90 protein-coding genes, 1 tRNA gene and 1 pseudogene (1 of these 92 cut by a window edge) are annotated in these 115343 nt (G+C 71.1%); 50 read left to right on the forward strand and 42 right to left on the reverse strand.

Features of this window, described 5'->3' with window-relative positions:
- The first annotated feature begins 212 nt into the window (after positions 1-212).
- Both IT371_03930 and IT371_03935 read left to right on the forward strand, forming a co-directional pair.
- Positions 213-992, forward strand: coding sequence for a VOC family protein (locus IT371_03930; GenBank protein MCC6746782.1), 780 nt, complete (start codon positions 213-215; stop codon positions 990-992).
- Between the two features lie 178 nt (positions 993-1170).
- Positions 1171-2382, forward strand: a complete 1212-nt coding sequence (locus tag IT371_03935) for a hypothetical protein (GenBank protein MCC6746783.1) — start codon at positions 1171-1173, stop codon at positions 2380-2382.
- Between the two features lie 32 nt (positions 2383-2414).
- Here IT371_03935 and IT371_03940 read toward each other — a convergent pair whose 3' ends face one another.
- Positions 2415-3086, reverse strand: coding sequence for a TetR/AcrR family transcriptional regulator (locus IT371_03940; GenBank protein ID MCC6746784.1), 672 nt, complete (start codon positions 3084-3086; stop codon positions 2415-2417).
- 149 nt (positions 3087-3235) lie between these two features.
- Entirely contained in the window at positions 3236-3670 is a 435-nt protein-coding gene (locus IT371_03945; GenBank protein MCC6746785.1) for a hypothetical protein, read from the reverse strand.
- Positions 3671-3921: 251 nt separating this feature from the next.
- On the opposite strand from IT371_03945, the gene IT371_03950 reads away from it, so the two are divergent.
- From IT371_03950 to IT371_03975, 6 genes are all read left to right on the forward strand, one after another.
- A complete protein-coding gene (locus tag IT371_03950; GenBank protein ID MCC6746786.1) occupies positions 3922-4263 on the forward strand; it encodes a DMT family protein in 342 nt (113 codons plus the stop codon).
- Between the two features lie 78 nt (positions 4264-4341).
- Complete coding sequence (locus IT371_03955) at positions 4342-5844, forward strand: cobalamin-dependent protein (GenBank protein MCC6746787.1); 1503 nt, start codon at positions 4342-4344, stop codon at positions 5842-5844.
- A gap of 139 nt (positions 5845-5983) precedes the next feature.
- Positions 5984-6787, forward strand: a complete 804-nt coding sequence (locus IT371_03960) for a hypothetical protein (protein ID MCC6746788.1) — start codon at positions 5984-5986, stop codon at positions 6785-6787.
- Positions 6788-6923: 136 nt separating this feature from the next.
- Positions 6924-8234 carry a TolC family protein gene (locus tag IT371_03965; protein ID MCC6746789.1) on the forward strand — a complete coding sequence of 437 codons (1311 nt, stop codon included), beginning with the start codon at positions 6924-6926 and terminating at the stop codon, positions 8232-8234.
- Positions 8231-9439, forward strand: a complete 1209-nt coding sequence (locus tag IT371_03970; GenBank protein MCC6746790.1) for an efflux RND transporter periplasmic adaptor subunit — start codon at positions 8231-8233, stop codon at positions 9437-9439. Before IT371_03965 ends, IT371_03970 begins: the two co-directional genes overlap by 4 nt.
- Positions 9436-12540: an efflux RND transporter permease subunit gene (locus tag IT371_03975; GenBank protein MCC6746791.1), complete on the forward strand. Its 3105-nt coding sequence runs from the start codon at positions 9436-9438 to the stop codon at positions 12538-12540. The genes IT371_03970 and IT371_03975 overlap by 4 nt, the downstream gene beginning before the upstream one ends.
- A gap of 46 nt (positions 12541-12586) precedes the next feature.
- On the opposite strand, the gene IT371_03980 is transcribed toward IT371_03975, so the two are convergent.
- Both IT371_03980 and IT371_03985 read right to left on the reverse strand, forming a co-directional pair.
- Positions 12587-16744: a hypothetical protein gene (locus tag IT371_03980; GenBank protein ID MCC6746792.1), complete on the reverse strand. Its 4158-nt coding sequence runs from the start codon at positions 16742-16744 to the stop codon at positions 12587-12589.
- A gap of 14 nt (positions 16745-16758) precedes the next feature.
- Complete coding sequence (locus IT371_03985) at positions 16759-18999, reverse strand: hypothetical protein (protein ID MCC6746793.1); 2241 nt, start codon at positions 18997-18999, stop codon at positions 16759-16761.
- 273 nt (positions 19000-19272) lie between these two features.
- Here IT371_03985 and IT371_03990 point away from each other — a divergent pair, with 273 nt between their 5' ends.
- The 3 genes from IT371_03990 to IT371_04000 all read left to right on the forward strand — a co-directional run bounded on the left by IT371_03990 (position 19273) and on the right by IT371_04000 (position 24381).
- Entirely contained in the window at positions 19273-21549 is a 2277-nt protein-coding gene (locus tag IT371_03990) for a hypothetical protein (protein MCC6746794.1), read from the forward strand.
- Between the two features lie 111 nt (positions 21550-21660).
- The gene (locus tag IT371_03995; protein ID MCC6746795.1) at positions 21661-22863 is read left to right on the forward strand and encodes a hypothetical protein; all 1203 of its coding nucleotides are present in this window, start codon (positions 21661-21663) and stop codon (positions 22861-22863) included.
- Positions 22864-22872: 9 nt separating this feature from the next.
- On the forward strand, positions 22873-24381 hold the full coding sequence (locus tag IT371_04000) for an MFS transporter (GenBank protein MCC6746796.1): 1509 nt from the start codon (positions 22873-22875) through the stop codon (positions 24379-24381).
- A 10-nt stretch (positions 24382-24391) separates the two neighbouring features.
- Here IT371_04000 and IT371_04005 read toward each other — a convergent pair whose 3' ends face one another.
- The gene (locus tag IT371_04005; protein ID MCC6746797.1) at positions 24392-25324 is read right to left on the reverse strand and encodes a hypothetical protein; all 933 of its coding nucleotides are present in this window, start codon (positions 25322-25324) and stop codon (positions 24392-24394) included.
- 317 nt (positions 25325-25641) lie between these two features.
- Here IT371_04005 and IT371_04010 point away from each other — a divergent pair, with 317 nt between their 5' ends.
- The 3 genes from IT371_04010 to IT371_04020 all read left to right on the forward strand — a co-directional run bounded on the left by IT371_04010 (position 25642) and on the right by IT371_04020 (position 30248).
- Positions 25642-28131, forward strand: coding sequence for a sodium-translocating pyrophosphatase (locus IT371_04010; protein ID MCC6746798.1), 2490 nt, complete (start codon positions 25642-25644; stop codon positions 28129-28131).
- Positions 28132-28224: 93 nt separating this feature from the next.
- Positions 28225-28917: a DedA family protein gene (locus tag IT371_04015; GenBank protein MCC6746799.1), complete on the forward strand. Its 693-nt coding sequence runs from the start codon at positions 28225-28227 to the stop codon at positions 28915-28917.
- Positions 28914-30248: an MFS transporter gene (locus IT371_04020; GenBank protein MCC6746800.1), complete on the forward strand. Its 1335-nt coding sequence runs from the start codon at positions 28914-28916 to the stop codon at positions 30246-30248. The genes IT371_04015 and IT371_04020 overlap by 4 nt, the downstream gene beginning before the upstream one ends.
- Before the next feature lie 29 nt (positions 30249-30277).
- On the opposite strand, the gene IT371_04025 is transcribed toward IT371_04020, so the two are convergent.
- From IT371_04025 to IT371_04035, 3 genes are all read right to left on the reverse strand, one after another.
- A complete protein-coding gene (locus IT371_04025) occupies positions 30278-34213 on the reverse strand; it encodes a PAS domain S-box protein (GenBank protein MCC6746801.1) in 3936 nt (1311 codons plus the stop codon).
- Positions 34214-34561: 348 nt separating this feature from the next.
- The gene (locus tag IT371_04030) at positions 34562-35464 is read right to left on the reverse strand and encodes a hypothetical protein (protein MCC6746802.1); all 903 of its coding nucleotides are present in this window, start codon (positions 35462-35464) and stop codon (positions 34562-34564) included.
- Positions 35465-35600: 136 nt separating this feature from the next.
- Entirely contained in the window at positions 35601-36959 is a 1359-nt protein-coding gene (locus IT371_04035; GenBank protein ID MCC6746803.1) for a hypothetical protein, read from the reverse strand.
- An 840-nt stretch (positions 36960-37799) separates the two neighbouring features.
- Here IT371_04035 and IT371_04040 point away from each other — a divergent pair.
- Positions 37800-38591 carry an SDR family oxidoreductase gene (locus tag IT371_04040; GenBank protein MCC6746804.1) on the forward strand — a complete coding sequence of 264 codons (792 nt, stop codon included), beginning with the start codon at positions 37800-37802 and terminating at the stop codon, positions 38589-38591.
- Here the strand turns inward: IT371_04040 and IT371_04045 are convergent.
- From IT371_04045 to IT371_04055, 3 genes are all read right to left on the reverse strand, one after another.
- A complete protein-coding gene (locus IT371_04045; GenBank protein ID MCC6746805.1) occupies positions 38575-39297 on the reverse strand; it encodes a hypothetical protein in 723 nt (240 codons plus the stop codon). The two genes, IT371_04040 and IT371_04045, sit on opposite strands and share 17 nt — an antisense overlap.
- A 192-nt stretch (positions 39298-39489) precedes the next feature.
- Positions 39490-40068: a hypothetical protein gene (locus tag IT371_04050; protein MCC6746806.1), complete on the reverse strand. Its 579-nt coding sequence runs from the start codon at positions 40066-40068 to the stop codon at positions 39490-39492.
- A gap of 193 nt (positions 40069-40261) precedes the next feature.
- Entirely contained in the window at positions 40262-41761 is a 1500-nt protein-coding gene (locus IT371_04055; protein ID MCC6746807.1) for a hypothetical protein, read from the reverse strand.
- Between the two features lie 217 nt (positions 41762-41978).
- Between IT371_04055 and IT371_04060 the strand changes: the two genes are divergently transcribed.
- From IT371_04060 to IT371_04070, 3 genes are all read left to right on the forward strand, one after another.
- On the forward strand, positions 41979-44195 hold the full coding sequence (locus IT371_04060; protein ID MCC6746808.1) for a molybdopterin-dependent oxidoreductase: 2217 nt from the start codon (positions 41979-41981) through the stop codon (positions 44193-44195).
- Positions 44196-44566: 371 nt separating this feature from the next.
- Positions 44567-46180, forward strand: coding sequence for a hypothetical protein (locus IT371_04065; protein MCC6746809.1), 1614 nt, complete (start codon positions 44567-44569; stop codon positions 46178-46180).
- A 10-nt stretch (positions 46181-46190) separates the two neighbouring features.
- A complete protein-coding gene (locus IT371_04070; protein ID MCC6746810.1) occupies positions 46191-47045 on the forward strand; it encodes a hypothetical protein in 855 nt (284 codons plus the stop codon).
- Positions 47046-47120: 75 nt separating this feature from the next.
- On the opposite strand, the gene IT371_04075 is transcribed toward IT371_04070, so the two are convergent.
- Positions 47121-47612 carry a hypothetical protein gene (locus IT371_04075; GenBank protein ID MCC6746811.1) on the reverse strand — a complete coding sequence of 164 codons (492 nt, stop codon included), beginning with the start codon at positions 47610-47612 and terminating at the stop codon, positions 47121-47123.
- 268 nt (positions 47613-47880) lie between these two features.
- Between IT371_04075 and IT371_04080 the strand changes: the two genes are divergently transcribed.
- The 8 genes from IT371_04080 to IT371_04115 all read left to right on the forward strand — a co-directional run bounded on the left by IT371_04080 (position 47881) and on the right by IT371_04115 (position 56245).
- Positions 47881-48408: a 3-hydroxyanthranilate 3,4-dioxygenase gene (locus IT371_04080; protein MCC6746812.1), complete on the forward strand. Its 528-nt coding sequence runs from the start codon at positions 47881-47883 to the stop codon at positions 48406-48408.
- Positions 48405-49427 carry an amidohydrolase gene (locus IT371_04085; GenBank protein MCC6746813.1) on the forward strand — a complete coding sequence of 341 codons (1023 nt, stop codon included), beginning with the start codon at positions 48405-48407 and terminating at the stop codon, positions 49425-49427. Before IT371_04080 ends, IT371_04085 begins: the two co-directional genes overlap by 4 nt.
- Positions 49424-50731 carry a kynureninase gene (gene kynU / locus IT371_04090; protein MCC6746814.1) on the forward strand — a complete coding sequence of 436 codons (1308 nt, stop codon included), beginning with the start codon at positions 49424-49426 and terminating at the stop codon, positions 50729-50731. Before IT371_04085 ends, kynU begins: the two co-directional genes overlap by 4 nt.
- A gap of 4 nt (positions 50732-50735) precedes the next feature.
- Entirely contained in the window at positions 50736-52079 is a 1344-nt protein-coding gene (locus IT371_04095; GenBank protein ID MCC6746815.1) for an FAD-dependent monooxygenase, read from the forward strand.
- On the forward strand, positions 52076-52867 hold the full coding sequence (locus IT371_04100) for a tryptophan 2,3-dioxygenase (GenBank protein MCC6746816.1): 792 nt from the start codon (positions 52076-52078) through the stop codon (positions 52865-52867). The genes IT371_04095 and IT371_04100 overlap by 4 nt, the downstream gene beginning before the upstream one ends.
- Positions 52868-53039: 172 nt before the next feature.
- On the forward strand, positions 53040-54746 hold the full coding sequence (locus IT371_04105) for a hypothetical protein (GenBank protein MCC6746817.1): 1707 nt from the start codon (positions 53040-53042) through the stop codon (positions 54744-54746).
- A 10-nt stretch (positions 54747-54756) separates the two neighbouring features.
- A complete protein-coding gene (locus tag IT371_04110) occupies positions 54757-55377 on the forward strand; it encodes a cyclase family protein (GenBank protein MCC6746818.1) in 621 nt (206 codons plus the stop codon).
- A 142-nt stretch (positions 55378-55519) separates the two neighbouring features.
- Complete coding sequence (locus IT371_04115) at positions 55520-56245, forward strand: hypothetical protein (protein MCC6746819.1); 726 nt, start codon at positions 55520-55522, stop codon at positions 56243-56245.
- Here IT371_04115 and IT371_04120 read toward each other — a convergent pair.
- The 3 genes from IT371_04120 to IT371_04130 form a co-directional block, all read right to left on the reverse strand.
- Positions 56242-57018, reverse strand: coding sequence for a hypothetical protein (locus IT371_04120; GenBank protein ID MCC6746820.1), 777 nt, complete (start codon positions 57016-57018; stop codon positions 56242-56244). The genes IT371_04115 and IT371_04120 overlap by 4 nt on opposite strands.
- A gap of 199 nt (positions 57019-57217) precedes the next feature.
- Positions 57218-57673: a RidA family protein gene (locus tag IT371_04125; protein MCC6746821.1), complete on the reverse strand. Its 456-nt coding sequence runs from the start codon at positions 57671-57673 to the stop codon at positions 57218-57220.
- Complete coding sequence (locus tag IT371_04130; GenBank protein ID MCC6746822.1) at positions 57636-59120, reverse strand: aldehyde dehydrogenase; 1485 nt, start codon at positions 59118-59120, stop codon at positions 57636-57638. Before IT371_04130 ends, IT371_04125 begins: the two co-directional genes overlap by 38 nt.
- A 160-nt stretch (positions 59121-59280) precedes the next feature.
- Between IT371_04130 and IT371_04135 the strand changes: the two genes are divergently transcribed.
- Both IT371_04135 and IT371_04140 read left to right on the forward strand, forming a co-directional pair.
- On the forward strand, positions 59281-61518 hold the full coding sequence (locus tag IT371_04135) for a hypothetical protein (protein MCC6746823.1): 2238 nt from the start codon (positions 59281-59283) through the stop codon (positions 61516-61518).
- 116 nt (positions 61519-61634) lie between these two features.
- Positions 61635-63092, forward strand: a complete 1458-nt coding sequence (locus tag IT371_04140) for a right-handed parallel beta-helix repeat-containing protein (protein ID MCC6746824.1) — start codon at positions 61635-61637, stop codon at positions 63090-63092.
- On the opposite strand, the gene IT371_04145 is transcribed toward IT371_04140, so the two are convergent.
- Positions 63076-64359, reverse strand: a complete 1284-nt coding sequence (locus IT371_04145; protein ID MCC6746825.1) for a hypothetical protein — start codon at positions 64357-64359, stop codon at positions 63076-63078. The genes IT371_04140 and IT371_04145 overlap by 17 nt on opposite strands.
- Positions 64360-64770: 411 nt before the next feature.
- Between IT371_04145 and IT371_04150 the strand changes: the two genes are divergently transcribed.
- Positions 64771-65802 carry a hypothetical protein gene (locus tag IT371_04150; GenBank protein ID MCC6746826.1) on the forward strand — a complete coding sequence of 344 codons (1032 nt, stop codon included), beginning with the start codon at positions 64771-64773 and terminating at the stop codon, positions 65800-65802.
- Positions 65803-65845: 43 nt separating this feature from the next.
- On the opposite strand, the gene IT371_04155 is transcribed toward IT371_04150, so the two are convergent.
- Positions 65846-66448, reverse strand: a complete 603-nt coding sequence (locus IT371_04155) for a hypothetical protein (GenBank protein ID MCC6746827.1) — start codon at positions 66446-66448, stop codon at positions 65846-65848.
- 176 nt (positions 66449-66624) lie between these two features.
- On the opposite strand from IT371_04155, the gene IT371_04160 reads away from it, so the two are divergent.
- Positions 66625-67860 (forward strand): sigma-70 family RNA polymerase sigma factor, encoded by a 1236-nt coding sequence (locus IT371_04160; GenBank protein ID MCC6746828.1) that lies wholly within the window; start codon positions 66625-66627, stop codon positions 67858-67860.
- 254 nt (positions 67861-68114) lie between these two features.
- Positions 68115-68561 carry a hypothetical protein gene (locus tag IT371_04165; protein ID MCC6746829.1) on the forward strand — a complete coding sequence of 149 codons (447 nt, stop codon included), beginning with the start codon at positions 68115-68117 and terminating at the stop codon, positions 68559-68561.
- A 67-nt stretch (positions 68562-68628) separates the two neighbouring features.
- On the opposite strand, the gene IT371_04170 is transcribed toward IT371_04165, so the two are convergent.
- From IT371_04170 to IT371_04185, 4 genes are all read right to left on the reverse strand, one after another.
- Positions 68629-69474 carry a DMT family transporter gene (locus IT371_04170; GenBank protein MCC6746830.1) on the reverse strand — a complete coding sequence of 282 codons (846 nt, stop codon included), beginning with the start codon at positions 69472-69474 and terminating at the stop codon, positions 68629-68631.
- Positions 69475-69513: 39 nt separating this feature from the next.
- Positions 69514-69978, reverse strand: a complete 465-nt coding sequence (locus IT371_04175; GenBank protein ID MCC6746831.1) for a GNAT family N-acetyltransferase — start codon at positions 69976-69978, stop codon at positions 69514-69516.
- 281 nt (positions 69979-70259) lie between these two features.
- Positions 70260-70643, reverse strand: coding sequence for an ISAs1 family transposase (locus tag IT371_04180; protein ID MCC6746832.1), 384 nt, complete (start codon positions 70641-70643; stop codon positions 70260-70262).
- 457 nt (positions 70644-71100) lie between these two features.
- Positions 71101-73098 (reverse strand): hypothetical protein, encoded by a 1998-nt coding sequence (locus tag IT371_04185; GenBank protein ID MCC6746833.1) that lies wholly within the window; start codon positions 73096-73098, stop codon positions 71101-71103.
- 287 nt (positions 73099-73385) lie between these two features.
- Here IT371_04185 and IT371_04190 point away from each other — a divergent pair, with 287 nt between their 5' ends.
- Positions 73386-74069, forward strand: coding sequence for a hypothetical protein (locus IT371_04190; protein ID MCC6746834.1), 684 nt, complete (start codon positions 73386-73388; stop codon positions 74067-74069).
- A 58-nt stretch (positions 74070-74127) separates the two neighbouring features.
- On the opposite strand, the gene IT371_04195 is transcribed toward IT371_04190, so the two are convergent.
- The gene (locus IT371_04195) at positions 74128-74886 is read right to left on the reverse strand and encodes a TlpA family protein disulfide reductase (GenBank protein MCC6746835.1); all 759 of its coding nucleotides are present in this window, start codon (positions 74884-74886) and stop codon (positions 74128-74130) included.
- Between the two features lie 59 nt (positions 74887-74945).
- Positions 74946-75296: an NADPH-dependent 7-cyano-7-deazaguanine reductase QueF gene (queF, locus tag IT371_04200; GenBank protein ID MCC6746836.1), complete on the reverse strand. Its 351-nt coding sequence runs from the start codon at positions 75294-75296 to the stop codon at positions 74946-74948.
- Positions 75297-75402: 106 nt separating this feature from the next.
- Between queF and IT371_04205 the strand changes: the two genes are divergently transcribed.
- Entirely contained in the window at positions 75403-75717 is a 315-nt protein-coding gene (locus tag IT371_04205) for a PilZ domain-containing protein (protein ID MCC6746837.1), read from the forward strand.
- A gap of 7 nt (positions 75718-75724) precedes the next feature.
- Positions 75725-76642 carry a hypothetical protein gene (locus IT371_04210; GenBank protein ID MCC6746838.1) on the forward strand — a complete coding sequence of 306 codons (918 nt, stop codon included), beginning with the start codon at positions 75725-75727 and terminating at the stop codon, positions 76640-76642.
- Between the two features lie 55 nt (positions 76643-76697).
- Here IT371_04210 and IT371_04215 read toward each other — a convergent pair whose 3' ends face one another.
- The gene (locus tag IT371_04215) at positions 76698-76973 is read right to left on the reverse strand and encodes a DUF4242 domain-containing protein (protein ID MCC6746839.1); all 276 of its coding nucleotides are present in this window, start codon (positions 76971-76973) and stop codon (positions 76698-76700) included.
- A gap of 254 nt (positions 76974-77227) precedes the next feature.
- Here IT371_04215 and IT371_04220 point away from each other — a divergent pair.
- The 6 genes from IT371_04220 (at position 77228) to IT371_04245 (ending at position 83699) form a co-directional block, all read left to right on the forward strand.
- A tRNA-Arg gene (locus IT371_04220) sits at positions 77228-77301 on the forward strand.
- 74 nt (positions 77302-77375) lie between these two features.
- Positions 77376-77675, forward strand: coding sequence for a PilZ domain-containing protein (locus IT371_04225; GenBank protein ID MCC6746840.1), 300 nt, complete (start codon positions 77376-77378; stop codon positions 77673-77675).
- Complete coding sequence (locus IT371_04230; protein ID MCC6746841.1) at positions 77672-78379, forward strand: hypothetical protein; 708 nt, start codon at positions 77672-77674, stop codon at positions 78377-78379. Before IT371_04225 ends, IT371_04230 begins: the two co-directional genes overlap by 4 nt.
- A 49-nt stretch (positions 78380-78428) precedes the next feature.
- Positions 78429-79391, forward strand: a complete 963-nt coding sequence (locus IT371_04235) for a hypothetical protein (protein MCC6746842.1) — start codon at positions 78429-78431, stop codon at positions 79389-79391.
- A 132-nt stretch (positions 79392-79523) separates the two neighbouring features.
- Complete coding sequence (locus IT371_04240) at positions 79524-81968, forward strand: protein kinase (GenBank protein ID MCC6746843.1); 2445 nt, start codon at positions 79524-79526, stop codon at positions 81966-81968.
- Positions 81969-82100: 132 nt separating this feature from the next.
- The gene (locus IT371_04245) at positions 82101-83699 is read left to right on the forward strand and encodes a hypothetical protein (GenBank protein ID MCC6746844.1); all 1599 of its coding nucleotides are present in this window, start codon (positions 82101-82103) and stop codon (positions 83697-83699) included.
- Here IT371_04245 and tatC read toward each other — a convergent pair.
- From tatC to IT371_04270, 5 genes and pseudogenes are all read right to left on the reverse strand, one after another.
- Positions 83667-84527: a twin-arginine translocase subunit TatC gene (gene tatC, locus IT371_04250; GenBank protein MCC6746845.1), complete on the reverse strand. Its 861-nt coding sequence runs from the start codon at positions 84525-84527 to the stop codon at positions 83667-83669. The two genes, IT371_04245 and tatC, sit on opposite strands and share 33 nt — an antisense overlap.
- A 387-nt stretch (positions 84528-84914) precedes the next feature.
- Positions 84915-85049: pseudogene (locus tag IT371_04255) on the reverse strand (twin-arginine translocase TatA/TatE family subunit).
- 27 nt (positions 85050-85076) lie between these two features.
- Positions 85077-86066, reverse strand: a complete 990-nt coding sequence (locus IT371_04260) for a hypothetical protein (protein MCC6746846.1) — start codon at positions 86064-86066, stop codon at positions 85077-85079.
- 36 nt (positions 86067-86102) lie between these two features.
- On the reverse strand, positions 86103-88310 hold the full coding sequence (locus IT371_04265; GenBank protein MCC6746847.1) for a M1 family metallopeptidase: 2208 nt from the start codon (positions 88308-88310) through the stop codon (positions 86103-86105).
- A 25-nt stretch (positions 88311-88335) separates the two neighbouring features.
- Positions 88336-89919, reverse strand: a complete 1584-nt coding sequence (locus IT371_04270; GenBank protein ID MCC6746848.1) for an SGNH/GDSL hydrolase family protein — start codon at positions 89917-89919, stop codon at positions 88336-88338.
- A 235-nt stretch (positions 89920-90154) separates the two neighbouring features.
- Here IT371_04270 and IT371_04275 point away from each other — a divergent pair, with 235 nt between their 5' ends.
- Positions 90155-91117, forward strand: a complete 963-nt coding sequence (locus tag IT371_04275; protein MCC6746849.1) for a cysteine synthase family protein — start codon at positions 90155-90157, stop codon at positions 91115-91117.
- A gap of 13 nt (positions 91118-91130) precedes the next feature.
- On the opposite strand, the gene IT371_04280 is transcribed toward IT371_04275, so the two are convergent.
- The 7 genes from IT371_04280 to uppS form a co-directional block, all read right to left on the reverse strand.
- Positions 91131-92168 carry a hypothetical protein gene (locus IT371_04280; protein ID MCC6746850.1) on the reverse strand — a complete coding sequence of 346 codons (1038 nt, stop codon included), beginning with the start codon at positions 92166-92168 and terminating at the stop codon, positions 91131-91133.
- Positions 92165-92671, reverse strand: a complete 507-nt coding sequence (locus IT371_04285) for a hypothetical protein (GenBank protein MCC6746851.1) — start codon at positions 92669-92671, stop codon at positions 92165-92167. Before IT371_04285 ends, IT371_04280 begins: the two co-directional genes overlap by 4 nt.
- 13 nt (positions 92672-92684) lie before the next feature.
- Positions 92685-94238 carry a PAS domain S-box protein gene (locus tag IT371_04290; GenBank protein ID MCC6746852.1) on the reverse strand — a complete coding sequence of 518 codons (1554 nt, stop codon included), beginning with the start codon at positions 94236-94238 and terminating at the stop codon, positions 92685-92687.
- Positions 94235-94984: a hypothetical protein gene (locus IT371_04295; GenBank protein ID MCC6746853.1), complete on the reverse strand. Its 750-nt coding sequence runs from the start codon at positions 94982-94984 to the stop codon at positions 94235-94237. The genes IT371_04290 and IT371_04295 overlap by 4 nt, the downstream gene beginning before the upstream one ends.
- 108 nt (positions 94985-95092) lie before the next feature.
- Positions 95093-96259 (reverse strand): 1-deoxy-D-xylulose-5-phosphate reductoisomerase, encoded by a 1167-nt coding sequence (locus IT371_04300; GenBank protein MCC6746854.1) that lies wholly within the window; start codon positions 96257-96259, stop codon positions 95093-95095.
- Between the two features lie 10 nt (positions 96260-96269).
- Positions 96270-97094: a phosphatidate cytidylyltransferase gene (locus tag IT371_04305; GenBank protein MCC6746855.1), complete on the reverse strand. Its 825-nt coding sequence runs from the start codon at positions 97092-97094 to the stop codon at positions 96270-96272.
- Positions 97091-97858 (reverse strand): di-trans,poly-cis-decaprenylcistransferase, encoded by a 768-nt coding sequence (gene uppS, locus IT371_04310; GenBank protein ID MCC6746856.1) that lies wholly within the window; start codon positions 97856-97858, stop codon positions 97091-97093. Before uppS ends, IT371_04305 begins: the two co-directional genes overlap by 4 nt.
- Before the next feature lie 152 nt (positions 97859-98010).
- Between uppS and IT371_04315 the strand changes: the two genes are divergently transcribed.
- The 6 genes from IT371_04315 (at position 98011) to IT371_04340 (ending at position 102748) form a co-directional block, all read left to right on the forward strand.
- Positions 98011-98394: a hypothetical protein gene (locus tag IT371_04315; protein ID MCC6746857.1), complete on the forward strand. Its 384-nt coding sequence runs from the start codon at positions 98011-98013 to the stop codon at positions 98392-98394.
- Between the two features lie 30 nt (positions 98395-98424).
- Positions 98425-99219 carry a PspA/IM30 family protein gene (locus IT371_04320; protein MCC6746858.1) on the forward strand — a complete coding sequence of 265 codons (795 nt, stop codon included), beginning with the start codon at positions 98425-98427 and terminating at the stop codon, positions 99217-99219.
- A 57-nt stretch (positions 99220-99276) separates the two neighbouring features.
- The gene (locus IT371_04325) at positions 99277-100392 is read left to right on the forward strand and encodes a tetratricopeptide repeat protein (GenBank protein MCC6746859.1); all 1116 of its coding nucleotides are present in this window, start codon (positions 99277-99279) and stop codon (positions 100390-100392) included.
- A 40-nt stretch (positions 100393-100432) separates the two neighbouring features.
- Positions 100433-101170, forward strand: coding sequence for a VTT domain-containing protein (locus tag IT371_04330; GenBank protein MCC6746860.1), 738 nt, complete (start codon positions 100433-100435; stop codon positions 101168-101170).
- Positions 101171-101317: 147 nt separating this feature from the next.
- Complete coding sequence (locus IT371_04335) at positions 101318-101731, forward strand: hypothetical protein (GenBank protein ID MCC6746861.1); 414 nt, start codon at positions 101318-101320, stop codon at positions 101729-101731.
- A gap of 3 nt (positions 101732-101734) precedes the next feature.
- Positions 101735-102748, forward strand: coding sequence for a tetratricopeptide repeat protein (locus tag IT371_04340; GenBank protein ID MCC6746862.1), 1014 nt, complete (start codon positions 101735-101737; stop codon positions 102746-102748).
- Between the two features lie 64 nt (positions 102749-102812).
- Here the strand turns inward: IT371_04340 and IT371_04345 are convergent, their stop codons facing one another.
- Positions 102813-104819: a protein kinase gene (locus IT371_04345; protein MCC6746863.1), complete on the reverse strand. Its 2007-nt coding sequence runs from the start codon at positions 104817-104819 to the stop codon at positions 102813-102815.
- 222 nt (positions 104820-105041) lie between these two features.
- A complete protein-coding gene (locus IT371_04350) occupies positions 105042-105668 on the reverse strand; it encodes a nucleotide exchange factor GrpE (protein ID MCC6746864.1) in 627 nt (208 codons plus the stop codon).
- A 103-nt stretch (positions 105669-105771) separates the two neighbouring features.
- On the opposite strand from IT371_04350, the gene IT371_04355 reads away from it, so the two are divergent.
- The 3 genes from IT371_04355 (at position 105772) to IT371_04365 (ending at position 109752) form a co-directional block, all read left to right on the forward strand.
- Entirely contained in the window at positions 105772-107544 is a 1773-nt protein-coding gene (locus tag IT371_04355) for a DUF2723 domain-containing protein (GenBank protein MCC6746865.1), read from the forward strand.
- A 70-nt stretch (positions 107545-107614) separates the two neighbouring features.
- Positions 107615-108841, forward strand: coding sequence for a hypothetical protein (locus IT371_04360; GenBank protein ID MCC6746866.1), 1227 nt, complete (start codon positions 107615-107617; stop codon positions 108839-108841).
- A gap of 32 nt (positions 108842-108873) precedes the next feature.
- Positions 108874-109752, forward strand: coding sequence for a hypothetical protein (locus IT371_04365; GenBank protein MCC6746867.1), 879 nt, complete (start codon positions 108874-108876; stop codon positions 109750-109752).
- Positions 109753-109762: 10 nt separating this feature from the next.
- Here the strand turns inward: IT371_04365 and IT371_04370 are convergent, their stop codons facing one another.
- The 4 genes from IT371_04370 to IT371_04385 all read right to left on the reverse strand — a co-directional run.
- Positions 109763-110431, reverse strand: coding sequence for a hypothetical protein (locus tag IT371_04370; GenBank protein ID MCC6746868.1), 669 nt, complete (start codon positions 110429-110431; stop codon positions 109763-109765).
- A 79-nt stretch (positions 110432-110510) separates the two neighbouring features.
- Entirely contained in the window at positions 110511-111104 is a 594-nt protein-coding gene (locus IT371_04375; protein MCC6746869.1) for a cell surface protein, read from the reverse strand.
- A gap of 1302 nt (positions 111105-112406) precedes the next feature.
- The gene (locus IT371_04380; GenBank protein MCC6746870.1) at positions 112407-114332 is read right to left on the reverse strand and encodes a TonB-dependent receptor; all 1926 of its coding nucleotides are present in this window, start codon (positions 114330-114332) and stop codon (positions 112407-112409) included.
- A protein-coding gene (locus IT371_04385; protein ID MCC6746871.1) for a hypothetical protein crosses the window boundary here: on the reverse strand, positions 114333-115343 show its 3' portion. 114 nt of this gene lie beyond the right edge of the window; the window shows 1011 of its 1125 coding nt (coding positions 115-1125); its start codon lies beyond the right edge, outside the window — the gene reads right to left on this strand; its stop codon occupies positions 114333-114335.

Genomic DNA, 115343 nt, shown 5'->3' on the forward strand with positions numbered 1-115343 from the left:
GGGTCGTGCCGCGGGCCGCGACGGCGAAATGATACGCATCCTGATCCGGGAAGCGGGTCCACGTTGCCAGGTTGGCGGGCGGGCACTCGCTCCGGCTGACGGACTGTCCACGAGGCCGATGCGCCCGCGCCCTCTCGCGTGGCGCCGGTTGTCGGCCACGGAGCTCGGTGCTAGCTTTCCGCCCCCAAGCACAGAGAGGGAGGAGGAGCACGATGGGCGAGATGACGAAGTTCGATGCCGGAATGTTCTGTTGGGCCGAGCTGGCGACGCGCGACGCAGGCGCTGCCAAGAGCTTCTACGGGGAGGTCTTTGGCTGGAAGGGGGTGGACTCTCCGACCCCCATGGGGCCCTACACGATGCTGCAGCTGGGCGGCAAGGACGCCGCGGGGCTCTTCTCCATGAGCCCCGAGATGCAGAAGCAGGGGATCCCCCCGCATTGGGGTTGCTACATTGCGGTCGCGAGCGCGGACGAGACGGCGAAGAAGGTCACCGCCGCGGGGGGCAAGGTGGTCCAGGCCCCCTTCGACGTGATGGACTCGGGCCGCATGCTCGTCGCGCAGGACCCGACGGGTGCGATGATCTCCTTCTGGGAGGCCAAGAAGCACATCGGAGCGCGCGTCGTCGGCGAGCCCGGGGCGGTGTGCTGGAACGAACTCCTGACGAGGGACACGGCGGCGGCCACGAAGTTCTATGCCGCCGTCTGCGGCTGGACGGCGCAAACGCAGCAGATGCCTGTCGGGCCCTACACGGTCTTCAGCGTGGGCGGCAAGGAGGTGGCGGGCATGATGGCCATCAACCCCTCGATGGGCCCCATGCCTCCGAACTGGGCCGTCTATTTCCAGGTCGCGAGCTGCGACGCGACGGTGGAGCGCGCGAAGCGTCAGGGCGGCCAGGTCGTGGTCCCGGCGCAAGACGTCCCCACGGTCGGTCGCTTCGCCGTGGTGATGGACCCGCAGCAGGCCGTCTTCGCGCTGCTGCAGCCGTCGATGTAGTCCCCTCCCCCGCGCAACGCCGCGCGCTGCGTCCGCAACCTCGCGCGGACCCATCGCAGCACCGCGCGCTCCCTCGGAACGACAGCCCGCCTCGTCGCCGTCAAAGGGCCCCCTTGACAGGCGGTCCGTATCCGCTAGAGTCCGATTCAATCACTCGTTTGAAACGGACGATTTCGCCATGGCTGACAGACCTACGAACGAGTCCCCTTCCTTCGCCGCCCGGCTCCTCCAGGTCGCCGCGCTCGCTCTCCTCGGCCCGACAGGCTGCGGCGTCGACGAGCGACCCGAGGCGCGTGCGCCGCACCAGGCCCACGGCAAGGCCGACGTCGCCGCCGCTCCGTCGGCGCTCTGCGCCATCCGACTGGGGAGCCCGGGGTCCACCCGCGCGTCAGCGGCGACGCCGTCGACGTGGCGCTCGGTGGAGCAGGATTACCTGCCACAGGTCCTCGCCTGCGAGAATCCGTACGCCGGCCCCGAGGCGCTTCGAGCTCTGGCGGTCGCGGCACGGAGCTACCTCTATTACACGGCGGCCTCGCTGGGGCGTGGCGGCTGGATCTGCGACAGCCAGGATTGCCAGGTCTACACCTGCTCGGCGGCGCGACTCGACCCCTCCCTCCCCGTGGAGCGCCAGCCGCCCGGGCACCGGAAGTACTTTGAAGCCGTCCGCGACACCGCGCTGCAGGTCCTGACCTACCGCGGGGAGGTCATCGCCGGCTTCCACATGAAAGGGGGCACGCCGGGCTCCGGATGCCGCGGACGACCCGACCACTGGACCGAGGCCTGCGTCACCTACAACGAAGGCCTCGGGGACGCGCAGGCGCACCGCGCGCCGAGCCCCTTCGCCCACCCGGCGAGCCCGAACAACCACGGATGTCTCTCCCAGCTCGGCTCGAGCTGCCTGGAGGAAGCCGGCTACGGCTACGCCCAGATCCTGGGCTTCTACTACGGGCGGTCCGAGCCGGGCGCACTGGAGCTGACGCGCGCACCGGGAAGCTGTCCGGGTGTCACGCCGGCCTCGCCCGCGCCTACTCCCGCGACACCGGTCTCGCCGCCGACGACCTGCTCGGGCTGCTGGCTGGAGGGCGTGCGCGCGGTGGACCGACAGGGAACGGCCTCGGGCGCCCACCGACCCGACGGCTGCGCGCCGACGGGAAACGTGCGCTGGGGGAAGGCGGTGGCGGGGTCCGCCGGCTGCTACGCCTGCGACGGCTGGGACTGGCAGGGCACCAGCAGCGAACGGTGCGTGGACCTGCACGGCCCCTACAACGCCTGCCAGGACGACCCGCGCTTCGGCACGGGCTGCGGTCCCTCCACGAGCTGCCTCTGGTCCTGCTACGGCGTGAACCAGCCGCGGTGCATCCACCGGACGACCTTCCAGCCCTGCGCGTAGCCCGCCCCGCAGAGGCGCGCGCACGGGGCCGTTCAGCGCTCCTCCCAGTACGGTCGCTCGGTCACCCCCAGGAGGAGGCGCGTAGCCCGGATGAGCGCCCGCTTGAATCGCGTCGCGAGCTCGGGGTCGTCGAAGTCCTTGCCGAAGAACTGCCGGTGCCCGGCCTGGTCCACGAAGGCGAAGATGAACATCCCCTTGAGAAGGGGCAGCACGACGTCCACATCCACGCCCTCGCCGCCGACGAGCCCCCGTCGCTCCAGGTCCTTGACGTAGAAGCGCCCGAGGTCCACGAGGGGCTGGAAGGTGCGCCCCGTCGCCTCGTAGTCCATCGAGCTGGCGTGAAGCGAGGCCCACATGGAGACTCGCAAGGGCCGCGGATCGGCGAGGAGCTCGTCGAAGAGGCGCTCCAGCACCTCGGGCCACGCCCGGTCCACGCTCTGCTCGGCGAGCACGCGCTGGATCACGTCGATGAACCAGCGTGTGCTGCGCTCGCAGACCGCGAGCCAGAGGCGCTCTTTCGATCCCCAGTGGTAGTTCAGGGCCGCGACGTTCGCCGAGGCCCGACTGACGATCTCGCGAATGCTCGTCCCGTCGTAGCCCCGTTCGGCGAAGACGTCCACCGCGGCGTCGAGCAGGCGCTGGCTCGTCGAGTCGGGCGGTGGCGCCACGCGAGCGCTTCGGGAGGAGGTCTTGGAACGGGTCATGGTCTGAAACGATCGCTTGAAGTGGACCGCTTCGTATGAATCGCTAACGGCCAGCTGTCAAGGGCCGGCCCCGGGGAGCCGGCCCCGAGGCACCGACGCCGGAGCGCCGACGTTGGAGCATCGACGTTCGACCTACGGAGAGGGGAAGGTCAGGGCTGCGGACCGCCGGGGACCGGCGGCAGGACCCGCGGCTGCTGCGTGACGAGGATCTCGGCCAGCGAGGTGAAGAGCGCGCCGTTCGGCCTGACCGGCGTGGAGGCGCGGGCCGTCCCGGCGTAGATCGGGCCGTTCGTGGCTTTCCACGTGACGGCGCGAAGGTCGGCCCCTACCGCGCCGTGCGCGTCCCCGCGCAAGGTCCGGAGGTGCTTGGTCCGGATGCGGAGCTGCCCCGGCTCGAAGGGACCGGCCGCGTGCGTGAAGGGCCCCACGTAGTGCTGGTTGAGCCAGTTCGCGAGCTTCTCCTTGATCACGCGGGTGCGCACGCGCGCTTCGCTGCCGTTCTGATTCGCGGCCCGGGCCGGCGCGGCCGAGAGCAGGAGCCCGGCTACGAGGGCGCCGAGCGCGCACGTGGATAGTCTTCTCATGGTGTCCTCCGCTGCGGTGACGTTCGACGCGCACGACGGCGCGCACGAAGCCACAAGAGGCAAGAGGCCGGCCACTCCGCGCTAACCGCGCCTATCTCGTGGATCTGTCGTCGGAACCTTCGCCGATGAGCGCGGCGCTCCCCCAACGCACCGAGGACCGATTTCGCGCAGGTGTTTCGATGTCCCTCCGAAGCGCGGAGAGTGGGGCGGGCAAGTTGGCGCGGCTGCCGCGGAGAGCCCTACACTCGGGTATGCCTACGGTCCTGCTTCTGCTCGCCAGCAACCTCTTCATGACAGTCGCCTGGTACGGCCACCTGAGGTTCAAGCATGTGTCGCTCTGGCAGGTGATCCTCGTGGCCTGGCTCATCGCGCTGCCCGAGTACTGCCTGCAGGTCCCCGCGAACCGCCTGGGCCACGGCACCTATTCCGCCACGGAGCTCAAGATCATCCAGGAGGTGATCTCGCTGCTGGTGTTCGTGGGCTTCGCCCTGGTCTATCTGAAGGAGGCGCCGCGCTGGAACCACCTCGTCTCGTTCGGGCTCATCGTCGTGGCGGTCTACTTCGCCTTCCTCCCCACCGTGAAGCCCACCTGACCGGCGTCCACCGCCCCGCGATCTCGTGGAAAATCGGACCTTGTCCGGCGGGGCCCGCCTGATGCAAGCTCCGCCGCGATGAAGGTACTCCTCGTCAGGCCCGTGGCCCCGAACGAACGCTTCGGCCTGGGTCCCTTCTTCCGCATCGAGCCCCTCGGCCTCGCGTACGTGGCCGCGGCGCTCGAGCGCGACGGCCACGAAGTGCGGATCGTCGACCTGCGCTTCGCCGGGTCCATCCAACGCGTGCTGCGCGCCTTTCGCCCCGAGCTGGTGGGCATCGCCGCCTCGCACACGCTCGACACCGAGGAGGCCCTCGGCGTCGCGCGCCGGGTGAAGGCCTGGAACGCGCGCGCCTTCGTGCTGGTAGGCGGACACGCCGCAGCCGTCTACCCGACTCCCTTCTTCGCTCCCGAGGTGGATGCGCTCTGTTTCGAAGACGGCGAACAGGTCGTGCCGGACCTCGTTCGGGCGCTCTCGGAGCGTCGCCCCCTCGACGAGGTCGCGGGGCTCTGGATTCGCGATCGCGACGCGACCTTCGGCTTCCGCAAGGGACCCGTGAGCGCGACCCGCATCAGCCTGGATCGCGTGCCGCTCCCGTCGCGGCACCTGATGGCGCGATTTCAGCACGAGTACCTGTGCGTCAACATGCGGCCCGTCTACTTGCTCGAGACGGCGCGCGGCTGTCCCTACCGCTGCACCTTCTGCTCGATCTGGCAGCACGTGGACCGCACCTTCCGCTTTCGCGAGCTCGACTACGTGGTGCAGGACTTCATGGCCACGGGGCGCAACGTCTTCGTCGCGGACGACCTCTTCTTCTATCCGCCGGCGCGTAGCCTCGAGCTGGCGCGGGCCCTCGCGCGTCGAGGGATCAAGAAGCACTGGATGCTCGTGCAGACGCGAACGGATATCGTCGCACGACACCCCGAGCTCCTCGAGGCCTGGCGTCCTCTGGCCGAGCGCTTCGACCTCTTCTTTGGCTTCGAGGCGCCCACCGACCGCGGGCTGCATGCTCTCGCCAAGGACGCGACGACCGACGACATCGTGCGCGCGGTGGCGGTCTGCCGCGAGCTCGACGCAGGCGTGACGGGGAACTTCATCGTGGACCCCGATTGGGACGAGGCCGAGTTTCACCATCTGTGGGACTTCAAGGACCGTCTCGGCCTCTACCGCGCGGGCTATACGATCCTGACTCCGCTGCCGGGCACGGCCTACTACGAAGAGACGAAGCACCGGGTGCGCGAGCCGAGCTGGTCCAACTTCGACATGCACCACGTCCTCTGGGAGCCGCGCCTCGGTCGAGAGCGCTTCTTCGAGCTCTTCGCCGAGTCGTGGCGTCGCACCGTCCTGAACGCGAAGGGGGTACGGCCCTGGTGGCATCACCTGAAGGGGGTTCAGCCGCGCCAGATCCCGCAGCTCCTGCGTGTGCTCTACCGCACCCAGCGGCTGGTCGACCCGAAAGCCTACCTCGCCGAGCAGTTCGACCCCCACCTCGCGGCGCCCCCCACCTCGGCGCCGGACCCGCGGTGCGCGGAGCACTCCGGCCGCACCCTCCCGAACGCGATGCGGGCTGCGGCATCGTGAACGCCGGTTCACACCGGGCTGTGCACGCCCGGCCGCTCGCCCGCTCTCGAATGCACAGTCCCTCGGAAACACACGGCAAGATCTGTCCGTGGGGTGGCCCGCACGTTGCAGCCTCTCTCGGGAAACCGGGAGGTGCTTCATGCGCCCATCCATGCTGCTCTCGAGCCTGACCGTCCTCACCACCGTCACCCTCGGTCAGGGGACCGCCATCGCCGACCGCCGGCCGGTAACGACCTGCATCACCTACGACGACGGCGAGAGCCGCACCACGCGCTGCATCACGCGGGTGCACTTCCGCCTGCGTCACCCCTGGCAGGTTCCGAGCAACGCGCCCGCGTCGGACTTCCCGGCGCGGCCGTCGCGCGGCGAGATCCCGTCGGCTGCGAGCGTGCCGAGCGCCGAGGTGGAGATCCCGTCCCCGGAGCTCGAGATCCCCTCGAGCGAGGCCGATGAGATTCCGCCGGTCCCCTACCGCGCCCCCACGCTTCCGCCCCGCGTGCGCGTGATCCCCGCGCCGAGCGCCCCCGCCGGTGGCCCTGCCCCGGCCGCGACCGAGTGCGCCAGCGCGACCGAGGCGCAGGTGCTCGGCCAGCTCAACCAGTCTCGCCTCGCCGCGGGCCTTCAGCCCCTGCGCTGCGACGCCAAGGCCGCGGCGGTGGCGCGCGCGCACAGCCAGGACATGTGCTCGCGTCGCTACTTCTCGCATCTCACGCCGGAAGGGACCTCGCCGGCCGGCCGCCTGCGCCTCGCGGGGATGACCTTTCGTGGGGCGGGCGAGAACATCGCCGTGGGCTATCGTTCCGCCGAGGCGGTTCACACGGGCTGGATGCAGAGCACCGGCCACCGGCGCAACATCCTCGACGCGAGCTGGACTGGCGTCGGGGTGGGCCTCGTTCAATGCGAGGGCCGCACCCCCTACTGGACGCAGGTCTTCGTGCGGTAGGGCCGGTATGCGGTAGGGCCCGTACGCCGGGGGGATGGGCTCTCCCGATGCCACTCGCCACGCCCCGGGCTTGGTGCTATATCCCGGGCCGGGAGGGCCCCTCTTCTCGGGTGCGCCTCCGTCGAGAACGCGCCCCATGTCGCTCCGCACGCCCACGCTCCTGGTCCTGGCTCTCCTCGCGCCGCGCCCGGGCGACGCCGCGCCCCTCTCGCTCGACCGAGCGATCCAGCTCGCCCTGGCGCACAACGAGCTGGCCCGCGCGGCCGACGAGAGGCGCCTCGCGAGCGACGCCCGGGTGACGCGCGCGCGCGCCTATTTCTTCCCGAATCTCGTCGGTACGGCGAGCTACAGCCGCCGCTCGACGGAGGTCACGCGGCAGCTCGGCACGGAGCCCGTCACGCTGCTCAGGCTGCACGGCCTGCAGGCCACGGTGACGCTCAGCCAGACCCTCTTCGATCCGCGCTCGTATCCGCTCTACCGCCAGGCGCTCGAGGACCGCAAGGCCACGCGCTCGAGCAGCGAGCATCAGAAACGCCTCCTGCGCTTCGAGACCGCGCAGGCCTTCCTCTCCACCTTGACCCTCGAGTGGGTCGTGCAGTCCGCCGGGCGCCGCCTGGCCCTGGCTCGCCAGAACCTGGCCGACGCCCGCGCGCGCTACGGAGCGCAGCTATCGAGCTCGAACGACGTGACCAAGGCCGAGCTGGAGAGCGCCATCGCCGAGCGGGAGCTCACCCGCGCCCGCGCCAGCGTGGCCACGGCGCGGCTGCAGCTCGGCCACCTTCTGAACACCGAGGTCTCCGACGCGCTCGAGGTGCCCGAGCCGCTCCTGGCGCTGGCGTCGGCCAAGGTCGCCTCGAGCCAGAAGCTCGTGGAGGAGGCGCGGCGGCAGCGCCTGGACCTGCGGGCCTCCGAGGGACAGCTCCGCGCGCTGCGCGCCTTCGCCTCGGAGCCGCTGCTGCGCGTCCTGCCGAGCCTCGTCTTCTCGGGGCAGGTCAAGGCCACGAACGAACCGGGCTTCGTCGGGAAGTACGTGGACTGGTCGCTCGGCCTGAGTCTGAGCTGGACCCTCTTCGACGGGGGCGTCTGGTACGGCGAATGGAAGGAGCGCCGCGCCCAGACGCGCGCCGCGGAGGCCGAAACAGAGGCCCGGTCCCGACAGGTGGCGCTCGACGTGCGCCGCGCGCTGGTGGAGATCGAGAACGCGCAGGCCGCGAGTCGACTGGCCCAGGTGGCCGTCGACGCGGCGGCCAAGAACGCGCGCGAAACGGCGGCGCTCTACCGGCAGGGGCTCGCCAGCGCGCTCGAGAACGCCGACGCCAGCACCCGGCTCTTCGACGCCGAGGTGAACTTCGCCCGCGAGCGCTACGGCCTGGCCATCGCCTACCTGAACCTGCGCGCCGCGCTGGGCCACGACCCCCTTCCCACCGTCGAGGAGCGCCGCTCATGATGCGATCCCCACGCGCCGTGGCGTGCGCCCCCGCCGTCGCTCTAGCGCTCTCGCTCGGGCTCGCGGGCTGCTCGAACGAATCGGCCTCCTCGAAGGGCTCAGGCGGCCGCGGACCCGGAGGCCCAGGCGGTCCAGGCGGCGGACCGCTGACCTTTCCCGTCGAGGTGGCGCGGGTGCGGACCGAGGTCGTGCAGTACGCCGTGACCGCCGTCGGCTCGGTGGAGGCCTACGAGAAGGTGCAGGTCACGCCGCGCGTCACCGGGGTCGTGGAGCGCGTGCGCTTCAAGGACGGAGAGACGGTCAAGGCGGGCCAGGTGCTGGCCGAGATCGAGCCCGCGCGCTACCGCATCGCCGTGGCCTCGGCGCGCGCCTCGCTGCAGAAGGCCGAGGCGTCGCTCGCCGACGCGAAGGCCGGCCTCGCGCGACGAGAGAAGGCCAGCGCGGAGAACCCGGGCCTGCTCCGCGGCGAGGAGCTCGACCTCTACCGCACCCGGACCCGCACCGCCGAGGCCGACGTGGCGCAGGCCCGTGCCGCGCTCGACAAGGCCCAGCTCGACCTGCGCGACGCGTACGTCCGCGCCCCCATCGGCGGGGTGATCGAGACGCGCACCGTGCAGACGGGCCAGTACGCCAAGCCCGAGGCGATCCTCGCCACCCTCGTGCGGCGTGACCCGCTGCTCCTGCGTTTCCAGGTCACCGACGTAGAGGCGGCGCGCCTGCGCCTGGGCCAGACGGTGCGCTTCAAGGTGCGCAATCTCCCCGCTCTGCACGCGGCGAAGTTGACCCAGGTGGGCCAGCTCGCCGACGAGCGCTCGCGCATGGTGGCCGTGACCGGCGAGATCGCGGGACCCGACCAGCAGGAGCTCAGGCCGGGGGCCTTCGCCGAGGTCACCGCCGCCGTGGGAGGCACGCGCGAGGCGCCGGTGATCCCGCAGCTCGCGGTGCGACCGAGCGAGCGCGGCTTTTTGGCCTACGTCGTAGTCGGGAGCAAGGCCGTGGAGCGCGTGGTGCAGCTCGGTATGCGCACGGCCGAGGGACGCGTCGAGGTCCGGAGCGGCCTCTCCGCCGGAGAGCTCCTCGTCGTGCGCGGGGCCGAGGCGCTCCGCAATGGCGCCCAGGTGCGCGTGCTCGCCGGCGAGGCCGCGGGCGGCGCACCTCCCGCGGGGGGAGCGGGCCTGGCTCGCCCCGAGGAGCGGGCGCGGTGAAGATCACCGAGGTCTGCGTCCGCAAGCCGGTCTTCGCCTGGATGCTCATGGCCGCCACGGTCGTCTTCGGCGGCATCGCGCTCACGCGCATCGGCATCAGCCAGTTCCCCGATGTGGACTTCCCGACGATCACCGTCGCGCTGACCTGGGAGGGGGCCGCACCCGAGGTGGTGGAGCACGACCTCGTCGAGCCGATCGAAGAGGCGGTGATGCAGGTCGAGGGGGTGCGGGCGGTGAACTCCGTCTCGCGCCAGGGATCGGCCACGGTCACGGTGGAGCTCCACCTCTCGCGCAACGTGGACCTCGCGCTGCAGGACGTGCAGACCAAGGTCTCGCAGGCGCAGATGCGGCTGCCCAAGGAGATGGACCCGCCGGTCATCTCCAAGACCAACCCCGAGGACAACCCGATCATGTGGGTCGGCCTCTCGGGCCCCTTCCCGCGCCAGGTGATCACCGACTACGCGCGCTACCGCATCAAGGAGAAGCTCCAGACGGTGCCGGGGGTGGGCGAGGTGATGCTCGGCGGCTACCTCGAGCGCAACGTGCGCCTCTGGCTCGACGCCAACCGCCTGAACGAGCGAGGGCTCACGGTCACCGACGTGACCACCGCGCTCAGGCGCGAGCACGTCGAGCTGCCGGCCGGCCGCCTCGAGACCGACGCGCGCGAGGTGAACGTACGCGTCCTCGGCGAGGCGCTCGACCTCGATGCCTTGCGTCGGCTGGTGATCCGCGAGGAAGCCGGGCGACCGATCTACCTCTCGGACGTGGCGCTCGTCGAGGACGGCTTCGAGGACGAGCGCCGCTTCGCCCGGGTCAACGGCCAGCCGGCCCAGGGGATGGGGATCAAGAAGCAGCGCGGCGCGAACGCGGTCGGCGTGGCGAACGGCGTGAAGAAGCTCCTCACCGAGCTCCAGAGCACGCTCCCCGCCGGCATGCAGATCGGGGTGAACTTCGATTCCACGGTCTACATCCGCGAATCCGTCGAGGAGATCCGCTTCGAGCTCCTGCTCGCGGTCTTGCTCACCGCCTTCGTCTGCTGGCTCTTCCTCGGCTCGCTCTCGAGCACCCTGAACATCCTCCTCGCCATCCCGATGTCGCTCCTCGGCACGATCGCCACGATCTACTTCCTGGGCTTCACGCTCAACACCTTCACGCTGCTCGCCCTCTCGCTCGCCGTCGGCATTGTGGTGGACGACGCGATCATGGTGCTCGAGAACATCTACCGCCACTTCGACGGCGGCAAGGACCGCGTGGCCGCCTCGCTCGAGGGGACGCAGGAGATCAGCTTCGCCGCGCTCGCCGCCACTCTGGCCGTGGTGGCGATCTTCATCCCGGTGGTCTTCATGCCCGGGATCATCGGCAAGTTCTTCCTGCAGTTCGGCGTCACGCTCTCCGTCGCCGTGCTGCTCTCGTACGTGGAGGCCGTCACGCTCGCCCCAGCGCGCTGCGCGCAGATCCTCCGCCACGGCGCGCACGAGGGGGGGCTGGCGGGCCTCGTCAGCCGCTTCTTCCAGCGCCTATCCCACGGCTACCGCTGGCTCCTCGAGCGGGGGCTCCGCCGACCACTCCTCGTCGTACTCGTCGGCGTGGGGGTCTTCGCCGGAGCGCTGGCCCTCCTCAAGCGCCTGCCGAGCGAGTTCGTCCCCTCGCAGGACCAGGGCTTCCTGATGGTCCGCCTCCAGACCGCTGTGGCCTCGAACATCCGCGAGACCGACCTCCTGATGCGCAAGGCGGAGGCGGTCGTGGGCCAGCACCCCGCCGTGCGGCGCTACTTTGGCATCGTGGGCGGCTTCGGCGGCACGGGCGTGAACACCGGCGTGCTCTTCACCACGCTCAAGCCGCGCAAGGAGCGCGCGCTCAGCCAGAAGGCCTTCGCGGGCTATCTCCGCGGCAAGCTGAACGGAATCCCGGGCCTCAAGGCCGTGGTGATGGACCTCTCGCAGTCGGGCTTCTCCGCCTCACGGGGCTTCCCCGTCGAGTTCTCGGTGCGCGGCCCCGACTGGGACAAGCTCGTGACCGTCAGCCAGGCGCTCAAGGAGAAGCTGACCGTCAGCGGGCTCTTGCAGGATGCCGATTCGGACTACCAGCTCGGCATCCCCGAGCTCCGCATCACCCCCGAGCGGGCGCGCTCGGCCGACCTGGGGGTGCCGATCGAGGCCGTGGCCACGACGCTGAACGCGCTTGTGGGCGGCGTGCGCGTGGGCAAGTACTCGAGCGGCGGCCGGCGCGTGGACGTGCGCCTGCGCCTCCTCGCCGCGCAGCGCAGCCGCCCCGAGGACCTCACGCGCCTGCGCGTCCGCACCTCCTCGGGCGAGCTTGTGCCCCTCTCCTCCCTCGTGAGCCACCAGGAGCTCCCCGCGCTGCAGGCCGTGATGCGGCGCGATCGGGAGCGCGCCATCACCCTCTTCGGCAACGTGGGACCCGGGCACTCGCAGGGCGAGGTGATCGCCGAGGTGGAGCGACTCGGCCGGGATCTGCCCGCCGGCTACCATCTCGTCCTCGAGGGGGCGAGCGTGACCTACCGCGAGTCGGGGGGAGGGCTGCTCTTCGCGCTCTTTCTCGGCATCGCGGTGGCCTACATGATCCTCGCCTCGCAGTTCAACTCCTTCCTGCACCCGATCACGGTGCTCACCATCCTGCCGCTCTCGGTGGCCGGCGCGGCGGCGGCGCTCACCCTCGGCGGACAGTCCCTCAACATGATGAGCATGATCGGCATTCTGCTTCTCATGGGGATTGTGAAGAAGAATTCTATTATCCTCGTAGACTACGCCACGCAGCTCCGCAGGCAGGGGCACGACGCGCGCGAGGCGATGCTCGGGGCCGGCCCGATCCGCCTGCGGCCGATCCTCATGACCTCGGTCGCGACGCTAATGGCCGCGTTGCCCTTCATGCTCGGCCTCGGACCGGGCTCCGAGGTGCGCCGCCCGATGGGCCTCGCCGTCGTGGGTGGCGTGGCCGTCTCCACCGCCCTCTCGCTGCTCGTGGTCCCTGCCTTCTACGTGCTGGCCGACCGCTGGCGGGGCAAGCTCGCGCGCCTCCTGCGGCGGAAGCCGCGCACGAAGGGCTCGGAGCAGAAGGTCGAGGACGCGGAGGCGTCGTAGGACTCGGGGGGAACGCGGGGACGGGGACGGGGGCGGGGCCAGGCGGTTACGGCTGCAGCGCCCAGAGCTCCCACCCCGTGTCCGGGGTGGTGGCCCAGAAGAAGAGGCGCGAGCCGGCGGTGGCCATGGCGTCCGGGGAGGAGCCCGGTGAGCCCGGCACGAGGTCGGCCACGCGCACTGTGCCTGCCGCCGTGCCGTCGGTCTTCCAGAGCTCGCGCCCGGTCGCCCCGTCGTCGGCGCCAAAGTACGCAGCACCGCCGACCGCTACGAACCTATAGGCCCCGGGGGTGACGGGACCCGGGTAGAGGTCCCGCAGCATCACCGTGCCTGCCGCCGTGCCATCGCTGACCCATGGCTCGGTCCCGCTGACCCCGTCGGTCGCGGAGAAGAGGAGCTTGCCGCCGAGCACGGCGAAGCCGGAAGGACCGGAGGAGGAGGGGCCGGGCAAGATGTCCCTGACCCGCACGGTGCCGGCCGCGGTGCCGTCGCTCTTCCAGAGCTCGTAGCCGCTCGAGCCGTCGTTGGCGCTGAAATAGAGCGTAGTTCCTATAACGGTCAGCTCCATGGGGTCAGACCCCGCGCTGCCCGGGTTGAGGTCCTTCACCAGAGCCGTCCCCGCGTCTGTGCCGTCGGTCTTCCAGAGCTCGTAACCGGTGTTCGCCTCGCGCGCCACGAAATAGAGCGTGCTGCCGACCGCCACCTGCGGCCTCGCATTCGACCCTGCGCTTCCCGGCTCGAGGTCCTTCACCAGCACCGTCCCCGCCGCCGTCCCGTCCGACCTCCAGAGCTCCAGGCCATGGGTCTCGTCGTTGGCGGCGAAGCAGAGCGTACCGTTCACGTCGAGCATCCAGTAGATGCCGGACCCACTAGAGCCCGGGTTAATGTCACGCAACATGACGGTCCCGGCGAGCGTGCCGTCGCTCTTCCAGAGCTCGGAGCCATCGACGCCGTTGTCCGCCACGAAGAACAGGGTGCCGTTCGCGCCCACCGCGCGCGTGATCGGCCCTTCCGGACACCCGAACCCTCCCGCGAAGCCCCCCGCAACGCGAACCGTGCCGGCAATCGTCCCGTCGGTCTTCCAGAGCTCACCGCTACACGAGGCGAAACTCGTGTCGACTTGACTTACGGCAAAGAACACCGTCCCGCTCACGTTCGCCATCGTGCCGATATGTACGGTCCGACTGGGCTCGGCCGCGACGCCGAGCAGGCGCGTCGTTCCAGCTCCCGACCCGTCGCTGACCCAGAGCTCGGCAGGGGCGCCGGCCCGCCCCCTCTGGCTGAAGAAGTAGCGCCCACCGGAGGTCGTGGCGGTCAGCCCCGCGGCGCCGTTCGGGGACCCCACGACCCCGTTGATGTTCTTCACCATCACGGTGGTCTCCGGCGTGCCGCTCGTCTTCCAGAGCTCCGGGCCGTTCACGCCGTCCTCGGCGGAGAAGTAGACCGTGCCGCCGAGAGCGACCAGGTAGTTGGGACTGGAACCGACGATGCCGGGCACCATGTCCTTGAGCATCACGGTACCGGCAGCCGTGCCGTCGGTCTTCCAGAGCTCCGAACCTCGGGTTCCATCGTCGCCTCGAAAGACGACGCTGGTTCCGACGGTGGTGATGATCCCACTGTTTGCAATGGGGACCCCCACGTCGCTGACGCGCACCGTACCCAGAGCCGTGCCGTCGCTCTTCCAGAGCTTGTAGGCGCCCGTCCCCTCATTGGCCACGATGTACAGTCGCCCGCCGGCCACTACACCCGTGGCGCTCCCGCACGCGTTACCGGCCCCGGGATAGATGTCCTTCACCAGCATCGTACCCGCTGCTGTGCCATCGCTCTTCCAGAGCTCGTATCCGGCCCCGGCACCGTCGTTGCCGCAGAAGTACAGCGTGCCGCCGATCGTCGCGAAGCCCTTGCTATAGCCCGCCCCGGTGCCGGGTAAGAGGTCCTTCACCAGGACCGTCCCCGCCTCCGTCCCGTCCGAGCTCCAGAGCTCGGAGCCCGTCGCTCCGTCGTCGGCCGCGAAGAGGAGCCTGCCCCCCACGCTGCGGAGGTCGCTGGGCCACGATGCCGCGGTGCCCGGTCGGAGGTCCTTCACCAGACCGGTCCCCGCCGACGTGCCGTCGCTGCGGCAGAGCTCCGTGCCGTAGCCGGAGACGTTCGCGGCGAAGTAGAGCACGCCGCCATGCGCGACGAAGTAGGACGGGCTGGCGTCCGCAGTGCCGGGGACCAGGTCTCGCACCAGCACCGTGCCGGCCTCGGTGCCATCCGAGCGCCAGAGCTCGCGGCCGTTCGCGGGCGTCGCGGCGCTGAAGAAGAGCGTGCTGCCGACCACCGTCAGCTGGCTAGGACTAGAGCTCGCCGTGCCCGGGTTCAGGTCCTTCACTCGCACCGTCCCCGCCGCCGTCCCGTCGCTCTTCCAGAGCTCGTACCCGCTCGTACCGTCGCTGGCACCGAAATAGAGCGCGCCGTCGAAAACGACCAGCGGGTACGGGTAGCTGCTTCCCGGCCCGGGGTTGAGGTCCTTCACCAGCATCGTCCCCGCGAGGGTTCCGTCGGTCCTCCAGAGCTCCGTCCCCGTCGCCGCGTCGCCCGCCTGGAAGTAGAGGCTGCCCGCGAGGAAGGTGAACTGGTTCGGCGACGAGCCCGGGTTCACGTTCGGGGCCAGATCCTTCACCAGGTAGGGGACGCCGCGGCCGGTGCAGCGCGCGTCGGCCTGGCAGTCGCTGTCCCAGCAGTCGATCGCCCCGTCCCCGTCGTCGTCAGCGTCGTTGCCGCAGGCCTCCGCCGGAATATTAGAACATCCGATCGTATTGAAGGCGCAGCTCGGCCCGCAGGCCAGCGTGCCGCGCAAAAAGCCGAGCGTGGTGCAGCTCGCTCTGCCGAAGGCTGCGCCATCGCACTGCTCCCCCGCCTCGAGGCTCCCGTTCCCGCAGGTGGGGCACGACGAGACCGGAAAGACGTACGCGCTCGCGGTCCCCGCCGCGTCGGTGACCCGCGCCGTCACGCGGTGGCTGCACCCCGAGAGCGGAGCCGTCCAGCTCACCTGGCTCGCGCCGCTGGTCGGGACCGGCGCGCCGAGCGTGCCGGCGGAGGCGCTCCAGTCGAAGGCGAGGGCCTGTCCCTCGGGATCCACCGCCACCGCACGGAAGAGCACCGTCCCCCCCGGACCCACGGTCCGCGCGGACTGGAAGAGCGCCGTGAAGACCGGCGGGCTGTTCACGAGCGGGCCGCTCCCCACGGGCAGCGTGAGCGCGCCCATCGTGCTGCCCCCCGCGCCGTCCTGCACGCTCACCACCAGCGTGCAGGTACCGATCGGGGGCGCGGCGGTTGGGGCCGTCCAGCTCGGGTCCTCGACCGCCGCGCCCGCGTAGGTCCCCCCGCAGCCGCCATCGCTCCAGGCGTAGGACAGGGCGTCTCCGTCGGCGTCGAAGACCGTGAGGGCCAGGACGGAGCTCTGCCCGGGCGGCACCCGCCCCGGCGTGGCAGATAGGCCGGTGATCACCGGCCAGGTGTTGAAGGTCACCTCCACGCCCGCGCCACCGGTGGCCGCCGAGGCGGAGACGAGCAGCGTCAGGCTGGCCGAGACGACCCCGGCCTTCGGATCGCTCACCACCACGGTCAAGGGCACCGGGCCCTCGGTGGCCGGGGCCGTGAAGGTCGTGCTCGCCGCGGCGGCCGAGCCGAAGCTCCCCGCGGGGGCGCTCCAGGTGATCGCCAGGGGCTCGCCGTCGGCGTCGGCGGCCGTCACGGCGAGCGCGACGGTGCCTCCGGGCGGCACGACTCCGGCAGAGGCCACGAGGCTCTCGATGATCGGCACGTGGTTCTGGAACGGGGTGGGAGGGCTCGCCTGCTGCAGCCGGAGGCTCACGAGCGCCAGCCCGTTCGGCGCGATGGTCACGCCGCTCGCCTGGCCGGCGAAGAGCACGGCGTCGGCTGCGCCTCGCGCCTCGGCGCGAAAGACGCGGTCGGCTCCGGCGGGGATCTTGAGGATCGTGCCCTGCCAGCGCCCCTCCACCTGCGCCAGTTCGTGCACCAGCGGCTCCGCGATGCCCGGACCGGTCACGCTCAGGGCCACGCGCTGCACGTCGGAGGACCCGAGCTTGGAAACGCTCACGCGCACGTTCGCGCCGCCCTCCGCCCCGCCGAGGCTGCCGCACGCGGCGGCGAGCAGGAGGCTCCACGCGCTCAACCAACGCACCCGATCTCTGGTCGTCATCGCGCCCCTATGCATTAGTCGTTCGTTCCTGCGTGGACCCTGAGCACCGTCCCTCGGTCACCGACGATCCACACCTCCGTCGGCCCGCGCCCCCACACCCCGTTCAAGGTCTGCGTGGTCCCCGACGGCACCGCCGTCGCGTTCGCGCCGTCCAGCCAGAGCACCGTGCCCCCGGCACCCACGGCCCAGAGCTCCGAAGGCCCGGCCCCCCACACGCTCCGGAGCGCGGTCGTAGTTCCCGACGACACGGTGGCGAAGCTCTGCCCGTCGAAGCGCAGGATCGCGCCCGCCGCCCCCACGGCCCACACGTTCGTGGCGTCGCTCCCCCAGAGCCCCGAGAGGGTCTGCCCCGTGACGCCGCCGCGGAGCGTGACGAGCCCCGCCGGCCCACCGCGCAGGACGGTGCCGTCCGCGCCACAGGCCCAGAGCTCCGCGGGCGCGCTCGTCCACGCCGCCTCGAGACGCTTGCCCGTCCCCGAGCTGACGGGAGCCCAGCTCGCGCCGTTCCCGCGAAGCACCGTCCCGCCACCCCCCACCGCCCAGCGATTCGCATCGTCGCTCCCGGTGACGGAGAAGAGCGCGTTCGCCGTGCCGCTCGGGCCGGCCGAGCGCCAGACCGCGCCGTCGAAACGCAGCACTACGCCCCCATCTCCGACCGCCCAGCCGCTCCCGACTCCCGCCCCCCACACCGAGCGCAGGAGGCTCGTCACCGGCGAGGCCACGGGCTGCGCGGTCGCGCCGTCGAGGCGCACGATGCGTCCCCCCTGTCCGACGGCCCACACGCGCGACAGGCCGCCCCCCACGGAGCGCAGACTGGCGGTGGTGCCCGAGGGCACAGGCGCGAGGCGGCGGCAGCCCGTCGTATCGAGCGTGCACACCTCCGTGCAGGCCAGGCGCCCGACCGCGAACCCTTCGCCCGCGCAGCTTCGCCCCGCCGGGACCGCGCCGTCGCAGGCCTCGCCCGCCTCGATCGTCCCGTTCCCGCAGCTCGCACAGCGGACGCGAAAACGGTGCGAGACGGCGGCCCCGCGCGCATCCGCGGTCGTGATCCGGACGCTGTAGCCGCAGCCCCCCGCGGGAGCGGTCCAGCTCACCTCGCTCCCCTGCGCGCCCAACGTGGGCGTCGCGAGCGTCCCGCCGGTCGCGCGCCAGTCGTAGGTCAGCGCGTCCCCCTCGGCGTCTTCGGCCTTCGCGCGGAAGGTGACGGTGTCCCCCGACGCGACGACCTCTTGCGACTGGTAGGTGCCGACCACGAGGGGCGCGGTGTTCGGGTTCGGTGGCGGGCCCACCACCACCGTCACCGATCCGGTCGCTTCGCCGCCGCGCCCGTCGGTGAGCCGCGCGACGAGAGTACACACGCCACCCGACGGCCCCGCAGCCGGGGCGGTCCAGCTCGCGGAGGTGACCCCCGAGGCCGCGTCGAACATCCCGCCGCAGCCGTCGCTCCAGCTCGCGCCGAGCGGATCGCCGTCGGTGTCGCGCGCGGTGAGCGTGAGCGAGAGCGTCTCGCCCGCGGACACACGCCCGGGCGTGGCCACGAGGCTCTGCACGACCGGCCAGTTGTTGAACGTGGCGGTCACGTTCGCCCAGCCCTTGCTCGTCACGGCCATGAGCACGTCCAGGGACTGCGGCAGAAAGATCGACGCGCGGGCCACCACCCGCAGCCGCGCGCGCAGCTCGGCGGGCGGAGCGAGCCAGGTGGTCTTCTGCGCCCCCGGATCGGCGAGCTGCCCTACGTCCGCGCTCCATAGATAGGAAGACGCGGAGGCCGTCGCATCCGCTCCGAGCGCGCGCAGCTCGACGCGCTCTCCGGGCGCGGGCTGCGCCGGAGAGGCCCAGAGCGCCGCCAGCGGTGCGCCCTCCGTCGTGGCCGTCGGGTCGCGCAGCGCGACGACGAGCAGAGCCTCGCGCTCGAAGGACACGGTCACCTCGCGCGCCTGGCCCCGCGCCACGGGCGCCCCGAGCGCATCGCGGCCCTCCACCTGCACCTCGAGCGGTTCACCCGGAGCGAGACCCTCGACCCGCCCGCTCCACCCCGTCGCGTCGCGCGAGAGCACCTCGCGGCGCTCGTCACCGGAAGGCCGACGAACCACGAGGCTAGCCTCGGTCGGAACCGCGCCGCCGCCGCCTTCGGGACTCGCGATCACGCGCAAGGTCCCGCCTTCCGGCCCGCAGCCGCCGTGCGCCACCGCGCAGGCGAAGAGCCCCGCCGCGACGAGGAATCGGGGGCTGGAGCCCACTATTGAATCACGCATCGCACTCACGCTGGCAGGCCCGACCTACCCTGTATGTACGTGGTTCCACGTATAGACGGGGCACTCCCGAGTCGTCAGAGTGGGCCTGACGGGGTTTCTCTCGTCGAGAACTCGGGCTCTTTGACCGGCTCACTAACGTAACGGAGGATGCTAATGAAGGGAGTTCGCTTGGTCCGGGGGGTCGCCCTCCTGGCTCTGGCTCTCGGGGGGTGCGGAGGGGACCTGGGGAGCGCCAACGTGGGGGTTTCGAAGGCCGCGCTGTAGGCGGCCGACGTGCGGCGCGTGACGGTCACCGTGAGCGGCCCCGGGATCTCGACCCCCGTGGTGCAGGACCTGGTCAAGGTGGGCGGCAAGTGGCAGGGGACCATCGGGGCCATCCCCGTGGGAGCGGATCGCTCCTTCCAGGCAGACGCCTACGACGCCGGCGGCGCGCTGGTCTACGGCGGACGGGCCAGCGCGGTGACGATCGCCAAGGGCACGCCGGCCGCCGTGCTGGTGGTGCTCCAGGAGAAGAACCCGCCCGCTCCGTTCGGCAACGCGGTGCCGCTCATCGACGCGCTCGTCGCGTCGGCGGCGGGCGTCGCGCCGGGCGAGACGGTGGGCCTCATCGTGCAGGCCCACGACACCGACGCCGGCGATAGCCTGAGCTACGCCTGGACCGCGGGCACGGGCACCTTCGACAACGCGGCCTCGGCCACGCCGGTCTGGACGGCGCCCCCGAGCGATCAGACGGTGACCTTCGCCGTCACGGTCAGCGACGGGCGCGGCGGCAGCCAGACCGCGAGCCTCACCGTGCAGGTGGCGGCGCAGTTCGCGCGCGGCGCGGCGCAGGTGAACACCGAGTTCAACAACTGGCCCACCGTGAACGCGCTCTCGGCGAACCCGGGGCGCGTCGCTCCGGGGCAGGTCACGGCCGTGACGCTCGCGGCCTCGGACGCCGACGGTGACGCGCTGGCCTTCGCCTGGAGCGACGGCGGCTGCGGCGGCAGCTTCTCGAGCATCAGCGTGGCGAGTCCGAGCTACACCGCCCCGGCGAGCGCGCCAGCCTCGGGCCGCTGCAGCCTCCAGGTCACCGTGACCGACGGGCGCGGCGGCAGCACCACCGGCACGCTGGTCGTCCCCGTGGCCGTGGACCCGACGGCGAACGTGGCCCCGATCGTCGATACGTCGTTCGCCTCGAACCTCAGCCCGAACGGCAGCGAGCAGGTCACCTTCCGCGTGGTGGCTCACGACCCGGAAGGGGGCGCCGTCACCATCGCGTGGTCGGCGACCGGCGGCACCCTCGGCACGCCCACGGGCAGCGGCGGCTCGAGCGAGCTGGTCTGGACCGCGCCGAGCTGCTTCCCGGCCACGCCGGCCCCGTCCGTCACGGCCACCATCACCGACCTCGGTGGCGCCGTCACCACGCAGGTCTTCGCGCTCACCCCCCCGGCGAGCGCCGCGTGCCTCATCGTCACCGACGCGGCCACGCAGGCGCTGTGGCGAGGACAAACGGGAGATGCGCAGATGCCGCTCTCCGTGCTGAGCAGCGGAGCGCTCCTGCTCTGGCCCGCGATGCACACGTTCGAGCCGGCCACGGGGGCGCGCACCACCAAGCCCCTCGTCATGCCGAACGACGGCGTCTACCGCGGTGGGCCGGGGTACGGCTACGTTGTGCTCCCGCGCCCGAGCGGCCCGGACTGGATCCTGAGCGGCTTCGAAAACGCCCACATCTTCGACAGCGACAGCACCTGGATCTGGAGCTGGGTCGGCCCGGGCTGCTGCCACTACTCCCAGAACTACGCCGTGGACGTGGCCCGCGGCACCTTCTGGTGGAACGCCTGGGGCGGAGCCAACCCCATCGTCGCGAGCCCGCCCACCACCTCCGGCCACGTGAGCCCCGCGAACGGCGGCCATAACACGCTCGCCATCGCCGGTGACCACATCTACCTGACCGGAGAAACGGGCTACGCCCAGCGCGTGAACACGCAGACCCGCACCCAGGTCTACCGCGTGCAGGTCGACCCCGCGGGAGCGCTCTACCAGGGCGCGGTCGACACCGACGACGCCTTCGTGGTCGCCTCGTCCACTGCGGACCACGGCCGTCTGGCGCGCATCAGCCCGAGCGGCAGCGTCGAGTTCAACCAGGACGTGGGTGCGCGGACGACGCCGGTCGTGGCGGCGAACGGCACCATCTTCGTCGGAACCTCGGTGGCCGGGGCCCACGGGCTGCGCGCGGTGAAGCGGGACGGCACGACCCTCTGGACGGCCAGCTTGTCGAAGCTACCGATGGAGCTCCTCCTCGGAGACGACGGCCTGGTCTACGCCTACCTCTACGGGGCTCCCGGCGAAGTCGTCGCCCTCACCCAGACGACCGGGTCGCTCAAGCGCCAGTACCTGAACCTCGAGACGAACGCCGGCGCGGGGCAGCTCGTGCTGGCCAGCGGCCGGCTCTTCGTGAAGACCAACAGCTACGTCTACGCCCTGCCCACCGGCGCACAGAACTACAACCCGGCCGACCCGTGGCCCGTCAGGTACCACGACAACATGCTCCAGCGGTACCGCCGCTAGCCCGGCCTCTCGGCGCGGCCTCCCGGCGCCACCTTCCGGCGCGCTGCTCTGGCCCCCGCCCGCACCTTCAAGTACCCTCGGGCCTTCATCCCACGGTTGGAGGGCCGAACCATGTCGCGACGACTGACTCTCGGGCTAACGCTCCTCGCCTTCGCCGGCGCCTCGCCCGCGTGCGAATGCAACGACGACTCCACGAAGAAGCCGGATGCGGGCATGACGCCCGACGCAGGCGCACGCGACGGCGCGATGGTCGGGGACCAGGGCGCGCGCCGCGAATCCTCAGTCGCGGACGCGGCGAGGACGGAGGGGGGAGGTCATTCCGACTTCGGCCCCCCGCGCGACGGGCGGCCCGCCGACGCGGCCCCTCTGTCCTTCAGCTGCAAGGCCTTCACGGCCCCCGCCGGCTGGACGGTGGCCACGGGCTATCGCGCGGTGGTCATCGCCGACACCACCAAGGGCCTCAAGCAGCCCGTGGCGCTCACCTTCGCCGGGGGAGCCTACCTGAACGCGCTCTACGTGGTGGACCAGAGTGACCAGAAGATCTACTTCGTGGACGTGAACACGGGGCTGACGCGGGTCTTCTCAGACGGCGCCACCTGGACCCCCAAACCGAAGCTCTTGACCTCGATCGTCTGGGACAAGAAGGGGCAACTGGATGGCGCGCTCTACGTCGGGGACCAGGGGGGCGACGGCGACGCCGACTCCGTCGTCTATCGGCTGGACGCGAAGGGGGCGGCCACCGTCTTCACCAAGGCGCCGGGCCCCGGCCTCGACGACGTCTTCGGCATGGTCTTCTCCCCCGGGGCACCGTATCCGACGGGGCTCTTCATCACCGGCGACACCGACGGGTCGAACGACGACTGGGGCGTCTTCGACGCGACCGGCAAGGGCTCCGTCTTCTCGCAGCTCGGCGGGGCCGAGGGACTGGCCGTGGACGAGAGCGGCAAGTACGGCGGGGCCGGCGCGAACCTCTTCGCCGCGCGCCCGGCGGGCGGCGGCTACCCCGGAGACGACACGATCTCGTCCGTGGGCCCCGACGGCAAAGTGATCAAGGTGCTGCTCGCGAAGACGCCCGGGATCCACGCCCCCGCCTTCGCCCCCAAGGGCGCCTTCAACGAAGAGCTCTTCGCTGCCTCCTGGTCCTCGCACAAGGTGCTGCGCATCTCCGCGGCCGGCACGGCTACCGACCTGGCCTCGGGGCTGAGCCTCACGAACTACGACGGGAACATCCTGGCCTTCACGCCCGACGGCTCTACGCTCCACGTGGCGGACCGCCAGAACGGACGCGTGGTCTGCATCGAGCCCACGAAGTAGAACGGCCAGATGACCGAGACCGCCCCCCCACCTGCCGAGACGCGTCGCCGCCTTGGCGGCACCTACTGGCTCCTGAACTCGATCGAGATGTTCGAGCGGCTGGCGTACTTCACGCTGCGCGTGATGGCCCCGATCTACATCATGCAGGTCGGCGCGAAGAACCCGGGAGGCCTGCACCTCACCGCGCAGCACAAGGGGCGCATCTACGCCTGGTGGGCCATCTTCCAATCGTTCCTGCCCATCGCCACCGGCGGCTTCGCTGACCGCTACGGCTACAAGCGCGTGCTCGGGCTGGCCATCGCGACCAACACCGCGGGCTACCTGATCATGGCCTTCGCCCACAGCTACGTCGGCTTCTTCGCGGGCGTGCTGGTGCTCGCCACGGGGAGCGCCTTTTTCAAGCCGAGCCTGCAGGGCGCGCTGGCCCACGCCATGGGGCCCGGGAGCACCTCTCTCGGGTGGGGCATCTTCTACTGGGTGGTGAACGTGGGCTCGCTCGTGGCCCACTACATCGCGGGGCCCCTCGTCGGGGACAAGAGCGCCGCGGGCTGGCAACGTCTCCTCCTCGGCGGCGCGGCGGCGAGCGCGACGAACCTCCTGCTCCTCCTCGTGCTGAAGGACGTCCCGTCGGGAGCTCCGAGCCAGGAGACCGCGCTGCAGGTGCTCAAGCGCACGCTGGTCAACGTCTGGGACGCGCGCCTCATCGCCTGGCTCCTCATCATGTCCTGCTTCTGGCTGATGATGTATCAGCTCTGGGATCTGCAGCCCAACTTCATCGAGGACTGGGTGGACAGCTCGATGATCGCGCGGCACCTGCCCGCCGGCTTGGGCCTCACCGAGGCGGGCGAGGGGGGCGCTCTCCGCGTCCCGCAGCAGGTGCTGATCTCCCTCAACAGCATCTTGATCGTGCTCCTCGTGGTGCCGATCTCATGGCTGGCGCGGCGCATGCGCACGCTCTCCGCCATGCTCATCGGCATGCTCGTCGCCACGGTCGGAGTGCTCGTGGCCGGCTTCACCCCGAACGGCTGGCTGCTCCTCTTCGGCATCGGCTTCTTCTCGCTCGGCGAGATGCTCACTGGTCCGAAGAAGCAGGAGTACCTCGGCATCATCGCCCCGCCCGGCAAGAAGGGCATGTACCTCGGCTACGTGAACATCCCCGTCGGGATCGGCCTCGCGGTGGGCTCGGTGCTCCAGGGCCGCATCTACGGCACCTACGGCGAGAAGGCCACGCTCGCGCTCAGATACCTCACGGAGAAGACGACCGCCGGGGCAGCACCTCCTTGGGACGGCACGGTCGCCTCGCTCGAGGCGGCGACGGGGGTGAAGCGCCCGGAGGCCTTCGCCCGGCTCCGCGAGACGACGAAGCTCGATCATCAAGGGGCCACGCGCCTGCTCTGGGAGACCTACCGGCCTCACGTGCGCGTGTGGACGCCGTTCGCGGTGATCGGCGCCGTGGCCGCGATCGCCCTCTTCGTCTTCGGGCGTCTCGCGCGGCGCTGGAAGGACATGAACGCATAGGGGGTGTCCCCTACTTTCCCTGCCACCAATCCTTGCGCGCCCGCGGGTCCATCCAGCTCCCCGTATCCCGGATCGACACCACGAGCTCCGCTCCCGACGCGCGCCCGATCGGTTGCTTGCTGCGTAGCGCGGGCAGCTTCGCGCGCCCCGCCGCGTTCGCCTGCTGGTAGAGCACAAGGAGCGACGGCTCGACGCACAGGCCCGCGAGGTGCACCGTGTAGCCTCGCACCACGTTGTCCTCGCGCGTGTACTTGATCGTGAGGCTCGTCGGCGTCGCGAGCAGCACCACCGCAGTGTAGCCGTCGCCGATGTTGTAGCCGCTCGAGGGGGCGCGCAGCACCTCGCCCACCTGCGTCTGCATCCCCGCCAGGCTCACCTCCACCGAGGTCACGTAGCCCTTGGCGCAGTTGCATCCCCAGTCCCAGCTCTCCACCTGATAGGTCGAGGCGAACGCCGGAACCCGCTCGTCGGAGAAGATCGCGAAGAGCTGCGGCGGTGGCGTGTGGTCGGTGGGACCGTTGATGTCCACGAGTCCCTTCTGCGCGGTCACGGCGCGCCACTTCCGCAGGAGCAGGTTGACGTCGCCGTGCTGCTCGGCCGGGCGATCCGTCTTCTCGTTCACCGAGAGCAGCTCGTAGCGTGCGCCCGCGATGGCCGCCGTGCAGGCCGCAGGAGGATGAGGGGTACCCGTGTCGCTCTGCGGCGGAGCCTTCGCGTCGGCACGACCCGCCGCGTCGGAGCGCGGTCCCACGGGAGCGTCGGCCGCGCCGCCGAGAAGGTCAGCCGCTCCTGCCCCCGCATCCCGCGGCAAGACCCCCTCGCCCGGCAGCCCCCCGCCGAGCTGCCCCGAGCATCCGGAGCCCACCAGCGCTCCCATCATTAATAGAAGCGGCGCCCCGATAACCTGGTACGCGGCGCGGCTCGCCGGTCGCTCGAACACCATGGCCCTCTTTCAAGCAAGCCTCGTTCCGCCGGAACGACGCCGGAAACCCTTCGAGAATATGCCACGCAACCCCGGACGCAAGACCTCTCTGCCCATCCTCGTGCGCAACCTTCGAGGCCCCCGGAGAGCAGCCGGCCGCCTCGTCGGGCCCGGGACGGACTGCGTTGCGTTTGGCAACGAAACGGGCTTGCGCTCTGCGTTACTTGGTGCTTTTATGCCGCCGGCTGTTAGCTCGACGAGGTTGTAGTCCTTTCGCCGCAGTAGCGGGCAAAGCCCTCGTCGGTCCTCGAGACCACCCAAACAGAAGAGTTTTCGTGATGGACAGAAAAGGGAAAGCCGCATCACCACCGGGCCGCCTGGGGCGGCTCCTCACCTCGGGGCTCCTCGGCCTCCTGACGTTGCTCGTCACGCGCGTAGCGCTGGCCAGCGAGGCGGAGCTCGTCCTGCCCGACCTGAAGAGCCAGAGCTTCATGGGGGTGACAGGGCACAACCTGCTCCTCGGCGGCATCGTGATCTGCTTCTTCGGCATGCTCTTCGGGCTGGCCATGTACGTGCAGCTCAAGAACCTGCCCGTGCACAAGGCCATGCGCGAGATCTCGGAGCTCATCTACGAGACCTGCAAGACGTACCTCCTCACGCAGGGCAAGTTCTTGATGCTCCTCGAGATCTTCATCGCCGCGGTGATCGTCTTCTACTTCGGCTACCTGCGGCACTTCCCGGCGGTGAAGGTGGCGGTGATCGTCATCTTCAGCGTGGTCGGGATCCTCGGCAGCTACGGCGTGGCCTGGTTCGGGATCCGGATCAACACCTTCGCGAACTCCCGCACCGCCTTCGCCAGCCTCAAGGGCAAGCCCTTCCCGACCTACGCCATCCCCCTCAAGGCGGGCATGAGCATCGGCATGCTGCTCATCTCCACCGAGCTCGTGATGATGCTCGCCATCATGCTCTTCGTCCCGTCGGACTACGCGGGCCCCTGCTTCATCGGCTTCGCCATCGGTGAGTCGCTCGGCGCCGCGGCGCTCCGCATCGCCGGCGGCATCTTCACGAAGATCGCCGATATCGGCTCCGACCTGATGAAGATCGTCTTCAACATCAAGGAAGACGACGCGCGCAACCCGGGCGTGATCGCCGACTGCACCGGTGACAACGCCGGCGACTCGGTGGGCCCCACGGCCGACGGTTTCGAGACCTACGGCGTGACGGGCGTGGCCCTCATCACCTTCATCCTCCTCGCGGTCAAGGACCCGGCGATCCAGGTCCAGCTCCTGGTCTGGATCTTCGTCATGCGCGTCATGATGATCGTCACCAGCGCCCTCTCCTACTTCATCAACGGCGTCATCGCCTCGAGCCGTTTCGGCAACGCCGACAAGATGAACTACGAGGCGCCGCTCACCTCGCTGGTCTGGATCACCTCCCTCGTCTCGGTGGCCCTGACCTACGCCGTCTCCTACGTGCTCATCGCCAAGCTCGGCGACGGCACCCTCTGGTGGAAGCTCTCCTCGATCATCACCTGCGGAACGCTGGCGGGCGCCATCATCCCCGAGCTGGTGAAGATCTTCACCTCCACCGAGTCGGCCCACGTGCGCGAGGTGGTGACCTCCTCGCGCGAGGGCGGGGCCTCGCTGAACATCCTCTCCGGCCTCACCGCCGGAAACTTCAGCGCCTACTGGATGGGCCTGACGATTGTGGCGCTGATGGCCGCCGCCTACGGCGTGAGCCTGACGGGCCTCTCCCAGCTCATCCCCATCGCCCCCGCGGTCTTCGCCTTCGGCCTGGTGGCCTTCGGCTTCCTCGGCATGGGGCCCGTGACCATCGCCGTGGACTCGTACGGCCCGGTCACGGACAACGCCCAGTCGGTCTACGAGCTCGCGCTGATCGAGAGCGTGCCCAAGGAAGAGATCAAGAAGGAGTTCGGCTTCGAGCCCGACTTCGTGAAGGCCAAGCACTTCCTCGAGGAGAACGACGGCGCGGGCAACACCTTCAAGGCCACCGCCAAGCCCGTGCTCATCGGCACCGCGGTCGTCGGCGCGGCGACCCTCATCTTCTCCATCATCATCCAGCTAACCGCCGGCCTGACCCAGAACGTGGACAAGCTCTCGCTCCTCCACCCCCCCTTCCTCCTCGGACTCATCACCGGCGGCGCGGTGATCTACTGGTTCACCGGCGCGTCCACGCAGGCCGTGGTCACCGGAGCCTATCGCGCGGTGGAGTTCATCAAGCGCAACATCAAGCTCGACTCGGGGGCGGAGAAGGCCTCGACCGAGGACAGCAAGCGCGTGGTCGAGATCTGCACCCAGTACGCCCAGAAGGGCATGTTCAACATCTTCCTCGTGGTCTTCTTCTCGACGCTCGCCTTCGCCTGCCTCGAGCCCTATTTCTTCATCGGCTACCTGATGTCCATCGCCATGTTCGGCCTCTACCAGGCCATCTTCATGGCCAACGCCGGCGGCGCGTGGGACAACGCCAAGAAGCTCGTCGAGACCGAGCTGAAGGAGAAGGGCACCGAGCTGCACGCCGCGACCGTGGTCGGCGACACCGTGGGCGACCCCTTCAAGGACACCTCCTCGGTGGCCATGAACCCGATCATTAAGTTCACGACCCTCTTCGGCCTGCTGGCCGTCGAGCTGGCGATCGAGATGGACCGGCAGACCAGCCTCATCCTCGCGGGCGTCTTCTTCGCCATCTCGGTGGTCTTCGTCTACCGCTCCTTCTACTCCATGCGCATCCAGTCGGGCGGCACCGAATCCTCTTCGGCACCGGCGGCCCAGGCGAAGGCCACGCGCGACACGCAGACCCACGCGCCGTAGCGGCGCCGCCTTGGGCTCCCGCGGTCTCGCGCGAGGAGCCGAGGCCTCCCCACCCGAGGGGCTCCCTTCAGAGGCCCCTCCCGAGGCGCCGAAATGGACTTCCTCAAGCACCTCATCGACATCTTCCTGCACCTGGACCAGTACCTCACGGTCTGGACCACCACCATGGGCCTCTGGCTCTACGTGCTGCTCTTCGTGGTGATCTTCGCCGAGACGGGACTGGTGGTGACGCCGTTTCTCCCCGGCGACTCGCTCCTCTTCGCGGTAGGCGCGGTCTGCAGCCTCCCCGGCTCGCCGGTGAAGGTCTACTGGATCATCCCGCTCTTGATCCTCGCGGGGGTGCTGGGCGACGCGGTCAACTACGCCATCGGCTACCGCATCGGGCCCAAGATCTTCCACAAGGAGAAGTCGCGCCTGCTGAACAAGAAGCACCTCCTGCGGGCGCAGGAGTTCTACGAGCGCTACGGCGGCAAGACCATCGTCATCGCGCGCTTCATCCCCATCATCCGCACCTTCGCCCCCTTCGTGGCCGGGATCGGCAAGATGACCTACCGCCGCTTCGCCACGTTCAACGTGTCCGGCGCCATCGCGTGGGTCACGGGCTTCGTCGTCGCCGGCTATCTCTTCGGCAACATCAAAGCCGTGAAGCGCAACTTCCAGTACGTGATCCTGGCCATCATCATCCTCTCCGTGATGCCCGCGGTGATCGAGATCTGGCGCGAGCGCAAACGCGCGAAGACCGCTCGCAGCAGCTCGGCTCCGTCGAGCGAGCAGGGACCGGCGTGACCTGGCGCTTCCCGGCCTCGTTCTGGGTCGCAAACACGATCGAGCTCTTCGAGCGTGCCGCCTACTACGGCACCTTCATCACCCTCTCGGTCTTTCTGACCTCGGTCGTCGGCTACAGCGACGTCCAGGCGGGGTACATCGCGGGGATCTTCTCCTCCTCGATGTACCTGCTCCCCTTCCTCACGGGGGCGCTGGCCGACCGGATGGGCTTCCGCGCCGCGCTCGGCCTGGCCTTTACGCTTCTCGCCGCCGGCTACGCCTGCCTCGGCCTCTTCCCCACGCCGGCGCCAGTGCTCTTCGGGCTCCTGCTGATCCTCGTCGGCGGCTCGTTCGTGAAGCCGATCATCACCGGCACCGTGGCCAAGACCTCCGACGAGAGCACCCGCGCGCGCGCCTTCAGCCTCTTCTACATGGTCGTCAACATAGGCGCCTTCTCGGGCAAGACGGTGGCCAAGCCGGTGCGCGTGGCGCTCGGGCAAAGGTTCGTGCCGCTCTACTCGGCGGGCGCGGCGGCGGTCGCGCTCCTCGGCACGCTCCTCTTCTACCGTCCGCCGGGACAGAACACCGACGGGAACAAGCCCGCGTCGCGGCAGACCCTCTCGGGGCTCCTCACGGTGCTCAAGAACGGCCGATTCCTCGCGCTGATCCTCATCACCGCCGGCTTCTGGGCCATCCAGGGCCAGCTCTACGCCTCGATGCCCAAGTACGTGCTGCGCACCGTCGGCGAACAGGCCTCCCCCGAGTGGTACGCCAACGTCAATCCCTTCGTGGTCGTGCTGCTGGTGGTCCCCATCACGCAGCTTCTCCGGAACCTGCAGCCGATCACGTCGATCGGGATCAGCCTGGCGCTGATTCCCCTGTCGGCCCTGGCCATGGCGCTCTCGCCGCTGCTGGCGGGCTCGTCGAGCGTCTTCGGCATGCAGCTGCACCCCGTCACGGTCGTGATGATCACCGGCATCGCGCTCCAGGGCTTCGCCGAGTGCTTCCTCTCGCCCCGCTACCTCGAGTACGCCTCGAAGCAAGCTCCTCCCGGACAGGAGGGGCTCTACATGGGCTACGCCCACATCAACAGCTTCTTCGCCTGGCTCTTCGGCTTCATCATCTCGGGCTATCTGCTCGAGGCCTACTGTCCGGACCCAAAGAAGCTCTCCGCGGCGGAGCAGGCCGCCCACAAGCTGGCGCTCGCGGGCGGGGGCCCCATGCCCGAGGCCTACGCCCACGCGCACTACATCTGGTATGCCTTCGCCGGAGTGGGTGCCTTCGCCTTCCTCATGCTGCTCGTCTTTCAGGTGGTGACGAAGCGGCGGGACGCGCTGCGCGCCGCCGCGTAGCGCCCTCGACCCGCTCCGCGCGCCGACACCTACGACCCGCTCTTCGCCGCCAGAATCAGCTTCGCCACGAGCGTCTTCAGGTTGGCGCTGTCGAAGGGCTTGTCGATGCGAAGATTGCCGGCGCCGGCCAGGTGCTCCGAGGCTCGGGGCGTGAAGGCGCCCCCCGTGACGAACACCATCTTCGCGGCCAGCGCGGGGCTTCGTTTGGCGAGCCATTGGTGCAGGTCCACGCCGGTCAACTCCGGCATCATGAGGTCGCACAGGATCAGATCGAACGAGTCGTCCTGTTCGAGGACAGCCTGGCCCTCGCTCCCCGAGGCGGCCGTGACCACCTCGTGCTCCCGGCCGAGGAGCCGCACCAGGCTCGCGCGAATGGCCGGCTCGTCGTCCACGACCAAGATCCGCCCGCGGACCACCGGAACCCGTGCCTTCTCGGCAACAGCCTGCTCGACCTGCGGATCTTCCTCGGCCGACCTCACCGGCAGGCGAATGAGAAAGCGGGTGCCCCGCCCCAGCTCACTCTCGACGTCGATCGTCCCCCCGAACTCGGTCACGATGTTGCGGCAGATGGCGAGCCCGAGGCCCGAGCCTTTGCCGATTCCCTTGGTGGTGAAGAAGGGGTCAAAGATGCGCGCGAGGTTCTCGGGAGGTATCCCCTTGCCCGTGTCTGCGACCTCGGCGCTGGCGACGTCCCCCTCGCCCCAGGTGCGAACCGTGATGCGGTTGCGCTCCACGTTGCCCTCGTCGATAGCGTGCGTGGCGTTGATGAGCAGGTTGAGGAAGACCTGGGCCAGCCGGCCCTCCGAGGCCCAGACGGAAGGCGCCACGCCGTAGTCCTTGATCAGCACCGCTCGAAACTTGATCTCGTTGAAGGACATGTTGATCGCGGACTCGATGGGGTATCGGAGATCGATCTGCGACAGGTCCGTGTGCTCGACGCGCGAGAAGGTCCCCAGGCCCTTGACGATGCCTCCGATCCGGAGCGCGCCGGCGAGCGCTTCCTTGGCCCGATCGACGGCATCCTCCAGCTCGACCTGCTGGAGGGCGTCCGCCCCGTCCCCGGCGACCGCGGCGAAGGCAGCGTCGCCCACCTGCTCTCTCAAGGCGGTGCAGCAGCGTCGCGCTGCGTCGGCGACCTTCGGCAGGTCCTGCGCCAGGCTCTCGACGTTGTAGACCACGTAGGCGAGCGGATTGTTGATCTCGTGGGCTACGCCGGCCGCGAGCATGCCCATGCTCGCCAGACGATCCGCCTGGGCCACGCTCGCCTGCAGGTTTCGTTTCTCGGTTTCGTCGCGCACGGTGGCCTGCAGGAACGACCGCCCGTCGATGGCAACCCTCGTGAGCAGCACGGTGGCCGGGAACGCCTCCCCCGAGCGACGTCGGTGGGTCCAGTCGAAGGAGTGGGCTCCCTCGCGCATCGCCGTTTCGATCATCTCCTTCGCCTTCTCGCCGGAACGGCGGCCGTCCGGTTGCTGCTCCGGCGAGTACTCCCACGGACTTCGCGACACGAAGTCCGACTCGTCGCGGGCACCGAACATCGCCATCGCGGCTGCGTTGCAGGAGTCGAAGTTCCAGCTGGGCGGGACCAGCGTCATGAGAGCGTCGCGCGAGCTCTCGAAGAGGGCCCGGTAGCGGTTCTCGGTGGCCCGCTGCGCCGCGTCGGCCCCGGTGCGCGCGAGCGCGATCCCGATGCTCGCCCCGAGCCCTTCGAGGAACGGGATCATCTCGGCCCTGAACTGGTCGCGCCGACTATCGGTGAGCTGCAGCAGTCCGACGAGTTCCCCACCGGCTCGGAGGGGGACGAGCGCCACCGATTCGTAGCCCTCGGCCGCATAGCGGACGCGCGCGGCCGCGAGGTCCTCGTCCGCGATCGCCCTGGCGAGTAGCTCCGCCGAGCTATTGCAGAAGAACGTCCCACCGTCGGCGAGACGAGACAGCTTCGAGCCTCTCCGCTCGAAGTCGTCGTCGGATTTCAGGCGCAGTTCGACGGCTTCGAGGCCCATCCCCGTGCGGATCCGCTCGAGCACATCGCGAAGCGGGTCTGTGCCGGCCGCCTGGCGGTTCAGCAGATCGAGCACGTCGCGAGCCAGGCAGTCGCGCTCCTCTCTCCGTTTGCGCTCGGTGATGTCCTGGAGGTGCGTAAGGAAGTAGAGCGGTTGGCCGGCCCGGTCGCGCTGCAGGCCCGTGGCGACGCTGGTCCAGACCACGTGCCCAGCCTTCGCGAGGTAGCGCTTCTCCATCGTCCAGGTCTCACACTCCCCGGCGAGCAGGCTCCGCACACACTCGCGGCTCTCGGCAAGATCGTCGGGGTGGGTAATCGTGACGAACGAGATAGCCTGAAGCTCCCCGACCGAATAGCCGAGCATCTCACCGAACGCCCGGTTGACCCGCAGGAGCGTCCCGTCGGGCATGGTCATGCACTTGCCGATGGGCGCGTTGTCGAAGAAGGTCCTGAAACGCTCTTCGGCCTGCCGGAGCTCCCTTTCCGCGTTGCGCTCGTCCGTCTGGTCGCGAAAGACGAGCACGACGCCGATGATCGATCCCTCGTCGTCGCGGATGGGCGCGCCGCTGTCGGCGATGGGGCGTTCGTTTCCATTCCTCTCGACGAGCAGGGTGTGGTTGGCCAGCCCGACCACGCCGCCCTCGCGCAGTACCCGCGTCACGGGGCTCTCCACCTCGGCGCGCGTCTCTTCGTTCACGATGTGGAACACGTCGCGGAGCAGCTCGCCGCGAGCCTGGGCGGAGCTCCAGCCGGTGAGCCGCTCCGCCTCCGGGTTCATGCGCACGACTCGCCCGGCCTCGTCGGTGGCGATCACTGCGTCACCGATACTCTGCAGTGTGATGTCCAGACCCTTCTCGCTGGCGGCGAGGTCGGTCAGCGCCCGGCCACGCTCGAGCTCGACGCGGATGACCGCCGCGGCCGCCCACCAGGCCAGGCTCGCGAGGCACGCAACGTTCGCGACGGTGAAGAGGGCGAGACCGAAGTCGGTTTCGTACAGACCCCCGCGTTGCCCCAGGAGGTGGAGCCAGCCGAGCGCGATGGGGAGGACCACCACGGCCGGCAGCACGCGGCGGGCGAATCGGGCACCGTCGGCCTCTGCGAGTAGTGGGCCGACCAGCCCCGCCCCGGGTCGCGCCAGCAAGATGCCGACGGACAGCAGGAGGAGCCCGAGGACAGTGTGCGGGGCGACCCAGGTATTGCCGCCTATCGCGTACAGCGCCGGGACTCGATACAGGTAACCAACCCCGGCGACGAGCGCCACGAGGGCGGAGAGCAGCGCGAGCCATTGCGCGGGACGCTTCCCCCTCGGTGTGGTGAGGTCGAGCGTCAGGAGGGCCACACCCAGGAGAACGAGTTCCGCGGCCGTGGCGGGCGCCATGCGCCCCGGAGCGGAGGTGCCGACGCGGGTGGTATCGCGGAAGAGCAGCTCGTCGAGCCCGAGGTCCCGCCCGAGGAGATACTCCGCGAGAGTGCCCAACCCCACCGTGATTACCGCGGCCGCGCAGAGGTGTGCGGCGAGGGTCTGGCCGCGGCCAGCCCTGCTCGGCTGTCCCTTGCCGCGACTCTCGCCGCGACTCTCCCGGGTTGATTGGCCCCCGCGACTCTCCCGGGTTGATTGGCCCGATTGGCCCTTCAACCAAAGCGCCGTGCCGGCGAGGACGAAACACACGGCGGCGTTCGCCTTCATGCTGACGAAGGACGGATGGAGGCTCTTGAGCGCCGCAACCCCGGAGACCCATCCCAGGAGGACCAGCGTGCCAATGGCGACGACCGCGAGGGCGCACCCGCGAGCCACCTGCGCGCCCGTCGCGGCGAGGCGAGACCCCGGCTGTCCGGCGACATTCGAAGCCCCGTACAGCGCAACCCGGGCTCGCCGGAGCTCGAACTCCAGCTCCAGGACGCGGCGCCGCAGGGCCCGCTCCTCCGAGGGAGCCTCCGGAGAGGCCTCGAGGATCTCGGTCAAAGCACACCTTCGTTCGGGGCCCGAGGCCGTCACACCGGGCCCGAGGCCGTCACACCGGGGTTGATTCCCGTCTCCGAGGCCGTCACACCGGGGTTGATTCCCGTCTCACCGCACCGGGTGTCTCACCGCACCGGGGTTGATTCCCCGCCGTCACCGCACCGGGGTTGATTCTGGTCCGGATGGCGCCATCACGCGGCCGCGGCCGCCAGCTCGCCGCGCAAGAACCCGGTGGAGATGATCATCGACGGGTGGCCGTGCGCATTTAGCCACCACCCCACCTGATGGGGGGTCGTGGAAGGACGTGCTTTCCGCCTTGATTGCCGTGCCGGCGCTCTTTCGCCGCGTCGCCTACCCGGTATCGGCCACCAGGACGTTGTGGAGTCTGCGCATGGCGTAGGTGCCAGGAGGGAAGATGACCTCGCGAAGACCGTGCCGGAATCGCTCGAACGCATCGCGATAGGCTTCGACGAATTGTCTGAAGCGCCGTAGGGCCTGGATGCGATGCAACCGGTCCTTGGCGGCAACACGCGGCGCGAGGGTGCGGCGAGCCTCCAGGGTCCTTGGACTGTCGCTCGGGCGCTGTGCGAGCACGGCCTTGACACCGAGTGGGGCTCGTCCCGCGAGTGCCTGTCCTCGACGCCCTTCAGTCTCGCGCACGCGCACTAGGTCCTGCACGCGTTCGACGAGCTGCGCGTTGCCCAACTCCGGGTAGACGCCCGGACGGTGATACCTGAGACGCAGGCTCGCCGGTACCGTGCCGTCGCACCGAAAGAAGACCGTTGGACGGCGAATCACGCAGGTGGTCCCTGCCACGTCACGAGGGGAGCTACGCAGTCCGGGCCAGTCGCGTCCGTGATGCACGAGGCCGGCGAGAACCGGGTTGGCCAGGCAATAGGCAATCTTGTCGAGGACGTCCGCGTCATCTTCCAGGCGCACTGCACTCGGTGGCTCGCAAGACCAGAGGTTCTCCCATCGGCCATAGGAGGCGTTGACGCACTTGGCGATGTAGACGTGCGCGATGCGCATGAATTCGGGGAGCTGCCCCTCGGGGTCGGTGACCACGACGTGCAAGTGATTGGACAGCACGCAGACCGCATGCAAACGCACGCCGGTTAGCTCCGAGGCCCAGGCGAGGCAGAAGGCAACAACTTGGGTCGTGGACTGGCAGGGCTTGAGCCAGAACTGCCGCTGCGTGCAGCGGCGGGTGATCAGGTAGATGCTGCCTGGTAGTACTTGTCGAGGGACGGACATGCTCCCGTTCTCGACGCGGTACCGCGTTCGTTGCGGCGTATCTGCGGCGAATCAACCCCGGTGCGGCGAATCGAATCAACCCCGGTGCGGCGAATCGGGAATCAACCCCGGTGCGGCGAATCGGATCTCGAAGCGGCTAGAAGTACGCGCTGAAGTCTGAGGGCACACACTGCGTGGTGCTCTTCACGGGAAGGCACGAGTAACCGGTCGGACACTTCTTGCCGCTGCACGGCGCGCCGCAGAACGTCTCCATCGAGTTCGTGACGATGCACAGGCCGCCCGGCTTGCATTCCGGTTTCTGCGGGTTGCAGTAATCGCCGAGGCCACCGCTGCTCGGCGGACAGACCTGCCCCTGACCTCCCTCGGGGACGATGCAGTCCGGTCGCTCGCAGCAGACCGGATTGAAGTAGAAGTGGTAGCAAGCGCACGTCGTGTTGGGCCGCCGTCCGTCGGAAAGCTCCTGGCAGTCGAGCATGACCTTTCCGTTCACGACCTTCGTGGGCCAGGTCCCGTCGGGCTTACAGGTGACCTGACCCCACCCGCAATACTGGAGCCCGTCGCACCACATGCGCTGCGCGGGGACGCAGCGGTCTCCGGGCTTCGGCGTAGCGCCAGGAACGGGTGTAGGCGACGTCTTCCACTCGCAGCGCGTTCCACCGAACTCGCTCCCCACGGTGCAGACCCAGGAACCGCCTCCCGGCACCGTGCCGGTAGAGGGGCTGCCGCTCGGCGCGGCCGGCGTACCGCCCGTACCGGGCGCGGGCGGAGTCCCGCCCGTCTGCTTCGGTCGGGTGCAGCGATAGGTCCCCGGCTCGCTCGCTAGCGGCGCACAGGTCCACCCCCCACCTCCGGGAGGCGTTCCCCCGGGCGGCACCGTGCCCACGCAGACCACCACCGTGGCGCCGCCAACGAGCGCCTCGTGACACTTCCAGCCCGAGCCCCCCGACGGGAGCCCACCGTTGTCGTCCGTCTTCTGGCAGACCAGGCCCTCCCCGCTGACGGTGCACTTCCACGTTCCGCCACCGCTCGGCGGAGGCTGACTCCCCGACGGAGGCTGACTCCCCGACGGTGGCTGACTCCCCGACGGAGGCTGACTCCCCGACGGTGGCTGACTCCCCGACGGTGGCTGGCTCCCCGACGGTGGCTGGCTCCCCGACGGTGGCTGGCTCCCCGACGGTGGCTGCGTCGCTTCACAGGTCAGCTGCGCGGGCCCCGCCACGCACGTCCACGCCGCCAGGCCGCCCGGCTTGTTGCTCGGGTTGGGCGGAAAGGTCGCCGTGCAGCGGACCTGTCCGCCGCTCCGCACGCAGGTCCACGAGGCTCCGCCCGACGAGGAACCCCCGCCAGAGCTCCCACCCGTGCCCGCCGGAAGCGCCTGTCCCGTATCTGCTGTCGTGCACACGTAGCTGGAGTTCGTCCACTGACACGTCCATCCCCCGGTGCCCGCGTCGCCGGGCGGCGTCGGCAACGGCTGGCTGCACTTGCTCTGGTTCAAGTTGCAGTTCCACAGATTGCGGCAGGTACACACCACACCGCGATCCGGGCTCCCGGTGCAGGTGAGCTCGGACGCAGGGCAACAGGCCACCGGGTCAGTACACGCGCCAAACGCATCGCCCCCGGCGCCGGTACCCGGAGATTCGGTGAATGGAGGAGCCTGCCCTGTACACGCCTGAAGGGCGAGCACGAGTGACGGGCCGATCAGCCCTGCCACGGTCCATCCGCGCCGTTGCATCCTCGTCCTCCTTTTTGGGGGCTCCGGCTCCGTCTAGGGGCAAGATGGGTGCCACGCCCCCCTCCGCTGCAGCGTCCGATCCGGGGGCCCAAACTCCGCAGGATGCGAGCGGACCTGCAACGCGCGGGGGTGCTACGCGCTCCAGACGAGCCGCCCACGCAGCCTGGGGGTCTCGTCCCCTCTGCGGAGGCTCCCCCAGCAGGAAAGTTGCCCCGCCTGTCGAGCCGGCCGGTGCGCCTCGGCGCCCTTCGCGCACCGCGCTCTCCATCGGGAATCGGCTCCGAGGCGGCGCCTGCCCTCGTCGCGCCGCACGCCGCTCGCTCACGCGACAAGGGAGGTGAACGGGGTGGGGATCTGCGCACCAGGCTGGGGGCGACGCCCTCGGTTCGCGCGCCGATCCCGGGATCGACGAACGCGGCACCCTGGGTCCCCGCTTGGCAGCGCGTGCCGCTGTGCGAGCGCAGCTAGTCTGCGTCGAGCACGCGGCCACCGCCACGAGCACGTTGTGGAGCCTGCGCAGGGCGTTCGCGTCCGCGGCAGGTCGATTGACGAGGTTGGCGGCCTCGCGTACAAGACCGCAGCGAGGGCGGAGGAGCGTCGATCATGGACCTGGGATTGAACGGCAAGGTTGCGCTCGTGGCTGCGTCGAGCCGCGGACTCGGCAAGGCCATCGCCACCACACTCGGTCGGGAAGGGGCGCGGCTGTGCCTGTGTGCGCGAGACCCCGACACCCTCGAGGCCACCGCAGATCGACTCTGCCAGGACACCGGCGCCGAGGTCTGCACCATCTCCCTAGACCTCGCCGACCGGGAGGCGCCGCGGCGCTTCGTCGAGGCGGCGCTCGAATTCGCGGGCGGCATCGACATCCTCGTCACGAACACGGGGGGCCCCCCGATGGGCACCCTCGCGGAGCTCTCCGACGAGCAGTGGCATCGCGCCGGGGAACAGGTGCTCCTGAGCGCAGCGCGCCTGATCCGCGAGGCGGTGCCGCACATGGAGCGGCGCGGCGGAGGGCGCATCGTGAACGTGACCAGCATCGCCGTGAAGGAGCCGATCGCCGGGCTCCTCCTGAGCAACGCCTATCGCGCCGCGGTGGTCGGCATGGCCAAGACGCTCGCGACCGAGCTCGCGCCCAAGAACATCCTCGTGAACAACGTCTGCCCCGGGCGCATCGCCACCGACCGCATCTTGCAGCTCGACGCCGCCCGCGCCGAGCGCACGGGCGCCTCGGTGGATCAGATCCGCGCCGAGTCGCTGCGCAAGATCCCCCTCGGGCGCTACGGCCAGCCGAGCGAGCTGGCCGCGCTCGTGGCCTTCCTCTGCTCGACGCAGGCGAGCTACGTCACGGGGGCGACGATCCAGTGCGACGGGGGGATGTTCAGCGGGTTGATGTAGCGGCGACGCGTTCCGCGCGGCGTTGCGCGGCCTCGGTGGCCTTGCGGTAGACGAACGCCCCCACGCGGCCCGGTAGCCGGATCCCCACGTTGCCCGCCTTGCCGAGCCGCAGCGTGTAGGCGTCCTTGCCCTCCTTGGCGCCATCCTGGAGACAGGTGACCGCGGCCCAGGCCTGCTTCGCGCCGAGGGTCGGAAGGGTCTGCGCGAAGAGGAAGCGCGACGGTCGATCCGTCTCGAGCAAGCTCACTCGCACGTTGCCGCGGGGCGCGTCCACCACCACGCTCGTCACCACGGCGTGCTCGCCCGCGCGCCGGACCGTGCCCGTGACGGCGGAGGCCCCGCGCCCCTGGAAGAGGTCGAGCTGCCCGAGCCCCGTCTCGCCCTGCCAGCGCGTGACGTTCCCGTAGCGTCCCTGCTCGCCCATCTGAAGGCTCGCCGTATCCCGATCGCTGCCCTCGCCGAGCGCGCGCCAGACCCCCCAGAAGCCCTCGGTCACGGCCCGACGAACCTCCGGCCCCATCGCGCCGAGCACGGGAGTCTTTCCGCCCGGGGCGGAGAGAAGCGGCAGGCCCAGCTTCCTCCACGCGTGCCGCGTGACCATGTTGACCTTGCTGTTCGGGTCGTCGGTCTCGGCCCGCGCCGGTCCCGCAAGGGCCGAGAGCAGCACAGCACACACCAGGGCCGCGCGAGGCGACGTCGCGTTCATCGAACTCTCCTTGGGTAGCACGGAGAGCCTGTGCAAGACGCCTGCCAGCCGCGAAGGTCTCCGCGACGACGAGGATCCAGTGGGTTGTCGTGCAGGTCTCTCTGCCGGCGGGGTGCGTCGTCCCCCCCAGGCGGCAGCTCTATCCGCCGCAGCCCCCCGCGCACCCGTCCCCGACCCGCGCGGGAAGAGGCCTCATCGCGCGCCACCCGTCGAGGCCCCGTGGTAGGTGGCCGCGTGATTGGCGCCGCTCCAGAGGCCAATGATCGAGCCCACCATGCCCCAGAAATACCGATGCACATCGGCCATGCTGGTAACCTCCTTGGCCCGCTCGAGGAGGCCGGAGCCGAGACCCGTCACGGCGGAGTATGTCACCGACTCGGCAACCCACGCTCCCGGGTTGCTGACCGGTCGCACGCCGAGCCCGCCCGACGGCCGGCGGAAGACGTTTCTGGCCACATTGAGTCCCTGCGTCAGCACCATCTGCGCCCCCGCAGCCGTCACGCCCATCGCGAGCGCCGGGCTGTGCCCGGACGCGGCGAGGTGCAGTCCGCCGGCGAAGAGCGTCGTGCCGACCGCCGCCACTAACGTGCGTGGGTGACGCTCCACGGCGGTGCGTACGAAGCGTCCCGCCGCCTGCCGACCGTCGCGGAGGAGCTGTCGCACGCCCCGGTGGCCCTGGGGGGCGTTCGGAGAGACCTTCGCCTGCGCGGGAGTCACTGCGAGCGTCATCGCGCCGGACAGCGCGGCTACAACGATTGCCTTCGCGAGCATGTCGCGTACCTCTTGGTTCGGGGGTGGATTCCCCCGAGCCCTGTGCACGCAGCGTGCCGCTCCATGCAGAATGCGCGACGCTGCAATCACGGGGACCTGGGACCGCCGTGGGCCACCCCCCCTCTCGTGTCGACTGGCTACGCTGACCACCGTGGCTCGGTCAGTCTGCGCGAAGACCGACGAGGCAGAGCCCTCAGCGCCCCGACGGCGCGGGCGGAAAGAGCGAGGTGCAGCCCGCGCAGGGCTCGATGGAATCGATCCTCGACACGCGGTCGAGGAAGGCGAAGAGCGAGGAGCTGGCCCGGCGCAGCTCGCGCAGTCGGGCACCGATGCGGCTCGCGCCGTCGGTCGAGGCGTACGCGCCGTAGAAGCCAAGATAGGCCTGGTTCACGCGACGCACCCAGTACCTGTCGCCGTGCCGATCCGTGTGCGCGAGCCACGAACGTCGCTCGGCCTCCATCGTCTCCTCGGCTTCTTTCACGAGGCCCTGACCGAGGAGCTCCTCCACCTGGACGCGCAGGTCGCTGCGGGCCTTCCCGAGGTTGAACTCCGGGGCCTGATCGGTCGGCGCGGGCGCGTCGTACGCCTGCCACTCGACCGGGTAGTGACGCCGGGCCATGAGCTCGGCCAGCTCGGCGCCCACCAGGTCCGCCACCGTCTCGTTCACGCTCTTCAGGTCGTAGCTCTTCCCGTACGCGCGCCCGAGAGGCATCGCTCCCAGATAGACGTGCGTCCACTCGTGCGCGATGGTGACGAGCATGGGCACGACGGAGCCCGAGTTGTTGTAGCCGACGAGCGTAGGCAGCACGGCCACCCCGCCCACCTGGGCCATGTACGCCGAGACGTCGCAGCGCCCCTCCAGGGTCTTCTCCACCCGGCGGGAGTCCGAGAGATCCAGCGTCGTGTCGAACATCGCCACAGCCGAGGAATCGAGGCTGGTGCGCGGCGAGACGAACAGGAAGACCGGCGGCTCGCCGAAGGAGAACAGGGGAGGCGGAAAGGCCGCCTCGCGGCTCGACGGCAAGACCCGACCCAGCACCTTCACGCAGCCGGCGTAGTCCACGCCCTTAGCGGAGCCCGCGCTCTTCCCCGTCACGCGATAGAGGACGTTCTTGAGGCCGCTCTCGAGCTCCGCGCTGCCGAGGTGCAGCGCCGTGCAGAGAAAGTGCGCCGTGAAGAAGCCGCTCTCGCTGAGCGCCGCCGCGAGCTGGTCGCGCAGGATCGCCTCGACGGCCGAGTTCTGCGCCTCGAGCGCCGCCCGGGCCGTCGCGACCTTCGCCCTCTGCTCGGCGACCGACGCGGCCGGCGGCGGAAGCGCCGGATCCTCGCTCAGCGCCTGGTTCAGGTCCCGCTGCAGGCGGTTCTTCTGGATCGCAGCCGCGGCATAGGCCCGCACGCGCTCGAACGCGTCCGTCGTGAAGGAGGCGCCCTTCGGGGGACGGCTGAGGAGCTGATGCAGCTCCCAGAGGCCGAAGTCCTTGAGCTCCCGCCGCAGCCAGCGCCCCTCGCTGAAGGTGGGAGGCTCTCCCTCGTAGCCCGAGCCCTTCCACCAGTCGCACCCGTCGGGAATACGACCCGCGACGCTGCGCGTCTGGTCGCCCCCCTCGGGGGTCTCTCCCTCCGGGGCGCACGCCGAAAGTGCCAGCACAGCTCCGCCCAGGACCACCAGCACGGCACGAGGAACGCGCGTCATCGGGACCTCCGGGGGCTCCGCCACTGCAGGCCACGTGCCACGGGCGCAGCGCCCCGGGACGGCGCCTGACGCACCGCGCTCCGTCGGAGGGCGCGCCAGGCGTCGGGGCCCGGGCCACGCCGCAGCCGGCCGGTCGACTGGCCGCGTTGGCCACCGCAGGCGTCCCCTCGGGGAAGGGGCGATTGCAAAAGCGGGCGAGATTCTCGACTCTCGCGGGATGAGCGACTGGAAGAGATCGGCCTGCATCCTCTGTGAGTGCAACTGCGGCCTCGAAGTGGAACTCGGCGGGGAGGGGGGCCGCCACCTGACCCAGCTACGCGGCGACAAGCGGCACCCGGCCTCGCGCGGCTACGCCTGCGAGAAGGCGCAGCGCCTCGACCGGTACCAGCATCAGCAGGGGCGCGTCCTCTCGCCGCTCCGCCGTCGGCCGAACGGGAGCTTTGAGCCGATCAGTTGGGAGGTCGCGATCCGCGAGGTGGCCGAGCGCCTCGCCCGGGTGCGCGACACCTTCGGCGGCGACGCGATCTTCTACTACGGCGGCGGAGGTCAGGGAAACCACCTGCCCGGCGCGTACGCCACCTCTACGCGTCGGCTGCTCGGCTCGCGCTACCGCTCGAGCGCGCTCGCGCAGGAGAAGACCGGCGAGTTCTGGGTGTGCCAGCGCATGTTCGGCTCGCCCACGCGCGCCGACTTCGAGCACTGCGACGTGGCGCTCTTCCTCGGCAAGAATCCGTGGCAGTCGCATTCGATTCCGCGCGCGCGCCTCACGCTGCGGGAGCTGGCGAAGGATCCCGCGCGCACGCTGATCGTGATCGATCCGCGCCGGACCGAGACCGCCGAGCTCGCCGACCTGCACCTGCAGGTCCGCCCGGGCACCGACGCCTGGCTGCTCTCCGCGCTCCTCGCCATCCTCCTTGCGGAGAACGGCTTCGACCGCGCCTTCATCGCCGGCCACACGCGCGGAGCCGAGACGATCTTCGAGTCTTTGCGCACCATCGACGTCGGCGCGCACTGCGCCCGCGCCGGGGTCGACGAGGCGCTGGTCCGCCGCGCGGCCGGCGCGATCGGCTCGGCACGAGCCTTCGCGAGCTTCGAGGATCTGGGCGTGCAGATGAACCACGGCTCCACGCTCGTGAGCTACCTGCACCGCCTGCTCATCGCGCTCACGGGCAGCTTCGGCAAGCCCGGCACGCACTACGTCCCCACGCCGATGGTCGACCTCTCCGGCGGCGCTCTCGGCAAGACGAGTCCCGTCGTCGGCGCGCCGATCATCGCCGGGCTGGTGCCGTGCAACGTGATCGCCGAGGAGATCCTGACCGATCACCCGCAGCGCTACCGAGCGATGCTCGTCGAGGCGGCGAACCCGGCGCACTCGCTCGCCGACTCACCGCGCCTGCGCGAGGCGCTGCGCGCGCTCGACACCGTGGTGGTGATCGACGTGTGCATGAGCGAGACCGCCGAGCTCGCCGACTACGTGCTCCCCGCCGCCACGCAGTTCGAGAAGGCCGAGGCCACCTTCTTCAACTTCGACTTCCCGCAAAACGTCTTCCACCTGCGCCAGCGCCTCTTCGCCCCGCCCGAGGGGCCGCTCCCCGAGGCGGAGATCCACGCCCGGCTGGCCGAGGCGCTCGACGCGGTCTCCGAGCTCGACTACGCGCCGCTGCGCGAGGCTGCGAAGGCGGGTCGCGCCGCCTACGTGCAGACCTTCATGGCCCGCGTCCTCGGAGATCGGCGACTCGCGCCGCTCGCCCCCGTGCTGCTCTACCGCACGCTCGACCTCCCCGAGGAGCTGCGCGAGGGCGCGGTGGTGCTCGGCCTCGCCTTGCGCGCCGCCATGGCCGCGCCCGCCTCGCTTGCCCGCGCCGGGTACGACGGCCCACCGCTCGCCGCGGCGCTCGCGCTCTTCGAGAAGCTCCTCGCCTCGCCGTCGGGCCTGGTCTTCGCGGTGGACGAATGGGCCGACCTGCGAAGGCGCGTGCCGACCATCGAGCTGCACCTTCCGGACCTGCTGGAGGAGCTCGGCAAGCTGCTCGCCGCACCACCCCTCGCACGCGACGCCGAGTTCCCCTACGTGCTCTCCGCCGGCGAGCGCCGCTCCTTCACGGCCAACACGATCCTGCGCGACCCTGCCTGGCGCAGGAAGGACCCCGACGGTGCGCTGCGCCTCAGCCCGGCTGACGCCGCGGCGCTCGGGCTCTCCACGGGCGACCGCGTGCGCCTCACCACCCGGCGCGGCGCGGCCACGGTGTCTGTAGAGGTGAGCGACACCATGCAGCCCGGACACCTCTCCCTGCCGAACGGCCTCGGCACGCGCTACGGAGAGACGACCCCGGGGGTGGCCCCCAACGAGCTCACCGCGCTAGAGGACCGCGACCCGTTCGTGGGCACGCCGTGGCACAAGCACGTCCCCGCGCGCCTCGAGCGTCTCGAATGAGAGGCCGCGGAGCGTAGTGGCTCCTTGGCCGGAGCCCATCCACCAGACTGACTCGCACGTCCGTACGGGCGGTTCGGCAGGTCGAGCACCTCGCGAGCAATGCGGGCGCGGTCGTCCTTCTGCCTGCGCTCCGTCACGCATGGACCCGGTACCGGCCCCGCGGTACGAGCAGGCGACGCCACTGGCCGACGAATGATGGGAGTCAACTCGCGAGAACGCACGCTTGACGCGAGAGCGGCGTCCGTGAGAAGAGGCGTTTGGGGGTCATTCGCGGCAATTCTTCCACCACCGCGTTCTCACCGCAGCAAAGGGGGCCACGATGAAGAGACAGCGTTCGGGAGAAGCTCGTCGTCCAGGCACGGAGGCTTGGCTTGGCTTGGCTTGTGCTCTCGCCACTCGTAGGCAACTGCGGCGAGCGTGCTGAACCGGGCCCGGAGCCGCCGGGCGGGCCGCCGCTAAGATCCAAGACCTTCAAGTCCACCTCGACCTGGTACCCGGTCCAGTGCGCGGGGACCACGACCTACCCGGCCGACATCAGCATCCTGCACTACCAGGCGAAGGACCTACATTCAGAGGACAATGTCTACGCCAATTCGGTGACGCGCCCCTGGCGCATGCTCTTCAGCCAGAACGTCACGAATGTGCGGCTTCGGTTCGCCTCGGCACAGAGCTTCAACATCGAGGCGTACTTCGACGGTCTCGACCTCACGTACCGCAATGGCACGCGTACCTGGCACAACATGTCGGTACCGCCGTTTTCTCCGAATCTCACGGAGGCCTTTAACGTCTTCGGCGCCGGGGCCGAGACGGGCTACCTGGATTTCAAGTGGCGCACGGATGCGTTTGATAATTTCATGGGCTATAACGTCGACGGCCTCCGTCCGGCGTGCCACAACCAGGGCGCCCCGGCCAATAACTTGTTCGTCCAATCGAACTACCCGCACGAGGCGCTGCTCCTCGGTGACGGCGACGTCATCTACGTCTATCTCTGGCAGCCTCCCGGCTACGATCTGGGACTGGTTCTCTGGCCTTCCGAGGCAAACCCGGCCTCCGACTTCGACGTCTACGCAAGCACAACCGCGACCCTGCCGTCGGCCACGAACTCCCAATGGGGAAGCGCGATGGGCGCCGGCCACCCAGAGTTCATCAAGATCCCTGCCTTCACGGGGCCAAATGCGAGGCGCGTGAACATCGCCATCGGGTCCTATTCCGGCGCCGGCCAGCTTCGCTTCTACGCCAACCTCCACACGCCGGCGAGCAGTCCGGCCTGCCCGAACGCGATCACCGTGCGCACGAACTTCGCGCCCACGACCGCGCAGAAGCTCCACATCAAGAATCTGCTCCGCAAGACGACCCAGGCCTTCTACTTCGCCACGGACGGAAGGCACTTCATCGATACCTGGAACGTCCAGTGGAACAACCCGTCCACGAGCTTCTACCCCACCGGGATGATGTTCATGAAGGAGACGGGACTCCCGAACCAGTGCTATGGGCTGCAGCACACCTGCGACAACGAGTACGGCGCCTACGTGATGCTCGAACATTCCGCATGGTGCGGCTGTGACCCGACCTCACCGTCGTGCGCAAGCTGCGCGGCAGACAAGACCACGCAGGACGCCACTCGGAATTGGGCTGCAGACACCTCTACTCATGAGCTCGGGCATTGCATCTACCACCTCGCCGACGAATACCTTGGCGGAGGGCTCTATCAGGGCGGGTGCGGGCACTCAATAATGTCCTCCCCTGCATCTGTGGTTGCCAAGAATGGGGTCGACTTCTGCGATGCCAACAACGCCGGACGCGACCCGCAACCGGGGGAGAGCGGGCACTCCGTAGCCCGCAACAACTGGGGCTGCATGCAGAGTCGCTGCCCTAGCTTCGTGCCCTACCCAAACAATGCGACGCCAGACCCGTTCTACTGGACGGCGAGCCAAGCGGTCCTCGACTACCCGTTCGGCCAGTACATCACCATCAACGAACAGTGAGGAGCCGACCATGATGACGACATCTCGTGTCCTTCTTCTCGGCCTCTTCCTCGTGAGCTGTCGCGCCAGCACCCATGCCGATGCCGGCACGGGACTCGATCATGCTTCACCTTCAAGAGACGGCATGGCGGGCCCCAGGATCAGCGTCAGCGTGTCCTACCTGCACCTATTGAGCAACCTCCCGGCGGATAGTTCGGTGCATCCACACGTCGTAACGTCGGGGATCGCCTCGGCCGAGGAGATGGTCCGGCAGCTCACGGCCGCGACAACTCTGACGGTGTGGAAGAGCAAGACGGTCCTGCCGAGCGCCTGGAAGATCGCCTGGAATGGTGGAACCCAGTTCAGCATGGAGTTCGCGCCTACGGCGGGGTTCTCTGCCGACACCGACTACGTCCTGACCATCCGCAAGCAGGGCGCGGTCGTCCCTACGCGCGAGGTGAGCCTCTTTCGTATCGGATCGCTACCACGGGTGAAGCAAGTATGCTTCGGCCCAGCGGTCAAGGGCATGGGGACGGACATCGGATCAGTCACCGTGCGGCTCTCTGAAACAGTAGCGGCGTCCTCACTCCTCCTCGAGCTAAGCCGCAGGGCAGACTCGGGCTGGGCGGCCTTCGCTGCTCCCATCCCGATGAGCACGCAAGGTGCTGGGACGGAAATGCGCTTCACCTTCGCCGCGCCGCTCGACCCGAACGTGCCGGTCAAGCTCGTCCTCCCCGCAACCGTCGAGGCGCCGACCGGCAAGAAGCTCGACGGCAAGTACAGCGGCCAGAGCGGCTCGGGCCCCCTCGAGGTCGAGCTCCTCCCCGGCAAGTACGCCAAGAAGGGGAACGCGGCCGACTGCTGGGAGCCGACGCTGACCTACTGATGCGGACGCCTCAAGGCGAGTTGACGGTCGGATGCGCTTCACGCAGCCGATGCGACGGCTCCTAGCCGCGCGCGGCTATTGGCCGTAGGCCGCGGTGAGCTGGGGATCCACGGCGATGCTGGCCCGCAGTGCGCGCTTCACGACGGCGCGGCGCGCGACGGCGTGGTCGCTCGCCCAGTCGGCGGGCGTGAGAGCCAGGAGCACCCCGGCCGGCAGACCCCACCAGGCGACGGTGTTGGGCTCGGCGCCAAGGTGCCAGAGCAGGCCGGTCATGGCCACCATCAGCGCCGTGCCCGCGCGTTTCACGAAACGCCCGCCCGCACCCGGAGCGCGCACTTCATAGAAGGTCGTGGCGAGCTGCGGGTTCTGTCGCATCAGCTGGCCGAAGGCCCCCGAGAGGCGAATGTGGCGCACCGCCTCCACCGGACCGCCGAAGATGCGCCCGAGGATGCGGCCTGGGGTTCCGACGAAGGAGGGCTGTTTCGCCTCGGCCGTGCTTCCGAGCACGCACAGGGCGAGCAGCGAGGCGCAGCCGACGGCGGCAGAGCGTCGAAGCGAAGAAGTCATGGCGGTCTCCTAACCCTGGTCCAGCTGCACCTCTCGTGCCACGGCAGCTACCGCCGGATTCCGAGGGGATCGCCCGCTGGAGGCGGCGAAGGCGCTGGCCAGCCCTGGCACCTCCGGCCACGCGAGACGAGACCCCGTCGCCCGGACTGCACGCCCCTGCCACGGGCCCGTAGCCCCGCCCCCCCGGACGACGTATTGGGGCTGCGAGGCCGTCGGCCCGTGGCGCGTCGCCCGGACCCACGCGTCTCCACGCCGACGGAGAAGCCGCGTGCCCCAGCTTCGTTCCCTCAACCTCAAGCGCTGGATCGACGAGCACCGCCACCTGCTGAGGCCACCGGTCGGCAACGCGCAGGTCTACCCGGACGCGGAGTTCATCGTGATGGTGGTCGGGGGCCCGAACTCCCGGAAGGACTTCCACGTCGACCCCGGAGAGGAGCTCTTCTTCCAGCTCGAGGGGGACATGGTCCTGCGCGTGATGGAGGACGGTCGCCCGCGCGACGTGCCGATCCGCGAGGGAGAGCTGCTCCTGCTGCCGCCGCTCGTACCGCACTCGCCGCAGCGCACCGCCGGGACCGTCGGACTCGTCGTGGAGCGGCAGCGGCGCGAGGACGAGCTCGACCTCTTGCGCTGGTACTGCGAGCGCTGCCACCGCGTGCTCCACGAAGCGAACTTTCGGCTGGTGGACATCACGACCCAGCTCAAGCCGGTGATGGAGGCCTTCTACGCCAGCGCCACCCTCCGTACCTGCACGAGCTGCGGCCAGGTGATGGAGCCGCCTCCCCCGGCCCTCCCTTGAAGGTCGACCTGCACACGCATATCCTGCCCGAGCGCTGGCCCGACCTCGAGCGGCGCTACGGCGCGGCGGGCTTTCCGCGCCTCGAGCACCACGCCCCCGGCTGCGCGCGCATCCTCGTCGGCGAGCGGGTCTTCCGCGAGCTCCAGTCGAACAGCTGGGACCCGGCCGTGCGCCTCGCCGAGTGCGACCGCGACGGCGTGCGCCTGCAGGTCCTCTCCACCGTGCCGCTCATGTTCTGCTACTGGGCGCGCCCCGCCGACGGCGCCGACCTCGCGCGGTTGCTCAACGATCACCTGGCCGAGGTGGTCGCACGCCACCCGGGGCGCTTCGTCGGCCTCGGCACGCTGCCGCTGCAGGAGCCGGAGCTCGCGGCCCGCGAGCTGGAGCGGTGCGTGCGGGACCTCGGTCTTCGCGGCGCGCAGATCGGCACCCACGTCGGCGAGTGGAACCTGGACCACCCCGCGCTCTTTCCCGTCTTCGAGCGCGCGCAGGCCCTCGACGCCGCGCTCTTCGTCCACCCCTGGGAGATGCTCGCCCCCGAGCGCATGACCAAGTACTGGCTCCCCTGGCTCGTGGGTATGCCGACGGAGACGACCCTCGCCATCTGCTCGGTCATCTTCGGCGGCGTCCTCGAGCGGCTGCCGCGCCTGCGCCTCGGCTTCGCGCACGGGGGCGGGGCCTTCCCGTTCACGCTCGGCCGCATCCAGCACGGCTTCGAGGTCCGCCCCGACCTCTGCGCCACCGACAACCCTCATCCGCCGCTGCGCTACCTGACGCGCCTGACCTTCGACGCGCTCGTGCACGACGCCGAGGCGCTCCGGTTCCTGATCAAGCGGGTGGGCGTGGAGCGCGTGGCTCTCGGTTCGGACTACCCCTTCCCCCTCGGAGAGGCGCACCCCGGCGCCCTCATCGCGTCGCTCCCCGAGCTCGTCCCCGCCGAGCGCGAGCGCCTCCTCTCGGGGACCGCGCTCGAGTTCCTGGGGCTCGCCGCGGCGCAGGGGAAGGAGCGACCACGATGACCTCGGCCCCCACCGCCACGCCCAACGCCGCCTCGGCGTCCTTCGCCCCGACCCTCGCCGGCGCCCGCGTCCTCGACGCGACCGATCCGCTCGCCCCGCTGCGCAGCGAGTTCCTGTTCCCCCGCGCCGCGAATGGCGAACCCGCGCTCTATTTCTGCGGCAACTCGCTCGGCCTGCAGCCCCGCGGAGTCCGCGCCGCGCTCGACGAGGAGCTCGAGGACTGGGCTCGTCTGGCCGTGGACGCGCACTTCGAGGGCCGCCACCCCTGGTACAGCTACCACGAACAGTTCCGCTACAGCGGCGCACGGCTCGTGGGCGCTCGCCCCGGCGAGGTGGTGCTGATGAACAGCCTCACCGTGAACCTGCACCTGCTCCTCGCCAGCTTCTACCGGCCCACGGCGAAGCGGTACCGGATCCTGATCGACGAGCCGGCCTTCCCCTCGGACCGCTACGTCGTGACCTCCCAGCTCGCGCACCACGGCTTCGACCCCCGCGAGGGCTTGCTCACGGTCGCACCGCGCCCCGGCGCCCACACCGTCGCCCCCGAGCAGCTCGAGGAGCTCCTCGCCAGCCGAGGGGACGAGATCGCCCTCGTGCTCCTCGGCGCAGTGAACTTCTTCTCCGGGCAGCTCTTCGACCTTCCGCGGCTCGCGCGCGCCGCACACGCCGCGGGCGCGACCTTCGGTCTCGACCTGGCCCACGCCGCGGGGAACGTGGAGCTCGCGCTGCACGACTGGGAGGTGGACTTCGCCGCCTGGTGTTCCTACAAGTACCTGAACGCGGGTCCGGGGGCCGTGGCCGGCGCCTTCGTCCACGAGCGACACGGCGCCAACCTCGCGCTGCCGCGCCTCGCCGGCTGGTGGGGCAACGACCCGGTCACCCGCTTCCAGATGCACCTCCAGCCGGAGTTCGTGCCGCGCTCCGGCGCGGAGGGCTGGCAGCTCAGCAACCCTCCGATCCTGGCCCTGGCCCCGCTGCGCAGCTCGCTCGCGCTCTTCGACCGCGTCGGGATGCCTGCGCTGCGCCAGAAGTCCGAGCGCCTCACCGGCTACCTCGAGTTTCTCCTCGACCGGCTCCCCGGGGGGACGCTCGAGCTCATCACGCCGCGCACCCCCGCGGCGCGCGGTTGCCAGCTCTCCCTCCTCGTGCGCAAGGATCCGGAGCGCCTCAAGGCCGCCCTCACAGCCGGCGGCGCGGTCTGCGACTTCCGCCCGCCGAACGTGCTGCGCGTCGCCCCCGTGCCTCTCTACAACCGCTTCGAAGACGTCTTCCGCCTCTTCGAGCTGCTCAGGCAAGCGAGCTGAGAGCATGTCCACTTCGTATCGGGACACACGCGTCACCGTCGCCGGCGCGGGCCTCGGCGGCACCCTCGCCGCCACGATGCTGGCCCAGCTCGGGTTCGAGGTGGAGCTCTTCGAGCGCCGCGCCGACCTGCGCGCGTCCCAGGCCGAGCGCGGCCGCTCGATCAACCTGGCCGTCTCGGCGCGCGGGATCCACGCCCTCGAACAGGTAGGGCTGGCGCAGGAGATCCTGGAGCACGCCATCCCGATGCGCGGGCGCATGCTGCACCAGGCGGACGGCACGACGAGCTACCTGCCCTACAGCGCGAGCGGGAAGGAGGCCATCTGGTCCTTCTCGCGCACCGGGCTCAACCAGGCGCTCCTCGACGCGGCCGAACGCCTGCCGAACCTCTCGCTCCGCTTTCGGCACCGCTGCACCGATGCGGACCTCGCCACGGGGAGCGCCACGTTCCTCGACGAGGCGACAGGGCAGACGTTCGAAAACCACAACGCCTTCCTCGTCGGGGCGGACGGTGCCTTCTCGGCCGTGCGACGCGCCATGCAGCGCCTCGACCGCTTCGACTACCGGCAGGACTTCCTCTCGCACGGCTACAAGGAGCTCACCATCCCCGCCCGGAGCGGTGGTGGATTCGCCCTCGACCCGCACGCGCTGCACATCTGGCCCCGCGGCTCGTTCATGATGATCGCGCTCCCCAACCGGGACGAATCCTTCACCTGCACCATCTTCTGGCCCTTCGAAGGGCCCGACAGCTTCGCCGAGCTCGTCACGCCGGGCCGCGTCCGCGCCTTCTTCGAGCGGCACTTCGCCGACGCCGTGCCGCTGATGCCCACGCTGATCGAGGACTTCATCTCGAACCCCACGAGCTCCCTCGTCACGGTCCGCTGCGCCCCCTGGTACGTCAGCGACAAGATCGTGCTCCTCGGGGACGCGGCGCACGCCGTGGTCCCTTTCTACGGCCAGGGGATGAACGCGTCGTTCGAGGACTGCGTGGTGCTGAAGGAGTGCCTCGTCCAGCACGAGCTGGACTTCGGCGCGGCGTTTCGCACGTACTTCGCGCGGCGCAAGCCGCACGTCGACGCGCTCGCCGAGCTGGCCATCGGCAACTTTCTCGAGATGCGCGACAAGGTCGCGTCCCGCTGGTTCAGGGGGCGCAAGCACCTCGAGCACCTGCTGCAGCGGCTGCTCCCCTTCTGGTACCTGCCGCTCTACGACATGGTGAGCTTCACCCGCATCCCCTACGGCGACGCGGTGGCGCGCGCCCGTCACCAGGACCGCACCGTGCTCGGCGCGGCTCTCGGTCTCGGCCTGCTCCTCGCCAGCGCCGCCCTGCTCTTCGGAGTCCTGCGATGACCAGCAAGCACGTCACCTATCAAAGCTACCTGAAGCTCGATCAGCTCCTGGCCCTGCAAGCGGCCAGCTCCGAGCCGCCCGAACACGACGAGCTCCTCTTCATCGTGATCCACCAGGTCTACGAGCTCTGGTTCAAGCTCACGCTCCACGAGCTGGACAAGGTCCATCGCGATCTGCGCAACGGCGAGCTCTTCGACGCCATCGCCGGGCTGAAGCGCGTGCGCACGATCCTGAAGACGCTCGTGGGCCAGCTCGACGTCCTCGAGACCATGACCCCCATCTCCTTCGCCAGCTTCCGGCACCGGCTCGAGGCTTCGTCGGGCTTCCAGTCGGTGCAGTTCCGCGAGCTGGAGTACCTCCTCGGCTACAAGCGCCCCGAGATGCTCGTGCACTACGAGAAGGGGACGCCGTCCTACGCCCAGCTCGAACGCCGCCTCGACGATCCATCGCTGATGGACGCGCTCTATCACTTCCTCGAGGGACGCGGCGCCGAGATCCCGAAGGAGCTCCTGACGCGGAACCGCCGCCAGCCCACCGAGCCGAGCGAGGCGTTTCAGCGCGAGCTCCTGCGGCTGTACCGGGACGAGCAGGATCTGGCAGTGCTCCTCGAGCTCCTGACCGACCTCGACGAGGGCCTGCAGGAGTGGCGCTACCGGCACGTGAAGATGGTCGAGCGCACCATCGGCACGAAGAGCGGCACGGGGGGCTCCTCGGGCGTCGCCTTCTTGCAGAAGTCCCTCTTCAAACCCGTCTTTCCGGACCTCTGGGCCCTCCGCAACCTCCTCTGACGAGGGGCCGACGCGACGAACGCTCCCCCTGCCCCTGAGGTGCCCACGGGAGTCCGCGTTGACTCCGCGCGCAGGCCTCCGGTTCCGAGTGTCCCGCCCGCGGGCGGAGCGGCACAGAGTCGTGGGGGCCCATGGTCCGACCCGTGGCACGCGCGGTGCATCGCCTCCCGCCATGCCGCAGCATCCCTGCCGGACCCCGGCCGTCCTCGTCCTTGGCCTCGCACTCCCCCTTGCGATGGCCCTCGCGGCCTGTGCACCGGATCCTGACGGTTCGGGCCGGCCCCGCTCCGCGCAGCAGACGGGCCGCTACTTCCCGCCGGGCTGCAACGGCCCCATCGAGAGCTGCGTCCCGGTCACCTCCTGGGTGGGACCGGGGCAGGCGGGAACGCACCAGCAGGACCGCGCCGCCTTCACGCAGCGGCAGCCCGCGGGGAGCGAAACGAAGATCTCCCCGCAGGCGTCGGTGCAGCGCGCAGCGGAGGGCAGTGCTCCACTCGTGCTGCTGCTCGTGAATCAGCGCCTCGCCGCGCCGCTCGGGCCGCGGCTCGAGCGCTACCGGCGCGACCTCGAGGCCGAGGGCTTTCTCGTCGAGCAGGAGTGGGTCACGGTCGTCGCGGGCACCACTCCGCAGGGGATCAAAGACCGCCTCCTCGCGCGGGCGACGCGGGGGCTCGTCGGGGCCGTGCTCGTCGGGGATTTCCCCACCGCCTGGTACCGTCACGCGAACGACTTCGACGGGGCGACGGTGGAGTTTCCGATCGATCTCTTCTTCATGGACCTGGATGGCGCGTGGACCGAGCTCGGCCCCGGCCTCTACGGCGCGCACACCGGCAACGTGGCGCCCGAGGTCTTCGTCGGCCGCATCCAGGCCCACAACCTCTCGGCCGAAGGGACCGAGTCGGACCTCCTCGCGGGCTACTTCGACCGCAACCACATCTATCGCACGGGGGGGAGCACCCTGCCCGACGTGGCGCTGGCCTATCAGGACGACGACTGGACCGCGGCCGGCTTCTCGAACACGCTCGCCGAGGCGTACGGCGCCTTGACGCAGGTCCTCGCCCCGGCGGCGACCACCGCCGCGGACTACGGCGCGCGACTCGACCACGGCTGGGGCGCGAACGAAGGCTCCACCTACGTGCACCTGATGGCGCACTCGTATCCGCACGGGCACTGGTTCAAGACCTCGAGCCCGGACTGGTTTTACCAGAGCCATCTGGTGGCGAACGCCCGGCGCACGCACTTCTTCAACCTCTTCAACTGCTCGGGGGCGCGCCACACCGAGGCGAATTACTTCGGCGGGCTCTATGTGTTCGGGCGCGGCCAGGGGCTCGGTGCCGTCGGGCCCACCAAGACCGGCGCCATGCTGGTCTTCGAGGACTACTACCAGCCGCTGGCCACGCGCGTGACCTTCGGCGAGGCGTATCGCTCCTGGTTCCAGCGCCGCGCCGAGGGGGGCTTCGACGACGGCGAGAAGAGCTGGTACTACGGCATGACCTACCTCGGGGACCCCACGCTGCGCGCGAAGGGGGCGCACCACAGCGCGATGGCGCTCTCCACGAGCGTGCTCTCGCACCTGGCCGACGCCGCGACCGGGCCGCGCCGCTACCGCGTCTCCGTGCGCACCACGACCGGCGCGCCGCTCGCCTTCGGCGTGACCGTGCCCCCCGAGGCCGCGAGCTGGCTCACCGCGCAGACCGACGGTGCGAGCCAGCTCGAGCTCACGGTGGATGCGACGGCGCTCCCCCTCGGGATCCACAGCGCCTCCGTCCAGGTGACCAGCCCCACCGCCGGCCTCCTGCGCCCCGACCAGACGATCGCGGTCACCGTGACCCGCGTGCCGAAGGTCTTCTCGGTGTTCATGCCGCTCCTGCAGCGGTAGCCTCTCGCGGATGCTCTACGATCTCAGTCCCCCGCTGACCCCGGGCAGCGCGGTGTGGCCCGGCGACACGCCCCTCTCGCGCGAGGTGCTGGCCGACCTCGCCCGCGGCGACAACCTCACGCTCTCCTCGCTGCACGCGACCGTGCACCTCGGCGCGCACGCCGATGCCCCGAGCCATTACGGCAAGGGCGCTCCGAGCATCGAGGCCCGCTCCCTCGAGCCCTACCTCGGCCCGTGCCAGGTGCTGCGCGTGCCTGGCATGCGCGGGCGCCGCATTCCGCCGGACGCGCTTCCCGCGCGGCTCGAGGCCCCCCGCGTACTCCTCTGCACGGGCACCTTCCCCGACCCGGAACGCTTCGCCGAGGACTTCGCCGCGCTCGGCCCCGAGCTGGTGGAGCGGCTCGCGCGCGAGGGCGTCGTGCTCGTGGGCCTCGACACTCCCAGCGTGGATCCGTTCAGCTCGAAGGCCCTCGAGAGCCACCAGGCCTGCCTCGCGCACGATCTCTCGGTGCTCGAGGGGCTCGTGCTCTCGCACGTGCCCGAAGGCCTCTACGAGCTCATCGCGCTGCCACTACCCCTCGTGGGCTTCGACGCGAGTCCGGTGCGCGCGGTGCTGCGCACGCGGGAGTAAGTCCCACGCGGCGCGCCGGAGCTGGTCGCAGCGGTAGCCGGATCGGCTGGCTCCCGTGGCCCCCGTACCGGCGCACCGTCCGCGGCAAGTACGCCTGATTCCAGAGCATCGTCGCGGCACGCACCGTGCAGTAGCCCCGCGCATGACTCCACGAACCCGAATCGGCCTCCTCGCCCTCGTCTGCCTGTGCGCCCTCCCCCAGCTCGCGCTGGCCTTGGATGCTCCGGGCCCCCCGGCGCGCAGCCGCAAGGAGCAGGCGCAGCGGAACCGCGAGGTGCGGCACACCCTGCGTCTGGTCCGGGAAGTCCGCGTGCTGATGCGCACGGACCCGAAGGCCGCGTCCCGGCTCTTCGGCCAGCTCTCGAATCCGCTGGCTGATGCCACCATTCAGGTGAAGCTCGACGCGCTCCGCCTGGAGCTACCCAAGGCCGAGCGACGCAAGGCGCAGGTGGACGCGGGCCAGCACAAGATCAGCAGCATCGCGATCGCCGTCCGGTCGGGCTACCACACCGACGCCCTGACTAACATCGCCCGCCTCCTCGACGGCGCGAAGGGTGAGGAACCCTCCTTCGTCCTCACGAAGGAGATGGCGCGCACCGTCCGCGAGCTGGCCTTCAACGCGTACCTCGGCGAGCTCCGGGACACGCTCAGGTCCCTGCAGTCCACTCAGCGGATCGTGAACACGTACACGGCGGCCCGCCTGGCGAAGCGGCTGACCGAGGTGGAGGCCGTCGCGGCGATGGCCCCGATTACGGGCCTGCCCAAGTCCGTCACGCCGGCCGACCGCGAAGCGGTCAAGCAGCTCCGTTCAACGATCAATCAGCTCGCCGTGGAGCTCCGGGTCTACGCCGCGGAGCACCTGCGCTAGGGAATTCCCCCGACCTTCGCCGCGCAGAAGTAGCGCGGACCCCCGCTGCCGTTCACCGTCACGCACACCTTCCCCGCCGCGCAGTTCGGGTTCTTGCCGTTCGCGTTGTCGGCCGGGTCGCAGACCGCGCAGACCATCGTGTCGTCCACGCAGGCCGAACGAGAGGGGTCGAGCGCAGCGCAATGCTCGCCGAAGAGGCAGCCCACGCAGGCGCCGTCGTCGACGTTGCACTGGCCCCTCCCACAGTGCGAGTCGGCGAAGTAGAAGCAGTCCTTCTCCGGGTCGCCGGGACACCGTCCGGGCTCGAAATTGAACTTCGCGGTCACGCGCTCGATCGCGTCGCCCCAGGCGATCTCCACGCGGTCGACATTCCCCGTGCCGCCGTCGAAGAAGAGCAGCCCCGCCGGATCGGTGTCGCTATTGCAGCGCCCGTCGCTATCGGCGTCCACGTAGAACACGAAGAGGTAGTTCTTGCCGGCCTGGGTCAGCCCCCGGCCCACGAGGGAGAAGCTGTCTCGATGTGGCACCGGGATACGTCCGGTCGCGATCCTCTTGTGCGCTCCACGGTCGTATAGGGCATAGCGCATCCGCTTGCCGGCGACTTCGCGAAACCCCGTGGCCTTGAGGATCAGGGAACGGAGGGGCCAGGGACCGTTCGGCCCGAGCTCGAAGCTGAGCGCGGTCTCGGCCTCGCGCTCGAGGCTGGCGGGCTCGGTGGGCTCTCCGGTGCAGGCGGCGAAAAGAACGATGCCGGCCATGGCGAGGCTGCGCATGGGTCCATCCTCTCGATCGGGTTTTCTACGTCCGCCCCGAGCAAGTTCGGGACCGCGTCCGGCGTGGCGGAAAACCGCGCGCAGCTCCTGCGCTCTGCCGCAACGTTGGGCGTCGCGTGACCGCCGAGTTCTGGAAATCCGGGCCGGCGTTCATCGACAATCGCGGCGTGACCCGAGCGGCCAGCCTCGGTCGCGCCGGTCACTCCAGCGTAGCGATGACCTTGAGCTCGACGGCGATGGGGGTGGGGAGCGCGTTCACCTCGACGGTGGTGCGCGTCGGCTGATTCCCGGCGAAGGCCTCCGCGTAGAGCCGGTTGAAGGTCGTGAAGTCACGCTTCATGTCCGTGAGAAAGACCGTCACGTCCACGATGCGCTCCCAGCTCGACCCCGCGTCCTCGAGGATCGCGCGCACGTTGGCGAAGACCTGCCGGCACTGCGCGGCGAAGTCGTACGAGCGCACGGCACCGCGGTCGTCCTGCACGAGCCCGGGGATGCTGCCGTCTCCGGGGCGCCGCGGGCCGACTCCCGAGAGGAAGAGCAACGAGCCGGCGCGTCGCGCATGCGGGTAGGCGCCGACCGGCGACGGGGCTCGGGCCGTGATGATCGTATCGCGGGGATCAGCCACGGGAGCTCCCGCGCGCCCGACTCGACCCATAGCGCACGCACACGTTCTTCGGCTCGGTGAAGAAGCGCAGCGCCTCGTCGCCCCCCTCGCGCCCGAGCCCGCTCTGCTTCGTTCCGCCGAAGGGCACGCGCAGGTCGCGCAGCATCCAGCAGTTCACCCACACCGTGCCGGCCTCGAGCCGCGCGGCCACGCGGTGCGCGCGGTCCAGGTCCCGCGTCCAGACCGAGGCGGAGAGCCCGTACGGCGTCCCGTTGGCGATGGAGAGCGCCTCCTCCTCGTCTCGGAAGGGGAGCAGCGTGACCACCGGGCCGAAGATCTCCTCCTGGTTCACGCGGCACGACGGACCCAGCCCGGCGATGACCGTCGGCTGGTGGAAGAAACCGTCGCGACAGCGCGCGCTCGGTGGCTCGGCCAGCCCTCCACCCGCGAGGATCGCTCCCCCCTCGCGCCGCGCGAGCTGCACGTAGCGCTGGACCTTCTCCAGGTGCGCGCGCGAGATGACCGCGCCGAGATCCGTCTGCGGGTCGAGCGGGTCGCCCACGCGGAGCGCACGTACCCGCTCGAGAAAGAGGGCGACGAAGCCGTCGTAGACCGACGCCTCCACGAGCACGCGCGAGCCGCAGAGGCAGATCTGCCCCTGGTTCGAGAAAGCGGCCCGCACGGCCTCGCGCGCCGCCTCCTCGAGGTCGGCCTCGGCGAACACGATCGTCGGATTCTTTCCGCCGAGCTCGAGCGCCAGCTTCTTGAAGCAGGGGGCCGCGGCCTGCGCGATGGCCGCCCCCGTGGCCGTCCCGCCCGTGAAGGAGATCGTGGGCACGGCGGGGTGCGCGACGAGGGGTCCACCCACGCGCGGCCCGAGCCCGTGCACGACGTTCAGCACGCCGGGCGGCAGGCCCGCCTCGCGGCAAACCTCTCCCAGCAGCGCGGCGGTCGACGGCGTGAGCTCGGAGGGCTTGGCCACCACCGTGTTCCCCGTGGCCAGCGCGGGGGCGATCTTCCAGCTCAGGAGGTAGAGCGGCAGGTTCCAGGGCGCGATGAGCCCCGCCACGCCGCGCGGGGCGCGCAAGGTCACGTTCAGCGCCTCGCCGTCCATCGCGTGCGCCTCGGTGTGCCCGTGCAAGATGGCCGTGGCGAAGAAGCGGAAGTTCGCCACCGCGCGGGGGAGGTCGACGGTGCGCGCAACGCGGAGCGGCTTGCCCGTGTCGGCGCTCTCGGCCTGCGCGAAGGCTTCGAGCCCGGCTTCGACGAGGTCCGCGAGGCGCAGGAGGAGGCGCGACCTTTCGGCGGCAGGCGTCGCGGCCCAGCCCGGAAAGGCCCGCCGCGCGGCCGCCACCGCCAGCTCCACGTCGGCCGCGTCGCTGTCCGGCACGCGCGCCGCGAGCTCTCCCGTGGCGGGGGCGAGCTTCTCGAGGTAGCGCCCACCTCTCGGCGGTGACGGCTCGCCGTCCACGAAGTTCGTCAGCTCGATGCCGGACATGGCCCCTCGTCGTCGCGCTCGAGGTGGATCTACGCTGGCCCACGCGCGATCGTTACGGCGCACGGGGCACCGCACCACCGGGCCCGTGCAGAGGTGCGCGGCGGGCGTGGTACACTGAGAGCTGTCCTGGGCTGTTTCGCGGCGCGGGACAGGAGCGTCGGTGACTCCCATTCCTCGCGGCAGACGCGGCCTTCTCGTGGCGACGATGTTCCTTGCGGCCTGCGGCGGCGGCGGCGGCTCCACCGACGCGGCTCCGTCGGGCGACGGCACCGCGAGGGAGGCCGGCCCGGATGGGGTCGGCCCGGGACTCGACGGAGGCCTGCCCCTCCCCGCATACACCTGGTGCACGCCGCACGGCACGAGCTGCCAGGCCGGTCTGAAGTGCCTCGGCCGCATGTGCCAGCCGCTCTGCGACGCCGCCAAGGGGCGAGCGAACAACCCGGGCTGCCCGGACCCCGCGCGCTACGTCTGCGACGGCAAGGCCTGGGCGCCGCTCGCCGTCTGTCGACGCCGCTGCGATCCGGCCCAGGGCCGAGGGACGAACCCCGAGTGTCCCGTCGGCACCTACTGCCAGGCCGGAACCCCGGCGAGCGAGAGCTACTGCTCGGTGAGCCCCGCCCCTCCCACGCGGGGACCGCGGCGGGCCGGTGAGAGCTGCGTGCGCATCGCTCCGGCCGCGCGCACCTGCGGAGCCGGTCTCTTCTGCAGCGGCGATCCGGCGCTGCCGGTCTGCGTGAAGGCCTGCGACCCGCGACGCGGCGCGAAGGGCAACCCGCTCTGCGACGCGGGCGAGGAGTGCGTCGAGGACGCAGCGTCCTACGCGCAGGGCAAGTGTCTGCCCCCCGCCTCTCGCGGCGCGGACCAGGTCTGCAACGACACGAGCCTGCGCTGCACGCCCCCTCTCGCCTGCTCCGGCGGGCGGTGCCAACACCCCTGTGACGCGAAGAAGGGCGTCACCGCCAACCCCGACTGCGCGGTCAAGGAGAGCTTCTGCGTCACCATCGGCAGCGCGAGCCTCTGCCGGAGGCGCTGCGACCGCGCGCAGGGAGGAGTGGCCCATCCGGCCTGCGCCGAGGGCTACTACTGTGCGGCGGAGACGGGACCCTACGCCCCGGGGCAGTGCCTCCCCCTCGCCGCGGCGCGAGAGGGCCCGGTGGCGCGCGGCGGAAGGTGCGGCGACCAGCTCGACCTGCGCTGCAAGAGCGGCCTCGTCTGCCTGACCCGACGCTGCGCCGCGAGCTGCAACCCCCGCCTCGCGCCCCCTGGAGGCTGCGGCGACGGAGAGGTCTGCGAAGAGCGCACGAACGTCCCCACGGGAGGCGTCTGCGTCCCCTCGAAGGGCACGGTCGCGCTCGGCCTCCCCTGCGACCGCGTGCACGCCCCCTGTGCCGCGGGCCTGGTCTGCGACCGCATCTGTCACAGGGCGTGCGACCCGAAGAAGGGGGACAACAACAACCCCGACTGCGCCGACCTGGCGAAGACGAGCTGCGTGGCAGAAGGAACGGGCGGCGTCTGCCGCCGACGGTGCTCGGCCACGCAGCCGGCCGCGCTCAGCCCCGACTGCGCCCTCGGCACCTACTGCCACGGCGCGAGCGGCACGAGTCCGGGTCTTTGCCGCCCGTCCCCGACGCCTCCTCTCGGGCGCGTGCAGACGGCCAGCGCACCGTGCACCACCGCGACCTACGACGACGACTGCGACGGGGAGAAGGGCCTCGTCTGCCTGATGGGAGGACCCAGCCTCTCGGCGGTGAGCCGCGACCGCTGCGCCCTCGCCTGCGACCCACGCGCGGGCGCCGCCGCGACCTGCGGCGCGGGCGAGGTCTGCACCGAGTACCTCGACTCGCCGAAGCAGGGCGCGTGCGTTCGCGAGAGCGGCCAGCCGCGGGGCGAGCGGTGCAACCTCACGGACAAGCGGTGCAGCACCGGGCTCCTCTGCTACCTGGGCGAGTGCCTGCAAGCCTGCGACACGGCGAAGGGGGGCGCAGAAACGAATCCCGCCTGCCCCGCCCCAACGACCGACTACACCTGCGTCGAGCTGAAGCGCGCCACGATCCCGGTGGACGCGATGGCCTGCCGCAAGAAGTGCGACCCCGCGAAGGGCACGCTCACGAGCCCCGAGTGCCCGGCCGGCACCTTCTGCCAGGCGGACGCGGCGCTGGGCCCGACGGTCGCCTACTGTCGCCCCACGCTAGAGCCACCGCGCGGCGGCGCGGCCCTCGGCGCGAGCTGCTCGCCGCTCACCGACGATTGCGACGGCTCCAAGAGCCAGGTCTGCGCGGATCGCAGCTCGTACACCTGCGAGCCCGCGTGCGACCCGCGCACCCAAGGGGCCCCGTGCGCGACGGGCGAGGTCTGCCTGCCGAGCACCCAGAGCTTCCTCGGCGGGTACTGCCTCTGATCCCCAGGCGCCCAGCGTCGCCGCGCGCACACGTCGTCGCGGCATCTCGCCGAGGCGAACGCGCCTCGAGAGCTCTCTGTCGCGCGCTTACGCTCGGCGCACTGATCCTGCCGTCAGTGTCCGCCCTCGGCGCCACCCTCTACGTCGACCTCCGGCACGCGAGCTGCTCCGACGCACGAGCGAAGGCCGACGTGAAATCCGGCCTGCCGCTCTGCACCGTCCAGCGCGCCGCGCAGCTCGTGGACCCGGGGGATCTGGTCCTTGTCGGCGACGGCGTGTACGAGGACGCGGACAACGACAAGTCCGTCTTGCGCCTGACCCGCGGCGGCAGCGCGGGAGCGCCGGTCACCTTCCGGGCGCTGCACCGCCATCGAGCGCAGCTGAAGGGAACGCTGCCGAGCGGTAGCACGGACTTCAACTGGTGCGTGCTCCTCGCCCCGCGGGTGCAGTGGGTCGTCATCGACGGCTTCGACATCTCCGGCTGTGCGACCGGCGTGATGATCAACAACGACAACCACCAGGTCGTCGTCTCGGGAAACCGCATCCACGAGATAGGCCGACGGGTGACCACCACGCAGTACGGCCAGGACGGCGTCTCCATCGGCGGCGGCAGCACCGACGTCACCGTCGACGGAAACGTGATCCACACCATCGGGCGCCTCGCGGGGAGCCAGTACCCCAACAACCACGACCACGCGGTTTATATCCGCGGCAGCCGCATTCTCGTCACGAACAACGCATTCTACGACCTGAAGGCGGGCTGGGGGGTGCACATCTACGGACCGGACCCCAAACGGGAGCTGAAGATCGTCAACAACACCTTCGCCGAGGCCAACCCCGGGCGCGACGGGCACATCATCGTCACCACCGGAACCTCGGACCTGCTCATCCAGAACAACATCTTCTACCAGCCGCGAGGCGGAGCGGTGCAGATCGACACCTGCAGCGACGTAAGCAAGGTCTCGCTGCTCAACAACCTCACGGACCGCAACCAGCTCACGGTGGGCGCCAGCTGCCCCTTCACGCTCTCCGGCAACCTCACGGGCAAGACCCCGCTCTTCGCGGGGCCGGCGCAGCACGACTACCATCTGACGGCGGGGTCGCCGGGCCTCGACCAGGGGCTGCGCCAGGGTGCACCCGACCACGACCTCGATGGCGCCGCGCGACCGGCAGGAACCGCGGTAGACGTAGGCGCCTTCGAATTCGGCGCTCCTCTGGCCGGCGACGGACGCGCGGCCTCCGACAGCGGCAGGGGGAGCGACGGTCGCCTGGACGGCGCGGCCTCGCGGGACGCGGGGCCTGCAGACGCGAACGCGAACCCGGTCGACGGCGGCGTGGGCCTCGACCCGCGCGCGGGAGAGGGGGGCGCGACCCCCGAGGCCGGTCCGGGCGGCGACGCCAGCGTCCCGGGCGCGGCCGGGTGCGGCTGCGAGGTCGGCTGGCCTTTCGATGGGTCCTACGCGCGGTGGCTGCTACTGGCGAGCGGGTGGCTCGCGCTCGAGCTCCGTCGGAGACGGCGCCAGAAACATCGGTCCAGTCAGAACACCGGCATTGGTCCTAGCGCTCCGGCGTGAGCGCGTACTCCCCGCCGGTGATGCGCAGCAGGCCCACCCCGGGCACGTTGGCCTTCACCGTTCCCCCGCGCACGAGGAGCGCGCCCGAGGCCGGATCGATCTCGAGCGCACCGTCGCCTTCGACCCGTAGGGGCCGCTCGCCCGTGCCGAAGCCCGTGAGCTCGAGACCGGTCGTCTCGAGGCCGAAGCGCCCGGCCGCCTTGCGCTTCAAGCCGCACGCGCCGCGCACGCGGAGGTTCGCCCCTGGCGCCGCGCCGAGACCGGCGAGCGAGAGGTCGGCGTCCGTCACGCGCAGGCACGATCCGCTCTCGGAGAGCGACGCGGTCAGCCCTCCCACGAGGCGCAGGGGCGTCTCGCGAACGAGCCCCTCGAGCGTCAGGTCGGCGCCGCTGACCGTGAGCGCGAGCCCCACCTCCCCGAGCGCGAGCGCCACGGCTCCGGCCAGGCTCACCTCGCCGCCGGCCCCGAGCCCGAGTCCCTGCAGACTCAGCTTCGTCCCGCTGAGCTCCAGCTTTCCGCGGCGTCCCGCGACGCGCCCCTCGACCGCGAGCTGGGCCGGGACCCGCGCGCCGCCGGCCCCACGAAGCTCCGCGCGCACCGTGCAGCTCGCCTGCCCGGAGACCATGGCCATCACGTCCCCGAAGAGCGCGTTCAAGCCGCGACCGGCCGCGCCTCCGTCCACGAGCTGGGCCGGCACCGGCACGGGCAGTCCGCGGTAACCGAAGACGCCTCCCGCGTAGAGCCGCGGGGCGCCGCCCGGGCCGTCGCGCCGCACCTCGAGGGTAACCTCGCGCACCGTGACTGTCGGGTTCAGGACGCCCGCGAGCCCGAGCAAGAAGCCGGGGTTCTTGCCCGCGCCGCGCAGCAGCGCGTTCAGCGCCGGCACCGCGTCGGTCACCGTGGGCGCCTCGTTGAAGCGCAGCCGCGCCGAGGCCAGCTCGTAGCCCGAGCGACCGCGGCGGAGCACCACCTCGTCGAGGGTAGCCACGGCGTCCTGCGAGAAGGCGATCTGGGGATGGGCGCCGCAGAGCGCGAGGCGATGGGACCCTCCGCGCAGCGGCACCTTCAGGGTCGCCTCCGCGCGCTCGAGACGCGCGCCGCGCAGGTTGCCGGCCGCCCCGCGCAGCGCCTCGAGGACCGCGCCGAACCCTCTCGCCCCATCGCCCCGCCGCGCCTCCGCGAACGACGCGGGAGCAGCGAGGACGAAGACGAGCGCGAGGCCCGCGATCCCCCTGCACCGCCTTTGCCCGCCACACCGTGCAACCATCGTTTCGCTCCTCGCGACCCGCGCTGAGGGGAGCAAGGGACGTGCCCGCGGCTCCCGAGCAGCGAGCTCTCCTCGGGAGGGGGTCCCTCGCAAGATTGCGCTGCGATTCCACGCGTCGGTAACGCTACGCGGCGACGGCGCGACCACGGCGTGGCGTCCTCGTGCTGGCCGGACTAGCCACCGATTCGCACTGCACCTCGCGGAGCGCCGCACGCTGCCCTCTCGGGTGGGCAGTGGCCAGAGGAGCATCGCGGCAGGCTGCCCGCGAAAGCCGCCATCGGCAGTTCGCGAACGGCCAGCTCGCGGCGCAACTCCGCGACCTTTGGCGCCGCGGCGCCTCGAGCTCCCAGCGATCCGGCTGGCACGAGACCTGCTGACTACGGACGAAGAAGGACTCAGGGAGAACGGCTCATGTCCACGCATCGACTGTCTAGCACCCGCGCGCTCGTCGCGTGTCTCGCCGTCGCAGCGGCGAGTGTCTGCGCTCCGAGCCTCGCGTACGCCCGTCACGGCGGCGAGGCGGCGCAGCCGGCGCCCCGTTTCCAGTGGCAGCCCGTCGAACGCACCGCTCGCGGCACGGAGAAGAACGACGGGCTCCGGCTCATCCGTGGCCGCGCGAGCTTCCGGGCCGTCCCGGCCGCGATGCAGCACGCCGTCAAGGTCTTCCTCGCCCTGGGGCGGCACGCCGAAGCGGAGGGGCTGCGGGAGCTGTACGTCCCGACCGACAAGGCCGACCAGCGGTTCGTGCGTACGCGGGTCCACGCGCAGATCTCCGAGCTGCAGCGTGCCCGGGAGAAGGCGCATTCGACCGCCGGGGTCGTGGCCGCGGCCACGTTGCTCAACGCGGTGGAGGCCGAGTGGTACACCTTCACTGCCGGGCGACTCCCTCTCACCGCGCGTGAACGCAAGGAGCTCGGCAAGGCCGTGGCCAAGCTGGAGCAGGCCATGGCGCCCGAGCGGCTCCTCGCCGCCGCGCTGCAGAAGCTCGAGGCGCGGGACGTGGTCGGCGCGCGCGCGCTTCTCACGCGTCCGTCGTTTCTGCGCTCGGTCCAGGTCTTCGAGCGCCACGCGGTCAAGGAGCTGGTGACGGCCCGCAGCTCTCTCGAGCGCGCGTGGCAGGCGTACCTGCGCGCCGCGCCCGGTGAGGAGCGGCAGCAGGCCCTCGTGCATCTGCGAGACGCCGCGCGACGGGTGGACCAGGAACTGCGACCGCTCGAGAACGCCACGACCATGGTGAACGTCGCCGCCGGCACGCAGGGGGCTCGCCTGCGCCCCGAGCTTTCCGCCGCCGTGTACAGCGTGCGCGACGCGGCCGGCGAGCTCCGGAGCCTCGTTCCCGGCCTCGGATCATCGAATGCGAGGATCACCGCAGACGCGAAGAGCGACGCCGCCTGGCAGCTCCAGCGCCTGGGCACGGAGGTGGATCGCTACGTCGGTCGGTAGCGGTCGCCTCGCCGGCCGCGCAGGCCCGCGACGGCTCGCAGCGCTAGCGCGTCACGTCCACCTGATACGTCCCGAAGGGCGAGCTAGCGCTGCCCGTGATGCGCGTGGTGCCGGGCTTGCGACGCGGCTTGCTCGCGTCCGCCGGGTCGGGCTCGAGCTGCCCGGTCATGCCGAGGGAGAGCGTCACCTCGCCCTGCAGCGCGCCCGTCAGATTCAGCCGCCCCTGAAAGGTTCCGCTCAAGGTGCCCGAGGGGATCTTCTTCAGGCTGAGCCCGAGCGCGGGGACCGGCGCCGCCGTCGAATAGGTCAGTAGCGGGTCCTCGGAGTCCGTGTACTCCGCCATCGTCACGGTGAGCGTCATCTCCTTGTTGTTGGAAGCGCCCTGGTCCACCTTCCCGCCCACGGTGAGGGTGCCCTTCACCTTGCCGCTGCCCGTCTGGTCCGGGATGTGGGCGCTCGAGGCCGCGCGGTAGCCTTGCAGGCCGAGGTCGATGGCCTTGTCGATGGACAGGTCGAGCCCGACGTAGGCCAGGCGCGCCTGGTCGGCGGAAGCCACGCCGCCGTCACCGCCGCAGCCCCCGGCAAGGGCAAGGAGCAGGGCGACCGACGCGAAGCCGACGAACCGACCGGAACTACGACAGCGCATGGAGCCTCCTGGTAAGCCTTATTTGTAATGCGATTAATGTAACCTGACACACCGCAATCTGCCACCCTGATGAGCCGCCGCCGCCTCGCGGTGCGCCGTGAATCGCGCCGCGTCCGCGTACAATGAAAGACGATGCCGCGCTGTAACCTGGGACCGGTCACGCGGGTTCAAGCCACGTGAGCCCTCCCTCTCCGCACCTCGCTCTCGCCGAGCTGGACCTGGCCGAGGCCGCACGCAGCGGAGATCCGCGCGCGCTCGAGGCGCTCTACCTGCGGCATCGGGATGCGCTCTACCGGCACGCGCACCGCATGCTGCGCGACGACGCGCTCGCCAGGGACATGGTGCAGGAGGGGTTCGCGCGGGCCCTCGCCGCGATCCACCAGACGCGCGAGACGCTCTACTTCAAGGCCTGGATCTACCGCATCGTGACCAATCTGTGCTTGCGAGAGCTCACCCGCCGGCAACGAGGCGGCGACGACGCCGCGCTCGGCGAGCAGCCCGAGACCCGCGTTCCCGACGGAGAAGCGGCGCAGCGGCGCACCGAGCTCGGCGCGCGACTCGACTTCTGCCTCGCCCGGCTGCCGGCGCGTTACCGGCAGATCCTGCTCCTGCGCGAGGTGGACGAGCTCTCCTACGAGGAGCTGGCCGAGGCGCTCGAGCTCTCGCTCGTCAACGTGAAGGTCACGCTGCACCGGGCGCGCGCGCGGCTCGCGGCGGTGTTCGTCGCCGACGAGCTCCTCGCGGGCCCCAGGGTGCCGGTGGCGTGCGAAGAGCTGGCCCGGCAGCTCGCGTCCGCTCCCGAGCGCCGTGGCGTCGAGCAACACCTCGAGCAGTGCGAGACCTGCCGGCGACCCCAGCATCGCCCGACCGCCGAGGCGTGGTGCCTCCTGCCCGCACTGCCCGTGGCGAACTGGCCTTCGGCGATGCGCGGACCCGACGGCTCGGGGGCGCTCGGGGCGGCCTCGGCTCGAGCTGCCACGCTGCCCGCTCCGACGCACCTCGCCTCCTCGCTCGGCACGGTGGGGAGCACGGGCCTGTGGGTCGCCGTCGTGAGCGCCGTTCTCCTCGCGGTCGCCGCGCTGGTCGTCCTTTCGCGCGGCGCACCGCCTGCCAGCCTACGGGCTGACCCGTCCGGGGCCGGAGAGTCCCGCGCCGAGGGTTCGACGATCGCAGCGCGCGACCGGGCACCGGCGGCGGCACCATCTTCGCCCACGGACGTGGCCCTCGCCCGGCCGGCGACGGCGCCGATGGAGACGCGCCCCCACCTTCGAGGACGCGAGCCGCTCGCACCCGCGACCTCGCGCGCCCCGCGTCCACTCAGGGCACGCCGCACCGGTTCCGCGTCGGCACCACCGCCCGGTCCCGCCGCCTCGCCCCCACAAGCCGAAGATCCCGAGGCGCCGCCGCCGTAGCGCCCGCGCAACGCGTTGGGGGGGAGCGCCTCATCACCTGCCCCTCCGCCGCCGCGCGGGATGCGCGCATTCACTCGAGAAATCTACCCAGGTGACCCTCCCCGGGCCGCCGTCGGCCTGGCCCGTGGCTTGCTCAAGGAAGCAAGCGACGAGACGACCGAGGACGCGAGCCGCGCAGCGGAGATACCGCACGGCGCACACTTCGCGGCCGCGACAACCGATGCCGCCGGGCCCCGGCGCAAGGAGGTGAAGGGATGTTCGCTCACGTACTGCGTGCCACACCCGCGTGGATTTCGGCGCTCACCGGCCTCGTGCTGCTGGCCTCGTGGAGTACCGGCTGCGCCGGAGACATGCCCTCCCCCGAACGCAAGGTCACCAAGTCCACCTACGACCTGGACGGGGACGGCATCCCGAACGACGAAGATCCGGACGACGACAACGACGGCATCGCGGACGATCAGGACGACGACGACGACAACGACGGACAGCTGGACCCGGGCACCCCGCCGGCGTCGGGAAATCCGCAGGCCGGGTCGTCGCCCGACGCCGGGGGGCCGGCTGCCTCGAAGGACGGAGGAGTACCACCCACCCCGGGCACGCCTCCGGCCCCCGGCACGCCGCCGCCCGCGGGCTCCGGTGGGGGAGATGACGACGGTGACGACGACGCGGACGATGCCGACGACGCCGACGAGAAGAAGTAGCGCTCGCCCCCGCGGCTGAGACACGCCGTTCGCAACTGACGCGCCCCCACCGCTCGCCGCCCGAGCATCATCGCACCTTGCCACGCTCGCTGATCCCGAGCGCCACGCCCCCGAGCGTGAAGGCCGCGCCCACGAGCACCTGCGGCGGAGGCCTCTCGCCGAACAGCGGCCACGCGCTGAAGGTGGAGATGACGGGATCGGCGAGCGTCCACAGACTGAGCTGCGCCGGACCGACGTGCTTGAGCAGGTAGTTCACGGTGCCGTGTCCGAGGAGCGTGGGGAGCAGCGCGAGGGCCCCCAGCGCCAGCCAGGTGCGCCGATCGTAGCCCGCGAGCGGCAGGCGCAGGGCGAGCGCGGGGATCGCCGCGAAGAGCCCGGCGCAGAGGTAGACCGTCGCGGTGTAGCCGAAGAAGCCCGAACGCTGTCGCGCACGGCGCCCGACGAAGGTGTAGCCCACCCAGGCCAGCGCGCCTCCGAGCGCATAGAGGTCGCCGAGCAGGCTGTGACGGCCGCTCCCGCGCGAGCTGACCACCAGGCTCACGCCGAGGAGCGCGAGCGCGAGGCCGGTCCACTGGCGTCGTGTGACCGGCTCACCGAGGAGCGGGCGCGAGAGGAGCGCCGTCCAGAGCGACCCCGTGCAGATGAGGAGCGAGGCGGTGGCCAGCGTGGTGCGCTGGACCGCCATGGACCAGGCGATCCAGTGCACGGCCAGAAAGAAGCCCGCGGCCAGGCCCGGCGCGAGCGGCCAGCGTTCGCGTCGCCAGAGGGCCAGCAGGGCGAGCACGGGCCACCCCAGGATCACGCGCCAGAGCACGATCGCGATGGCCGGCGCGGCGGCGAAGCGGATCGCCGGCCCGCTGGTGGTCATGGCCAGCAGGGCCACCGCGAGCAGCAGGTAGTGCGGGGACCGCATCGGCGAGGCTCGCTCCGTCGGGGGTACTAGGAACACCCCCTAGCCCGGTTTGAAGAAGATCCGCTCGTCCAGCCCCGGGCCGACGTAGCTCGGCAGGCGCCCCACCTCGAGGTAGCCGAGACGCGCGTAGAAGCCCGCCGCCGCGACGTTGCCCACCGCGCAGAGAAGCACGATCCCGCGCGGGTGAAGGTGCCGCGCCTCGAGCTCGGCGACGAGCGCGCGTCCGACGCCGCGCCCCTGCGCCGCGCCCTCCACCGCGATGAGCCGCAGGTAGCCGCTGCGGTCGAAGGCGCCGCGCGGTACGAACCAGGCGAAGCCCACGAGCGTCCCGTCGAGCTCGGCCCCGAGCAGCTCGGCTCTCCCCTCGGCGACGACCCCCTCGAGGATCCGCACGAGGCGCGCCTCGTCGATCTGGTAGGCCGCGAAGGCGGGCTCCGCCACGACCAGCGCGGCGCAGCGCGAGAGCTCGTCGAGTGCGACCGGACGAAGAAGGATGGCGCTCACGGCCGCGGAGAATAGCGCACGCGGCGCGGCAGCGGCACTACCTGCGCCGCCTACCTATAGGGCGGTCGAGTTCTCGGACGTTGGGGTATCTAGGGGGCAGCGCGTCGGGCAAGCGCCCCCTCGCGCACCGCCCCGCAGTCGTCGCGCGGGTTGGAGGGGGGCAAGGGGGCTGAGGAGACGCGCGACGTGCGGGGCTGCGGACCTCCGGCGACAGCGCCCTGGCGGGCGCTGCTGCCTACGGACGCTGCGCTCGGGGGCCTTGACCCGCCGCGCCGCTGCCGTTATCGGGGCCCCGAGTGGGCCGGGGAGACGAGGTTAAGGGCGAAGTGGTGCAGGATGGTCATGTTGGCGGCGGCGTTCTTGGGGCGATGCCGGGTTACGGTGGCTCCACGTAGGTTGAGCAGCTGCAGAAGCTCGGGCATCGCACCGACCTCGTTCGAGGTCTCCGTCGTCTTGACCTGCCCCGGCACGAGTCCCGGCTCGCTCAGATAGGCGCTCACGGTGTGCAGGGCTTTGTTGTCCGTCCGGCTGTCCGTACTGCCTCGACTCGCCTTGCCATCGATGGCGATGTGCTTGCCCTCCGAGCGCCGGCGCGAGGCCAAGAGCGCCGCGCGCTCGTTGTCGTGCTCTACCTGCTGCGCTTGCGTTGCACGTCGCCGCCCCATTCACTCCTCGGTTCCCTCGACCCCTCGCCGGCCGTCTACCCGCCACGCCTCCACCGCGATCACCTGACCCCGGGCGGCGCGAGGTGAAGCGAGGCCCGGGCGGCGTCCCGAGTGCCAGCCGCCCTCCCTCGCCACAAACCGCGGCTGGCACGAGGGCCCGAGCCGCCGCTTGCGCCGGCTCACTCCGCCCGGCTGCCGGCTCATGCAAGCGGCGGCGTTTGCCAGGGCCCGCTTCACGAGCGCCCTAACCCCGGAGCTCGCTTGAGTTGACCACTCCTCGCGAGTGCTTTCCGTCCGGGGCGGCGTTGCGGCTCCTTGAGATACCGAGAGTATCCCTGCGTCGCCGCGCCTTGCCCGAAACACAAAGTCCTTCGCGAACCATGATCAACCCAACCGAGCTCAAGGGTTAGGCCCTCCCTGGGCTCTTCCATCCGGAGAACTCGACCGCCCTGGCCCCCTACCTCGCGCGCCTGTCGCCCGCCGCCAGCGCATCGAGCACGATGCGGACCCGCTCCCCCCAGCGTCGCGGGGCTCCCGAGGGGTCCCGCACCGCCACGCGGCGCCGCGCCCCCGGCGGCAGATCGAGCCAGACCTCGACCCCCGCGCCGTCGCGCCGCGCGCCGTCGGGCTCCCGGCCATCGACCGTCACGTTCGCGGCCGGCCCCGGCACCCGCAGCGTGAGCCCTCGCACCGCACGATCCTTCGGCCCCTCGACCCAGAGCTCGGGAGGCGACGCGTCCCGGTAGCGCAGCCGCACCGCGCGGGCCGCGAGGAGGTGATCCGCCACCGCCTCGAGCCCCGCGACCCAGAGCTCACCCGCCTCCTGGTGTCGCGCGAGCCGCGCGAAGAGCGCGTCCGCATCCCGACGCAGGCGGTAGCGCTCCGGACCCACGCGCTCGAGGAGACTCCGCGACGCGTAGCGTCCGCGCTCCTGCTGCGTGTCCAGATACACGTGGCCGAGGAGCAGCCCGTGCTCGTCCATCAGGCGCGCGAGCGGCCCCTCGCCGAGCAGCGAGAAGAGCCGCGGCCGGTCCACGAAGAGAAAGCTCGTGGCGAACAGCCAGAAACGCACCTCGCCCGCCCCGAGTGCACGGTGCTGGAAGAGCACCGGACGCCGCGCGCCGCGGGCCGCCGGATCGAGCAAGTTCGGGACGCCGCGAGGGAGCGGCCGGTCGAGCACGCCCCACAGGTAGCGGAAGCGCTCGCGCGCCAGCACGTCGAGCACGTACCAGGGCCCGCGCGCGTCCCAGCCTCGGTTGGAGATGGCCTCGCAGTTGGTGTCGGGTTGATGGTCGATCCAGGTGCGCCCTCGATACCGCGCGGCGAAGCGCGCCACCAGCCGGTCCACCGCCTCGGGCGCGTCGCGTTTCCCCGTCGGGCTGTGCACGCCGAGCTCCACCCCGCGCGCTTGAAGGTGGTCGAGCAGGCGCAGGAAGGCCGGGTCGTCGAACTGCGCCGCGTAGCCCGGCTGCCGCGCGAGAAAGATGCTCTTCGTGTACGAGAGCCCGCGGTTCACGAAGCCCGGGCGCCCCGCGCCGACCGCACGCCGCGCCAGCGCGCCCGTCTCGCCGAGCGCGAAGGCCTCCAGCTTGGCGGCGCTCGCTTGATCTGCGTGGTCGGTGAGCGCGACCGCCGCGCGAAAGCCCCGCGGAAAGCGGGCCACGAGCGCCGGGCGCGCGAGGCCGAGCCAGAGACTCGCCCGCGCCGAGAGGACGCTCTGCGCGGGTTGGAGCTGAAACGCTTGCGCGCGGCGCCTGACGCCGAGGCGCGGCCGGTCCACGCAGCGGTCGTAGAAGGCGAGCGGCCGGTTGTCGACGTGGAGGAGCTCGAGCTCGAGCTCGGTCGCGTCGCCCCCGAGGGGCCGCACCCAGGCCCCCTCGATCCCCTCTTCCAGCTCGAACGACGGCCGGTGCCGGTGGTCGACGAAACGCACCCACCCGGGCGTCAGTCCGTCGAGAAACGTGGGACCGCGCACCGGCGCGAAGCGGTAGGCGCGGTCGAGCACCGTCGCGCGACCGAGCCCCGCCGTGCGCAGCCGGAGCACGAGCGACCGCAGCGGCACCTCGCGTTCGAAGTGCGCCTCGAAGCGCAGCGCCAGGCGCGCCTCCCCCGCCACGGGCTCTACGCGGAAGAGAAACCGCACGCCCGGTGCAGCGCCCCGCGCTGCGAGCGCGCCGCGAACCGACGCATCCCGCGCGACGGGGTCGAGGGCGAGCCTCACGCGCTCCAGGCGACCTCGCGAGGCGGACGACGCAAGCCACAGCTCCGGCAGAAGCTCCACGAGCCGCTCTCCCGCCGGCGCCACGAGCACGATGCCGCGGCTCTCGCGCCGCAGGCGATAGACCCGCTCGCGCGGAGCGGCCTCGCGCGGAGCGGCCTCGCGCGGAGCGACCTGCGCCGCGCCGGGACGTGCGGCCCCGAGCGCAGCGGCCGACACCGCTGCGACCAGCGCCACCCGCCGGCACAAAACGACTAGACGGCCTCTCGCGTGGCGCGCGCAGCTCATCGCCCCGCCACTATACCCGCGTCCTCCTCCCTCCCGGAGCCATCGCTCGACGACGGGGATCCTCTCCGCGGCGGGGATCCTCTCCCCCGGAGCCGGAACTGGCCACCGGACCCATCGCCCAGGTGGCGTCTCGAGCCCTCGCCGGCCCCCCCCTGCGCACAGAAGTCCGCAGGACCTCATGGGATGGCCGGTGGCACCGCCCTTGCTCTGCGGGAAGCGGAAAGAAGGAGCTCCCCATGCGCGCGTCCCGTTCCCTTCTCCTCGGCCTCGGCGTCCTCCTCGTCGCGCTGCCCGCCCGCGCGAAGACCGAGGACGCGGTCATCACCCCCGCGGTGCAGGTCAACGCGGCCGCCTGGTTCGGCGTGGGGCATTCCGTGCTCGAGTGGCGCAGCGTGCGGAAGGCCGGCGACTACGGCGCGTTCGGCCCCGAGGTGCGAGCCGCCGTGCAGGGGCTCTTCGACACGTGGGCCGAGGCCGGCCGACGCTCCTCGCACGACAGCGGCGAGTACCAGGGCGACGCCCGCGCCGGGAGCGGCAACGTCATGCGCCTCGGCGCCGGCGACGAGCTGGTCGGCGTGTTGAAGGCGAGCCGCCCCGTCGAAGGGAGGAGCGAAGCCAACCTGACCTGGTTCAACGCCGCAGGGCGCATCGGCGGCTGGCACGACGTCACGTTCAACCCCCAGACGGGCCACGTAAAGAGCCTCGTCAAGACCGGCCGCGGAGCCGGTACGGGCATCGAAGGGCAGCTGATGCCCAAGCTCTTCGGCAAGATCGCGCGGGCCATGACCCGCGAGCTCGCGCACGGCCGCGCGACCTACACACTGCGTCTCGGCGCGGGCGGCTCCCTCGGCATCCCCGTCCCCGCGCGCTACGGCCGCCGCGTCTTCGAGGCTGCGGAGCAGGCCGCCAAGGCGAAGTAGCCGGCGAGCCCGCGGTGGCCCGCGAGCGCACCGCACCCGCGACGCCGCTCGAAACGCCTCACTGCTGCAGGTAGGAAAAGATCGCGCTGCCGATCCCCGGCAGGTTCGAGCCCGTCTGCCGGTAGATCACCTTCATCGTCGAGAGCTCGACGATCATGTTGTAGGGGAGCGCGTTCTTGTCGAAGTAGCGCGTCAGCCGCGACTCGGGGTCCATCGCCACCGGGTAGGTGAGCTGGAACTTGTTGTTCTTGGCCCAGAGGCGCAGGAAGTCCTCGGTCACCGGCTGCCCCGGCCGGTCGGTCTCGAGCACCACGTTGAGGATCGCGACCCGCGGGTCCACCTTGCCCGCCGTGTACTGCGCCGAGGTCTCCTTCGCCTCGGCGTGACAGGGGCCGCACCAGCCGGCCGATGCGCTCACCCAGAGGAGCTGGTGCTTCCCCTTGCACTTCGCGTCCCCCTGGAAGAAGCGCTTGAACGAGAGCTCGGTGAGGTTGGCGGCGTGCGCCTGGCTCGCCGTGTCCTTGCACAGGAAATCGGGGTCGGCGAGACCCTTGAAGGACAGATTCTCGACCACGTCCCCGACCTCCACCCCGTAGGGACCGCAGGGATAGATGCCCGGGCCGCACGCGGGTTCCGGCTTCTTCGCCGCGTCGCCCCCCGCGCCGCCGTCGCCCGCGCTCGGCCGCGCGCCCCCGTCCGCGCGCGCCGCGACACCACGATCCGCCCCGGCAGTCGCGCCCGCGGGTTCGTCGGTCGCGCACCCGCCGAGGAGCCCCCCGGGCAACAGGAGCACCATGAACGCCGCAGTCTTTCGCATCGCGTTACCTCCAGCTGGATAGCCAACGAGTTGCAAGACGAAGGCCGGGACCGCGCTCGTCAGGGGTAGCTCACGGTGATGACCGTATGGATCCCGCCCCGCACCATGAAATCCCCCTCCACCGTCAAGCGCCGCGGCGTGAGCGCGGCCACGAGATCGTCAACGATCTGGTTCGTCACCGCCTCGTGAAAGGCCCCCTCGTTGCGGAAGGACCAGAGGTAGAGCTTGAAGGCCTTCAGCTCGACGCACAGCCGGTCCGGCACGTAGCGCACCCGAATCGTGGCGAAGTCTGGCTGCCCCGTCATCGGACAAAGGCAGGTGAACTCCGGACAGTCCATTCGAATCTCGTAGTCCCGCTCGGGGTTCGGATTGGGGAAGGTCTCCAGGGTACGGCTGGGTTTCGTGGACATGCGCGCACGCTACTTCGCGGCCCGAGGCCCGGTCAACGGCCCCCTCCCAAGCCGACCGGGCCCGCGCTACAGTACAGTCTCAACGCTGGGTAGGAGGAGGTCTCGGATGGAACGCAGAAAACACGAACGCATCGGAGATCACGTCGCGGTGATCGACCCCGAAGGGACGAGCGGTCTCGCGACCCCCGAGCTGCAGGACATCTCCAGCGGCGGAGCTCGCTTCTGGGTGAGCGAGGTCGTGCGCCCCGGCACGAGCGTGCAGGTCGCCATCCGCTTCCCCGGGAGCGGGCGCCGCATCGCCGTGGCCGGTCGCGTGGTGTGGGCCCGCATGATCGCTCCGCACGAGATCGGCGTACGCTTCCTGAACGTGGACGAGACCACCGCGGCGACACTCGCGGAACACCTCCCACCGGGACCCTGACCCCCTAGTGAGCACGCGTCGCGCCCAGGTCTTCTGCGCTGGCTGGTCCCTCGTGGCGGGCGCTCTTCTCGGCTGCAGCGCGCGCGCTCCCGACGGCATCGGACGTCCGTGCAGCGCCTCGATCCCGTGCGGCCCTGACACGGTCTGCGACGTGGCCCAGGGCGTCTGCGTACTCGGCAACGCACCCGCTCCGGACGTCCGCCCCTCGCGGTGGGATCTCTTCGGCCCGAGCGCCGACGACGGCCCGCCGCGCCCCCTCACCGACGGGCCAGCGCCCCCACCTCCCGACGCGCGCCTCCCCGTCTCGGACGGCCCGTGCGCCGATCCGCTCGTTCGCTGCGCCGGCGTGTGCACGAACCCCCAGACCGACGCCAAGAACTGCGGCCAGTGCGGCCGAACCTGCGGCGCGAACGCGAGCTGCACAGCGGGCGCCTGCGCCTGCGCGGGGGGCTTCCGCAACTGCAACAGCTCGTGGGGCGAAGGTGACGGCTGCGAGTGCGCTCCCTCGAGGACCTGCAGCGGCACGACCTGCACCGGGCCCGACCCCTGCGCCGGCGTCAACTGCGGCAGCAACGCAAGTTGCTCGGCCGGCACCTGCGGCTGCACCGGCGGCTCCCGCAACTGCGACGGCGCCTGGGGCAACGGCTGCGAGTGTCCGTCCACGAAGGTCTGCCAGCAGACCGCGTGCGTGACCCCGGACCCGTGCGCGGGCAAGAACTGCGGCGCAAACTCGACCTGCGATCCGGCGACGGGCAACTGCGGCTGCGCGACCGGCTACCGCAACTGCAACGGTTCGTTGACCGACGGGTGCGAGATCCACGTGGCCGGGGACACCGACAACTGCGGCTCCTGCGGCCACGTCTGCACCTGCCCCCCCAACAACGAGCCCCTGTGCGCGGGCCACTGCAAGTGCCTCCCCATGTGATGGCGGACGCCGAGCGGCGCCGAGTGGCCCGAACTCACCGCTCGGCGGCTCCGGGTTACTTCTCGGCCGTCGTCGGATCGATCACCGCGGAGACGCGGCACACCTTGTCGGCAGGAAAGCCCCCGCGCTTGGCATGCTCCCGGACGAGCTCCGGGTTCTTCGCGTTGTAGACGCAGTAGATCTTGTCCTCGGCAACGTAGCTCTCGACCCACTGGACGTCGGGGCCCATCTCCCGGAGTACCCCGACCGACTTGGCCGCAATGTCGCGCAGCTCCCCCGGCGAGAGCTTCGCGGCCCCTGGAAAGTTCCTCTCGATGACGTATTTCGGCATGACCCGTCCCGTACCCCTTCTGCGGCGTGCGCCGCGCTCGGGCCCCGGGCGGGAGAGGCTCCACCCTCACCCAACCGAGGCCGATTCGCCGTGAAGCATGGTCCCGATACCCCCCCTCGGCAAGGTCCGCCTCCCGTCCCGCGAAAGGCCCCCAGGTCCAGCCAGATAGCTGTGGCCATGCGCCCTTGACGGCGGCAGGCAAACTGGCTATAGCAGCGAGCGACAGTCGAGAGGGTAGGTCACTCGTTTGTTGCGGGCGGTTAGCTCAGCTGGATAGAGCGTTGGCCTCCGGAGCCAAAGGCCACAGGTTCGAATCCTGTACCGCCTACTCTTTACACGTCGTGCGTCGTGGCGAAGCGGGAGGGCACGTTCAGGGAAAGGCGCTCCGCTGAGCGGGTCCCCGTGGAGCTGTGGGTCGAGGAGTCTTCCGACCGGGAGCTCTACTTCCAGCGCGGGGCGAACCTCAGCGTCGGAGGGCTGTACCTGGAGCGCACCATCCCCCATCCCAGGGGCGTCGTGGTCAGCCTGCGCTTCAGCCTTCCGGGCGACCCCACCCCGTTCGTCGTGCGCGGACGGATCGTGAACGTCGAAGACGACGAACGAGCGTTGGGCATGGGCATCAAGTTCCTCGATCTCTCTCCGGCCGACACCCTGCGGCTGCAGGCCTACGTGGAGCGGGCCGCGGTGAAGCCCGCCCCATGACCCAGCGCATCAGCCTCGGGGACGTGCTCGTCGACGAGCAACTCCTCTCGCCACAGCAGCTCAAACAGGCCCAGCGCGCCGCCGAGCGCTCGGGAGCGGCGCTCATCTCCGTGATCCTCGAGCAGCGTCTGGTGGACGAGGAGGCGCTCGTGACCGCGCTCTGTCGGCGCCTCGAACTCGAGGTCTTCGACCCGGACCGCACGGTCGTGGAGGTGGACGCGGTACGCGAGGTCCCGCTCGAGGAGGCGAACCGCTACCGGCTCCTGCCGGTGCAGCTCGAACGGCGTGCCGGCAGGCGCATCCTGCGCGTCGCGATGGCCGACCCGCTCGACGCGCACGCCATCGAAGAGATCGAGTTCTCGACGGGCTGCGCGGTGGAACCGATGATCGCGCGCCCCTCGCAGGTCGGCGAGGCCGTGCGGAGCCACTACCGCAGCGTGGTGACGAAGGTCATCCCCCGGGGACGCGAAGCGACGCCCGGCGCAGCGCCCACGCCGCCGGCACCGACGCGGAGGCAGTCTTTCGGCGGACGTCCCGGCCAGGTGGACGTGCGCACGCAGCCCCTGCGACGGATCCAGCAGGACGCGCCCCCCGCCGCGCGCGTGGACGCCCTCGTGGCGCTGCTCGTGCGCAAGGGGCTCATCGCGCAGGACGAGTACGAGGAGCAGCTCCGCAGCATGGTCGCGCGGACGGAAGAGAGTTAGAGTCTCGCGCGGCGAGCCCAGCGCGGTGGTTGGGCTAGGAAGGCAGACGATGAGAGCTCGCGTAGCATGCGTTGTGGGTGGCCTCGTGGCAGCCTGGGCCGGCGCGGCCCGGGGGGAAGATCTGGCGCCGCTGCCGCCCAAGATGGAGCCGGCGAAGGCCGGAGAGATCGTGGCGCGCTTTCACGACGCGCTGGGCAAGGGACTGAGGTCCGGCGGCATGAAGATCGTCGACCCCTCGGCGGTGCGCACCAAGCTGCGCGCGGCCGCCGAAGGGGGCTGCTTCGAAGGAGCCTGCGTCTCGGCGGCGCAGGGGACCCTCGGGACGAGCCGGGCGGCGACGGCCAAGATCTCCACCGCCGGGAAGAACTACAGCATCGAGGTGCGCATCTACAAGGGCGCGACCGTGATCGGCAAGGGGACCGGCACCTGCGACATCTGCACCCTCACCGAGGCCCTGGAGGCCACGAGCAAGGTCGCGACCGACGTGAGCGCCAAGGCGGAGGAACCGCCGGACGTGGCCCCTGGCCCGGTGCCGTCACCCACGCCCACGCCCACGCCGGCCCCCGTGGCGCCGAAGCCGACCCCCACCCCGGCCCCGACGCCGGCTCCGGTTCAGCCCGCGCCCACACCGACCCCTGTGGCGCCGCCGACTCCCGCGGGGCCTGCCGCGGCGCGGACGCCGTGGCCCATCTGGCCGGCGATCCTGACCCTCGGCCTGGGGGCAGCGGGCCTGGGGGTGGGGATCCCGTTCCTGATCCTGGACGGGCGCTACACGAAGTGCCGCGGCGGCGCGCCAATCCCCCCGCTCGGGCACAATTGCGAGGAACTTTACAAGACCGCCCTGCCGGGCTGGATCGCCACGGGCGCCGGCATCGCCAGCCTCACGGCGTCCGGGGTATTCTTCTACCTCTACTTTTCTTCCAAGGGCAGCGAGCGACCGGGCGTCAAGCAGGTATCTTTCCTGCCGAGAAGCGAGGGAGGCCTGGTTTTCGGGGCGAGCGGCACGTTCTAGGTGGGAACGAGGGGGACCCTCCCGCGGCCCCGCTCGGGGGGGTGGCGGAGATTGCTCGCCCAACTTTTCCTGCCGCGACTTGACGCTCACCGTCCACCGCGGTCAGGATAGGGCGCGAGGCTGCACACAACGATGAAAGCCTGTCCCACCTGCCATCAAGTCCTGCCGGACCACGCCCAGTTCTGCCCGGCGGACGGTACGGCGCTCAAGTCCATGGACGCCGATCCGCTCGTGGGGACGACCATCGCCGGTCGGTACCACCTGCTCGAGCGCATCGGCGAAGGAAGCTCCGGGACGATCTACCGGGCCGAGCACACCACCCTTCGATCCAAGCTGGCCCTCAAGCTCCTGCACCACCAGCTCAGCCTGGATGAGGCGGCGCTCGAGCGGTACCGGGACGAGGCCGCCACCATCGCGCAGATCGACAGCGACCACATCGTCCGGGTGAGCGACTTCGGCCGCTCCGAGGACGGGCGCCTCTTTCTGGCCATGGAATTCCTGGAGGGAGAGCCGCTGGCCGGCGCGCTCGGCCGCGAACGGAAGCTCACGGAAGCGCACGCGCTGGCGGTCCTGCAGCAGGTGGGCGAGGCCCTGACCGAGGCCCACACCCAGGGTGTCATCCACAGCGACCTCCGCCCGCGGAACATCTTCCTGGCCCGCAAGAAGGACAAGGAGGTGGTGAAGCTCCTCGACCTGGGCGTGGCCAAGCTGACCGCCTCGGGACGCGGCAACGCGAGCGGGACCGTGGACCCGCGCTACATGTCTCCCGAGCAGGCGCGCGGCGACGCCCTCGACGAGCGCAGCGACATCTATTCCCTGGGCATCGTGGCCTACGAGATGCTGGCCGGCGCGCCGCCCTTCGTGGGCTCTGGCACCTTCGACGTGCTCACCAAGCATCTCGAGGCGCAGCCGGTGCCGCTCTCGGCCAAGGTCCCGAACGTGTCGGCGCACTTCGCCGAGGCGGTGGGACGCGCCCTCCGCAAGCGCCCCGTGGAGCGATTCGCCACGGTGGAGCGCTTTCTGCAGGCCCTGGCCGGCACGGCGCCCGTCGAGGAGGTTCCGGACCACCGCCCGCTCAATCCGTCGGAGCCGGTGCCGCTCCTCAAGCCGAAGGATCCGGCCGCCAAGGCCAAAGCGGGCGCCGATGCGAGCGACGCGGCGCAGACGCTTCTCGGTGCGGGCACCTCGCCCGCCGTGCCCGGAGGATCCGGCGTGCATCGACTCGCCACCGGCTCCGGAGCCCGCCCGCTGCCAACGGCGCCGCCCGCAGGCGGGTCCGGCGTGCACAGGCTCCAGCCTGCTGGCCAGCCGCTCGCCGCCGTGAGCACCGACCCCAGCCTGCGGCCGACCATGGTGCCCGACGCGGCGCCCCGACTTCAGGCGGTGGTCACCCCCCGTCCCGTCGGAGAGCTCGCCCCGGAGGTCTTCAGCGCCCAGACGCTGGTGCCGAGCGCTGCCCATCCCGAGATCGAGGCCATCGCCGCCCGGCTGAAGGCCGACAAGCGCGCATCAGGGCCGTCTCTGGTGCATGGGGTGGCCGCGGCGGGACTCGCCGGACCGGGCTCGCGCACGCCGCACGACCCGTTCTCCGACGGAGACGTGCTGGGAAGCCAGAGCGGAAGCTGGTTCGCCGAGGGAGACGCGGCCGAGCAGGCCCTCTCGCGCGTGGGCTCGAAGTCCGCCCCGCTCCCCGCGATCTACGACGGCATCGAGGACGAGATCCCGCGTCGCCGCATTTCGCCGGGGATGGTCATCGGCGGCGTGGTCGCCGCGGCCGCGCTCGGGCTGGGACTCTTCCTCGCGATGAAATCGGGGGACGAGTCGCCCAAGCACAAGACCAGTACCAAGCTGGTACCGGGCCTCACCGGCGGCACCGGCGGCACCGAGGCGCCCAAGCCCGAGGTGGCTAAGCCCGAGCCCAAGAAGCCCGAGGCGGCGAAGCCCGAAACGACAAAGCCCGAGCCCGCGAAGCCCGAAACGAAAAAACCCGAGCCCAAGCTCGCCGCCACCAAGCCCGAGCCCATCAAGCCGGAGCCCGCGAAGCCCGAAACGAAAAAGCCCGAGCCCAAGCTCGCCGCCACCAAGCCCGAAGCCAAGAAGCCCGAAGCCAAGAAGCCCGAGCCCAAGGTGGCCAAGCCCGAGCCCAAGGTAGCCAAGCCCGAGCCCGCCACGGTCAAGCCGAAGGTCAGCCCGGGGCCACGCCGGGACCCGGAGCAGGCGCGCTTCCATGTGCGAGTCGGACGGCAACAGCTCCTGAAGGGCGGCTACGGCAAGGCCAAGGAAGCCTTCAAGACCGCGCTGGACCTGGATCCGAGGAGCGCGGAGGCCCACGGCGGCCTCGGCGAGGTGGCCTTCGAGCAGGGCAACTACGGCGGCGCCGTCGTGCACCTGAAGCAGGCCGTGAGGCACAACGCCCGTAGCACCAAGTACCTCGTCATGCTCGGTGACGCCTACTTCAAGCAGAAGCGCATGAAGCAGGCCGTGGACCAGTACAAGAAGGCCCTCAAGCAAGACCCGAACAACGGGGCCGCCAAAGCGGGACTCGGCGCGGCCGTGCGCAAGCTCTCGGGCGGGTAGACGACGACCTCGTCCCTGCGGAGACGACAGCGCTTCCGCTTGTAGCCAAAGCTGGTCGCGGGGGCACTCAATCGGTTCAGGGCAAAAGCGGTCTAGACGTCGCCCATTCACTTCGCGCAGGATGGGTACTCAGTGACTGACCTACCGTTCCGTATCATCGCAGGGGCCCCCGGCCGCAACGCGGCTGCTCTGCAGGGTATCGCCCAGGCGCTGAGCCAGTCGTTCGCCCTGGATCCGCGAACGAGCGTCACCGACCTGGCTCGCGGCAGCCTGCTCGTCTGTGGCGCGGGGAGCCTGCAGGAGGCACGCGCACGCGCGCAGGTGGTCGTCCGCGCGGGAGCCGATTTCTACATCTTGGATAGCCTGGACGTGGTGCTCGCCGAGGGGCTCGCGGGCACATCTGCCCCTGCGGGGCGCGGGAACGCCCCGGCGTCGTCTCCGGCGCACGGCGGCGCGGCCGCGCTGCAGGCCACGATGCTCGGACAGGGACCTCTCGTTGCGCCCTCGCCGGGGAGAGCCGCCCCGAGACCTCCCGCCGCCATGGCGGAGAACGACGGCGTCTTCCTCGAGGACTTTGCGCCTCCCCCGCGTGCCCCCGCGGCGAGCCCCCCCGCGCCCTCCGCGTCGCGCGGAGGCGGTGCGCCTCCTCCTCCGACGCCGACCAGCGCAGCGCCCGCCGCGCGCCCCAAGCGGCTGACGGACCTCCTCGACCCGGACAACTTCGACGAGAGCTCCCTCGTCACGCTCGACGGTGCCGACGGCGGCGGCGGGTACTCGGTCGGCGAGGCGGCCTTCGCCCCCCCACCGGGAGGACACGGCGGCGGCGGCGATCTCTTCGCGCCTCCCGTGGAAGAGGAGAACCTCGAATTGGACATGCCCGCGTCGCGGCGCTCCTTCGGCTACGGCGCCGATCTCAACGCCGCGGCCGAGCAGGCGGTGCACGCCGCGAACGCCGCCGGGCGAACCGACACGAGCGGGGCTTTCGCCGTGCGCGGCGCGGCCACTAGCGGTAACTATCCGGCGGTCCCGCAGGCCGGCACCCGCAGCGGCAACTACCCCGCGGCCCAGCCGGCCGGCGCCCGCAGCGGCAACTATCCCGCGGTCCCGCAGGCCGGCGCCCGCAGCGGTAACTACCCCGCGGTTGCGGGGGGCCCGCTCCGCGCCACCGGGACGGGACCCGGCGCGGGCGGACTTTCTCCGTCGCGCAGCGGGGAGCACGCCGTCCGCGCGCTCAGCCCGCTCGACCTGGGTCCGTCGGAGGCCGCACCTGCCGGTGGTGGCCCTGCGCCCATGGGACGCGAGCTGCCCCCGCCCACGAGCCTCGCACCCCTCAAGGCGATCGCCACCGACGCGCGGCGCAAGGCCGCGACCACCCCGCCGGCCTCGCGAGCCGCCGTCGCGCGACCGGAGTTCCGCCTCTTCGGCGGGAAGCTGCAGCAGAAGCCCACCCTGCGCCTCGCGCTGGGCTTCGGCATAGCCCTCCTCGTGGGAGCGCCGATCCCGATCCTCCACGCACGCTCGGTGGTCAGCTCGCGCGTCGAACCCTTGCGCGTCGAGCTCGCCACGGCGATCGCCCACCGCGACCGGCTGATGCGTCAGCCGAACTACCGAGCCCCCGCCGAGCTCGAGAGCGAGATCTCCTCGGTGAAGCTCCGCTCCGGCGTCCTGTCGGCGCTGATCTGGGCCGTCGTCGCGTCGCTAGTGGGCCTGGCCTGGTTCCGATTCAGCTGACCCGCCCGCGGCGTCTTCGGTCCGTCGGGCGCGACGCCGCTCCGTCACCAGCGCGAAGAGGATGCTCAGGTTGTAGAGCACGACCAGCGGCACCGACAGGAGCACCTGGCTGATCACGTCCGGCCCCGGCGTGAGCACCGCGCCGATGACGAAGGCGATCACGATGAAGTAGCGATTGAAGCGCCAGAGCGCCCGGGCACTCACCAGGCCGGCGAGCGAGAGGAACGCGATCACGAGCGGCAGCTCGAAGACGACGCCCGAGGCCAGCAGGAGTTTCCAGGTCAGCGAGAAGTACTCGCCCATCATCAAGGTGGGCGTGAGCTCGAAGGTGTGCTTCATGGAGACCTTGAGGGTCCCGCCGAGGAGCTCCTCCATCCGCCCCACGTTCTTGCGGGCGAAGCCGAGGAAGAAGCGGAAGGCGTAGGGGAAGAGCACGAAATAGCCGAAGCAAGCGCCCCCGATGAAGAGCAGACCTGAAGCGGCCGCGAAGGGGACCGCGTAGCGCTTCTCCTTGCGGTACAGGCCCGGGGCGATGAACTTCCAGAGCTGGTAGAAGATGAAGGGCGACGCGGCGAAGACGCCGAAGATGAGCGCGAGCTTCATGTAGGTGAAGAACGGCTCGATGGGGTTCGAGAAGTGCATCTTGGGCGGCCCGAGCCCCGCGTCGGTCCAGGCGCGAATCAGGGGCTGGGCCAGGATCACGAACAGGAAATCCGAGAGCGCGTAGCCCACGCCAGCCCAGATCACCAACCAGATGGCGCTGTACTTGAGGCGCTTGCGCAGCTCCTCGAGGTGCTGACTGAAGCTCATCACCGCGTCGTCGGACATGGCGAGCGCTCAGGCCTTCGGCGACGGGTCAGCCGCTCGCGCAGGCGAGTCGCCCGGGGCGGCCGAGGGAGGCTCTGCGGCCACGCTGGGCGACGGATAGCGCATCGGCGGCAGCTCGGCAGCTACAACGGGTGCGGCCGACCCCTCCGACGCCATCGGCGCCTCCGGCGCCTCCGCCCCGTCGAGCTCGAGCGGTCCGCTCTGGAGCAGCGTGGAGCCCGCGGCATAGGGATCGAGCTCCGGCGGCGGCGCGACGTGCGGCGGCTCGGTGGGCTCGGACCGCGTCTCGCGCTCGAGGTCCTGCTGGACCTTGCGGCTCACGTGCATCAGGTCTCCGCGCAGCTCGTCGAGCGGCCGCCGGATCTCCTCGAGCGGCTCCTCGAAGGTGGAGCGGAGGTCGGCCGAGTGACGCCGGAGCTCCCGCAGGCCCTTGCCCACCGTCTTCGCCAGCTCGGGAATGCGCTTGGGTCCGAGCGCGAGCAGCGCGACGGCGGCGATCACAGCCATTTCCCAGGGCGACATCCCGCACATGCGACATCCACTCCGGGCTCAGTGTAGCCCTCGGTTACCCGGCACGCTACCGCCGGCGCCCCGTAGCCGCAAGGCACGTCGTAGCCCCCCCGGAAGGCCGAAGGGCGCGTCGGGCTGCGCCCGCAGGTCGTCGAAGCGTGGGCTGGCATAGAGGAGGCGCGCGGCGCGGAGCCAGTAGGCCCAGAGCGCCGCCTGGGCCACGGCGAGCCCGAGGCTTCCGACGAGCCACACGGCGAGCGAGAGGCTCTCCCGCGGCTCGAGCTGTCGCCAGGCCGCCAGGTAGGCCCCACCGAGGAGCGTGAGGGTCACGGTGGTGAGCACGAAGAGGAGGAGCCCCCGCAGCGGACAGCGGACGAGCACGCGCGCGGCGAGCCACAGGGTCCGTCGCGTGACCCGGCGGCCGTCCGTCACGGTCAGAACCCGCGCGAAGAGGCTCCACGCGCCGACGATGGCGAGCCAGAGGAAGGTCGCGAGGACCTGCAGCGCGGGGAGCACGAGCCAGAGCGTGGCCGCGCTGTAGCCGGCCGGCTCTCCCGAACGCACGAGCTGCGTGAAGACGCGTCGCAGGCCCGCCGCGCCGAGGAGGAAGGCCAGCGCGGCGAGGAGGAGCAGGCGCAGAAAGGGCCAGAGGTGCGAGAGCCCCTGCTGCATGACCGTGCGATAGACGCGCGGCCGGGAGTTCGCGGACTCGGGCCCGAGGAGCGCGAGGCCCCCGGCCGTCAGGAGCTGATCCACGAGGAGCGCGCAGAGGAGCCCGACGCCGAGCAGGGCGAGCAGCGAGGGGGCGATTTCGCCCACGAGCCGGACGAAGGGGAGCGCGGGGAGCGGCCGGACGGCCTCGGTGAAGTAGGGCTGCCGCGCGGGACCTCGGGCGAGAGAGGAGAAGGCGCCGAGCATCCCCGGCAGGGCGCAGACGAGGAGAAAGCTCGCGCGCAGGAGCACGAGCCGCACCATCCCCGGCGCGGGACGCAGCGCCCGCCGCAGCGCGCGGTCACTCTCGCGCGTCATGCAGGCCACAGATCATGCGTGATGCAACCGTCCGGTTCATAGCCACTGGGCGAGCGCTCCCTGAGCCCAGCTCGCGAGCGTCGCGAGCCAGCCGCCCCAGTCCGCGAGGAAACGCCGCTCGGGACGCAGCGTGCGGCCGTTGTTCTCCGGCTTCACGTCGAGGGCGACGCGCGCGCGTGGGTCCACGCGCACGTCGGTGAGCGGGGCGGGTCGGACGAAGCGATAGCGGCGCCAGACCGCGCGGCCGTCCCACCGGTCGTGCAGCACCACCCCGTCGCCGAAGCGGAGCTCCACCTCAACGGGCAGGTGCTGCCACCCCGGCCCCTCGAGGCGCGCGCTGCTCTCGTAGTAGGCCACGGGCCCCGCGCGGGGGGACGCGGCGTGCGCCGCCCACGGCTTCACGAGACGCCGCTCGACGCGCCCGACAGCCTCGCCGGTCGGCGCGACCCAGCCCGGGTCCGTCACCTCCATCAGAACGCGGCCGTCGGCCTCGCGGGCCGCGGGGTCGAGCCCGCGCTCCGGGTTCGCCACGCCGCTCGCACTCCCGCCGCTCGCGCCCGTGGGCGTCGGGAGCAGCCCCCGCGGCGTCTCCCAGCGCTCGCTCTCGAGCTCTGCCACGCGGTAGTCCGGAAGCCGCGGCGCGACGAACGCCTCCTCGAGAAAGGCGTGCAGCGCGACGCCACCGACCTCCTTCGCCACGCCCAGAAAATCCTCCGCGTCGGGGTGCCGGAAGGCGAACCGCGCGAAGTAGGCCGCGAAGACCCGGTCCACCGCGACCTGCCCGAAGAGCCCCGCGGCCGTGGCCAGGGTCACCGCCGGACGGCTGTAGACCTGGTGTCCCCAGCTCCCGGGGTAGAAGAGCCAGGAGGGCCGCTTGCGCAGCGCCTCGCGCAGCTTGCTCGCGTTCTCGGCGAGGCCCGTGGCGCGGAGCTCGCGCGGCGAGATGGCCCGCCCGAAGAGCGTGCCGCCGCCCGCGTCCTGCCCGTAGAGCTCGCGCGAGAGCTCGTCCTCCCAGTAGCTGTTGAAGCCTTCGTCGAGAAACGCCTCGTCCATCTCGTGCGAGGCGAGCAGCCCGTAGAAGTACTGGTGACCGAACTCGTGGATCAGCGCGAGCTCGGGGAGGGTCGTCTTGCCGAACGGAAAGCCGTCCCAGACCCGGTCGCCGTTCGCGCCGGTGATGAGCGTGGGATATTCCATCCCCGCCGTCCGGATGCCGCGCGTGGGCGGCAGCACCACCGTGAGCGAACGATAGGGATAGAGCCCGACGCGCCGGCAGAGGATTGTGAGCGCCCCTTCCACCGCGCGGCGCCAGCGGGGAAGCTGGTGCGCGCTCTCGACGGGAACCAGGTAGCGGACGGCCACGCGACGCGTGCTCTTTGGCAGGGCGACCTCCGTGCGCTCCTCGGCGAAGCCGCGAGCCAACACGAAGGCGAAGTCGTGCACCGCCCGCTGACGGAAGCGCACGAGGCGCTCGCGGCCCTCGGCGACGGTGGAACGTTCCACCTCTTCCCCGGTCGCGCCGACGAGGAAGCCGGCCGGGAACTGGAGCGTGACGTCGTAGTCGGCGAAGTCCGCGTAGAACTCCGTCGGTCCGTGAAACTGCCGGGCGACCCAGCGCGCTTCGGGGGCATGCCTGACGCCCCGGGGCTCGAGCACCCCGAGCTTCGGATACCACTGCCCGCCGAGGACGTAGTCGTCGAGCGCGCCGGTGCGAGCGATGGGCACGGGAAAGCGCGCGCGGAAGGCGAGGCGCAGGCGGAGCTCGGCGTGCGGTCCCACGGCCTCGGGGAGCGCGATCTCGGCCAGCGTGCGATCGAGGGGATTGCCGTCGTCGGGCTGGATCGGACGATGGCTGGCGAGCCGCGCTCCGCCGGCGGTGAACTGCTCGACGCGTGTGAGCGCGGTGTAGCCCCAAGGGTCGGGGTACTGCAAGAGCAGGTCCGCCATCGCGAGCCGCGGGGCCGGCACCCCCCGCATCCAGGTCGTTCCCTCGTGCGCGAAGGCGTTCAGATAGAGGTGGACCGGCACGCTCCGCACAGACACGTCGGAGGGGTTTCTCCAGGTGAGCTCGACCTCGCCCTCGAGGGTGCGCGTGGCCGGGACGATGCGCGCGCGGATCCGGTAGGAGAGCCCTACTGCCGGTAGGTCGTCGGCCGGGCCGTGTCGCGCGGGAACGAGTCCGAGGACGAGGAGCGCGAGCCCCCTAGCCCAGCCCAAGACTCGCCCCGCGCCGCGTCGCCGCATCGCGACGCTTCTAACACCCACCGGGTCACCAGAGCATCAGGAAGTAGTCCCCGGGGGCCTCGGGGGGAGATTCCACCACGATGCGGAAGCGTCGGCCGACCTCGCCGCCGTAGGTGCCGGCCGAGTAGGCGCCCGCCACCAGACAGGTGGTCTCCGTGCACCCCTCGTCCTCGCATCGCTCGACGATCACCCGACGCGGGTAGTCTTGCGCGGAGACCTTCCAGTCGGCGGAGAGGGCCCAGGCCGAGATCCGCGCGTGCGCCGCCACGAACTCGAAGGTGTCGTCGGCCCCCGGCGTCTCGCGGCGTCCGCAGCGCGGAGAGTCGTAGCCCGCCACGAAGGAGCGCGTGCCGTGTTCGCGTCGGCGGTGCAGCCCGACCGGCCGAGCGGTGCTGGCCAGCGCGTGCTCGTCCAGGCGGTAGGGGTCGTCGGGAGAGCCGCTCCCGGCCCGCTGCGCCGGCTCGGCGTCGAGGTGCGAAATAGGCGGCGCGACGGGGGCCGCGGGAGGCTCTTCCCCGTCGGGGTACAGGCGGTGCGGCGCGGGCCTCGGCGGGGCCTTCGTCGCGACGGCCGCGGCCGCCGCCGGGTCGGCGACGAGCACCTGGTGCAGTCGCGCCAGCATCTCCATGGTGACGAGGTTGCGCAGGTTCTGGCCGTACATCCGCTCGGCGGCGAAGTCGCAGGTGTCCCCGGGCACGTACGAGAGGTGCACGCCATCCACCGAGAGCCCCTTGTTCGGCAGCCTCGAGAGGGCCAGGTTCAGGTCCACGAGCGGCAATCCGTGTCGCTCGGCCAGCGCGCGCACGATCTCGTTGTGGATCGCCACCGCCCCGGTGGCGGCGGCCGGCCGCGCGGGGATCGTGGAGAGCACGGGGATGACGCCCTCCTCGAGCAGCCGCTCCACGTTGCGGCGCATGTTACCGCCGTACCAGGCGGGCGCGTTCGTGCCCACGTCGTTCGAGCCGAACATCATGACGGCGAAGCGGGGGCGCGCCAGGCGCAGCTCGCGTTCGAGCGGCGCGAGGTCCTTCATCGCGTCCACGGGCTTCTCCCCGGGAGGGCCCGCGCAGACCTTTCCGTCGGCGCGCAGCGGACGGTCCGAGTACCAGCCGCCGCACGCGGTGTGGCTACGCCGGCGGAAGGGATCGACGGAGTCGGTGAGCTCGCCGGTCTCTGCGTCGCGCACGGGGATGCGCCCGGCGGCGAAATGCGCCACCGCGGCGAGGAATGCGGGCTTGTCGAGGTGTTCGCTGTCGAAGGTGGCGGGGGGCGTGACCTCCTCGGCGGTGTAGCAGGCGAGGAAGTTGTCGTACGCGCTGATCGAGTCGCCGACCTTGATGAAGACGTTGTCGCGCGGCGCGCCCCAGGTGGGAGAGAGCGGCGTCGGCTCGTCGGCGCTGCCCCGTCGCGCGATCGCGCGCAGCCCGGCGACGATCGACGGCGAGAGCGGCGAGAGCACCCGGTCGCGCGGATAGCGAGGCCAGGTCGGCTCGACCGAGCTCGGCCGGCGGGTGCCGTCGAGCGGCTCGGCCGCACAGCCCGCCCACGCGGCGGCGCACAGTCCAACGAGCAGGGCAGAGCGACGACCAGGGGCAAACCGATGGGGCACTCGAGGCTCCTCTCGCAGTGGAGGCCTCAGGGGTGTGCAACGGTCGGGCCAGCGGGCAAGGCGACAACGTCGCGTCATGACGCCCGGTTACGTGGACTACCCGCCCGCGCCGGGAGGACGCCACCCTTCGATTCTGCGCGAGTGGTCAGAGCCCCGGCCAGCAGCTCGGGCTTGACCTCTGCGGCCAAGCCGTGACAGGGGAGTGGGTGCGGCAGCCCGCGAGGAGACGCGACGCGTGAACGAACCCTCTAAGACCCCCGGTGGAACGCCGCTCGTCGCTCTCGACGGGATCTACGCCAAGCTCGAGTGTACGAACCCCTGCGGCAGCATCAAGGACCGCATCGCGAAGTACATCCTGGACGAGAGCGAGCGGACCGGCGCCCTGCGCCCCGGGATGACCATCGTCGAGGCCACGAGCGGCAATACCGGCATCTCGCTCACCTACTACGCGCGGCAAAAGGGCTACGCCGTCCGCGTGGTGATGCCCGAGGACATGACGCAGGAGCGCCAGGAGATCATCCGCTCCTTCGGGGCCGAGCTCCTGCTCTGCCGCGCGGGCGACTTCGCCGAGGCCGCCGCGATTCGGGACCGCCTCGCCGCCGAGCATGGGTATTTCAACCCCGATCAGTTCTCGAACCCGCTCAACGTGGAGTGCCACGACCGCACCACGGGGCAGGAGCTCCTCGCGCAGATGGAGGAGCACGCGCCGCGAGTGGACGCCTTCGTCGCCGGGATCGGGACCGGCGGAACGCTGATGGGCGTGGGACGCGCGCTCAGGCGGCGCTATCCCGACCTGCGCCTCGTGGCCGTGGAACCGGCCGAGTCGCCGGTGCTGAGCGGCGGAAGCGCCGGCCCCCACGGCATCCAGGGGATCGGCGACGGCTTCATCCCCCCCATCGCGAAGGACCCGAGCGGAGGCCCGTCGAAGCTGATCGACGAGGTGATCTGCGTCGGGAGCGAGGCGGCGCGGCTCGCCTCCCTCGAGATCGCCGAGCGCCACGGGTACTGCGTCGGGATCTCGTCGGGGGCGAACTACCTCGCCGCCAGGGCCCTCGCAGAGCGCTTTCGCACCGTGGTGACCGTCTTCGCCGACGGGTACTACAAGTACCAGTCCCGCGGCCTCTCGTGCCGCGACGGACGCTGCCTTTACCACGACGACCGGAGTCTCATCTTCCGCGCCACGCCGCCCGCCGCCTGAGGGGCGGTCCGGCTCAGAAGAGGGCGAGCTGACGTTCGGGACCGAGGAAGCTCACCTCGATGCCGAGTGCCGTGAGGTCCCGTCCGAGGTCCCCGGGGCCCGCCCCCATCAGCGCCACCTCCGTCGGCGCGCAGGCGCGCACGTATTCGAGCAGGCCCGCGTAGTCCGCCTCGGCGGAGAGGGGAAAGGCCTCGTGGCAGTCCATCTCCGCCCGCACCGTGGGCTCGAGGGCGAGCCCCGAGACGAACCCGAGACGCGCGCCGGGTTGCTGGGCGATGGCGGGCGAATGGCGCAGGTGGGCCGGCCAGAGCAGCACCGACGGCTCGGCGGCGGGGTCGATCGAACGCTGGTAGCGCTTGAGCGTGCGCATCGGAAAGCGGTCTCCCAGCCGTTCGCGGTAGACGCGACAGGCGGCGAAGATCTGACGGTGCGCGCGCAGCGGCAGCCCCGCCTCACCGAGCAGGGCCGCTACCTCCTGGGCCTCGCCCACGGGCGCGCAGAAGAGCACTGGCGTCCCCTTCGCCTCCAGCGTCTCGCGCACGAACCGCAGGAGTCCGCGCTCCACATCCTCGGCGGGAGGTAGCGCCAGGCGCCGCAGCGCCGCGGGGGAGGCCGGCAACACCAGCAGATCGCATCGGCGCGCCTCGAGCCGCTCCGAGAGAGCCGTGCGCCGCGGGTTGATCGCCCCGGCGTAGACCACCGTGTGCCCCTGGTGCTCGACGAGGAGCGACGCCGACCCGAGGGAGTGCCCCGCGGGAAAGAGCTCGAGCTCGAGCGTACCGAGGGCGAAGGAGCGTCGGTAGGGAGTCACCAACGCCTGGGGTTCGTGCGCCCGACGCCCGCGCCCGTCGGCGCTGCCGATGGCGCGCAGCAGCGCGGCGGTGGTCTCGGTGCTGACGATCTTCTGGTGCGCGATGCCCCCGGCCACGAGCGCGTGGCTCACGAAGCAGAGCTGGCGCGGCTCCGGCGCGTCGAACCAGAGCAGCGTCCCCCGCAGGTGGAGTCCACCGTGGTACTCGAGGAGCGGCTCCCCCAGCCGCCGCGCCCTCATGGTCTGCGCTCGGCGAGCGCACCGAGCGCCGCGTGAGCCAGGGCCGCCGCCTCCTCGGGCGAGAGGGAGAGCGCCGACAGCGCCGCGTCCAGACGATCGCCGCCCGCGTCCCCCGCACCGGCGCTCAGCGCCAGCTCGCGCGCCAGACCGGCCGGCGGCGGTAACTCGCGGCAGAGGTGACTCGCGAGAACCAATGCGTGGTCCACTCGCGAGAGCTCCTCCGGCGCGGCCACGACCCAGCGCTCGAGCGCCTCCGCGAGCGCGGGCTCGAGACCCTCGAGCTCCGCCTGGCTTCGGGCCATCCGTCCTCGGGCGTCCGGGTTGTGCTCGGTCGCCTCCACGTCGAGCAGGCTCAACAGCCCGAGCGTGGCCCAGAGCTCCACCGGCTCGTCGAGGCGCTCGGCCAAGGCCTCCATCAACGCCTCCGTGGCGCGCGCCCGCCCACGGCTCTCCGGCCGGCGGAGAAACTGCCGTACGAGCAGGTACGCGCGAAAGCGGTCCATTCCTGACTGTTGACTACTTGATATCAGACCCCGAGGAAGGTGGCGAATTATGGGAGGCAGGCTCGGAAAGGGGCAGCTCGAGACAGAACACGGCGCCGCGGTCTCGGCCCTCGCTCTCGGCGCGCAGCCCGCCGCCCAGCTCCTTCGCCGCGAGCACGCTCGAATGCAGGCCGTAGCCGTGGCCGAAGGCCTTGGTGGTGAACCCCTGCTCGAAGAGACGTCCCAGGTGCTCGGGCGGGATCCCGACGCCGTTGTCGCGCACCTCGATCCGCAGCGTCTGCGCGTCCAGGCGCCCGACCCGCACCGTGACCTCGCGGTCCGGACGTCCCCCGTCCCGCACCGCGTGGCGCGCGTTCCGTAGCAGGTTGACGAGAATCTGCAGCAGCCGGTGCCGGTCGAGGGACACGGGGGGCAGCGGCTCGTACTCCCGCACCACGCGGATGTCCCCCTCCTCGCCGAAGCTCATGCCGAGCGCGTCCTCCACCACCTCGGAGAGGTGCAGCGTCTCGAGGACTCCCCCGCGGCGCGCGTAGGCCTGCTGCGTGCTCACGACCACCTTCACGTGGTCGAGGTGCTTCTGGAGCGTCGCGGCCTCGGTGCGCAACCGCTCCTGCTCGTCCCGCGCCGCGTCGGCCAGCGCCCGGAGGTAGGCCGGGACCCCGCGTCCGCGTGGGTCCTCGGCGAGGAAGCGCGGCAGCTCCGGCTCGTGCTCGGCGAGGAGCCCGGCCAGCCGCTCCAGTCGCTCCACCGACGGGCGGTGGAGCTGCTCCACCACCAGCGAGGCCGACACGCTCGCGCTGTTCAGCACGTTGCCCAGGTTGTGCAGGATGCTGCTGGCCACGTCCGCCATCCCGGCTTCGCGCGACGCGGAGAGGAGCCGGCTATGCAGCTCCTTCAGGCGCAGCTCGGTCTGCTTGCTCTCGGTCAGGTCGCGCACGAGGAGAACGAGCACCTGCGCGTCACCCACGGTCGCCTCGGCCGCGTGGACCTCGATGGGGAGGACCGTGCCGTCCTTGCGGCGAGCCAGGTCCTCGCGCCGCCGTCCCGCCGGAACGCGCGCCGCCGGCAGCACGAGCTGGAAGCTGCGCCCCAGCGCCTCCGCCCGCGTGTAGCCGAAGATCCGCTCCGCGGCGGCGTTCCACCCGCGGATCAGGTACCGCTCGTCCACGGTGACGATGCCGTCGGCGGCGTGCTCGACCACCGCGCGCGTGAGGCTCTCGCTGCGCCGGAGCAGGTCGAGGGTGGTCGCGAGCTCTCCCGCGGTCTCCTTCAGGGCGTGCTCCGCCCGCCGTCGCTCCTCCACCTCGGCCTCGAGTCCCTGCCGGGCCTCCTCGAGCTCCATCATGGAGAGCTGGATCGTGGCGAGGATGTCCTCCTTCTCGGCGATGATGCGGCCGAACTCGCCGATCAGGGTAGCCAGCCCCTCGCGCAGCCGCTCTCCGTCCGCTTCAGCCAGGGGGGCCAGCGCGGCGAGCTGCTGGATCGCGGCGCCAAAAGCGCCCCGGCTCGCGGCGACCACCGCCTCGGCGATGGCGGCAGCCCACGACGCGCGAGGCTCGTCGCTCACGCGGGCTCCGCGCGAAAGACGCGCTCGGGGGCGAACCAGGGCTGCGTGCGCCCCTTGAACAGATTCACGAGCGGCATCAGCCGCCGCGCCGCCTCGCGCCTCACCCGCTCGCGGCAGAAGAAGAGCAGGACCAGCACCGCGCCGCCGAAATACGCCCCACCGACGGCGAAGACCGAGCGTACGCCCTCCTCCGTGACGAAGCTCTGCGCGGCGATGATCTTGCGCCCCTCGCCATCCGTCGCCTGCGTCGCGTCATCCACGTAGGCCAGACCGGTGGCGGAGCCCAGCACCTCGCGGATGTAGTTCGACCCCGCGTCCGCGGCCCAGCTGAGCGGAAGGCCGAGCTCCCGCAGCAGGTAGGCCAGCATCGGAATCGAGGCCACGAACTCCCTCGAGACGAGCGGGATGGCCACGTGCCCCTGCGAGGCGCGCACGTCGTTCCAGGGCGGCTTCGCTCCGGCCGTGGCGAGCAGGGTCAGCACCGGCGTCTCCGCCACGAGAGCAGGCAGCACGGAGGCCCCTTCGGCCAGCCCGTGCGCGAAGCGCTGCCGGCGCTCGGGTAGGTGCGAGTACGGCACGGTGAGGAAGCCTCGGGCGAGGACCAGCGACTCCGCGAAGCGCTCGTAGAGCCCGGCGACGAGCCGGTGCGCCTCCTCCTCGAGGTTCGCGGGGCCCGAGGGGTTCCCCTCGGCGAAGCGCTCCCAGAGCTCGCGCACACAGGCCGACGTGCAGTCGTTCAGGTTCAACCGCAGCCTCCGTGATGACGACGCCTGGAGCGCCCTCGAGCGCCCCAGACCCTCCCATCGACAGTGGCGTCCGGCGGTTTAGGACGCGGCCCCCTGCCACGCGGCTCCCTACCCGAGGTAGCTCTGAACCTGTCGGCGCGCCCAGAGGTCGGCGGCCAGGATCGGCTCGAGCTCGCCCGCGGAGTCGGAGGAGTGGGCCTCGAGCGTGCGCTCGATGAGCGACGGGATGTCGAGGTAGCGGATGCGCCGGTCGAGAAAGGCCGCCACGGCCGTCTCGTTGGCCGCGTTCAGGACCGCCGGCGCCGCGCCCCCCACGGCCAGGGCCTGATACGCCAGGTTGAGGCAGGGGAAGCGCCGCCGGTCGGGCGCCTCGAAGGCCAGCGTGCCGAGTGCCGCGAAATCGAGGCGCGGCACCTTGAGCGGCAGCCGTCTCGGGTAGGCCAGGGCGTAGCCGATCGGCACCTTCATGTCCGGCGTGCCGAGCTGCGCGATCACCGAGCCGTCCACGTATTCGACCATCGAATGGATCACGCTCTGCGGATGGATCACCACGTCGAGCTGCTCGGCGGGGAGCCCGAAGAGCCAGTGGGCCTCGATCACCTCGAGCCCCTTGTTCATGAGCGTCGCCGAGTCGATGGTGATCTTGGGGCCCATCGACCAGGTAGGGTGCTTCAGCGCCTGCTCGAGCGTCACCTGGCTCAGGTCGGCGGTGGTGCGGAAGGGCCCCCCCGAGCAGGTGAGCAGGATGCGGCGCACGTCCTCGCGCCGCTGCCCCGAGAGGCACTGGTAGATCGCGTTGTGCTCGCTGTCCACGGGCAGGATCGTCGCGCCGCAGCGGCGGGCCTCGTCGGTCACGAGCTTGCCCGCCACGACGAGCGGCTCCTTGTTCGCGATCGCCATGCGGGCTCCGCGCCGCACGGCCACGAGCGTGGGCGCAAGTCCCGCCGCGCCGACCATCGCCGTCACCACCACGTCTCCGTCGGGATGCGCCGCCACCGCGTCGGCCCCCTCCGGACCGCTCGCGATCTCGAGGCGGTCGCACCCTGCCCCGGCGAGCGCCGCCCGGAGGCGCGACACGTCCTCGGCCCGCTTCACCGAGACGAGCTTCGGCCGGAAGGCGCGCACCTGCTCGGCGAGGAGCTCGATGCTCTGACCCGCGGCGAGGGCCACGATCCGATACTGCTCCGGAAAATCCGCCACCACCTCCAGCGTGCTCCGCCCGATCGAGCCCGTGGACCCCAAGATCGTCACGCCGGTCGTTCCGCCCTCGGTCATTCCGCCCTCCCTATCGATAGATCACGTAGCGCGCGTAGAGGTACACGTACGGAGCGCAGAAGAGTAATGCGTCGATCCGGTCGAGCAGGCCACCGTGCCCCGGGATGAGCCGGCCGGAGTCCTTCACCTGATACGCGCGCTTGAGCATCGACTCGACCAGATCGCCCGCCTGCCCGAGAGCGCTCGCGGGCAAGGAGATCGCCGCCGCGTCGAGCCAGGAGAGGCTCGGCAGGTACCAGGCCTTGGCCAGCGCCGCCGCGCCGAAGCTGGCGAGGAGGCCCCCCACCGCCCCTTCCACGGTCTTGCCGGGGCTCACCGCCGGGTAGAGTTTGTGCCGCCCGAGCGCGCGCCCGGCGAAGTAGGCCCCCGTGTCGGCGAACCAGGTGATCGTGAGCACGAGGACGATCCAGCTCGCTCCGTCGGGGAACTTCTTGAGCAGCGCGAGCGGCGTGAGCAGGAGCGGGACGTAGAGGAGGCCCATCACGAGCAGCGCGAGGCTCGACCCCGCGGTGCGAATGTCCCCGAGGTGGACGAGCTGCGCCAGGGCCAGGACCAGCATCGACCCCACGAGCGCGGCGTTCAGCAGCTCCGGCTTCGGCGCCCACACCATCGTCGCGCTCACCCCCACGCCGAGCAGCACGCCGAGGCCCCGCAGCCAGGCGGGGCGGTCCTTCAGGGTGATGCCGTAGAACTCGACGAGCGCCAGCGCGCAAGCGAGGTGCACGAGCAGCGCGGTGCCCTCGGGGCGCCTCCAGAAGATCAGCAGGACCACCGGCGGGGCGAGCACCGCCGCGGAGATCACCCGCAGCACCAGATTCCGGTTGGCCTCGTTCATCGAGTGGGCCGCGCGGCGAGCTGCTCCGAGGTGAGGCCGAAGCGGCGCTCCCGCTGCTGGAAGGAGAGGATCGCCTCGACGAGCTGCGCCTTGCGGAACTCGGGCCAGAGCGTGGGGACGAAGAGCAGCTCGGCGTAGGCCGCCTCCCAGAGGAGGAAATTGGAGATGCGCTGCTCGCCGCTCGTGCGGATGAGCAGGTCGAGCGGAGGGAGCCCGGCCGTGGCGAGGCGCGTGCTCAGGGCCTGCTCGTCGACGGCCGCGGGGTCGAGCCTCCCCGCCGCAACTTCGAGGGCGAGGGCGCGCGCCGCGCGCGTGAGGTCTTCCCGCGCTCCGTAGGAGAGCGCGAGGCAGAGCACCATGTCCGTGTTCTTCGCCGAATCGTCGATCAGCGCGCGCAGGGGGCCGTAGACGAAGGCCGGCAGCCGGTCCGTCTCGCCGATGGCGACGAGCCGGATGCCGTTCTCCATGATCTCTTGGCGCTCCTCGTGCACGTACTGGTGCAGGAGCTCCATGAGGGCCGTCACCTCGTCCGCCGGACGATCCCAGTTCTGCTCGCTGAAGGCGTAGAGGGTCAGGGCCTCGAGTCCGATGCGCCGGGCCGCACGGACCACCTCGCGGACGGAGCGCGCCCCCTCGCGGTGTCCCTCGAGACGCGGCAACCCCCGGGCCTGGGCCCAGCGACCGTTCCCATCCATGATGATGGCCACGTGCCGCGGCAGGGGCCCGGGGGGCAGGACGAGAGCTGGCTCGGCCACCTCGGACATGCGGTGCTGCTACCATGCCGGCCCCGGCCGATGCAAGTCGGGCCGCGAGGCGTCGGGCCGAGAAGTGCGCCCGCCGGACCCGTTGACCCCCCGCCCCGCGTCCTCTACGGTAGGAGCGCGTCGATCGAACTTCCCCACGACGGAGGGCTGCCATGAGAACCCCCGAAGACATCGAGAGCTACCTCATCCGGATGGATGCGGGCTACGAGCTGCTGGGCCAGAATATCTGGGTGACCAAGGACACCGGTGCCGACCTCGTGGTCTCCATCTCGGGACCGATGGTCATCTTTCGCGTGAAGGTGCTCGACCAGGCCCGGGTGCCGAAGGCCACGCGCGAGGAGTTCTACCGCAAGCTGCTCGAGCTGAACGCCACCGAGATGCTCCACGGCGCCTACGGCCTCGAGGAGGGAGCGGTGGTGGTCACCGCCGCGCACGAGCTCGAGAACCTGGACTTCAACGAATTCCAGGCCACGCTGGACGACATCGGGATGGCGGTGAGCAAGCACTACCCGATCCTGAGCCGCTTGGCCGCCTAACCCTTAGGGCCCTCGGAGACAAGGTGCAGCATGGGAATCTTTTCGCGATTGGGCACGCTCCTCAAGTCCAACATCAACGACATGATCTCCAAGGCCGAGGACCCGGAGAAGATGCTCAACCAGGTCCTCGTCGACATGAAGAACCAGCTCGTCGAGGCCAAGAAGCAGGTGGCGGTAGCCATCGCCGACGAGAAGCGGCTGAAGAAGCAGTTCGAGGACGAGGATCTCAAGGCCAAGGACTGGGAGCGCAAGGCCATGATGGCGGTGCGCGCGGGCGACGACGTCCTGGCCCGCGAGGCGCTGGCGCGCAAGGGTGAGCACGACGAGGCCTCGACCACGCTCGGCAAGCAGTGGCAGCTGCAGAAGGACGCGGTGGAGAAGCTGAAGGACAGCCTCCGCGCGCTCAACAACAAGATCGAGGAAGCCAAGCGCAAGAAGAACATCCTCATCGCGCGGAAGAAGCGCGCCGAGGCGCAGAAGACGATCCACGACACGATGTCGGGGCTCTCCGACACCTCGGCCTTCGAGACCTTCGACCGCATGGCGGCCAAGATCGACCAGCTCGAGGCTGAGGCCGAGGCGGGGGTGGAGATCTCGGGGCAGCTCACGGGAGATACGCTCGAGCAGCGCTTCGCCCAGCTCGAGACGGGGGCCGGCGCGGACCACGCGCTCGCCGAGCTCAAGGCCAAGATGGGCCTGCTCCCGGCCGCCACGACCGAGCCCCGAGCCGCGCTCCCCGAGGCCAAGGACGCCGCCAAGGTAGACGAGGCTCTCGCGGCGCTGAAGGCCCGCGTCTCGGCGGGCACCGGCGAGGAGAAGGAGTAAGCGTCCGGCCAGGCCCTGCGGGTCCCGGCCTTCCTTCTCCCTTTCGACGACACCGCCATGCGTCCTCCCTCTCGCGTCACCCCGAAGGCCCTCGCCCTCCTCGCCCTGGTGGCCGTCAGCGCCAGCCCGGACGAGCGCGCGGTCGCGGGCCCCGCTGAGACCCTCGCGTGGGAGCGCGACGGCTCGCTCCGCGCGGCGGTCCGACGGGGAGCGGCGGAGAACCGGCTCGTGCTGGCCAAGCTCGGCACCTCGTGGTGCAGCGCCTGCCGCCGCCTCGAGCGCGTCCTCGGCGAACCGAGCCTCCGGCCGCGCCTCGACCGCTTCGTGCGACTGGCCTACGACGCGGAGGTCGGCGAAGGGCGAGACGTCGCGCGACGCTACAACGTGGTGACCTACCCGACCCTCCTCGTCCTCGGGCCCGACGGGCGCGAGCGGGACCGGGCCACCGGCTTTCTCGCGGCCGAGGCGCTCCTCACGCGGCTGGCCGAGATCGAGGACGGCAGCGGCACGCTCGCCGAGCTCGAGAAGCGGCTCGCGGAGACGCCGGCCGACCTGGCCCTGCGCCTGCGCGTCGGCACGAGCTGGGCGCTGCGCGGCGAGCGACGGGCGGCGCTCCGCCACCTGGAGCTGGTCGTGCAGAGCGACCCGGACAATCGACGCGGCCTCGCGGCGCCGGCGCTGCTCGCGAAGGGCAAGATTCTGCTCCTTCGGAGCCTGGGCGAGCACGCGCTCGCGGCCGCCACCCTCGCGGAGCTCCGCCGGCGCTTTCCGCGCGCCCCCGAGGCGGAGGCGGCGGTCTTCTCGCTCGCGCAGGCGCTGGAGCGCGAGGGGAAGCCGCGCGCGGCGGACGCCGTGCTCCGCGGCTGGGCCAGGACGGCCGCGCAGCACGCGACGGCGGCCTGGTTCTACGTGCTCGAGCGCACCCGACCGACGGCGGGCCTCGACCACGCGAGAAGGGCCGCGCTCCTCGACGCGAAAGACCTCGACGCCATCGAGGCGGCGGCGCGCCTGCACGAGCACGCCGGGGAGGTGGCTGAGGCCGAGCGGGCCTGGCAGCGGGCCGTGGCGCTGGCCCCGACCGAAGCCTTCTTCCGTCGGCGGGTCGCGCTCTGTCGGGAGCTCCTCGGACAGAGGGCGCGTTCGTCCTGGCCCGGCGGGACCGAACCGCGGTAGAACGGATCGGATCAGTCTCCGCAGCCGAGGATCGCGCGGCATGGAAGCCGAGATCGTCCGCATCATCCAGCAGGAGCCCGCCTACGCCTACCTGGCGCTCTACGGCGTGCTGCTCCTCTGCGGGGTCGGCATGCCGATGCCCGAGGACATCTTTCTCATCGCCGGCGGATACTCGGTCCACCTCGCGCACCAGCACGGCCTCGCGCACCCGAGCCTGGGACTCATGATCGCCGTCGGGATGTTCGGCGTGCTCACCGGGGACGTGATGCTCTTCCTCGTCGGGCGGTGGGCCGGGCCACGCGTCACGCGGGTCTGGCCCTTTCGCGTCATGCTCTCCGAGAAACGGCGAGACAGGGTCAGCCACTTCTTCACCAAGCACGGCGTCTGGACCGCCTTCTTCGCCCGCTTCGCAGCCGGCCTGCGCGCACCCACGTACCTCCTCGCCGGCAGCGCGGGGATGCGCTTTCGCACCTTCATCCTCGCCGACGGCTCGGCCGCGGCGATCAGCGTGCCGCTCCTGGTCTGGGCCGCCTATCGCTTCGGCCCCGAGGTGAAGCGCTGGCTGACGCGCAGCAAGGTGGCCTTCGGCATCCTGGTCGGCGTCGTCGTGCTCTGCCTGGTGGTGCGCGCGCTCTTCAAGTGGCGCGCCGCCCGGCGCGAGAAGCTCGCGCGGGCAGCCGGCGCCGCGGTGTCGACCCCGTCCACCGCGCTCTCCCCGACCCCCGCGCTCTCCGCGGATCCGCCCGCGGCGACCCGCCCCTCCTCGCCCGAAGAATAGGGACACCCCCTAGCCCCCGGATCCCGCGCGATCCTCGGACCCTGCACGATCGTGCCCTGAAAAATGGTGCGGCAATGTAGGTTCTGGTAGGATCCGTCGTATCTCGAACGAGCGCCTATGACCCCTTCTTCTTTGATGAAACGGCCCATGGCCCGGGTGGCCCACGTGGGCCTCTTCCACCGCGAGATCGTCGAGCGGCTCAGCCCAGCCGGCCTGGATCTCCTCGTCGCGACGGGGATCCGACTGAGCGAGGGAGAGATCTCTCCGGACGGCCGCTACTACGGCAGCACGATGGTGACCCTGGACCTGGGCAAGCTCGCGGGCCGCGTGCGCGACGCCTGCGACGTCTCCACGGCGGTGCGCCTGGCGCTGCTGCTCGCGGCCGACGCCGCGGCTCTCGAACGCTTCGCCGCCCTCGGTCGGGCCGAGGCGCAGCGCATCGCGGGCGGGGCGCTGCAGGCGCTCCAGAGCGAGGTGCGCGTGCGTGCCGAGCGCGCGTGCGTCTTTGTGGACGTGGACCTCGAGGGGCAGGCCGACCAGGCCGCCCACGCACACCGATAGGCCATGAGCGCGATCTACACCTTCAAGGACGTGGCCCGCATCTTCGGGCTCAAGGAGAGCCGCCTGCGCTACTGGGCGCAGACCGGCTTCATCACCCCGAGCGGGCGCGCCGAGGGGCGGCAGGCCTACACCTTCGGCGACCTCGTGGAGGTGAAGGCGGCCATGGCGCTGCTCGACGCGGGCATTCCGCTGCAGCGCGTGCGCAAGAACCTGCAGGCGCTGCGCGGAGCGCTCCCCGAGGAGCACCGGCCGCTCTCCCGCCTGCGCGTGCGCTCGGACGGTGACTCCCTGGTGGTCTCCGACGCCGACGCCACCTTCAACCCGATCTCGGGCCAGCTCCTCCTCGACTTCGACCTCGAGGCGCTGGGACGCGAGGCAGCCAAGGTGCTCGCGCTGGAAGACGCGGCGGCGAAGCGCGCGGCCCAGGCGAACGGCGCCGGCGCAGGCCAGGCCGCGACCTCTCGCATGCGGGTGGAGGTCCCCTCTCCCGAGGAGGACCTGAGTCCCCGGGACCCGGCCGACCCGGCCGGCGGCCCGCCGCAGACGGCGTACGCGTGGTTTCTGCGCGGCTGCGGCCTCGACGCGGATCCCGCGCGGCGCGCGGAAGCCATCTCGGCGTACCAGGAAGCGGTGCGCCTCGACCCGAGCCTGGCCGCCGCCCACACGAACCTCGGCAACCTCTACTACGGCCAGCACGAGAAGCCGGCGGCCCGGCGCTGCTACGAGGCGGCGCTCGCGCTCGATCCGGACCAGCCCGAGGCCCGCTACAACCTGGCCAACCTCTACGACGAGGCCGGCGAGGCGGACCTGGCCATCGCCGAATACCGTCGCGCGCTCGTCGCGAACCCGGACTTCGCGGACGCGCACTTCAACCTGGCGCTGTCGCTCGAGGCGGCAGGGAGTCGCGTCCAGGCGCGCCAGCACTGGCGCCGCTACCTCGAGCTAGTGCCCGAGGCCGAGGTGCACCGGACCTGGCGCACCCTCGCGCGGCAGCACCTGGACGCGCTCGAGGGCTAGAGCCTGCGGCCGGCCCGGCCACGACGCAGCCTGACGGGATGTAGCGCCGCCCACCTGGCCGTGCTTACGAGACGACCTCGTCGGGCAGCACGCCAGCCAGGAACTCCTCCTCGAGCTTCTCGATGAAGGCGGTGTAATGCTGCTCGCTCGCCTCGTCGGCGAACTCGAGCCGGATGCCCATCCCCCGGTCCTCCCGATCCTCCACCAGCCGCGTGACGCGGCCGCGCAGCTCGACCGGCTTGTGCTGTCCCGGGGGCATGAGCAGGAGCTTGATCGGCGTGTTGAGCTCGAGGAGCTCGTGCGAGCGGACGAAGACGCCTTGCTCGTTCACGTCGCGCGTGAAGTTGATGCGCCGCCCCGTTCGCGCGGTGTAGGTCACGCGCAGCTTGAGCGGCAGCCGCCGCAGCTTGCGCTGCTCCTTCACGCCGCCGCGCACCCACGCGTTGACGTAACCCATCTTGCTGCGCTCGCTCGGGTGCACCTGGACGCCCGCCCCTGCGCGCGCCCGCGGGTCCTTGAGCTTCGGCCGCCTCCAGGTCACGACCCCGCGCACGAAGAAGCGCGGTCCGCCGATGAAGGTGATCTCGACGCGCACCGGCGTCCCCACCTCGGGGGGCTCGCCCGTCGGCACGAAGACCCCGCCACCGACGGTGTTCGGGTCGAAGTAGCGCTCCCAGTCGTCCGGGCTCGGGACGCGCAACCGCAGGCGCTTCACGGCGGTGCCGAGCTCGTCCCAGCTGGCGCCCGCCATGCGGATGTCGACCTCGCCCGACCGGAACTCCCGCGACCCGCCCGGCGCGCCCTCCAGCCCCGCGAGCTGCTCGGCCGCCAGGACCTCCGCGGAGCTCCCGGCGCGCGTGGCCTGCACCTCCCCGGTCCGCGGCTTGCCGTGCCCCTTCGGCAGCTCGACCTCCTCGGAGGGCGACGCCCCGCTCTTTCGCCCCGCGCCGCGACCGACGAGAATCACCTCGGCCGAGCGGTAGGGGCGCCCGGGTCGCGCGCGCTCGTGGTACACGCCGCTGTAGGGCTCTTCGGCGGAGCTCGCCCCACCTTCGGCGGGCGACATCATGGTCGCCGCGCCGAGCACCTCCGCCGACGGCTCGGGCCCCCCCGGCGAGGTGATAACGGTCTGGATCCGGGGCGCATCGGGTACCGTCGGGACGGCCGCGGGCTCCTCAGCCGCGCCCTCGAGGGGCACCGCGTCCATCGCCAGGGACATCTCCGGCGCGCTCTGGAAGCGCTCGTGCGGGTCCTTCGAGAGTGCGCGGAGGATCACCGCCTCGAGCTCGGGCGGCACCGAGGCGCACAGCTCGCGCGGCGGCGGAGGCGGCGTCTGCACGTGCGCCAGCATGATGTCGAAGGCGCTCTCCGAGTAGAAGGGCACCATCCCCGTCGCCATCTGGTAGAGCGTCACCCCCAGCGAATAGATGTCCGAGCGCTCGTCCACGGTCTTCAGCGCCTTGCACTGCTCGGGCGACATGTAGAGCAGCGTACCCAGCATGGCCCCGGGGGCCGTCTGCGACCCCCCCTCGGCCAGCACCTTGGCGATGCCGAAGTCCATGACCTTCGGGAAGTCGCGCCCCCCGACCCGCGCCAGGAGCACGTTCGACGGCTTGATGTCCCGATGCACGATCCCCTGGTCGTGCGCGTAGCTGATCGCATCCAGGACCGGCGTCATGACGCTCTTGATCTGCTCCACCGGCATGGGGCCCGCGAGGTCGTACATCAGGTGCTCGAGGCTCGTCCCCTCCACGTACTCCATCACGATGGCGCAGATGTTCCCGTCGAGAACGTAGTCCTGCACGGCCACGATGCTCGGGTGGCGGAGCTTGGCCTGCACCTTCGCCTCGCTCTTGAAGCGCGTCATCAGCGACGGATCGCCCGAGAGGAAGGACGAGAGCACCTTGATAGCCACCGGCGTCTCGAGCCGGATGTTGGTCCCGCGGTAGACCACCGAGGTCGCGCCGCGTGCGATCACCTGGTCGACGCGGTACACACCGTCGAGCGTGGCGCCGAGGAGGAGTTCGGGGCTCCCGGGGTCCAGAGCCTGGGGCGAGGCGGGCGCCTCCAAGGTCAGCGGCGAACCGCAGAGCTCGCAGAACCGCGCCCCATCGGGCTTATTTGACGCGCAGCGACGGCAGTACACGAGAAGTCCTCCCCCGCTTCACGAACCCACGCTCGCCCTCGTCGAGCCCTACCCGGGAAGCGTCCCATCGTACCACGCTCCGTCGGCAAAAGAGACGTCGAGAGCCCGCGCGGTCCTTGACCGGACGGGCCAGACGGAGGTCACGCCTCAGGCGAGGCGGCCGACCTGCACCTGGGCCGCGCGAACCACCCGACCTTCCAGGCAGAACCCTGGCGTCAGCTCCACCAGGACCACGTTGTGCTGGGCCGCGTCCGTGACCTCGGCCACGGCCACCGCCTCGTGGACCGCGGGGTCGAAGGGTCGCCCCACCGTTTCTACCCGTTCGAGGCCCAATTCTCGGAGCTTTTGCAGCATGAGAAGGTGTACCATGCGCACCCCCTCCTTGACTGCCCCGAGATCGGAGGTCCTGTCCGCCGCGAAGAGCGACCGCTCGAGGGCCTCGAGCACCTCCAGGAGCGGGCCCGCCAGATCGCCGCGGAGCTGCCGCATGCGCTGCGCCAGATCGCGCTCCAGACGGCGCTTCGTCTCGTCGAGCCCCTGCACCACCTCCTGCTTGTAGGCGGCGATGTACTCGCGTAGCTGCTGGTCCTTCTCGGCCACCTGCGCCTCGAGCTGTTGCACGTAGCTCGGCGCCTGCGCCCGCGGTTGCGCCGCCTCGGCATCGAGCTCTCCCTGATCGAGCGTCCAGAAGCGTCGGTCGTTCACCCGGAACCCCTGGGGAGCGCCCCCCTCCCGCTCGTCCGCCTCGGCCGAACGCGCTTCGTCTTCGTGCATGCGACTCTCCTCTGTGCGTGGCGGAGAACCCACGGCTCCGCCCCTTGGACTGCCGGTCAATATATGTTGCCGACGGGCCAGATCAAGGGCTGCTATACGGACCATGGGACGCCTCCCCCCCCTCCTCGGCCTGGTCGCGCTGGGGATCTATCTGCTCCTCGCGGGTCCCACCTTCTACTGGCTGGACTCGAGCGAGTTCGTCGCCGCCTCCTGGAGCCTGGGAATCGCCCATCCGCCCGGCCACCCGCTGGCCAGTCTGCTCGGCCGTCTCGCCTGCTACCTCCCCTTCGGGACCCTCGCCTTTCGCACCACGCTGGCCTGCGCGCTCGAGGCTGCCGCCGCCACGACCTGCGTGGCCCTCATCGCCCGCGCCGCCATCGCACGGCTGGGCGCGGGGTCGAGCGAGGCGCCGCGGGCCCTGACCCACCACCTCCCCGTGGCCGTAGCGTCGCTCTCGGCCGGGCTCTCCTACGCGATCGTCTTCCAGGCCGTGCGCACGGAGGTCTATGCGCTAAACCTGGTGCTGGTCGCGGCGGCCACCGCGTGTCTGCTCGCCTGGGACGCGCGGAGCGACCGCCGCTACCTCTTCGCCGCGGCGCTCTGCGCGGGACTCGCGCTCTGCAACCACCACCTGCTCGCGCTGCTCGCGCTCGCCCCCGCGGGCCTCTTCGTCGTGCTCCGGCGGCCCGCGACGGGGTTCGGCCGCGTCCTCCTCGGCGTGGTGCTGGCCGGCCTCCTCGGCCTCGGCACGCTGACCTACCTCCCGCTGCGCGCGCGCCACGCCCCCGAGGTGAGCTGGGGCCTGCCGAACACGCTCGAGCGCTTCGGCTGGGTCGTCTCCGCTCGCATCTTCCAGAAGTCCGTACGGCGGGCGGCGCAGGAGAGCGCGGAGCACCGGCTCGCGGGCGCTGCCTTCGCGGTCCTCGGGGGCCTCGGGCCCGTGGGCGCCATCATGGGTCTCGCGGGGCTCTACCTCCTCGTGCGGCGGCGCTCCTCGCGGCGCACCGGTCTGCTCCTCGCGGGGCTCGTGGGCTCGAACCTCCTCTCGATCTATCTCGTGGGCTTCGATCCGCTGAACCCCGACGCGCACGGCTACCTCTCCGTGGCGGTGGCGCTGCTCGCTCCGGCGCTCGCGGTCTTCCTCCACGCCCTCGCCACCGGGGCCGCGCGCCTCGCCCCCCGCGCCGGGCCGGCGCTCGTGAGCGTGTTCGGCTGCGCGCTCCCGCTCTACCAGGCCTGGGCCCACCTCCCCGCGAGCGACCTGCGCCAGCACTGGGCCGCCGAGGAGACGGGGCGCGCGCTGCTCGAGGTCCCGCCGGGGTCGCTCGTGGTCACCTCGTACTTCGAAAACGTCTTTAACCTGTGGGCGCTCCGGGCCACCGCGGACCTGCGTCCCGACGTAGGGCTGCTCCACCGGAGCTTCCTCGGTCAGCCCGGTCACCTCGAGCTCCTCGCGGCGCGCGAGCCCGAGCTCCTGCCGCTCGCCCGGAGCTGGCCTCGCCCCGACGCGGTGCGCGCGGACGACCTCGCCGCCCTGGCCCGCACGCGCCCCGTCCTGGTGGAACACGACTTCAACCTGGACCCGGCCATCACCGCCCGTCTGGCCCCGGCGGGAATGCTCCTGCGCTTCGACGGCACGCTCGCCCCTCGCACCGTGCAGTCGCACCTGGCCGCGATCCAGCGCTGGACCACCGCGCTCGGCTCGCTCGAGGAGCTCGAGACGCGTCGCGCCGCCACCTGGGCCCACTACCATCTGCTCCGCTACGCGTGCCTGCGCCGCCTCCCTGCGCTCGTCGAGCTCCACCTGGCCGCCGCGCAGACGCTGGCTCCCCGCTCGCAGGAGATCGCCACGCTGGCGCGCCAGTGCCGTCCCTGACAGGGCCGTCCCTGACAGCCGGCCACTGGTTGTGGTAGACGACGCGCGGGATTGGAAGGAGGGCGTCGCCATGTCTACTCGCTTCACGCCGCTCGCGCGGGTCGTCGCGCTGGCCTGGATCTGCCTCGCCGCGCCGCGCGTGGCCTCCGCGCTCCCCGAGGACCCCGGAAGCCTCGCCTTTCACAAGAGCACGCAAACCGCGCCGCTCGACGGCAAGAGCGTCACCTTCGACCTCTACGTCCCCGTCATGGTGGGACCCGGCCCCATCGTGGCTCTCGGCCACGGCTTCGCGCGCAACCGCGGCCACTTCGTCGGCTGGGGGGAGCAGCTCGCCCGACGGGGCTACGTCGTGGCGATTCCCGACTTCCCCGGCACGCTCCCCGACCACGCCGCGAACAGCCGCGTCCTCGCCGGGCTCCTCGGCTGGATGGCGCAGGAGGGGGCCCGGACTGGGTCGGCCCTCTTCGGCAAGGTGGACGCCACCCGCCGCGCGGTGGTGGGCCACAGCGCCGGAGGCCTCGCCGCGCTCCTGGCCGCGTCGATCGACGTGAGCATCGGCCTCGTCGTGGGCCTCGACCCCGTGGACCGCGACGAGCAGGGCAAGAAGGCCGCGGCGGTCGTCAAGGCCCCGGTGCTCTTCCTGCGGGCCGAGCCGAGCACGTGCAACCAGCAGGGCAACAGCGCGGGCATCTATCAGGCGCTTCCGGGGGCGAAGCTCGACCTGAAGGTCCTCGGCGCCTCGCACTGCGACGCGGAGTCCAACACGAACGCCGTCTGCACCGTCCCCTGCGGCGGCTCCTCGACGGCGAGGCACACCACCTTCGTGCGCTACGCCTTCGCCGCGATGGACTACCTGCTCCGCTGCCAGAGCGCGCTCCTCCCCTGGCTCGGCGGCGCCGAGTCGAAGACCGACCCGGGGATCACCGAGCTCACCAGCCAGAGCTTCCCCCCCGCCCCGCTCCCCTGCGGCGCGCCGGTCCGCGACGGGGGAGCCGCGGGTGACGGACGACGGCCCGGCGACGGGGGAGCCTCGAGGGATGGCTCCCGCGACGGGGGAGTCCTGCCCGACCAGCGTCTCGCGGACGGCGGGCGCACCGATGGAGCCCTCCCCGACGGGGCGCTGCCTGCAGGTGGAGACGGTGCCGGCCAGGGCTCCTCGGGCTGCGACTGCGCCCTCGCCTCGTCCCTCCGACGGCCGGGGGGCTCCCTCCTCGCCGCTCTCGCGCTGCTCGCGCTGCTCGCCCGGCGTCGTCCGCGCGGTCCACGCCACGCCACGCCCGCTGCGCGTCGCGATTGACGACCCCTCTCCGTTAGTACTAAGAGCGCCGGATGCACGAACACCCGCGACGAGGGCTCCGCGTCCTCGGCACCCTCGGTCTCCTGGCTCTCGCGGCCTGCAAGGGCAGCGCGAGCGCACCCATCGCCTTCGACGCGCTGCTCAGCGCCTGCGTGCGGATCAACGCCTGCGGCGTGATGGCCCGCGCGCGCGTGACGAACTGCGTGGACGCGTACTACACGACCCAGCTCCCCGTGGGTCTCGGGCCGGTCTACGCCGAGCTCTACCGCTGCGTGAACGACGCCGGCGGGTCGTGCGACGAGGTCCGGCGCTGTTTCGGCGAGCAGAGCACCGAGCGTTGCGACGCCACCTTCCGCGCCCGCTGCGACGGTGCGCGCGCGGTCTCGTGCGACCTTCTGGACAAGCGGATCTACGCCGCCGACTGCGGGGCGGCCGCCCTCAGCTGCGCGGTGCCGAGCAAGGACACCTTCGCCGCGCGCTGCGGGGCGGGCACCTGCGGCGCCGACTTCACCCCGCGCTGCGACGGCTCGCGCCGCCTGACCTGCGTGAACGGCGTGGTGGAGGTGGAGGACTGCGCGGCGCAGAGCCTCGTCTGCGACGAGGGGGCCGCGCGCTGCGCCGGCGAGGAGAGCGGGGCCTGCAGCGGGAACCGCTGCGAGGGCGATATCGCCGTGACCTGCGTCGGCGGGCGCGCCCACCGCGAGGACTGCACCAACCGCCCCTACAACACGAAGTGCCGCAACGGGGTCTGCGAGCGCTCGGGTTCGGCCTGCGCCGACGAGCTGGATCGCTGCCAGGGAGCGCTCCTGCAGACCTGCCTCGACGGGCAGTGGAAGACCTTCGACTGCGGGAGCCTGGGCCTCGGCGCCTGTCAGGCCTCCAAGGTCGGCGCGGCCTGCGGAGCGAAATAGAACTTACGTTCTAATCGTCCATCTCCGGCCCCTCGCCGAGCACCTCCACCCGCAGCATCGTCGAGACGAAGGCCATCGTGGGCAGGCTCCCCCCCTTCTCGGGCTGGACCATCTTGGCCGCGGTGAACGAGGGGAGGTAGAGGATCTGGCCCAGCAGACCGATCTTCACCCGCGGATGAACGGTCACCGCCACCCCGGCCCCGCCGAGAAACCCTAGCGGCGCGAAGATCGTCCACTCGCCGCGCCGGGCGAAGCCGAAGAGCTCCACCCCGCCCGAGAGCAAGAGCTCGAGCCGCTTCAGCCGGAGCCCCACGTCCCCGGTCAAGGTCGGCAGCGCCGCCCAGTGCCCGGAGGCGAACTGACCCACGAGCGTCCCGCGCACCGCCAGGATCGATCGCCCCCCGTGGTCGAGCCCCATGGCCGCCGACATGCCGACCGTGCCCCCCCACTCCTCGACGGGGTCCAGCGGCAGCAGCGCCCCGGCCTGCCCGCCGTACCACCGTTCACCCGCCCGCGCCGAGCCCGCCATCGCGAGCACGCCGGCCACCGCGAGCACGCCGGCCATCGCGAGCACGCGAGCCACCGCGAGCGCACAGGCCGCCGCGACGGAGCTCGCCCCCCGCGCCTTCCAGCGCGTCGCGCATCGCCCGCGGTACCGTGGTGCGCCACATGCGTCCATGCGCGGCACTCTACTCCGATGGTGTATCCCTCGCCAGAACACCGGCCGGTGTTCTGGAGCACCGATCAGAATCGGTGCTCTACCGCTTCACCGGGTGCACGAGCACCACCGCGTCCAGATCGAAGCCGCGGCTGTTCGTGCCGAGCGCGGCCTTGCCCGCGTCGCGCAGCCGCACGTACCGCGCGCGCTTCAGCCCCACGGTGGCCAGGTCGAAGGCGTCTCCGCCCCCCGCCACGGGATCCGACGACGAGAGGCAATTCTCTTTCACGTTGGCGAGCACCGGGCGCACCCCCGCGCACCCCGGGTAGGGCCACTCCTGCTTCCCCGCGTCCCCCCGCGTGCGCGACAGGTCGCACGGAAACTCCTTGAAGTCGCCCGCCGCGGTCCCGCTCTCGCTCACCGCGACCTGCGCCGGCTCAGCGTTCGGAGTGAACGGCGAGAGGAGAAACGGGTTCTCGTAGACGATGAAGTCCGCTCCCGGGCCGTCCTCGATGTCGTACGCGCCGAAGTCCACGACGATCTCGCCCCCCTCCCCGAGCGAGAGGACCTCCCCGGTAGAGCCTCCGCCCGCGCCCCCGCCTCCCGGCCCGCCCTGGATCACCCCCGGAAACTGGCTCTGCCCGAGCCCCGCGCCGGCGCCATAGGTCACACGCACCACGGAGCCGATCCCCACCACGGGCTGCGCCCCCGCGTCGCCGCAGTTCGGGCGCGTGTCGGCCGCACCGTCCCGCGGGGCCCCGTCCCCTGTGCGCCCATCCGGTCCCCCGTCGCGCGTCGCCCCGTCGGTGCCCCCGTCCCGGGCCGCCGCCGCACCGCCTAGGAGCGAGAGCAGCTTTCCCGTGCCGAGGTCCACGAGCGCGAGCTGGTGGCTGCCGAAGAGCGTGACCCAGCCCACGAGCTGCCCCCCCTCCTCGGTGATCGCCAGGTCGTACGGATTCGAGCCCACCGGAAAGACCGCGAAGGGGAGCTCCGAGCGCCCCGTCGCCAGGTGGATGCGCTGCAGGTTGTGCGAGAGCGAGTTCACCACGTAGGCGTACTCGCCGCGCACGATCACGCGGTTGCTGGAGAGCCCGGTCTTGACCCAGCCCGCTTCGGCGGCGAAGGGCGTTGCCCCCACGTTCACCCGGTAGACGCTGTTGGCCACGGTCATGAGCACCAGCGCCCGCCCGTCCGGCGCGCGCGCCAGGTCGATCGGCCCCTCCACGAGGTCTGCGTGCACCCCGACCGGACCGCAGCTCCGTCGCGCCAGGTCCCCGACCAGGTCCTCGCTCACGCAGAGCTGGTCGCTGTTGTAGTCCAGCACGGCGATCCCCTGCCCCCAGGGGCGCACCGTCGTCATGCCGTTTGTCCCCGGAGGGGTGGCGAAGAGCTCGAGCGGGTTCTCCGCGCCGCGCAGCACGCGCCAGCCGGCGAGGTCCACCTTGAAGACGTCTCCTCGGGTCCCGCTGCCGATCCAGGCCGTCCTCCCGTCGGGGGAGAGGGCGAAGGCGCCGTAAGCCCCGATGCGCGGGTCGGCCGCGCTCCTGCCGAGCGGAAGGCTCGCCGCCATCGTCGCCGGAACCCCCGCGCCGAGCTCCAGCCGGTCGAGCGCCCCGGGCTGCTCTACCGTCGCCAGCCCGCGGCTGTCGATGGCCAGCCTCCCGCTGTTCACGACGTAGGCCGTGCTGCCACGCACCTCGATGGCCTGGGTGTTCGCCGCGCTGGTCGGCACCTGTCCCACCACCCGTCGGAGCTGCCGATCCACGACCGAGACGAAGGCCGAGCCGTAGGCCGGCCGCGTCCCCTCGTAGTGGAAGGCCGTGTTCCCCACCAGGACGAAGCGATCGGAGACGGCGATGGCCTGGGGGGCCGCGAAGGTCCCGGGGCCGCCGCCGTCGGGGCGCGGGCTCGGACCCTTGGTGCACGCCGCCAGACCCACCGAGAACGCCATCCAGAGCCAACACCGCATGAGACACCTCGTTCTAGAACGTTCGAACTAGAAGCTTGCCGCCAATGAAACGAACAGGCGCGCCGGGGCCAGCGGAAAGCCGACGGCATCCACCGCGTCCCGCTTGTCGAGGAGGTTCTGCCCCTCCGCCGCGAAGGTCAGGAAGCGGTAGGTATAGGCCCCTCCGGCCGAGAGGATGACACGCCCCTCCTCGGGCTGGCTATCGAAGCGGGCGAGCACCATCCCGCTCTCCACGGTGGCTCCCCCCCAGAGCTTCAGCCCCTCGAGGTGCCGCGCCCGACCCCGCGCGTGGAGCCACCGTCGCAGCCGCGCCCCGCTGAAGCTCAGGCGCGCGACCCAGCGGTGTTCGGGCTGCCCGGGAAGCGACATCTCCGGGGTGCCGAACCGGCTCCGGCAGAACGTGTACGCCGTCCGCAGCGCGAGCCCCGCGCCGGGCGCGAGCTCCACCGCGCTCTCCAGCCCCTGCGAGGTGACCCCTCCGTAGTTGTCCGGCCGCACGAGGAAGCTGCTCACCGGCGCGAAGAGGATCACGTTCTTCAGGTAGCGGCGGAAGTACGCCGCCTCGAACGCGAGCCACGGTCCACGCCACCTGAGGCCCAGATCGCCGCCCAGCGCGTCCTCGGGACGCAGCTCCGGGTTTCCGCCAAAGCCGTCCACCCGGATGAACATCTCCTGGAAGGTCGGGTGCCGGAAGCTCCGCCCGAGGTTGCCGAGAAACTCGACCCCGGCGAGCCACCGGTGCGCGGAGCTGCGAAAGGGCCGCAGCGCCACTCCGAGCCGCGGCACCACCACGGTCTCGAAGGCGCTCGCCGCGGCCACGCGCGCCATCGGCGCGAAGACCACGCGCCGGCCCCAGAGCTCGAGCTGGCTGCCCACCCGGGCGTCGAAGGAGAGCCGCTCGGAGCTCGCGACCGTCTGCGTGTCGCGGTAGAGGTCTCCGCGTAGCTCGAGCCCGCCCTCGACGCGACCCACTCCCGGCAGCGGCACGGCGAGCTCGAGGCCCGCCCCCACCGCGTGGCTATCGGCCTGCGCCACCACCGGCGGCGCCGAGGTCTCGTCGAAGGCGAAGCGCCCGTAGCGGTGGTGCGCCGAGAGCGAGAGCACCCCCCCGGGCAGAAAGACGCCGTGACGCGCCCCGCGCACGAGCGACAGGTTCCGGAGCTCGAACTGCCGCGCCGTCGGACTCGGCCGCTGGCTCATCCCGGGCGCCCCGCGCGCGCTCACCGAGAAGGTGTCGAGCACGCCGAGCATCCACCTGTCGCCGAGCGGATGATCCACCTTCGCGAGCACCTCCCCCTGGCGCCCGTCGTTGTTCTCCCGCACGCGCGCCACACCGTTGTCGTCGCGAAAGGGGAAGGTCCCGTCGAGGTCGCGGTAACTCCCGCTCACGAGGTAGCGGAGCTCCCCACGCGCTCCGCCGTGCGAGCCTCGAAGCTGCACCGAGCGATAGGAGCCGTACCCGGCCGCCAGGCTGGTGCGCCCTCGACGACGGAGCTGCGGGGTCGAGAGCAAGAGCGCCCCGCCGAGCGCGTCGCTGCCGAAGCGCGCGGACCCCGCCGAGCGACGGACCTCGGCGCGCTCGAGGTGCGCGGGGTCGAAGAGCGAGAGGTCCACGCCGCCCATCCCCGCGGCGTTCAGCCGCACCCCGTCCAGGTAGACCGCCACCTGGTGCGGCTCCGCTCCGCGCAGCGAGAGCAGTCTCCGCCCGCCGGGGCCCTGGTCACGCACGCGCAGCCCCGGAACCTCCTCGAGGAGATCACCGAGGTCGCGCCCCGGTAGCGGGTCGCGCAGCTCGAGCACGGTGGAGAAGCCCGAGAGGTCGTCGGCCGGAACGCTCCGTCGCACCCGGGGGCCGTTCACCCGCGTCTCGTACGCCGCGGGCTCCCCGCGCGCCGCACACGGCACGCAGAGGAGCACCGCCGCCGCGGCGCGAGCGATCCACCCCCGGGGCACCTACTTCTTCTCGATGATCGCAAGCTCGGGCTTCTGCACGTCTCCCATGAGGACCGCGAAACGCGAACCATCTCCCACGATGCGAGTCACCTCCACGCCTCCGCCCACGTCGATCACCGGAATGAGCCCCGCGCCCCCCGAGACCTTGTCGCCGCTCACCTGGACCGTCACGCCCTTGACCCCGCTGAACTTGAAGTTCTGGTCCACCTCCACCACGAGCAGGCGGTCCCCCACCATCGTCACATCGGAGGCGTTCCCCAGATAGACGGAGTCCGCGTCGGCCGAGAAGGAGAGCGACTTGCCCGCCGCAGCCGCGGCCTTCAGCTCGGCCGTGCTGAACCCGCGAAAGGCGTACTTGTGCGAGGTCAGGTCGAAGGCGCTGACCACGACCACATCCTTGCCGGAGGCCAGGTACCCGCTGACGCTGCCCAGGTCCTTGACCAGAAGCTGCGGCGTCTTTCCCCCCTGCGCCGGCACGGCGTAGACCGCGTTGCCGGTGCCCACCCCCGCCACGCCGAGGCCCGCCACGAGCAGCGTGTCGGCGTCGAGCCACACCGCGTCGAAGTTCCCGTTGGCCTTGTCCACCACCGTCGGGGTCTGACCCGCCTTGCCGAGGTAAAGCGCGCCGGCGAAGGTCTTCTCCTCGGTGTAGCCCACCGCCACGACCCCGCTCGTCGAGACGGGGACGAACCAGCTCGCGAAGCGCTTCGCGGTCCCGGTCGGCGTGAAGGAGAAGACCACGCTCGGCGTGCCGGGCTTGAGGCTCCCGTCGAGCGTCGCGGCGCGGACCTCGAACTCGTCCTTGCCGAGCGACTTCGGTCCGAAGGTGTAGAGGACCTGACCGGCCAGACCGACCCCCTCCACCTGGGCGACGGTCGTGCGACTCTTCGTGCAGTACTCCGCCGCGAGCCGCAGGGGGCTCAACGCGCACGGATCCGCCGAGCCGTCGGGCTTGCTCCCCGTGTCGGCCGACCTCGCGTCCCCTGCACCGCGGTCCGCGGCCGCGCCCGC

The sequence above is a fragment of the Deltaproteobacteria bacterium genome (genome assembly GCA_020848905.1).
Lineage (GTDB): Bacteria > Myxococcota_A > Polyangia.

Coding starts and splice junctions, on each gene's coding strand:
- IT371_04165 (MCC6746829.1), top strand. CDS start 68,115: ATGTTCGCTCACGTACTGCGTGCCACACCCGCGTGGATTTCGGCGCTC.
- IT371_04320 (MCC6746858.1), top strand. CDS start 98,425: ATGGGAATCTTTTCGCGATTGGGCACGCTCCTCAAGTCCAACATCAAC.
- IT371_04000 (MCC6746796.1), top strand. CDS start 22,873: ATGACCGAGACCGCCCCCCCACCTGCCGAGACGCGTCGCCGCCTTGGC.
- IT371_04325 (MCC6746859.1), top strand. CDS start 99,277: ATGCGTCCTCCCTCTCGCGTCACCCCGAAGGCCCTCGCCCTCCTCGCC.
- IT371_04260 (MCC6746846.1), bottom strand. CDS start 86,066: ATGACGCGCGAGAGTGACCGCGCGCTGCGGCGGGCGCTGCGTCCCGCG.
- IT371_03980 (MCC6746792.1), bottom strand. CDS start 16,744: ATGACGACCAGAGATCGGGTGCGTTGGTTGAGCGCGTGGAGCCTCCTG.
- IT371_04355 (MCC6746865.1), top strand. CDS start 105,772: ATGGGACGCCTCCCCCCCCTCCTCGGCCTGGTCGCGCTGGGGATCTAT.
- IT371_04125 (MCC6746821.1), bottom strand. CDS start 57,673: ATGGGTCGAGTCGGGCGCGCGGGAGCTCCCGTGGCTGATCCCCGCGAT.
- IT371_04360 (MCC6746866.1), top strand. CDS start 107,615: ATGTCTACTCGCTTCACGCCGCTCGCGCGGGTCGTCGCGCTGGCCTGG.
- IT371_04150 (MCC6746826.1), top strand. CDS start 64,771: ATGTCCACGCATCGACTGTCTAGCACCCGCGCGCTCGTCGCGTGTCTC.
- tatC (MCC6746845.1), bottom strand. CDS start 84,527: ATGTCCGACGACGCGGTGATGAGCTTCAGTCAGCACCTCGAGGAGCTG.
- IT371_04285 (MCC6746851.1), bottom strand. CDS start 92,671: ATGGACCGCTTTCGCGCGTACCTGCTCGTACGGCAGTTTCTCCGCCGG.
- IT371_04190 (MCC6746834.1), top strand. CDS start 73,386: ATGCGCGCGTCCCGTTCCCTTCTCCTCGGCCTCGGCGTCCTCCTCGTC.
- IT371_04005 (MCC6746797.1), bottom strand. CDS start 25,324: ATGGTGTTCGAGCGACCGGCGAGCCGCGCCGCGTACCAGGTTATCGGG.
- IT371_04315 (MCC6746857.1), top strand. CDS start 98,011: ATGAGAACCCCCGAAGACATCGAGAGCTACCTCATCCGGATGGATGCG.
- IT371_03940 (MCC6746784.1), bottom strand. CDS start 3,086: ATGACCCGTTCCAAGACCTCCTCCCGAAGCGCTCGCGTGGCGCCACCG.
- IT371_04205 (MCC6746837.1), top strand. CDS start 75,403: ATGGAACGCAGAAAACACGAACGCATCGGAGATCACGTCGCGGTGATC.
- IT371_04365 (MCC6746867.1), top strand. CDS start 108,874: ATGCACGAACACCCGCGACGAGGGCTCCGCGTCCTCGGCACCCTCGGT.
- IT371_04115 (MCC6746819.1), top strand. CDS start 55,520: ATGACTCCACGAACCCGAATCGGCCTCCTCGCCCTCGTCTGCCTGTGC.
- IT371_04180 (MCC6746832.1), bottom strand. CDS start 70,643: ATGGGGCGGCGACGTGCAACGCAAGCGCAGCAGGTAGAGCACGACAAC.
- IT371_04145 (MCC6746825.1), bottom strand. CDS start 64,359: ATGGTTGCACGGTGTGGCGGGCAAAGGCGGTGCAGGGGGATCGCGGGC.
- IT371_03970 (MCC6746790.1), top strand. CDS start 8,231: ATGATGCGATCCCCACGCGCCGTGGCGTGCGCCCCCGCCGTCGCTCTA.
- IT371_04155 (MCC6746827.1), bottom strand. CDS start 66,448: ATGCGCTGTCGTAGTTCCGGTCGGTTCGTCGGCTTCGCGTCGGTCGCC.
- IT371_04030 (MCC6746802.1), bottom strand. CDS start 35,464: ATGTCCGTCCCTCGACAAGTACTACCAGGCAGCATCTACCTGATCACC.
- IT371_03955 (MCC6746787.1), top strand. CDS start 4,342: ATGAAGGTACTCCTCGTCAGGCCCGTGGCCCCGAACGAACGCTTCGGC.
- IT371_04370 (MCC6746868.1), bottom strand. CDS start 110,431: ATGGACGCATGTGGCGCACCACGGTACCGCGGGCGATGCGCGACGCGC.
- IT371_04015 (MCC6746799.1), top strand. CDS start 28,225: ATGGACTTCCTCAAGCACCTCATCGACATCTTCCTGCACCTGGACCAG.
- IT371_04120 (MCC6746820.1), bottom strand. CDS start 57,018: ATGCGCAGCCTCGCCATGGCCGGCATCGTTCTTTTCGCCGCCTGCACC.
- IT371_04230 (MCC6746841.1), top strand. CDS start 77,672: ATGACCCAGCGCATCAGCCTCGGGGACGTGCTCGTCGACGAGCAACTC.
- uppS (MCC6746856.1), bottom strand. CDS start 97,858: ATGTCCGAGGTGGCCGAGCCAGCTCTCGTCCTGCCCCCCGGGCCCCTG.
- IT371_03985 (MCC6746793.1), bottom strand. CDS start 18,999: ATGCGTGATTCAATAGTGGGCTCCAGCCCCCGATTCCTCGTCGCGGCG.
- IT371_04340 (MCC6746862.1), top strand. CDS start 101,735: ATGAGCGCGATCTACACCTTCAAGGACGTGGCCCGCATCTTCGGGCTC.
- IT371_04235 (MCC6746842.1), top strand. CDS start 78,429: ATGAGAGCTCGCGTAGCATGCGTTGTGGGTGGCCTCGTGGCAGCCTGG.
- IT371_04330 (MCC6746860.1), top strand. CDS start 100,433: ATGGAAGCCGAGATCGTCCGCATCATCCAGCAGGAGCCCGCCTACGCC.
- IT371_04350 (MCC6746864.1), bottom strand. CDS start 105,668: ATGCACGAAGACGAAGCGCGTTCGGCCGAGGCGGACGAGCGGGAGGGG.
- IT371_03995 (MCC6746795.1), top strand. CDS start 21,661: ATGTCGCGACGACTGACTCTCGGGCTAACGCTCCTCGCCTTCGCCGGC.
- IT371_04305 (MCC6746855.1), bottom strand. CDS start 97,094: ATGAACGAGGCCAACCGGAATCTGGTGCTGCGGGTGATCTCCGCGGCG.
- IT371_04215 (MCC6746839.1), bottom strand. CDS start 76,973: ATGCCGAAATACGTCATCGAGAGGAACTTTCCAGGGGCCGCGAAGCTC.
- IT371_04265 (MCC6746847.1), bottom strand. CDS start 88,310: ATGCGGCGACGCGGCGCGGGGCGAGTCTTGGGCTGGGCTAGGGGGCTC.
- IT371_04095 (MCC6746815.1), top strand. CDS start 50,736: ATGTCCACTTCGTATCGGGACACACGCGTCACCGTCGCCGGCGCGGGC.
- IT371_04010 (MCC6746798.1), top strand. CDS start 25,642: ATGGACAGAAAAGGGAAAGCCGCATCACCACCGGGCCGCCTGGGGCGG.
- IT371_03950 (MCC6746786.1), top strand. CDS start 3,922: ATGCCTACGGTCCTGCTTCTGCTCGCCAGCAACCTCTTCATGACAGTC.
- IT371_04060 (MCC6746808.1), top strand. CDS start 41,979: ATGAGCGACTGGAAGAGATCGGCCTGCATCCTCTGTGAGTGCAACTGC.
- IT371_04055 (MCC6746807.1), bottom strand. CDS start 41,761: ATGACGCGCGTTCCTCGTGCCGTGCTGGTGGTCCTGGGCGGAGCTGTG.
- IT371_04335 (MCC6746861.1), top strand. CDS start 101,318: ATGGCCCGGGTGGCCCACGTGGGCCTCTTCCACCGCGAGATCGTCGAG.
- IT371_04050 (MCC6746806.1), bottom strand. CDS start 40,068: ATGCTCGCGAAGGCAATCGTTGTAGCCGCGCTGTCCGGCGCGATGACG.
- IT371_04075 (MCC6746811.1), bottom strand. CDS start 47,612: ATGACTTCTTCGCTTCGACGCTCTGCCGCCGTCGGCTGCGCCTCGCTG.
- IT371_03945 (MCC6746785.1), bottom strand. CDS start 3,670: ATGAGAAGACTATCCACGTGCGCGCTCGGCGCCCTCGTAGCCGGGCTC.
- queF (MCC6746836.1), bottom strand. CDS start 75,296: ATGTCCACGAAACCCAGCCGTACCCTGGAGACCTTCCCCAATCCGAAC.
- IT371_03960 (MCC6746788.1), top strand. CDS start 5,984: ATGCGCCCATCCATGCTGCTCTCGAGCCTGACCGTCCTCACCACCGTC.
- IT371_04100 (MCC6746816.1), top strand. CDS start 52,076: ATGACCAGCAAGCACGTCACCTATCAAAGCTACCTGAAGCTCGATCAG.
- IT371_04110 (MCC6746818.1), top strand. CDS start 54,757: ATGCTCTACGATCTCAGTCCCCCGCTGACCCCGGGCAGCGCGGTGTGG.
- IT371_04300 (MCC6746854.1), bottom strand. CDS start 96,259: ATGACCGAGGGCGGAACGACCGGCGTGACGATCTTGGGGTCCACGGGC.
- IT371_04045 (MCC6746805.1), bottom strand. CDS start 39,297: ATGAACGCGACGTCGCCTCGCGCGGCCCTGGTGTGTGCTGTGCTGCTC.
- IT371_03930 (MCC6746782.1), top strand. CDS start 213: ATGGGCGAGATGACGAAGTTCGATGCCGGAATGTTCTGTTGGGCCGAG.
- IT371_04280 (MCC6746850.1), bottom strand. CDS start 92,168: ATGAGGGCGCGGCGGCTGGGGGAGCCGCTCCTCGAGTACCACGGTGGA.
- IT371_04070 (MCC6746810.1), top strand. CDS start 46,191: ATGATGACGACATCTCGTGTCCTTCTTCTCGGCCTCTTCCTCGTGAGC.
- IT371_03935 (MCC6746783.1), top strand. CDS start 1,171: ATGGCTGACAGACCTACGAACGAGTCCCCTTCCTTCGCCGCCCGGCTC.
- IT371_04130 (MCC6746822.1), bottom strand. CDS start 59,120: ATGTCCGGCATCGAGCTGACGAACTTCGTGGACGGCGAGCCGTCACCG.
- IT371_04105 (MCC6746817.1), top strand. CDS start 53,040: ATGCCGCAGCATCCCTGCCGGACCCCGGCCGTCCTCGTCCTTGGCCTC.
- IT371_04040 (MCC6746804.1), top strand. CDS start 37,800: ATGGACCTGGGATTGAACGGCAAGGTTGCGCTCGTGGCTGCGTCGAGC.
- kynU (MCC6746814.1), top strand. CDS start 49,424: ATGACCTCGGCCCCCACCGCCACGCCCAACGCCGCCTCGGCGTCCTTC.
- IT371_04240 (MCC6746843.1), top strand. CDS start 79,524: ATGAAAGCCTGTCCCACCTGCCATCAAGTCCTGCCGGACCACGCCCAG.
- IT371_03965 (MCC6746789.1), top strand. CDS start 6,924: ATGTCGCTCCGCACGCCCACGCTCCTGGTCCTGGCTCTCCTCGCGCCG.
- IT371_04170 (MCC6746830.1), bottom strand. CDS start 69,474: ATGCGGTCCCCGCACTACCTGCTGCTCGCGGTGGCCCTGCTGGCCATG.
- IT371_04195 (MCC6746835.1), bottom strand. CDS start 74,886: ATGCGAAAGACTGCGGCGTTCATGGTGCTCCTGTTGCCCGGGGGGCTC.